Below are 113,803 nucleotides of genomic sequence, written 5' to 3' on the forward strand. Positions count from 1 at the left end.
AACGCGGGCGCACTGGCCGTCGCCGTGTGGCTGCTCGACAAGATCACCCTGACCGGCGACAGCACCACCAAGAAGGTCTGGACGCTGATCCTGGTCGCCCTGGTCTTCGGCCTGGTGAACTTCCTGGTCAAGCCGATCGTGAAGATCCTGACCTTCCCGCTGTTCATCCTCACGCTCGGCCTGATCACCCTGGTGGTCAACGCGCTGATGCTGCTGCTCACGTCGTGGGTGTGCGACAAGCTCGACCTGAGTTTCCACGTGGAGGGGTTCTGGACGGCCGTCCTCGGCGGTCTGATCATCTCGATCGTGTCCTGGGCCCTGAACATGATCCTTCCCGACTCGGACTGAGCACCCGATGACCTACCGCGTCTGCTTCGTCTGCACCGGCAACATCTGCCGTTCCCCGATGGCCGAATCCGTCTTCCGGGCCCGCATAGCCGAAGCAGGGATCGACGACCGTGTCGAGGTCGACAGCGCCGGCACCGGCGGCTGGCACGAGGGTGACGGCGCCGACCCGCGCACCGTCCGCGTCCTCCAGGAGCACGGCTACGACGGCGACCACACCGCGCGCCAGTTCCAGGCGTCCTGGTTCGCCCGCCTCGATCTCGTGATCGCCCTCGACTCCGGCCACCTCAAGTCCTTGCGCCGCCTCGCCCCCACCGAGCGGGACGCACGCAAGGTGCACCTGCTGCGCTCCTATGACCCCGATGCCGCCGACGATCTCGACGTACCGGATCCGTACTACGGCGGCCTGGACGGCTTCGAGGAGTGTCTTGAGATGGTGGAGGCGGCGAGCGAGGGCCTGCTCACCTCGGTGCGCGACGAAGTGGAGGGAACGACGGCATGAGCGATTCCGACTCCGAGTCCCGTCTCGGCTCCCTGACGGGTGAGGGCACGCGCGCGGTGCGCGCGGGACTGCCCGAGCCGGTCAAGAACGAACCGACCCTGCCCGGGCCGGTATTCGCCGCACACTTCCATCTGCCCGGCGAGGTCAGCGGACCGTACGCCTACGGCCGTGACGAGAACCCGACCTGGTCCCATCTGGAGCGCGCCATCGGCGAGCTGGAGGCGCCCGGTGAGGACGTCGAAACGCTGGTGTTCGCCTCCGGCGTGGCGGCCATAGCGGCGGTGCTCTTCTCGCAGCTGCGCGCCGGGGACGCGGTCGTGCTGCCGTCCGACGGCTACCAGGTACTGCCCCTGGTCCGCGCCCAGCTGGAGGAGTACGGCATCGAGGTGCGCACCGCGCCGACCGCCGGCGACGCCCAGCTCGACGTCCTGGACGGAGCGAAGCTGCTGCTGATCGAGTCGCCGTGCAACCCCGGGCTCGACGTGTGCGACATCCGACGGCTTGCCGAGGCGGCACACGCGCGTGGCGCCCTCGTCGCCGTCGACAACACCCTCGCCACCCCGCTCGGCCAGCGGCCGCTGGCGCTGGGCGCCGACTTCTCCGTGGCCAGCGGCACCAAGCAGCTCACCGGGCACGGGGACGTCCTGCTGGGGTACGTCGCCGGTCGGGACACGGCGGCCATGGCCGCCGTACGCCGCTGGCGCAAGATCATCGGTGCGATCTCCGGGCCCATGGAGGCCTGGCTGGCCCATCGCTCCCTGGCCACCCTCCAGTTGCGGGTGGACCGGCAGAACTCCACCGCCCTGGTGCTCGCGGAGGCGCTCCGCGACCGGCCGGAGGTGACCAGGCTGCGCTACCCGGGGCTGCCCGAGGACCCCGCGCACAAGATCGCCTCGCAGCAGATGCGGCGCTACGGCTCGGTGATCTCCTTCACGCTGCCCACGCGCGCGCGTGCCGAGCGTTTTCTGGAGGCCCTGCGGCTGGTCGACGATGCGACGAGTTTCGGCGGGGTGCGCTCCACGGCCGAGCGGCGGCGGCGCTGGGGCGGGGACGACGTACCGGAGGGTTTCATTCGGCTGTCGGTCGGGGCCGAGGATCCCGAAGATCTGGTGGCCGATGTGCTCCGCGCGCTCGATGAGTCGGATCGGTGACCGGATTACGGACGCCCTCGCCGACCCGACTACGCATAACGGACGGTCCGAGCCTCCCCCCTCGTGGCTCGGACCGTCCCGGTTCTCGCGCGCCAAGAACCGCGCGACCAAGGCTAGTTGACTCTGCGTCAGTGTCCAATCACTGTAGGGGCAGAGACCTATCGACTTATTTATAGTTGTGGACTTGCCCCGAGAACCGGCCCGGGGCGGGGCGAAGGGGAGGGTGAGCGATGGACCTGGCCTTGCTGCGGACCTTCGTGACCGTGCACCGGGCCGGCTCCTTCACCCGCGCCGCCGCCCTGCTCGGACTCTCGCAGCCGGCCGTGACCTCCCAGATCCGCACTCTGGAAAGACAGCTGGGCCGTCCGCTCTTCCTGCGACAGGCCCGTGGGGTGACCCCGACGACCATCGGCGACGAACTCGCCCACAAGGCAGCCCCACACCTCGACGCCCTCGTGGAGATAGCGGAACGCGGTCTCGACGACGACTCCTCGATACGTACCCTCCATCTCGCCGGGCCGCCCGAGTTCACCGCCGAGCGCGCCCTGCCCGCCCTCTCCGAGCTCGCCGGCGACGACGGCCAGGGCTTCGCGCTGCGCGCCTCGTTCGGCACCGCCGAGGAGACCCTGGACGGGCTGTCCGCCGGACATCACGACCTGGCCATCAGTACGGTCCGGCCGCGTGGCGCCCTGCTCACCGCCACCGCCCTCTGCGACGAGGAGCATGTACTGGTCGCCGCTCCCCGCTGGGCCGAGGAGATCGGCACCGGGACGGTACGGGACAAGGGCGCGCCCGTCCTGGAGAACCTGCCCGTCGTCGAGGTCCACGAGTCGCTGCCCTTCGTCTCGCGCTACTGGGGTTCCGTCTTCGACGCCCGCCCCGCCGCCTCCGGCACGGTTGTCGTGCCCGATCTGCGTGCCGTCCTCGCCTGCGCGGTCGCGGGCGCCGGCCTCGCCGTGCTGCCCCGCTATCTGTGCACGGCCGCGCTGGACCGGGGTGAGGTCATGGCGCTGCACGAGCCCGCCGTACCCCCTCTGCGGACCTACTTCCTGGTGGTGCGGACCGGCACGCTCGCCATGCCGCATGTGGCGCGGGCACACGAGTGGCTCCATCACGCGGCTGTGGACTGGGGCTGAGCGCGTCAGGGGGTGACGCGATGCGGCCGTACGGTGGCGCTTCGCGATGTTTCACGTGGAACCAGCTGGGCCACATTTCTCCCATGACCGTCCGACCCGTGGTCAAGCGCACCGCACGCGCCGTTCTCCTGGACGGCGACGACCTGATTCTGATCAAGCGCACCAAGCCAGGTGTCGATCCCTACTGGGTCACCCCCGGTGGCGGGGTCGAACCGGAGGACACGACTGTCGTCGACGCCCTGCACCGCGAGGTACACGAGGAACTCGGCGCCAAGATCACCGACGTGGTGCCCTGCTTCGTGGACACCGTGGAGCACATCGGTGACAGCGGCAGCACCACCGGTGTGAAGGTGCAGCACTTCTTCGTCTGCCGGCTGGAGTCCATGGACCCGGCCCTGCGGCACGGCCCCGAAGTCGAGGAGCCCGCCGGCGAGTACGAGATCGTGCGCGTCCCCTTCACCCGCGTGGGAATCGCCTCCGTGCACCTCGTACCGCTCTCCCTGCGGCACTACCTGGACGGCAACATCGAGGGCGTACGGGCCATGCATGCCCCCGACCTCGGCTGAGGGATCAGTCGCCGACGACGACCAGTTCCTCGACCGAGTCATGCCGTATGCGGTGCGCCGGGATGCCGACGTCGCGCAGGGCGTGCACGCCGTTGCGGATCATGCCGGGCGGGCCCGAGAGATAGCCGTCGTACCCGGCCCACGGGCCGTAGGCGCGAATGGCGTCGGGGAGCTGGAGATGCGCCTGCTGGTCCACGACCGCGCGGACCGAGAGCCAGGGATGGCTCTGCTCGAGCCGGAGCAGGGTGTCGATGTCGTACAGGTCGTGGTCGGTGCGGGCGCCGTAGAACACCTCGACCGGGCGGCGTGCGCCGCGTTCGGCGATGTCCTCGACCAGCGCCTTGATGGGGGCTATGCCGGTGCCGCCGCCCAGGCAGAGCAGTCCGTTGTCCTTCGTATGGTCGACGGTCATCGAGCCGACGGGCGGGCCGAGGCGGATGACGTCACCGGGGCGGGCGCGGTGCACCAGCGCGTTGGAGACCCAGCCCGCCGGAACTGCCTTCACATGGAACGTCAGCAGCCCGTCCGAGCGGGGCGCCGAGGCGAAGGAGTAGTGCCGCCAGACCCGCGGCCACCAGGGTGTCTCCATACTCGTGTACTGCCCCGCGAGGAAGGGGTACGGCTGGTCCGGGCGGACCGTGAGCACCGCGATGTCCGCGGTCCTGAGGTCGTGTGCGACGACCTGCGCATGCCACCAGGGCGGTGCCCGTAGTTCGTCCGCCGACGCCGCGTCGATCATCACCTGGGACATCGTCGTGTACGCCCGCACCCAGGCCGCCTCCGTCTCCGGATCCCAGATGGCCGAGGCGTACTTGCTCAACGCGCCGATGAGGCACTCGCCGACCGCCGGGTAATGCTCCGCGCGGGTGCCGTACTTGCGGTGGCCGCGGCCCAGATTCTGGAGGTACTCGACCAGGACGGGCGTGTTGTCGATGTGCTCGGCCGCGGTGAGCAGTGCCTTCAGCAGCCGGTCCCGCTGGGTGTCCATGGCGGCCGGGAACAGCGGACGCAGTTCGGGATGGCGCACGAAGAGCAGTGCGTAGAAGTACGAGGTGACCTTGTCGGCTATGGGACCGACCTCGGCCATGGTGCCGCGGATGCGGATCGCGTCCGGGGAGGCGTCCGGACCCGGCTGTGCGCTGCGCTGCGGCGGGACGTGCTGTTGGAGCGAGGGGGGCACTGGCTGTCCGGCCGCAGGGGCGAACGGGCCGGGGGCCGCGTGCTGTCCGGACGGCGGGGCCTGGGCGGGGCTCTGGAGGCGGCCCTGCTCCTCTGTCGGCCGTATTCGCTCCCGAGCCTCTCCTGACGCGGGGCGGTGGCCCTGGGGTGCCTCCTGCTGCCCACCCGGCGCCACGACCGGATGCTCGGCGGCGGGCTCGACCGGAGTGTTGCTGGGGGACGTGAACCAGCTGCTTCCGCCGGCCCCGTCGTTGCCCGCCGACGTGGTGGTCGGAGCATCCATGGTGTGCCTCGCCTCGAACATCTTTCGGTCGGTCTGCGCACTTCACTCGGAAGGTGCTTGTATTCCCCCGTTGACGGCTAGCTCTCCCCGGCCAGGCCCGTGGCCGACATGGCCACATTGAACCCGTGCTTCCTTCGCGTACGGACAAGTAAGGCGAAAGTGTGACATGGGCCGCAGTCACTCGCGCCGGAGCGTCTCATCCGGGACGTGAACCGGAGTCGACCCTACCGGCCGTCGCTCCGCACACAAGTCCCCCCTGTCTCCCCCACCAATCCGACAAGGGGCGAACCATAAGGTCCTTCAACTACCTGGCGCCGCGCGTCAATTCATAGACATCCCATAGATCACGACCCGTGTAGGAGTACGTCGCGAGACCGGCGAGATGTCCGTCCGCATTGACCGCCACGGATACCGGAACCACGGCGAACAATTCCCTGTCCGACATGGAATCGCCGTACGCGACACAGTCCGCCCGACCGACCCCGAACTGCTCGCACAGGCGGTCCGCGATGGTCACCTTGGCCGCAGGATCAAGGACGCCTGCCGGGTCCACCGGCTCGACGAACGGCACCGCGGGGAAAAGCGATCCGAAGGCCGCATGGGCTCCCCAGTCCAATAGGCGCTCCACGAAGAACGAGGGAGAGAGCGAGACCACCGCGCAATAGTCACCCGCTTCCCTGATCTCGCCCCAGACGTCTCGGATACGGGCCAGCCAAGGCGCTCCGTCGAATGCCGCGGTCACCTGCGCATCGGTCAACTCGGCCCAGAGGGAGTACACCCGAGCCGCATACTCCGGCGGGGTTATCCGCCCTGCCGAAATCGCCCGATCAAGATCCACCGTCTCGGCTTCCAGGCCGAGTTGCCGGGAGATCTCGACGGGGGCGGAGGTGCCGTGCAGCAATGTGCCGTCGAGATCGAAGAGATGAAGTCTCGCCATGTGTCCCCAGGCTAGTGGGAAGGGTTCACCACTCCTCAGGGGAGGTCTCGGGCAGCGACTGGACGGCGATGTTTCACGTGAAACGTCCCCTGTCTGTCCGGGGGCTGTGCTCAGGGCTGCGGCATGGCCAAAAGCGCGTGCGTCTACCTGGAAACAGGTAGACGCCACTGGTGCCGGTCGGACAGCCTGACCTGCGTGCCCACTCCTTCCGTCGCCGCTCTGCCCATTCGCCGACTGACGCCACGCGATCTCACCGCCTGCGCCGACTTGTCCGAGGATCGGGGGTGGCCGCGCGAGGAACACAAGTGGCGCCTGCTCCTCACGGCCGGGAAGGGGTACGGGATCGACGACCCCGGCGGAGGGCTGGTCGCCGCCTGTGTCATCACGGAGTACGGCCCGGGCGAACGCCCGGATCTCGTCGCGATCGGCATGGTCCTGGTTGCCGAACGGCATGCCCGTCAGGGCGTCGGGCGCCGGCTGATGCGTCACATCGTCTCGGCGATGGGGGCGACTCCGCTGACTCTGTACGCGACGCCGTACGGCCGTCCGCTCTACGAGCAGCTGGGGTTCAAGACCACGGGACGCTCGGAGATGCTGAAGGGGCCCTTCGCCCCGGGCGGGCCCGAGCCCCGGGTGGCGACACGGGCTGCCGCGGCCGAGGACCTCGGCTCCATCCTGCGGCTGGACGAGGAGGTGTTCGGTACCGACCGCACACCTCTCATCGCCCGTCTGCCCGCGTTCTCGGACCAGCTGCGTGTGGCCGTGGACGGTGACCGGATCGTCGGCTATGCGGCCGCCTGGCCGAACATGGACACCCAGGTCGTCGGACCGCTGATCGCCCGGGACACGGAGACCGCGAAGTCCCTCATCGCCTCACTCGCCGACCGCACCGACCGCCCGCTCCGCACCGACATCGACATCCGGCACGAGGAGCTGCTGGCATGGGTGAAGGAACGTGGGCTGACCTCCGTCGCCATGAACTCCGTGATGACCTACGGCATCACGGAGTTGCCAGGAGACTGGACGCGGCGATTCGCACCGCTGACGGTGGCCGCGGGCTGAGGATTTCCCGGTACGGCGAACGCCGGCCCCCTGGGAGGGCCGGCGTTCCGCGCTGATCGGGGTGCGGTCGGACGAGTACCTGCACGGCGGACGTGGCCAAGTCATGGTCCTGGTCGGGGGTACCACCGCCGACGGCCTCGGCACTCGTCTTCATACGCTCCTGCAATAATTGCAGACGCTGACTATATGCAACCAATGGATATTGCGGACCTGCTCTATCCTGGTTTCAGCTGCTCCGGGACGGAGGAACACGCCAATGACAGCGACGGACCCCGCGCTCACCGCCCTTGCCCAGGGCTGGTGCGCTCTCTCCCTGCTCCACGGGAGGATCGAGGCGCATATCGAGCGCGCCCTACAGGGGAAGCACGACCTGAGCGTGCGCGAATACTCTCTGCTGGACGTCCTCAGCCGCCAGCACGACGGCGAGGGGGGACATCTGCAGATGAAGCAGGTCGCCGACGCGGTCGTCCTCAGCCAGAGCGCCACCACGCGGCTGGTGACGCGCCTCGAAGACCGGGGCCTCCTGGAGCGCTACCTCTGCCCGACCGACCGGCGCGGCATCTACACGAACGTCACCGAGGCGGGGCTGCGGCTGCTCGAAGAGGCTCGTCCCACCAATGACACCGCACTGCGCGAGGCCCTCGACGAGGCGGCCAAGAGCCCCGAGCTGGCTCCCCTGGTACGGGTCGTGGAATCGCTGAACGTGCCCGCATAGGCTGCGGACATGGGAGATCTAGACATACGTGCCGCGGTCGCCGACGACATCCCGGCCATCGTCGGCATGCTCGCCGACGACCCGCTGGGTGCCCGGCGGGAATCACCGGACGACCTGGCACCCTATCTGAGCGCCCTGGAGCGGCTCAGCGCCGACCCCAACCAGCAGCTGGTCGTCGCCGTACGTGAGGGCCGTGTCGTCGGCACGCTCCAGCTCACGATCATTCCCGGGCTGTCGAGGCGCGGCGCAACCCGGTCGATCATCGAGGCCGTACGCATCCACGCCGACGAGCGCGGCGGCGGGCTGGGCACCCGCTTCATCGAGTGGGCGATCGAGGAATCCCGCCGTCAGGGCTGCCAGTTGGTGCAGCTGACCTCGGACGCGTCACGCACCGATGCCCACCGCTTCTACGAGCGGCTCGGTTTCACCGCCTCACACGTCGGTTTCAAGCTTGAGATCTGACCGCCAGGCACCGACGGCATGCACTCAGGGGGTGGTGTTTCACGTGAAACACCACCCCCGGCTCGTCTAACCGATCCCCCGCCACCCCTCGGGGTCCACTCCACCAGGGACAGAAGCGGTCTCCTCGTACGGCTGACGCGTGAACACGAACGAACCGAGGTCCAGGTGGCTCACGGTGCCGTCCGGCCGCCGTACGGGCCGTAGAAGCTCTCCGGCGTAGTAGCTCTCAAGGCCGGTCCAGGTGCCGTCACCGTTGGCCCGGAAACGCGCACGGCGGCCGGCGCCCGACAACGGTCCCAGCGAGACCAGCCCATCGGCCGTCACCCGCAGCGCGAAGGCGTGCGTACCCCAGTACCACTGGCCCGCCAATTCCAGAACAGACGGCTCGACTTGGGCCAGGGGCCGCCATGGCTCGGGGATGCGCGGTTCGGCCTCCGCGACGATACGGACGAGATCGGCGCCGACGGCGGACAGCAGCGGGCCTGAGGTGCAGTTCGCGAGCACCACGGCCGCCACGTCGTCGTCCACGCTGATGGTGAGGTTGGCGAGAAAGCCGGGCAGCGAGCCGGAGTGCCCGATCAGCAGCCGACCGTTGCGACGCTGGACCTGGAGACCGAGGCCGTAGGTGGCTCCGTCCAGCACATCGGCGGGCTCGGCGGGAGCCGCCGGGATGCGCATCTCCCGTACGGACTCCGCGCTCAGGACCCGGTCGTCGCCGGCCGCCAGGAACACGGCGAAGCGGGCCAGGTCGTCGGTGGTCGACCAGAGCTGTCCTGCCGGTGCCATCCGGCCGAGGTCCTCCAGTGGCTCCGGGAGCATCGCGTCGGCCCAGGGATGTACCGCCCAGCCGCCCGCGTGCGGTGCCCGTGGCTGGGCGCTCGTGCGGTCGAGGTGCAGCGGTTCGAGCACCTCCCGCCGGAGCACCTCTTCCCAGGGAGCACCGCGGAGCTCCTCGACCAGCGCGCCGAGCAGGGTGTAGCCGGGGTTGGAGTAGTGGTACCGGCGGCCGACGGGGTGCAGGAGGGGCTGCTCACCGAGGACATCACTGAGCTCCGGCCGCAGCGAACCCGGGGTCCGCTCCCACCAGGGTGCGGGCGATTCCGCCGCCAACCCCCCTGTGTGCGCGAGGAGTTCGGCGATCGCCGCCTCTCCCGCGCCGGTGCCCGGCAGATGCTTCTCCAGTGGATCGCCGAGATCGAGGAGCCCTTCGTCCCGCAGCCGGAGCACCAGAACGGCCGTGAACGTCTTGGTGATCGATCCGATCCGGTACTGCACGTTCTCGTCCGGTCCATGGCCGTCCACCGAGGTCCGCGCCCCGTGCCAGACGGCCCGCCCGCCCCGCACCACCGTCGCCACCAGTGACGGCACCCTTCCTTCGGCCTGGGCGACGGCGATCCGATGCAGCAGCGCCCGCCGGGTGGCGGGGAGCAGCTCTTCCTGAAATGTCGTCATGCACCCAGTCCACCCGGTGGGCGGAGCTGCGTCGAGTTCATTTCGGTGGTGCGGATCAGGTCTGTGCCATGTCCACGAAACGGGAGTAGTGACCCTGGAAGGCCACGGTGATCGTCGCGGTCGGGCCGTTTCGGTGCTTGCCGACGATGATGTCCGCCTCGCCCGCCCGCGGTGACTCCTTCTCGTAGGCGTCCTCGCGGTGGAGCAGGATGACCATGTCGGCATCCTGCTCGATGGAGCCGGACTCACGCAGGTCGGACACCATCGGCTTCTTGTCTGTGCGCTGCTCGGGACCACGGTTGAGCTGTGAGAGCGCGATCACCGGGACCTCCAGCTCCTTGGCGAGCAGCTTGAGGTTTCGGGACATGTCCGAGACCTCCTGCTGACGGCTCTCGGAACGCTTGGACCCGGACTGCATCAGCTGCAGATAGTCGATGATCACGAGCTTGATGTCGTTGCGCTGCTTGAGCCGGCGGCATTTGGCGCGGATCTCCATCATCGACAGGTTCGGGGAGTCGTCGATGTAGAGCGGTGCGGCCGAGACGTCCGGCATCCGGCGGGCGAGCCGGGTCCAGTCGTCGTCGGTCATCGTGCCGGAGCGCATGTGGTGCAGGGCGACCCTGGCCTCGGCGGACAGCAGACGCATCGCGATCTCGTTGCGGCCCATTTCGAGGGAGAAGATGACGCTGGGCAGGTTGTTCTTGATCGACGCGGCCCGGGCGAAGTCCAGCGCCAGAGTGGACTTACCCATGGCGGGACGCGCGGCGATGACGATCATCTGGCCCGGGTGGAGGCCGTTGGTCAGCGAGTCCAGGTCCGTGAAGCCGGTGGGCACGCCGGTCATCTCGCCGGTACGGGAGCCGATCGCCTCGATCTCGTCGAGGGCGCCCTCCATGATGTCGCCGAGCGGCAGATAGTCCTCGCTGGTCCGCTGCTCGGTGACCGCGTAGATCTCCGCCTGGGCGCTGTTGACGATCTCGTCGATGTCGCCGTCGGCCGCGTATCCCATCTGCGTGATGCGTGTCCCGGCCTCGACAAGACGGCGCAGCACGGCCCGCTCGTGGACGATCTCCGCGTAGTACTCGGCGTTCGCCGCCGTCGGCACCGTCTGGACGAGGGTGTGCAGATAGGAGGCCCCGCCGACCTTGTTGATCTCACCGCGTTTGGTGAGCTCGGCGGCGATAGTGATGGGGTCGGCCGGCTCGCCCTTCGCATAGATGTCGAGGATCGCCTGGTAGATCGTCTCGTGCGCCGGCTTGTAGAAGTCGTGGCCCTTGAGGATCTCCACGACGTCGGCGATGGCGTCCTTGGACAGCAGCATGCCGCCGAGCACGGACTGTTCGGCGTCCAGGTCCTGCGGGGGGACTCGCTCGAAGGTGGAACCTCCGCCGTCCCAGTCGCCGCTGTCCCGGCCCCGGTCGTGCCGGTCGTCCCGCCCTCGGCCACCCTCACCGCGTCCACGGGAGGCGGGCAGACGATCACTGGGACCGGCCTCGGCCCACGGATCGTCCAAGGGCTCGGAAATACTCACCGAGCCACCTCCTCCCGTCCGCCCGGCGGACCTCGCCGTGGCCTCATTTCTACGGCACGGCACTGACAAACCAAGGCGCCCCATTCCGGTTCTGGACGCGTCGGTTTTGCGAGGTTTCCGAGGCCATAAGGAGGAGCGGGCGCCGCACCACGGTAGGCCCGCGGGCACCGTCAGCCAATCTGGTTATCCACAGGCCATGTGGACGACGGCCCGTATGCTGTGGAGAACCTCCCAAAACCTGTGCACGACGCGGTGGACAGCCCTGTGAACAAGCCCTCGATCTCGCGCCGCAACAAGCCCTGACCTGCACCTTTCCCATCCACCGGCTGTGCAGAAGAAAAACTTTCCCAGTCGGATCAAGATCGCTTCGAACGACGCGCGACAGCGCGGACCGCACAAGCCTCAGTAAGGGTCAGTTCTCAATTGCATCTCTTACCTGTGGACGATTAGATTAGCGCCCATGTCACAGGCTCCCGCGATCCCCGAAGCCACCCGACGACGGCACGACCGAGAGATCGTCGCACTGGCCGTCCCGGCCTTCGGCGCACTCGTCGCCGAGCCGCTTTTCGTCATGGCCGATAGCGCGATCGTCGGCCATCTCGGCACCGCACAGCTCGCCGGTCTCGGCATCGCCTCGGCGCTCCTCACCACCGCCGTGAGCGTCTTCGTCTTTCTCGCCTACGCCACCACGGCGGCGGTCGCCCGCCGGGTCGGCGCCGGCGATCTCCAGGCGGCCATCCGCCAGGGCATGGACGGCATCTGGCTGGCGCTGCTGCTCGGTGCCGGCGTCATCGCCGTCGTCCTGCCCCTGGCACCCGGCATCGTGGACGTCTTCGGGGCTTCGGCCACCGCGGCACCCTACGCGACGACCTACCTCAGGGTCTCCGCACTGGGGATCCCGGCCATGCTGGTGGTGCTCGCCGCCACCGGAGTCCTGCGTGGCCTCCAGGACACCCGGACCCCGCTGTACGTCGCTGTCGCGGGCTTCGTCGCCAACGCCGGACTGAACGCCGGGCTCGTCTACGGCGCCGGGCTGGGCATCGCCGGCTCCGCCTGGGGCACCGTCATCGCCCAGTGCGGGATGGCAGCCGTCTACCTGACCGTCGTCGTACGGGGAGCCCGCAGGCACGGGGCGTCCCTTCGCCCCGACGTCGCCGGGATTCGCGCTTCGGCACAGGCCGGCGTGCCTCTCCTCGTCCGAACGCTCTCGCTCAGGGCCGTCCTCATGATCGCCACAGCTGTCGCGGCCCGGCTGGGCGACGCCGATATCGCGGCGCACCAGATCGTGTTGTCCCTGTGGAGCCTGCTGGCCTTCGCCCTGGACGCGATAGCGATCGCCGGGCAGGCCATCATCGGCCGCTATCTCGGTGCCGGCGACACTGCCGGCGCCCGTGAGGCCTGTCGGCGCATGGTCCAGTGGGGCATCGCCACCGGGGTCGTTCTGGGACTGCTTGTGGTGGCTGCCCGACCGCTCTTCCTCCCGCTGTTCACCAGCGATCCGACCGTGAAGGACACCGCGCTGCCCGCGCTGCTCATCGTGGCGCTCTCCCAGCCGATCTCCGGCATGGTCTTCGTCCTCGACGGCGTTCTGATGGGTGCGGGAGACGGGGTCTACCTCGCCAGAGCCATGGTCGTGACCCTCGCCGTCTTCACACCGGTGGCGCTCCTGGTCCCCGCCTTCGGCGGCGGGCTCACGGCGCTCTGGGGAGCCATGACCCTAATGATGGCCACGCGGATGCTGACCCTCTGGCTGCGGACACGCTCGGGCCGCTGGATCGTGACCGGTGCAACGCGCTGACGGCTGACCGGCACGGGCCATCGACTGTTTCACGTGAAACGTGAAACACCGCGAGCCACCACGTTTCACGTGAAACACCCGCCGCCCGACCCCATCGTCGGCAAACCAAAGGGGCCGCACCCTCATGGGTACGGCCCCTTTCAGCTACTGCTCAAACCGAGCGCAGTCGTCAGGCCGCGACGACCTCGATGTTGACCTTGGCGGCAACCTCGGGGTGCAGACGCACGAACGTCTCGTGGGCGCCCAGCGTCTTGATCGGCGCACCCAGCTCGATACGGCGCTTGTCGACCTCGGGGCCACCGGAAGCCTTGATCGCCGAGGCGACGTCGGCCGGGGTGACGGAACCGAAAAGACGACCGGCGTCGCCGGAGCGGACGGCCAGACGGACCTTGACACCCTCGAGCTGGGCCTTCACGGAGTTGGCCTGCTCAATGGTCTGGATCTCGTGGATCTTGCGAGCACGACGGATCTGCTCGACGTCCTTCTCGCCACCCTTGGTCCAGCGGATAGCGAACTTCCGCGGGATCAGGTAGTTGCGAGCGTAGCCGTCCTTGACGTCGACGACGTCGCCGGCGGCACCGAGGCCAGAGACCTCGTGGGTGAGGATGATCTTCATGTGTCGGTCACCCTTCCCTTATCGCGCGGTGGACGTGTAGGGCAGCAGCGCCATCTCACGGCTGTTCTTGACGGCCGTGGCGACGTCACGCTGGTGCTGCGTGCAGTTGCCGGTCACGCGGCGGGCACGGATCTTGCCGCGGTCGGAAATGAACTTCCGCAGCATGTTCGTGTCCTTGTAGTCCACGTACTGGACCTTGTCCTTGCAGAACGCGCAGACCTTCTTCTTAGGCTTGCGCACAGGCGGCTTCGCCATGGTGTTTCTCCTGTGTGATCAAGAAGTGGGGATGCGAGCCCGTTGTCCCTAGAAGGGGGGCTCGTCCGAGTAGCCGCCGCCACTGCCGCCGCTGCTGCCGGAGCCGCCGCCCCAACCGCCGCCGCCCTGGTTGCCGCCACCGGCGGGAGTGCCGGAGGCCCAGGGGTCGTCGTTGGGAGCGCCGCCCTGCTGGCCGCCGCCGGAGCCGCCGCCCCAGCTGCCGCCACCCTGGCCGCCACCGCCGCTGAACCCACCCTGGCCACCGCGGCCGCCACCACCGGCGGTCTTGGTGACCTTGGCCGTGGCGTTCCGCAGGCTGGCGCCGACTTCCTCGACGTCCAGCTCGTAGACCGTGCGCTTGACACCCTCACGGTCCTCGTAGGACCGCTGCTTCAGCCGGCCCTGCACGATTACGCGCATGCCTCGCTGGAGCGACTCGGCGACGTTCTCCGCCGCCTGACGCCAGACCGAGCAGGTCAGAAAGAGGCTTTCGCCGTCCTTCCACTCGTTCGTCTGGCGGTCGAAGGTGCGGGGAGTGGACGCGACGCGGAACTTCGCGACCGCCGCACCGGACGGGGTGAAGCGCAGCTCGGGGTCGTCGACAAGATTGCCGACGACCGTGATGACGGTCTCGCCTGCCATGGGGGAACCTCTCGGCGGGTTTGCTGCTGGCTGCTTGCTGCTACTCGAAACCCGAGATCAGCTGAGCTGGGAGCTCAGTGGGTCTCGGGACGGAGGACCTTGGTCCGGAGGACCGACTCGTTCAGGTTCATCTGGCGGTCGAGCTCCTTCACGACCGCAGGCTCGGCCTGCAGGTCGATGACCGAGTAGATGCCCTCGGGCTTCTTCTTGATCTCGTACGAGAGACGACGACGGCCCCAGGTGTCGACCTTCTCCACCTTGCCGTTGCCCTCACGGACGACGGAGAGGAAGTTCTCGATCAGGGGGGCGACAGCGCGCTCCTCCAGATCGGGGTCGAGGATGACCATCACCTCGTAGTGACGCATGTGGAACCCACCTCCTTTGGACTCAGCGGCCACGGTCGTTCCGTGGCAGGAGGGTTGTGATGCGTGCGCAACGGTATCGGCCGCCACTGACATGCGGGGGGCTTCCCTCGGGATCCCCGGCCGCGGGCCTGGGCAGACACCGGTGCAGACGGTACAGACTACCCGCACACCTGCTTCCGGTTGAAATCCGGCCGCCGGGACCCTCAATCTGTACACATCGGGTGTGTACGGCGCTACGATGCGCCGCCTTCCGCAGGAGGTGCCCTATGGCACAGGCATTGCGACCCAACACCGCCGGATCCCTCTTCGCCACCGACGGCAAGACCCATCCGCTCCAGGACTCGCTGATGGCAGTGACACTGGCGCTCGGGCTGATCGCCTTCATCACGTCGTTCTTCCACAGCCTGCACCTGCTCAGCTCGTGGACCGGTCTGATCGGCATCTTCACCGGCCTGTTCGGGCAGTGGGTCTCGATCACCACGCGCGAGCGCTTCGGTCTGATCCTGGGTCTCGGTGCCGCGGGCATCGGCTTCTTCATCGGCATGGCGCACGGCGGCCTGTTCGGGTAGGCCTCCGGCCCCTTGCGCACCACCTCCTACGCCCCGCCGCACCGGCGCCGGGGCGTAGGAGGTGTACGCCCAGTCGGGCCGCGGGCGAGGCGCAGTAGGCTTCGGCGCGAGAGCCGGAGCCCCTGTACCCATGGGGACACACCAGCCCGAGGAGCGCCCCGACATGAGCCTGACCCTGCGGACCATCAGCCGCGAACAGCATCTGGCATACATCCAGAGCCTGCCGGCTGCCAGCCACATGCAGGTCCCGGCCTGGGCTGATGTCAAGGCTGAGTGGCGTTCGGAGAACCTCGGATGGTTCGACGACCGCACCGGCGAGATGGTCGGCGCGGGTCTGGTGCTGTACCGCCAGCTGCCCAAGATCAAGCGCTACCTGGCGTACCTCCCCGAGGGCCCGGTCATCAACTGGTTCGCGCCGAATCTCGACGAGTGGATCCAGCCGATGCTGGCCCACCTCAAGCAGCAGGGCGCGTTCTCCGTGAAGATGGGCCCGCCGGTGATCATCCGGCGCTGGGAGGCCAACTCCATCAAGGCCGGCATCCAGAACCCGGACGTGAAGCGGCTGCGCGACATCGAGGCGGACTTCATCGAGCCGCGCGCCTTCGAGGTGGCGGACAAGCTGCGCCGGATGGGCTGGCAGCAGGGCGAGGACGGCGGCGCCGGCTTCGGTGACGTGCAGCCGCGCTACGTCTACCAGGTGCCGCTGGCGAACCGTTCGCTGGAAGAGGTCCACAAGAACTTCAACCAGCTGTGGCGGCGCAACATCAAGAAGGCTGAGAAGGCCGGCGTCGAGGTCGTTCAGGGCGGCTACCAGGACCTGCCCGAGTGGCAGCGGCTGTACGAGATCACGGCCGTGCGCGACCACTTCCGGCCGCGCCCGCTGTCGTACTTCGAGCGCATGTGGACGGCGCTCAACACCGAGGACCCCAACCGGATGCGGCTGTACTTCGCCCGGCACAACGGGGTGAACCTGTCCGCGGCGACCATGCTGATCGTCGGCGGGCACGTCTGGTACTCCTACGGGGCCTCCGACAACATCGGCCGCGAGGTGCGTCCGTCGAACGCCATGCAGTGGCGGATGCTGCGTGACGCCTACGCGCTCGGCGCCACCGTCTACGACCTGCGCGGCATCTCGGACTCGCTGGACGAGACGGATCACCTCTTCGGCCTCATCCAGTTCAAGGTGGGCACCGGCGGCCAGGCCGCCGAGTACCTCGGCGAGTGGGACTTCCCGCTGAACAAGCTGCTCCACAAGGCTCTCGACATCTACATGTCGCGCCGCTGACGTCACGCTCCGTGCTTCTATAGCCCTGACACACCCCAGCCATCCAGAAAGGTCCCAGGTCCGGCCATGGCGCTCACGCTCTACGTCGACACCGCGCGCTGGCGGGCGCACCACAAGCACGTGCAGGAGCAGTTCCCGGGCCTCGTCCCGGTCTGCAAGGGCAACGGCTACGGCTTCGGGCACGAACGCCTGGCGGAGGAGGCCACACGTCTGGGCTCGGACATCCTCGCTGTCGGTACGACGTATGAAGCCGCGCGCATCAAGGACTGGTTCGGCGGCGATCTGCTGGTGCTGACGCCGTACCGGCGCGGCGAGGAGCCGGTGCCGCTGCCCGACCGGGTCATCCGCTCGGTGTCGTCGATCGACGGCGTGTACGGCCTGGTGGGCGCGCGCGTGGTCATCGAGGTGATGTCCACCATGAAGCGGCACGGCATCAGCGAGCAGGACCTGCCGCAGCTGCACTCCGCCATAGAGAACGTCCGCCTGGAGGGCTTCGCCATCCATCTGCCGCTGGACCGTACCGACGGCTCGGACGCCGTCGAGGAGGTCATCGGCTGGATGGACCGGCTGCGCGCGGCCCGGCTGCCGCTGCACACGATGTTCGTCAGCCATCTCAAGGCCGACGAACTCGCCCGGCTGCAGCAGCAGTTCCCGCAGACCCGGTTCCGGGCCCGGATCGGCACCCGGCTGTGGCTGGGGGACCACGACGCCACCGAGTACCGCGGGGCGGTCCTGGACGTGACCCGGGTCGCCAAGGGCGACCGGTTCGGCTACCGGCAGCAGAAGGCGGCCTCGGACGGCTATCTGGTGGTCGTGGCGGGCGGTACGTCGCACGGGGTGGGCCTGGAGGCCCCGAAGGCCCTGCACGGCGTCATGCCGCGCGCCAAGGGCGTCGCACGGGCCGGCCTGGCCACGGTGAACCGGAACCTTTCGCCGTTCGTCTGGGGCGGCAAGCAGCGCTGGTTCGCGGAGCCGCCGCACATGCAGGTGTCGATCCTGTTCGTGCCGACCGACGCCCCGGAGCCGCAGGTGGGCGAGGAGCTGGTGGCCCATCTGCGGCACACCACCACCCAGTTCGACCGCATCGTGGATCGCTGACGGGTTCTCAGAACGCAGGAAGGGCCGTACACGGAGTTCCGTGTACGGCCCTTTCCTTCGGTCCGGGATGTCCGCCCAGCCTGCGCTGTTCGCTCAGAGCGAACTGTCCTCGGAGGCTCGGCTGCCCCACTCCACCTGCGGCCCCTCGTACTGGGCGGCATGACGCGGGGGACGGGCGGCCGCACCGAGCACGAAGAAGTCCTCCGCGCCGTCCAGCACACCGCCCGAGGGGTCGTCGTCACCGGAGCGGCGCACCACGTCCCGCTCGGGCATGAGGATGTCGCGAACGACCATCGCGCAGAGGTAGAGCGTGCCGAGCAGGTGCACGGCGATGGCCCAGTGGTAGCCGTGGGTCGGCAGGCCCTTGTGGGCGTCACCGCTGGTCGTGTACGCGAGGTACATCCAGATCCCCAGGAAGTACGCCACCTCGCACGCCTGCCAGATCAGGAAGTCCCGCCACTTGGGCCGGGCCAGCACGGCCAGCGGCACCAGCCAGAGGACGTACTGCGGGGAGTAGACCTTGTTGGTGAGGATGAAGGCCGCCACCACCAGGAAGGCCAGCTGGGCGAAGCGCGGCCGGCGCGGGGCGGTGAGGGCCAGGGCGGCGATGCCCAGGAAGCAGAGCACCACCAGGGCCATCGCCGCGTTGTTCACGAAGCCGGTGCTGGGCGGGGTGGTGGTGTTCTGCGCCCAGATCAGCCAGAAGGAGCCGAAATCGACGCCCCGTTCCTGGCTGAATGTGTAGAACTTCGACCAGCCGTCGAAGGCGAAGATCATCACCGGCAGGTTCACGACGAGCCAGGCGACGACGGCACCGCCCGCCGCGACGAAGAACTCCCTCCATTTGCCCGCCCGCCAGCACAGCAGGAACAGCGGCCCCAGCAGGAACACGGGATACAGCTTGGCGGCCGTAGCAAGCCCCAGGAGGACACCGAAGGCGAGCGGACGACTCCGGGACCACATCAGCATCGCCGCGGCCGTCAGAGCGACCGCCAGGAGGTCCCAGTTGATGGTGGCGGTCAGCGCGAAGGCGGGCGCCAGGGCGACCAGCAGGCCGTCCCAGGGGCGCCGGCGGTGCGTACGGACCACGCACACCACGATGACGGCGGCGCAGATCATTAGCATTCCGGCGTTGACGAACCAGTACACCTGCTCCTGGAGCTGGATGCTGCCGCTGCCCGGCGTGAGCCATGCGGCCACCTCCATGAACACACCGGTCAGCACCGGGTATTCGAGGTAGTCCATGTCACCGGGGAGCTTGTCGAAGTACGGCACCAGACCGTCGGCGAAGCCTCGCCCCTGGTAGAGATGCGGAATGTCCGAGTAGCAGGCGTGGGTGTACTGGGAACTCGCGCCGAAGAACCAGCCGCCGTCATAGCACGGCACCTTCTGGATCAGGCCCAGGGCGAACATGCCGATCGCCACGAGGACCACGACCCGCAGCGGCGTCCACCAGGACGTTCCGAGCAGCGCACGCCGCCCGATAGGGCCACCGATCAGCTCACTACCGGCTGCGGCGACCGGGTCTTCCCTGGTCGGTCGCACCGGCTCCGGCTCGCGCACGCCCGCGGGCGTCGTCTCTGCACTGGGCATGGGGCCCATCCTGCCGTACCTCCCTAGGAATACGCCGAGGGCCGCCGCACCTCGCCTGGTGCGGCGGCCCATGTTTCACGTGAAACTGACTTCGACGGGCGAAATGGTCACCAGCCGGTCAGACCGCGCGGCTAGCCGGTTGATCCACCGAAGAGGTTTCCGCCGCCGTTGGCATTGCCTCTGGTGTCTCCTTCGCCGGTCGTCTCCGTAGCCGTCGGCGAGGACGTCGTGCCTCCCGTGCTGCCCGTGTCGGTACCGCCGTCGCTGGAGCAGTTCCAGGTGAACTGGCAGGTCTCGGTGGCCGTGGGCGACGGCGAGGTGGCCGTCTCGCTCGGGGTGATGCTGGGCGTGACGCTCGGCGTCTCGCTCGGGGTGATGACGGGCGTCGGAGTCGGGGAAGGAGCCCCCGCCTCGTCGGCGATCTCACCGATCTTGGTGGCCTTCGGGAAGCCCAGGTCGTTCTTGCCCTTCAGGGCGGACATCATGTACTCGGTCCACACCGAGGTCGGGATGTCACCACCGTGGATGGACTCCACGCCGGCGGTGCCGTTCATGGAGAGCAGCTCGGCGTCCTTCGGGTTCTCACGGAACATCGCCACCGAGGTCGACAGCTGCTGGGTGTAGCCGACGAACCAGGCCGACTTGTTGCTGTCGGTGGTACCGGTCTTGCCCGCCGCCGTACGGCCCAGGGCCTTGGCGTTCTTACCCGTACCGTTCTGGATCACGTTCTCCAGGGTGTCCGTGACGTTGTTCGCTACGTCCTCGGGCATCGCCGGGGTCACCTTGGGCTTGGAGAAGCCGCCCAGCGGCTGGCCGTCCTGCTTGACAGCGGTCACCGAGTAGGGGTCCGTGTGCTCGCCGGAAGCCGCGAAGGTCGCGTAGGCGTCGGCCATGCGGATCGCGCTGGGGGTGGACGTACCGATGGCGAACGACGGGTTGAGGTCCTGCGACATGCTGTCGGGCAGGATCCCGGACGCCTGGGCCACGTCCCGCACCTTCGTCATACCGACGTCCACGCCGAGCTGCACGAACGGCGTGTTGATCGACTGCTCCATCGCCTTGCGCAGACTGATGTAGCCCCAGGGGTATTCGCTCTCGTTCCTCTGCCGGAAGATCGAGTTGTCCTTGTTCAGGAAGTACGAGCCGTCCGGTTTCCGCACCTTGAGGTTGTCGTCGCCGTTGTACTTGCTCAGCGGCGAGACCCCGTCGGGAGAGGTCTTGTACGAGCCGTACTGCATGGCCGCGGCCAGGACGAACGGCTTCCACGTCGAACCGACGGGGACACCCGAGGTGTCGGCGTTGTTGGTGAAGTGGTTGTTCTCGTAGCCGGCGCCACCGTACAGGGCGACGATCGCGCCGTCCTTGGGCACCACCGACGCCGCACCGAACTGGACGTACTTGTCCTTCTCCCGGTTCTTCGGATCCAGACGCTCCTTCTGGACCTTCTGCACGGCCGCGGTCAGCGCGTTGACCTTGTCCTTCTGGAAGGTCGTGTAGATCTGGAAGCCGCCCTGGTCGAACCGCGCCTCGGTGATGTTGGAGTGCGCGAGGACGTACTTCTTGGCCGTGTCGGCGAGGTAGCTGATCTGGCCGGTCATCCCCTTGGTCGCCTTGCGGCCCTGGGGCAGCGGGTACTTCTTGATCGCCTGCTGGTACTGAGCATCGGTGAGGTGCTGGTCCTTGTGCATCTCCTCGAGGATCCAGGCCCAGCGGTCATGCGAACGCTTGTAGTTGGCGTCCCTGCTGGCCGCGGGATCGATGTCCGGGTTGCCCGCGGGGTCGTAGTACGTCGCACCCTTGAGGAGGGCCGCCAGGACCGCGCACTGGCTCGGGGTGAGGTCCTTCGCGTCCACGCCGTAGTAGGTCTGGGCGGCGGCCTGGATGCCGTACGCCCCACGGCCGAAGTACGAGGTGTTCAGGTAGCCCTGGAGGATCTCCGGCTTGGTGAACTTGGTGCCCACCTTGACGGAGATGAACATCTCCTTGAACTTGCGTGTGAGGGTCTGGTCCTGGCTGAGGTAGGTGTTCTTGACGAACTGCTGGGTGATCGTCGAACCACCCTGCGTCTCACCGCCCTGGGCCATGTTGACGAGAGCACGGGCGATGCCCTTGAAGTCGACGCCCGGGTCCGTGTAGAAGCTCTTGTTCTCCGCCGAGATCACCGAGTACTGCATCGCCTCGGGAATCTGGGCGATGCCGACGTTCTGCCGGTTGACGCCGGTGCCCGTGGCGACCATCTGCTTGCCGTCGGCCCAGTAATAGACGTTGTTCTGGGACTTGGCCGCGGTGTTCTCGTCCGGGACGCCCACCATGGCGTATCCGACGCCGACCAGCGCCACCAGGCTGCCGAAGAAGGTGATGCAGAGCCCGGAGACGAGCTTCCAGGAGGGCACCCAGCGGCGCCAGCCGAACCTGTTCGCCCTGGGGTAGTCGATGATGCGCTTCTTGCCGGGCGCCGTGGCCGCCCGGCCTCTGCCACGCCCGGGCCCGGCAGGGCCACCCGGACCGCGGCTCGCGTTGTCGGCCGCTCTGCGGCGGTTTCCCGTGTTTCTCTGCGCTGCCCGGCGTGCCTCGGCACGGCTTCCGTACGGACGCTCTTCGCCTTCCGAGCTCTGAGAGTCCGACCCATAGGAAGGGGACCCATAGGAGTCGGAAGGAGACCCGGTGGCGCCTCGCGGTGCCGCACGGCGGCCGGAGGACGGGCCGGACTGGCCGCGTCGGGCCGCGGCACGTCCGCCTCCCTGCGGCTGCGGCGGTTTGCGACGGTGCTCGCTCATCGAACGATTACTCCTCGGGCAGGCGCACCCGTGCGCGCCTGGAAACGGCGGCTGGTTTCCGGTCCCCCCGAAGTACGGATGTGGTCGGTCCTGCATTCACCCGTACTGCACCGAGGACAGGGACGCCCCCCAGTCGTCACTTGGTTCCCGGTGGTGTCCATGCCGCACAGACTACGCACCACCAAAACCCGCCGAGCCCCGAAGTTCACCCCAAATCAGGCAAGTTGCCTCCTACGAATCGGTGATGTGATCCCGTTCACCGTCGCTCCTCTTGTCGCACCGGGATCGCCGATCTATCGTCGGGATGTATCGAGCCGATACATCAGAGCGGCATAAGCGCGTCAGAGACGAGAGGAGGCGACCATGAGCCGACGGTCCGGCATCCTTGAGTTCGCCGTACTCGGCCTGCTCCGCGAGTCCCCGATGCACGGCTATGAGCTGCGGAAACGGCTCAACACCTCACTGGGCGTCTTCCGGGCGTTCAGCTACGGGACGCTCTATCCCTGCCTCAAGACGCTGGTCGCCAACGGCTGGTTGATCGAGGAACCGGGGAACACCAGCGAGGACGCCCTCGCCGCGCCGCTCTCCGGCCGCCGCGCCAAGATCGTCTACCGGTTGACGGCCGAAGGTAAGGAGCACTTCGAGGAGCTCCTCTCCCAGACCGGCCCCGACGCGTACGAGGACGAGCACTTCGCTGCGCGGTTCGCCTTCTTCGGGCAGACCTCGCGCGATGTGCGGATGCGTGTACTGGAGGGCCGTCGCAGCCGGCTGGAGGAGCGCCTGGAGAAGATGCGCGCCTCGCTGGCACGCACCCGGGAGCGCCTCGACGACTACACGCTTGAGCTCCAGCGCCACGGGATGGAGTCCGTGGAGCGCGAAGTGCGCTGGCTGAACGAGCTCATCGAGAGCGAGCGGGCCGGGCGGGACATGAAGAGTCCCGCTGCCGGAGGGTCCGCTCAGCAGAACACCACCAATGGAGCGCCGGGCAACCTGCCCCGGTCCGGGGAGACCCGGCCGGATTTGCCCGACGACACCACCACGTGAGACCCGGTCAGGGCCTCACTCGTACACACAGGGAGCAACCGGAATGGGTTCGGTTCGCGTAGCCATCGTCGGCGTGGGCAACTGTGCCGCGTCGCTGGTCCAGGGAGTCGAGTACTACAAGGACGCCGATCCGGCGTCCAAGGTCCCCGGCCTGATGCATGTCCAGTTCGGCGACTACCACGTCAAGGACGTCGAGTTCGTCGCCGCGTTCGACGTGGACGCCAAGAAGGTCGGTCTCGACCTGTCGGACGCCATCGGCGCATCCGAGAACAACACCATCAAGATCTGTGACGTGCCGAACACCGGCGTGACCGTCCAGCGCGGCCACACCCTCGACGGCCTCGGCAAGTACTACCGCCAGACGATCGAGGAGTCCGAGGCCGAGCCGGTCGACGTCGTCCAGATCCTCAAGGACAAGCAGGTCGACGTCCTCGTCTGCTACCTGCCCGTCGGCTCCGAGGACGCGGCGAAGTTCTACGCCCAGTGCGCCATCGACGCCAAGGTCGCCTTCGTCAACGCCCTCCCGGTCTTCATCGCCGGCACCAAGGAGTGGGCGGACAAGTTCACCGAGGCCGGCGTCCCGATCGTCGGTGACGACATCAAGTCGCAGGTCGGCGCCACCATCACGCACCGCGTCATGGCGAAGCTGTTCGAGGACCGGGGCGTCGTCCTGGAGCGCACGATGCAGCTGAACGTCGGCGGCAACATGGACTTCAAGAACATGCTCGAGCGTGAGCGCCTTGAGTCCAAGAAGATCTCCAAGACGCAGGCCGTCACCTCCCAGATCCCCGACCGGGACCTCGGCGAGAAGAACGTCCACATCGGCCCGTCCGACTACGTGCAGTGGCTGGACGACCGCAAGTGGGCCTACGTCCGCCTGGAAGGCCGTGCCTTCGGTGACGTCCCGCTGAACCTGGAGTACAAGCTCGAGGTCTGGGACTCCCCGAACTCCGCGGGTGTCATCATCGACGCCCTGCGTGCCGCGAAGATCGCCAAGGACCGCGGTATCGGCGGCCCGATCCTCTCCGCGTCGAGCTACTTCATGAAGTCCCCGCCGGTCCAGTACTTCGACGACGAGGCCCGCGAGAACGTGGAGAAGTTCATCCGCGGCGACGTCGAGCGGTAACTCGGCACCACGCCGAACGCCGACGTCCGTCGCTCGCAAAAAACGCTCCTGCCAGGGCTGTGAGAGTCCCCGGGTCCCCCGACCCGGGGACTCTCCCCGTGTGTGAGGCTGTGCCCCATGCCCGTCGTCCGCGACCTGCGTGTCCTGCTGCGCCTGCGGGACTTCCGCCGCCTGCTCACCGTCCGTCTGCTCTCCCAGGGCGCCGACGGCGTCTACCAGGTCGCGCTCGCCGCCTACGTCGTCTTCTCCCCGGAGAAGCAGACCTCACCGGGCGCGATCGCCTCGGCCATGGCGGTCCTGCTCCTCCCGTACTCCCTCGTGGGCCCCTTCGCCGGCGTCCTGCTGGACCGCTGGCGCCGCCGCCAGGTCTTCCTCTACGGCAATCTGCTGCGTGCGCTGTTGGCCGCGGTCACCGCCGTTCTGATGGCCGGCCATGTCCCCGACTGGCTCTTCTACGTCTCCGCCCTGTGCGTCACGGCCGTCAACCGCTTCGTCCTTTCGGGGCTGTCCGCCGCCCTCCCACGCGTGGTCGACCCCGAGCGCCTGGTGCTGGCCAACTCCCTGTCCCCGACCGCGGGAACCCTCGCCGCGACCGCCGGCGGCGGGCTCGCCTTCGCCGTCCGGCTACTGGCCTCCGACTCCGATGCCGCGGTCGTGCTGCTGGGCGCGGCGTTGTACCTGTCCGCAGCCCTCACCGCGCTGACCATGGCCCCCGGCCTCCTCGGCCCCGACCGGCATCCGGCACAGCCGAGCCTGGGAACGGCTGTGATCACCACCGCACGCGACCTCCTGGAAGCGATACGGCACCTGGCCGCACCCAGGCGCCGCGAGGCGGTCTGGGCGCTGCTCTCCATGACGGTGATGCGCTTCTGCTACGGCGCCCTGCTCGTCCTGGTGCTGATGCTGTGCCGCTACGCCCTCTCCTCCGACCCGGACGACGGGCTCGGGCTGCTGGGGCTGGCGTTGGGGATCTCCGGCGCGGGCTTCTTCGCGGCGGCCGTGGTGACACCGTGGGCCGCGGGGCGGCTCGGCCCCGGGCGGTGGATCGTCGTATGCGCCGCGTCCGCCGCCGTACTGGAGCCCGCTCTGGGCCTTCCGTTCACGACAGTCCCCATGCTCGTCGCCGCCTTCGTCCTGGGACTGATCACCCAGGGCGCGAAGATCGCCACCGACACCATCGTCCAGTCGTCCGTCGACGACGGCTTCCGCGGGCGGATCTTCTCCGTGTACGACGTGCTCTTCAACGTCGCCTTCGTGGGGGCGGCCGGCGTCGCGGCCCTGATGCTCCCACCGGACGGCCGCTCCGCGACCCTCGTCATCACCGTCGCCTTCATCTACGCGGCGGTCGCAGCGGCCATGGCCCGCTTTGAACGCCGCTGAGGGCCACAGCTGAGGGCCACGGTGGAGAGGAGCAGCGGAGAGGAGTGATGTTTCACGTGAAACATCACCCCTCGTTGCGTTCCGGCCGGGTCGTGTTTCACGTGAAACATGACCGCGTTCCACACGCTCAGTCTTGCTCGGCCCACCACTTTCTGAGTGCGTCCACCGCGGCGTCGTGCTCCATCGGCCCGTCCTCCAGCCGGAGCTCCAACATGTGCTTGTAAGCCTTGCCGACCTCCGGGCCGGGCCGGATCCCGAGGATCTCCATGATCTGGTTGCCGTCGAGGTCCGGGCGGATGGCATCCAGATCCTCCTGCTTCTGAAGCTCGGCGATGCGCGCCTCCAGGCCGTCGTAAGCACGGGAGAGCGCCACTGCCTTCCGCTTGTTGCGGGTGGTGCAATCGGACCGGGTCAGCTTGTGGAGACGGTCGAGCAGGGGGCCCGCGTCACGGACATAGCGACGCACCGCCGAATCCGTCCACTCCCCGGCGCCGTAGCCATGGAAGCGGAGGTGGAGTTCGACCAGACGTGAGACGTCCTTCACCAGTTCGTTGGAGTACTTCAGGGCCGTCATGCGTTTCTTGGTCATCTTCGCGCCGACCACCTCGTGGTGGTGGAACGAGACACGGCCGTCCGTCTCGAAACGGCGGGTGCGCGGCTTGCCGATGTCGTGCAGCAGCGCGGCAAGGCGGAGGGTGAGGTCGGGGCCGTTCTCCTCCAGCGCCACTGCCTGCTCCAGGACGATCAGCGAGTGGTCGTAGACGTCCTTGTGGCGGTGGTGCTCGTCGCTCTCCAGGCGCAGGGCGGGCAGCTCGGGAAGAACATGGTCGGCGAGACCGGTGTCGACGAGCAGCGTCAGTCCCTTGCGGGGCTGGGAGGAGAGGATCAGCTTGTTCAGCTCGTCCCGGACCCGCTCGGCCGAGACGATCTCCAGGCGTCCGGCCATGTCCTTCATCGCCGCGACGACCTCGGGGGCCACCTCGAAGTCGAGCTGGGCCGCGAAACGGGCGGCGCGCATCATCCGCAGCGGGTCGTCCGAGAAGGATTCCTCGGGTGTCCCCGGGGTGCGCAGGACACGGGCCGCCAGGTCGTCCAGCCCTCCGTGCGGGTCAATGAAGTCCTTCTCCGGTAGCGCCACCGCCATGGCGTTGACCGTGAAGTCCCGGCGGACGAGGTCCTCCTCGATGGAGTCGCCGTACGACACCTCAGGCTTGCGCGAGGTGCGGTCGTACGCCTCGGACCGGTAGGTCGTGACCTCGATCTGGTAGCCGTCCTTCTGCGCCCCGACGGTGCCGAAAGCGATACCGACCTCCCAGAGGGCGTCCGCCCAGGGCCGGACGATCTTCAGTACGTCCTCGGGGCGGGCGTCGGTGGTGAAGTCCAGGTCGTTGCCGAGCCGGCCCAGCAACGCGTCCCGGACCGAGCCGCCGACCAGGGCAAGCGAGAACCCGGCCTCCTGGAATCGGCGGGCGAGGTCGTCGGCGACGGGCGCCACCCGCAGCAGTTCGCTCACCGCGCGCTGCTGCGCCTGGCTCAGGGCGGAGGAGGGAGTGTCTTCATTGGCGTTCGGCACAACAGAACAGGGTACGTGCCCCGAGCGGCTCGAAGCGCCTCCATATTCCGGCAGCGCCCCACACAAAGCCTCCATAAAAGGGGAGTGGGACAGCTCACTCCATACCCGCACAAGAGCAGCGCTCGCCGCTTACATGAGTCTCCCGACGATACTGGATATAGGGGACGGGCCGATCTCCTCCCCCGATCTTGTGGAGCAGACCGCGGCACTTCCGCTCAGCGCGCCTCGTTACCATGCGTGGACGCACATTCCGACGACCACTGACGACGACGAGGGACGGACGAGCGCGTGGCCGAGGCGGCAGACATCCAGGGGACGCCCTCACCTGCCCGTCGCTGGCTGCGGCGCACCGGGGCACTGCTCGCGGGTGCGCCCCTGCTGGCCGCACTGGTGCAGCTGCCCGCCGCGGTTCCGGCGCAGGCGGCCGGCTCGGACACGGTGTCCGTCGCCCTGGACTCGCTCAGCCCCAGCGCCCCCACCGACGGGGACACGCTGACGGTCTCCGGCACGGTGACCAACAACGGCAAGCAGGCCGTCACGGACGCCCATGTGGACCTGCGTGTGGGTTCCCAGCTCAGCACGCGCTCTGCGATCGACTCCGCCGCCCGACACCCCGACGACCTCAATTCGAGCCTCGGCACCGCGGTCGGCGGCAAGTACACCGAGGACTTCGACTCGCTCTCCCCGGGGGTCGCCGAGCACTTCAGCATCTCCGTGCCGGTCGACAAGCTCGACCTCGGGCAGGACGGCGTGTACCCGTTCGGCGTCTCGCTGTCCGGCCAGACGTCCGCGCAGCCGTGGGAGCAGGTGCTCGGCATCCAGCGGACGTTCCTGCCGTGGCAGTCATCCGAGGCCGACACAAAGACCAGGACGACGTATCTGTGGCCGCTGATCTCCACGGTCCATGTGACGGCGAAGACGGGCGCGGGTGAACTGCAGACGCCGGTCTTCCTCGACGACGACCTCGCCAAGGAGATCTCACCCGGCGGCCGGCTGGCGCAGATGCTGGCACTCGGCAAGAACCTGGACGTCACCTGGGTGATCGACCCGGACCTGCTGGCCTCCGTGGACGCGATGACCCGCAGCTACCGGGTCCAGGGCGCCGGCGACAGCACCACGGCCGGCACCCATCAGGCGGTGGCCAAGCAGTTCCTGTCCGATCTGCAGGACGCGGTGGCGGACAAGGAAGTCGTGGCCCTTCCCTTCGCCGACCCGGACCTGGCCTCCCTCGCCCACAACGGCACCAGCGTGACCGGCTCGCTGAGCCACCTCAAGGACGCCACCGACGTCGCCGCCACCACGGTGGAGACCGTGCTCCATGTCACACCGAGCACCGACTTCGCATGGCCCGTGAACGGTGCCGTCGACCCGTCGATCATCAAGGTCGCCACCTCGGCGGGCGCCGACAAGGTGATCGCCCGCAGCGACAGCCTCCAGGAGACCGGCGGGCTGCCCTACACGCCCTCGGCGGCACGTCCGATCGGTGGCGGCACGACGGCGGTGGTCGCGGACGCGCGACTGTCCACGGCGTTCCAGGGCGATCTGACGAAGGCGGACTCGGCCACCCTCGCGGTGCAGCGGTTCCTGGCCCAGAGCCTGGCGCTGAACACCCAGACCGACAAAGAGCGCAGCATCGTCGTCGCCCCGCAGCGGATGCCGTCGGCGAGCCAGGTCCAGGCGATGGCGACGGCGATCACCGTGTTGCAGAACGGCAACTGGTCGCAGTTCCAGGACCTCGCGGCGGCGGCCAAGGCCAAGCCCGACCCCGGCGCGACCACGAAGATCCCCTCGTCGTCCGCCTACCCCTCCGCGCTGCGCAAGCAGGAGCTGCCCCGGACGGCCTTCGAGCAGATCGCCCGCACCGAGGACAAGCTCGACAACTTCCAGGTGATCCTCAGCAACCAGTCCCGGGTGGTGACCCCCTTCGGGCGGGCCATAAACCGTGAGATGTCCACGTCCTGGCGAGGCCGCGGCAGCGAGGCGGACAGCTTCCGCACGGGCGTGGAGTCCTGGCTCGACAGCCTCATCGGCCAGGTCAAGCTGATCGACAAGTCCGAGACCAAGCTCTCCGGCCGAAGCGCCACCATCCCGGTGACCGTCCAGAACAACCTGGTCCAGGGCGTCGACCACCTCGTCCTGCGGCTCACCTCGACCATGCCGACCCGACTGGAGATCGGCGGCAAGGCCTACTACGAGCAGCCGGTCGAGGTCTCCGGCGGCCACACCCAGTCCGTGAAGTTCTCCACGTCGGCCAACGCCAACGGCCGGGTGGAGGTCATCGCCCAGCTCTACACCGAGGACGGCCAGGAGTACGGCGCCCCGGTCCGGTTCGACGTGAAGGTCACCGAGGTCACGCCCACCGTGATGCTGGTCATCGGCGGCGGTGTGCTGCTGCTGGTGCTCGCCGGGTTCCGGATGTACACCCAGCGCAAGCGGGCGGCGGCCCGCCGTGCCGAGGAGGGCGACGGTCCCGACGAGACGGGCGAGGACACCCCGGAGACTCCGCAGACTCCGGAGGCCCCGGAAGCCCTGGAGACCGAGGGCCCCGAAGAGACCGGCCGAGCGGGGAACTCTCATGCTCGTGAGGATCGTCTCCAGGAAGAGTCCGGGGCCCGCTCCGGGGCAGACGACCCGGAGCAGCCGAGTGACCCGACACCGGACACCGCAGCGGAAAGCGCCGACCCGTCCGGGACGGGTGAGAGAGTGGACCGTTGAGCGATGTCGTGGCCGGTGTGGCCCGGGACGATGAGGTGGGGTAACCATGAACGCGCCGTACGACGGTGAACGCGGCCAGGGCGCGGCCGGTTCGGGCTACCCCGAGCCGCCGCCGGAGGCCGGCCAGGTCCCGCCGCAGCACGCGGCTGACATGTACCTCCAGGACGCCTACGACCAGGACCCCTACCGGGCGCAGGACCTCTCCGCCCAGGACCCGGTAGCCGAGGCGCTCTACGACCGCGCCGCGCACCCCCCGCCGCCCCCGGGCATGTACCCGCAGCAGCCGCTGTACGGCCAGCCCGCGCAGTCGCCGTACGCCCCTGACCCGCATGTGTGGGCCCAGACCCCGCCGCCGGAGCCGGAGGGCCCGAACCAGTACCTGCCGTACGGCGACAACCCGCGCACGACCCAGTTCGTGGGCGTGGACGATCTGGTCACGCACTCCGGTGAGGAGCGCCACGAACCGGACGCCTTCGCGCACCTCTTCCGGGACCAGCAGCAGGGCGGCGGCAACCCGCAGACGGACCCCCGGTCCGTACCGGGCCCCGCTGGCCAGTACCCGCCGCCATCGGGCCAGTACCCGTCGCCGCCACAGGTCCCCGCCGCCCAGAACCAGTACGCCACCCCCCGGTTCCCGCAGGCACCATCCCCCGGGGCCCCCGCCGCCGAGCCGGTACCCGCCGCTCCGACGGCCTCCGCAGCGCCCTCGGCCCCTGCGGCCACGAAGGGCGGGCGTGCCTCCGGGCTGCTGAAGTCCAGTGCCGTGATGGCGGCGGGCACGATGGTCTCCCGCCTCACGGGTTTCGTCCGCTCCGCGCTGATCGTCTCCGCCCTGGGCGTGGGTCTGCTCGGTGACACGTTCCAGGTCGCCTACCAGCTGCCAACGATGATCTACATCCTGACCGTCGGCGGCGGCCTCAACTCCGTCTTCGTGCCGCAGCTGGTGCGGGCCATGAAGGAGGACGAGGACGGCGGCGAGGCGTTCGCCAACCGTCTGCTGACCCTCGTGATGGTGGCGCTGGGCCTGCTCACCGCGGCCACGATCGCGGCCGCGCCCTTCCTGATCCGCCTGCTGTCCGACTCGGTCGCCAGCGACCCGGCGGCCAACGACGTCGCCATCACCTTCGTCCGCTACTTCCTACCCTCGATCTTCTTCATGGGCATCCACGTGGTGATGGGTCAGGTCCTCAACGCGCGGGGCAAGTTCGGCGCGATGATGTGGACCCCGGTCCTCAACAACATCGTCATCATCGTCACCCTCGGCCTGTTCATCTGGGTGTACGGCACCGCCGCGCACTCCGGCATGAAGGTCACCACCATCCCGCCGGAGGGCCAGCGGCTGCTCGGCCTCGGCGTGCTGCTCGGCCTCGTGGTCCAGGCCCTGGCGATGATCCCCTACCTGCGCGAGACCGGCTTCCGGATGCGGCTGCGCTTCGACTGGAGGGGACACGGACTCGGCAAGGCCGCCACCCTCGCCAAGTGGACCGTGCTGTTCGTCCTCGCCAACCAGGCGGGCGCGCTCGTCGTCTCCCAGCTGTCGACCTCGGCCGGCAAGAAGTCCCCGGTCGACGGCACCGGATTCGCCGCCTACGCCAACGCCCAGCTGATCTGGGGCCTGCCGCAGGCCATCATCACGGTCTCCCTGATGGCGGCCCTGCTGCCACGGATCTCCCGCTCGGCCGCCGAGGACGACACGGGCGCGGTACGCGACGACATCTCCCAGGGCCTGCGGACGACCGCCGTCGCGATCGTGCCCATCGCCTTCGGTTTCGTGGCACTGGGCATCCCGATGTGCACCCTGATCTTCGGTTCCTCGGGCACCAGCGAGGCCACCAACATGGGGTTCATGCTGATGGCCTTCGGCCTCGGTCTGATCCCCTACTCGGTGCAGTACGTCGTCCTGCGCGCGTTCTACGCCTACGAGGACACCCGCACCCCCTTCTACAACACGGTCATCGTCGCCGTGGTCAACGCGGGCGCCTCGGTCGCCTGTTACGCCCTGCTCCCGGCCCGCTGGGCGGTGGCCGGCATGGCCGCCTCCTACGGCCTCGCCTACGCGATCGGCGTGGGTGTCGCCTGGAAGCGGCTGCGCAAGCGGCTCGGCGGCGACCTGGACGGCTCCCAGGTCACCCGCACCTACGCGCGGCTCTGTATCGCCTCCGTACCGGCCGCTCTGCTCAGCGGTGCGGCCTGCTACGGCATCGGCCACACTCTGGGGCAGGGCGTGATCGGTTCCTTCGCCGCGCTGATGGCCGGCGGAGCGGTACTGCTGGGCGTCTTCTATGTCGCCGCGCGCCGCATGCGGATCGAGGAGCTCAACTCCCTCGTGGGTATGGTGCGCGGGCGTCTGGGTCGCTGAGGTAGGGGTACGCGCACAACCATCGTCCGTCGCCGTGTGTCGTGCATAGCGGCAGACTGTGGGCACAATTGGTTTCGGCGTTGGACAGCGTGCAACGGATGGGGAGGCAGGAACGACGGTGGCGGAACGGAGCACGGCTGCCGTCGACGTGGCAGACAACAGCGGTGACAAGCCGCTGACCGCCAAGGCGGAGCAGTCCACGGCCGACGGGGTGGCCCAGAACCCGGAGCGGGACACGGACAGCGAAGAGGCACAGGGGAGCGGCACGGCTGCGAGCCCAGGGAAGAAGGCTTTGCCTCCCGAACTGCACAGCGGTCACAAGCTGGCCAGACGCTACCGTCTTGAGGAGTGCGTCACCCGTCTGGACGGATTCAGCAGTTGGCGTGCGGTCGATGAGAAACTGCGGCGTGCCGTCGGCGTGCACATCCTGCCGGCCGACCATGCGCGCACCCGCGCCGTGCTGGCTGCCGCCCGCTCTGCCGCGCTGCTCGGGGATCCCCGGTTCGTACAGGTCCTGGACGCGGTCGAGGAGAACGACCTCGTGTACGTGGTGCACGAGTGGCTGCCCGACGCCACCGAGCTGACCGCGTTGCTCGCGGCCGGCCCGCTGGAGCCGCACGACGCCTACCAGATGGTCAGTCAGATCGCGTCCGCGATGGCGGCCGCGCACCGCGAGGGGCTGGCTCATCTCCGGCTCAACCCCAACGCCGTGCTGCGCGCCTCCACCGGTCAGTGGCGTATCCGCGGCCTCGCGGTGAACGCGGCACTGCGCGGCATCAGTTCCGACACCCCACAGCGCACCGACACCGAGGCGATCGGCGCCCTGCTGTATGCGGCGCTCACCCAGCGCTGGCCGTACCAGAGCGATGCCTACGGACTGCCGGGGCTGCCCAAGGACGTCGGCCTGATCGCACCCGACCAGGTGCGTGCCGGTGTCCACCGCGGCCTGTCGGAGCTCGCCATGCGGGCCCTGATCAACGACGGAGCCACCGCCTCCCGCCACGAGTCCGCGTGCACCACGCCGGAGGAGCTCGTGAAGGCGATCGGCGAGATGCCCCGCATCCGCCCGCCGGAGCCGTCGTTCACGGCACCGCCCGAGTACCAGCGCACCACGTACCAGCAGGGCACCTACGGCCGCCCCACGCCTCCCGGCATGACGCAGCCCGTCCAGACCCCGCCGCCCCCGCTCCAGAGCCGTACCGGCAAGGCCCTCAAGTGGGCGGTCTCCGCCCTGCTGATCGCCGCGCTGGGACTGGGCAGCTGGCAACTCGCGGACGCCCTGATGGACCAGGGCGACAAGTCCGGGGACACCAACAACACCCAGCCGTCGGGCGACGGAGACAAGAAGCCGCCGACGACGGTCAGCGAGCCGATCGCCATCAGCGGGGCCCGTGACTTCGATCCGTTCGGCGACGGGTCCGAGAAGCCGTCCGACATAAGCAAGGTCTACGACAAGAGCCTCTCGACCTACTGGCAGACCGACTACTACAAGGGCGCCACCTTCGGAAACCTGAAGCCGGGCCTCGGCGTCATCCTCGATCTCGGCAAGATCCAGCAGATCGGGAAGGTGACCGTTACCTTCATGGGAGACACGTCCGTCGAGTTGCGCGCCGCATCCAGCGCCGCCGGCACCGAGCCGACGTCCTTCGACGCATACACGAAGGTCGCCGCCGGCTCGGGTACGAGCGTGACCCTGAAGCCGAACGAGTCCCTCAAGTCCCGCTACCTGCTGGTCTGGCTGACCAAGCTGCCACTGACGGACGAAGGCACGTACCGCGGACGGGTGGCAGACATCAAGGTGACCAGCTGATCGCAGGGCGGAGGGGGCAGATGGCGGAGGGCGCCGGATACGACGGAGTGAGCGATCAGGACCTGCTCGCCCGCCATGTGGAAGGTGACCCCGACGCCTTCGGTGAGATCGTGCGGCGGCACCGGGACCGGCTCTGGGCGGTCGCGCTGCGGACCCTGGGGGACCGCGAGGAGGCCGCTGACGCCGTCCAGGACGCCCTGGTGTCCGCCTACCGGGCCGCCCACACCTTCCGGGGCCACTCGGCCGTCACGACCTGGCTGCACCGGATCACGGTGAACGCCTGCCTCGACCGGGCCCGCAAGGCGGCCTCCCGGAAGACCGCCCCCGTCGACGACACCGAGCGGCTGGAGCAGTTGCTGGAGCCGCATGAATCGGCCTCGGCTCCGGCCGAGCGCAACGATCTGCACCGCCAGCTCCTCGAAGCCCTCGGCACGCTGCCGCACGATCAGCGCGCCGCCCTCGTCCTGGTCGACATGCAGGGCTATCCGGTCGCGGAGGCGGCCCGGATCCTCGACGTGCCCACGGGGACGGTCAAGAGCCGCTGTGCCCGCGGCAGAGCCAGACTCCTGCCGCTGCTCACCCATCTACGGCCGGAAAACACCGGCGACGAGAACGCGCCGGGCCCGGCGCGGAACCGGGCGGAGGGGACATCCGTCCCACCGGCAGCGAGGCCTCAGGACGGGGGCTCACAGAAGACCGGGCCGAGTGATTCAGCCGCAGTGAAGGGCGGAGGTGGGCGAGCGTGACTTCCACGACAGACACGACCGGGCACCCGGACGTCGCGGAGATCTCCGACCTCACCGAAGGCCTGCTCCCGGATGCCCGGACCGCGGAGGTACGACAGCACCTGGACGAGTGCGAGCTCTGTGCCGATGTCCACGCTTCACTGAAGGAGATCCAGGGCCTGCTGGGCGCACTGCCGGAGCCGTCACCCATGCCTGCTGACGTCGCGGGCCGGATCGACGCCGCCCTCGCCGCTGAGGCACTGCTGAACGCCACGGCACTCGAGACGCATGTTTCACGTGAAACATCGACCCTCGCATCGCCCCCAGTGGACCGTCCCGCCGGACGATCGAGCGCTGCCACCGGTCCCGGCCGCAAGGACCGCGGACAGGACCGCGGACAAGCGCACGGAAAGGGACGCGTCCGGCGCCGTCGGACCGTCGTTCTCGGAGCTGTCCTCACCGCGGCCGTCCTGGGCGCCGGTTCGTTCTTCCTCCAGTCGCTCGGCGGCGATGGGCCGACGACCGCGCAGGGCAAGCCGACGAACTCAGCCGAGGCCTTCTCCAAGGGCACCCTCCCGACAGAGGTGGAGAACCTCCTCGGCACGAAGACGAGCCCGCGCGGTTCCAATAAGCCGGACCTGGGAATCCAGGGCCAATCCACTTCGCCCGGTTCCACGAACTCGCCCTACACCACCCGGATCCAGCCCTCAGCGCCGGTGCCGCCGTGCGTCCGCCAGGGCATCAGTCAGAACGACGACGTCCTTGGTGCGAAGAAGGGGGCGTACGAGGGCAAGGATGCATTCCTCGTCGTCCTCCCCGATGCCTCCGACAGCACCCGGGTGACCGTCTTCATCGTCGACGCCACGTGTGAGAGCCGGTCGTCGGCCTCCCCTGGCGAGGTTCTGCTGACGGAGTCCCTGCCACGCCCCTGAGCGGCTCTGGAGTGCCCTCGGAGCGATCCTCCGCAGCAGAGGACGCATCGTCCGCCCTGGCGTGGAAATCCGTACGGTGTGGGATGCCCGTGTGCCCGGACACACCGGGAATGCGCGCCCCGTAGGATCCGTTGGGTGGGGTGAGAGCTTCTGACAAGAACTCCCACCGGTCGAATTGACGTAGACCAGAGACGAGGAATCAAGCCGTGAGCGACGTCCGAAACGTGATCATCATCGGCTCCGGGCCCGCCGGCTACACGGCGGCGCTCTACACCGCGCGCGCGTCGCTGAAGCCCCTCGTGTTCGAGGGCGCCGTCACCGCGGGCGGTGCGCTGATGAACACCACCGAGGTGGAGAACTTCCCGGGCTTTCGCGACGGCATCATGGGTCCCGACCTCATGGACAACATGCGCGCCCAGGCCGAGCGCTTCGGTGCCGAGCTGATTCCGGACGATGTCGTCTCCGTCGACCTGACCGGTGAGATCAAGACCGTCACCGACACCGCCGGCACGGTCCACCAGGCGAAGGCCGTCATCGTCACCACCGGCTCCCAGCACCGCAAGCTGGGTCTGCCGAACGAGGACGCCCTTTCCGGCCGTGGTGTCTCCTGGTGCGCCACCTGTGACGGGTTCTTCTTCAAGGAGCAGGACATCGCCGTGATCGGCGGCGGTGACACCGCGATGGAGGAGGCGACCTTCCTCTCCCGGTTCGCCAAGTCCGTGACGATCGTCCACCGCCGGGACACCCTGCGCGCCTCCAAGGCGATGCAGGAGCGTGCCTTCGCCGACCCGAAGATCAAGTTCGCCTGGGACAGCGAGATCGCCGAGGTCCAGGGCGAGCAGAAGCTGGCCGGTCTGAAGCTGCGCAACGTCAAGACCGGTGAGCTCTCGGACCTGCCGGTGACGGGCCTGTTCATCGCGATCGGCCATGACCCGCGCACCGAGCTCTTCAAGGGCCAGCTGGACCTGGACGAGGAGGGCTACCTGAAGGTCGCCTCGCCCTCGACGCACACCAACCTGACGGGTGTGTTCGCCGCCGGTGACGTGGTGGACCACACCTACCGCCAGGCGATCACCGCGGCCGGTACCGGCTGCTCCGCTGCTCTCGACGCCGAGCGTTTCCTCGCCGCCCTCGCGGACGAGGAGAAGGCAGAGCCCGAGAAGACCACCGTCTGATCATCCCCCTTCCGCCTCACCGCACGAACGAGTAAAGGAGCCCGCCGTGGCCGGCACCCTCAAGCATGTGACCGACGCCGACTTCGAGGAGGTCGTCCTCAAGAGCGACAAGCCCGTCCTGGTGGACTTCTGGGCCGAGTGGTGCGGCCCGTGCCGCCAGATCGCCCCGTCTCTTGAGGCCATCGCCGCCGAGCACGGCGAGAAGATCGAAATCGTCAAGCTGAACATCGACGAGAACCCGACGACGGCCGCCAAGTACGGCGTCATGTCGATCCCCACCCTGAACGTGTACCAGGGCGGCGAGGTCGCCAAGACGATCGTCGGTGCCAAGCCGAAGGCTGCACTCCTGCGCGACCTCGACGACTACATCGCCGAGTGACGTTTCACGTGAAACACGAATGGGCCAACCCCTCGGGGGTTGGCCCATTCGCTTTGAGGACTCGCTTCGATCACCTGCGGGGCGCTCCTAGAGCGGCCGCAGCACTGGTTCCTTCTGTACGGCCCCCAGAAGCCGGTCGAGTGCCAGCTCCACGTCTTCCTTCCAGGAGAGCGTCGTCCGCAGCTCCAGCCGCATCCGTGGATGCACGGGGTGCTGCCGGACCGTCTTGAAGCCCACGGCCAGCAGATGGTCGGCGGGCAGCAGACAGGCCGGCTCCTGGTAGCGGGCGTCGCCGAACGCCTCGATCGCTTTGAAGCCCCGGCGCAGCAGATCCTTGGCGACCGTCTGGACCATCACGCGGCCGAGTCCCTGTCCCTGATAGCCGGGCATGATGTACCCGGTGATGAGCTGGACGGCGTCCGGTGAGACCGGGCTGGTGGGAAATGCCGTGGAGCGCGGGACGTAGGCAGGCGGAGCGTAGAGCACAAAGCCCACCGGTACGTCATCGACATACACCACCCGGCCGCACGATCCCCAGTCGAGCAGCACGGCGGAGATCCAGGCCTCCTTCTCAACCGCGGGTGTGCCCGCCCTTACCGCTGCTTCGCCGCTGACGGGGTCCAGTTCCCAGAAGACACACGAGCGACAGCGCTGGGGAAGGTCCTGAAGGTTGTCCAGCGTGAGCGGTACGAGCCGACGCCCCATGAAGGCTGTTCCTCGCTTCCTTCGCCCGCAGCGTCGCGAGCGGCTGTCAGAGCGCTGCGTTCCCTGAGCAGACTGCCGACGAATCCGACGGTCGCGCCCAGTCCCAGGCCCGCGCTCACCAGTCCGGTGCGGCTCATCGATCGCATGGCTCCCGCCTCCCATTCAGAGGTGCTGCCAGCTGTCAGGTGGATCCGCCGTACCCGAACGCATCGTATCCACACAGCGATTCCATCGATAGCGCCTGAAAGCAAAGAGCGGATCGTGTTCCGGTACACACCAGAACACGATCCGCTCTCGGAGCGACAGGACGCCGACGGGGCGGGAAACACCCGGTCACTGGCGAGAGACACCCGCCACGGCCCCGGGCAGACCGCCCGCGCGCGGTCAGTCCTCGGACTCCTCAGGACCCGCGGAGTCGCCGTCGTGGATCCCCTGGTGCAGGACCGGGCCCTCGCCCGGTGCGAGCGAGCCGAGGATCCGCTCAAGGTCTTCCATCGAAGCGAACTCGACGGTGATCTTGCCCTTCTTCTGGCCCAGGTCCACCTTCACCCGCGTCTCGAAACGGTCCGAGAGCCGGGTAGCGAGGTCGGTCAGCGCCGGGGAGACCCGGGCGCCCGCACGCGGCCCCTTGGCACGGGCCGGCGTCTGCGGCCGCGAGCCCATGAGGGTCACGATCTCCTCGACAGCCCGCACCGACAGCCCCTCGGCCACGATCCGGTGGGCCAGCCGGTCCTGCTCCTCCGAGTCATCGACGGAGAGCAGCGCCCGGGCGTGCCCCGCCGACAGGACTCCGGCGGCGACCCGGCGCTGGACGGCCGGAGAGAGCTTCAGCAGTCGCAGTGTGTTGGAGACCTGGGGACGGGACCGCCCGATGCGGTCCGCCAGTTGGTCGTGCGTGCAGTTGAAGTCCTTCAGCAGCTGGTCGTAGGCGGCGGCCTCTTCCAGCGGGTTCAGCTGGGCGCGGTGGAGGTTCTCCAGCAGCGCGTCCAGGAGGAGCTTCTCGTCGTCCGTCGCCCGGACGATCGCCGGGATCGCCTCCAGGCCGGCCTCACGGCAGGCCCGCCAGCGCCGCTCGCCCATGATGAGCTCATAGCGCGAGGGACCCAGCTGGCGTACGACGACCGGCTGGAGGAGGCCCACCTCCTGGATGGAGGTGACCAGCTCCTGCAGTGCGTCCTCGTCGAAGACCTCACGCGGCTGGCGCGGGTTCGGCGAGATGTCGTCGAGGGGGATCTCCGCGAAGTGAGCGCCCACCGGGGAAGGGGGCGCTTCCGGAGCCACACCGAAGACCGAGGGCTCCTCGGTTTCATGTGAAACAGCCGGCAGCGTCGTCACCTTGGCGGCGGCGACCCCACGGTCGGCCATCAGCACCGGGACCACAGCGGGGGACGAAGATCCCGTACCACCCACCGATGTCTGGGCCGGGGTCTTCTCTGTCGGGGCAGCCGGGATCAGCGCACCGAGACCACGCCCCAGCCCCCTCCGTCGCTCGCTCACTGGATCCCCTCCACCATGCTCGGATTGCTCTGTGCGCCAATGTGGGCCTGCGTCGGGTCATAGCTGACGCCGAGGCCCTTGAGCGCGATTTCTCGGGCCGCCTCAAGATAGGAGAGGGCACCACTCGATCCAGGATCGTAGGTCAGTACCGTCTGCCCATAGCTCGGCGCCTCGGAGATGCGGACCGAGCGGGGAATGCTCGTCCGCAACACCTCGTCACCGAAGTGACTGCGCACCTCGTCCGCGACCTGGGAAGCAAGACGCGTCCGGCCGTCGTACATGGTGAGCAGGATGGTCGACACATGCAGTGTGGGGTTGAGGTGCCCCCGCACCAGGTCGACATTGCGCAGCAGCTGGCCGAGGCCCTCCAGAGCGTAGTACTCGCACTGGATCGGGATGAGCACCTCGGCGCCCGCGACCAGCGCATTGACCGTCAACAGGCCGAGCGAGGGCGGGCAGTCGATGAGGATGTAGTCCAGCGGCTGTTCATACGCCTGGATCGCCCGCTGAAGTCGGCTCTCCCGTGCCACCAGGGACACCAGCTCGATCTCCGCACCGGCGAGATCGATCGTGGCGGGGGCGCAGAAGAGGCCTTCGACGTCCACCACCGGCTGGACGACCTCGGCCAGCGGCTTGCTCTCGACCAACACGTCGTAGATGGACGGAACCTCGGCGTGATGATCGATCCCCAGCGCAGTGGAGGCATTGCCCTGTGGGTCGAGATCGATCACCAGGACGCGGGCTCCGTGGAGTGCCAGCGATGCGGCAAGGTTGACGGTCGTCGTCGTCTTGCCCACACCGCCCTTCTGGTTGGCGACCACCATGACTCGGGTCTGCTCCGGACGTGGCAGGCCTTCGCCGGCACGGCCCAGAGCCTCCACCGCAAGTTGGGCAGCACGACCGATGGGAGTGTCGTCCATAGGAGGCGGTGTTTCACGTGAAACATCCGCCCCCATCGACTCGGTACGGGGACCGGGGACCGGATCGGTCATCGGTCCCGCGATGTTGGCGTCGGACCGCAAGGATTCACTCTCCTCGACTTCAGGCTCGCAATGAACAGAGCCTCCCATGCCTTCGGGGTCGTGAACCAGTGAGGCCTGTTCTTCTGTGGAGAAATCCACCTCTGTGGACAACTCCCTGCCCCGCAGGAGGGACGGAGTGTCACCAGAGGACCCTTCTCTGAGGGAACCGAGGGGTTTTCGGTCGCGCGGTTCGGCCGCAGCGCGGCCCCGGCCGATGATGCCGTGCAACAGTGAGCGACGTTTCACGTGAAACACGATGCACAGCGAGCAGTACCGAAAAGCCGCGACACTCCGTCATGCGTAGGTTTGGCAGCTTGTGTGGAGTACGTCTGGTCGTCAGGACGGATCAGCGGCGCCTACGCGTCCGGCCCGTACGAGCCGCCTTCGCCCGCTTCGCCGCGAAGCGCACACCCCCCGGGCTCTCCCCGACCTCCACCCGTACGACGGTGGACGGCGGATCCACCACGCCCTCACCCACGTGGAGGATGGACGTGGACACCGCGCCGAGCTTGGTGAGGGCGGTGGCCGCAGCCTTCAGCTCTTCCTCCGCCGTGTCCCCCTTCAGGGCGAGCATCTCGCCGTAGGGGCGCAGCAGCGGGATGCCCCAGGTGGCCAGCCGGTCCAGCGGGGCCACGGCGCGCGCCGTCACCACATGCACCGGAGGCAGCTTGCCCATGACCTCCTCGGCGCGACCACGCACGACGGTCACATGGTCCAGGCCCAGCAGCTCGACGACCTCGGTCAGGAAGTTGGTGCGCCGCAGCAGCGGCTCCAGCAGCGTGATGTTGAGGTCTTCCCTGACCAGCGCCAGCGGAATGCCCGGCAGGCCGGCACCGGAGCCGACATCGCACACCGTCACCCCTTCGGGGACGGCCTCGGAGAGCACCGCGCAGTTCAGCAGGTGCCGCTCCCACAGGCGAGGTACCTCCCGTGGGCCGATCAGACCACGCTGCACGCCTGCCTCGGCGAGCAGCTCCGCATAGCGGACCGCATCGGCGTAGCGCTCGCCGAACACTTCCCGCGCCTGCTCAGGCGCCGGGGGGAGCTCCGCAGCCTCCGTCACGGGGACCGTCCTTCCGTACAGCGCCGGCGCTGTACGCACCGGCCACCAGAACTACCAGGCTGACAAAGTTCGGCCCCGCCTGCTCAACAGACGGGGCCGGTGAAACGGGGAGGCCGATCAGGCGGGCAGCACGACGACGAACCGCTGCGGCTCCTCGCCCTCCGACTCGCTGCGCAGTCCGGCGGACTTGACCGCGTCGTGCACGACCTTGCGCTCGAACGGGCTCATCGGCTTGAGCTTCACGGGCTCGCCGGTGCTCTTCACCTCGGCCGCGGCCTTGGCACCCAGCTCGGAGAGTTCGGCGCGCTTCTTGGCGCGGTAGCCCCCGATGTCGAGCATCAGCCGGCTGCGGTCACCGGTCTCCCGGTGCACGGCCAGGCGGGTCAGCTCCTGGAGCGCCTCCAGCACCTCGCCGTCACGGCCGACCAGCTTCTGCAGGTCGCGGCCGCCCGCGTCGCTGATGATCGACACGGAGGCGCGGTCGGCCTCGACATCCATGTCGATGTCGCCGTCGAGGTCGGCGATGTCGAGCAGACCCTCGAGGTAGTCCGCCGCGATCTCGCCCTCCTGCTCCAGGCGGGTCAGGGTGTCTGCACCCTCGGCAGCGGAGGTGGTGCCTTCCGTCACGGGATGGGCTCCTTCTTACTTCTTGGACGGGGACTTGGGGCGCTGCGGACCGCCCTTGCGCTGACCGGACTGGGCCCTGCTGCGGCCGTTGGAACCGCCCTTGGGGGGCTGCTGCTGGCCGGCAGGCTTGGCGTCCTGCGGCTCGTCGGACTTCTCCAGCGAGGTCGTGGGCTCGGCGGAGTCCTCCTTCTCGGCGGCAGCCGCCTGCTCACCGGCCGCCTTCGCGGTGCCGGACTGACGCTGGGACTTGGTCTGGCGCTTGGGCTGCTGGCGCTTGGCCGCAGCGGTGGTCGCGACGCCGTCCTCGGTCACCGCGGTGGCCTGAGCCTCGCCCTTCACCACGGCGCCGTCGGCCTGGGCCACGAGGCCCGCCTTGGTCAGCGCGTTGATGAACTTGCGCTCGAACTCGTTGCGGTCCCGGCCCTTGGCGACGATCGCCTTGATGATGGTGCGCTCGCTGCGCTTACGGGCCTTGCCGTGGTGCGTGACGTGCTTGGTCAGACGCTCCAGGTAAGCGGCCTGGGCCTTGGAACCCGGGGTCGGGTTGTTGCGGATGACGTACATCTGCTGGCCCATGGTCCACACGTTGGTGGTCAGCCAGTAGACGAGGACACCGACCGGGAAGTTGATGCCGAAGACGGCGAACATGACCGGGAAGACATACATCAGCATCTTCTGCTGCTGCATGAACGGCGTCTTCACGGTGGTGTCGACGTTCTTCGTCATCAGCTGACGCTGCGTGTAGAACTGCGACGCCGACATCAGGACGATCATGATCGCGGTGACGACCCGGACATCGGTCAGGGAGGCGCCGAGCGCCTCCACCTTCGACGACCCGTCCGTGAACTTCGCGGCGAGCGGAGCACCGAAGATGTGCGCCTTACGAGCGCTGGCGAGCAGCGAGTCGTTGATGACGCCGATCGTCGAGCCCGTCGCGATGCCGTTGAGCACGTGGTACAGGGCGAAGAAGAACGGCGACTGCGCGAGGATGGGAAGGCACGAGGAGAGCGGGTTGGTACCCGACTCCTTGTACAGCTTCATCATCTCTTCGGACTGACGCTGCTTGTCGTTCTTGTAGCGCTCCTGGATCTTCTTCATCTCGGGCTGCAGCGTCTGCATGGCCCGGGTCGCCTTGATCTGCTTCACGAAGAGCGGGATCAGGCAGATGCGGATCAGGATCACCAGAGACACGATGGACAAGCCCCAGGCCCACCCTGTGTCGGGACCGAAGATCTTCCCGTACACCGAGTGGAACTGGACGATGACCCATGAAACGGGTGTCGTGATGAAGCTGAAGAGGCTGGCAATCGTGTCCACTAATCATGCTCCTTGGGCATGGGACGAAGTCTCTGCGGCCGGGCTCGAAGGAAGCTCGGGAGCAAGCTTCTCCTCGGTGGCCGGTTCGGCGGCGGAGGGCCCGCCCTTGCGTGCACGCCAGGCGTCACGCAGCATTTCGTGCCACCGCGGTCGCTTACGCGGAGGAACATGATCCACACCGCCGAGCGACCACGGATTGCACCGCAGGATGCGCCAGGCAGTGAGTGCCGTCCCCTTGATCGCACCGTGCCGGTCAATAGCTGCGTAGCCGTAGTGGGAGCACGACGGGTAGTACTTGCACACCGGCCCCAGCAACGGACTGATCGTCCACTGGTACAGCTTGATCAGAGCCAGCAGCGGGTACTTCATCGCGCGCCCCCTCCCAGTAGCCGCTCGATGGCGGCGTCCAGGTCTCGGGCCAGCTGTTCATGGTCGGCGTCGCCTGCTCCGGGCAGCGCTCGTACGACTACCAGGCTACCGGGGGGGAACAGGACGACTCGGTCACGCATCAGGTGACGCAGTCTGCGCTTGACTTTGTTGCGCACGACCGCGCCACCCACTGCTTTGCTCACGACGAAACCCGCACGCGTCGAGGGAGCGCTCTCCCCAGGCGCGTGCGGGTCCGTGGCACCGCTACGAAGGTGGACGACGAGGGACGGGCGGCCGGCCCGGCGACCTCGTCGTACCGCGGTCGCGAAGTCCTCGCGCCGCCTCAGCCGATGCTCGGTAGGCAGCACGACGTCATGACCTGATCAGAATCAGGCGGACAGGCTGGCGCGACCCTTGCTGCGGCGGTTCGCCAGAATCGCGCGGCCGGCACGGGTACGCATCCGCAGGCGGAAGCCGTGGGTCTTGGCGCGACGACGGTTGTTCGGCTGGAAGGTGCGCTTGCTCACTCGGGGGCTCCAGAAATCAAATCGGTGTGGCGGGTGCCGTCCTGGCTGTCACCGTGCGCCCACGAGTAGCTCGCATCACGCCCGAGTGCACCGCTTCCCGATCACCTTCAGCGATCTGTGCCCATCGGAGGCAGGCGGCAGCAGCCATCGACAACTCGACCTGGTTACGGTACGCGGGGCTACGCCATTCGGTCAAACCAGCAGTGACGGAGAGACACTATCCACAGGCTGGGGACAACAACTTGAACCGCACCCGCCACGCTGACTACCGTGGCGGAACTCCGATTCGTTCCTTTATCCCCGCCCGACCCGATATTCATCCCAACCCGTCCTCGAACCACACGTTCGTGGGACCTGTGAGAGAGCGTGCCCTGTGGCTGACGTACCTGCCGATCTTGCCGCAGTGTGGCCACGAGTACTGGAGCAGCTTCTCGGTGAGGGCCGCGGTCAGGGTGTGGAGGGCAAGGACGAACACTGGATCCGGCGCTGCCAGCCGCTCGCCCTGGTCGCGGACACCGCGCTGCTCGCGGTACCGAACGAATTCGCGAAGAACGTGCTGGAGGGCCGTCTCGCGCCCATCGTCAGCGAGACGCTGAGCCGCGAGTGCGGGCGCCCGATCCGGATCGCGATCACCGTGGACGAGTCCGCGGGCGAACCCCCGACCCCGCCGGCACCCCCCGAGCAGCCACAGCGCTACGAAGAGCCCGAGCTCCCCTCGCCGCAGTACGACGGCGGCGGATACGGCCGGCATCGCGCCGACCACCCGCCCGAGCAGGGCGGCCGCGACCAGCTGCCGCCCCCGCGCGCCGATCAGCTTCCCACCGCCCGGCCGGCCTACCCCTCCGAGTACCAGCGCCCCGAACCCGGCGCCTGGCCCCGCCCGGGGCAGGACGAATACAGCTGGCAGCAGCCCCGCCTCGGCTTCCCCGAACGCGACCCCTACGCCTCACCGTCGCAGGACACCTACCGCTCGGACGGCTACGGCGACTCCTACTCCCAGGAGTACCGGCCCCAGCAGCCCATGGACCGGCCGCCGTACGAGCAGCAGCGCCCGGAGTACGAACCGCAGCGCCCCGACTACGACCGTCCCGAATACGCACGGTCCGACTACGACCGTGGCGACTACGACCAGCGGGACACCGGCCGCCGCGACCGGTCCGAACCCCCGGGCGGACCGGGCCAGGGCCGCCGGGGCGGTCCGGGACGCCCGGACCTACCGGCCGTCACCGGCGCACCCGGACCGCTGGGCGCCAAGCCCGCACCGGCGTCGGGCCCCGGCGAACCGACCGCCCGCCTCAACCCCAAGTACCTCTTCGACACCTTCGTCATCGGCGCGTCCAACCGCTTCGCGCACGCGGCCGCGGTCGCCGTCGCCGAGGCGCCCGCGAAGGCCTACAACCCCCTCTTCATCTACGGGGAGTCGGGGCTCGGCAAGACGCACCTGCTGCATGCGATCGGGCACTACGCACGGAGCCTCTACCCGGGCACCCGGGTGCGCTACGTGAGCTCGGAGGAGTTCACCAACGAGTTCATCAACTCGATCCGCGACGGCAAGGGCGACAGCTTCCGCAAGCGCTACCGCGAGATGGACATCCTGCTCGTCGACGACATCCAGTTCCTCGCGGACAAGGAGTCGACGCAGGAGGAGTTCTTCCACACCTTCAACACGCTCCACAACGCGAACAAGCAGATCGTGCTCTCCAGCGACCGGCCGCCCAAGCAGCTGGTCACCCTTGAGGACCGGCTGCGGAACCGTTTCGAGTGGGGTCTGATCACCGACGTCCAGCCGCCGGAACTGGAGACGCGCATCGCGATCCTCCGCAAGAAGGCGGTACAGGAACAGCTCAACGCGCCGCCGGAGGTACTGGAGTTCATCGCCTCCCGCATCTCGCGCAACATCCGAGAGCTGGAGGGCGCGCTGATCCGCGTGACGGCGTTCGCGTCGCTCAACCGGCAGCCGGTCGATCTGGGCCTGACCGAGATCGTCCTGAAGGACCTGATCCCCGGGGGCCAGGACTCCACGCCCGAGATCAGCGCGACGGCGATCATGGCGGCGACCGCCGACTACTTCGGCCTCACGGTCGACGACCTCTGCGGCAGCTCACGCGGCCGGCAGCTGGTCACCGCGCGGCAGATCGCCATGTACCTGTGCCGGGAGCTCACGGACCTGTCCCTGCCCAAGATCGGGGCGCAGTTCGGCAACCGGGACCACACGACCGTGATGCACGCCGACCGGAAGATCCGGGCGTTGATGGCGGAACGGCGGTCCATCTACAACCAGGTGACGGAGCTGACCAACCGCATCAAGAACGGCTAGTTCCACGGCCTTCAGGGCGCCCTCGGGAGAGATCCCGGGGGCGCCTTGTCGCGTCCTGGGGTGGTTCGGGTTGCGTCCTGGGGTGGTTCGGCAAGAGGTCGTCGCGGGTCCGTCCGTGGTTGCTCGCGCAGTTTCCCGGGCCCCTGACGGGGCGCGTCCACCGAGCGGCGCCGCGAAGACGCGCCCCCTGCTGTTCGATTACCGGCCCGGGTTACGGGCGTCCTCCACAGATTTGCCGACTTTCTTGCGTCCACACCCTGGGGACTGCGAAGTTGTCCCGAACGTCGTCCACAGGCCAGCGAGTGAAAAAGCATCGGGCCAGCTCAAGGGGCTGTGGAATCGTGGACGACGGATCTCCACAGCCTGTGGACGAGGAAAGCATCCACAGCCTGTGCATGAAGTTGTCCACCGGTACCTCACAGGCTGAGGGGTGGTTGTCCCCAGCGATCCCCAGCTTCTCCACACGGCTGTCCACTGTTCGGCAACGTGACGCGCCTGCTCACCGTGTCGAGTGAAAGGCGTCACACGAAGCTGCCGGGTTGGCCTGTGGGAAAGGTGAGTAAAGCTGGGGACGGCGCTGGGGAGAAGTCGCCTCAGGCTGTGCACGGTGTGTGCAGAACTTTCTGTTCTCCACAGAGACACCTGGTTGTCCACCGGCTTAACCCACAGGGGCAGTGGACAAAATCTGGCCTCTGAGCTGGGAAAACGGGGTTATCCACGGTATCCACAGCCCCTACTACTACTCCCAACTAGAGAGAGCTGGGAATCCGTTTCGAAGAGGGCCCTGTGCACAACTCGCTCTTCGGCCTCTGACCGCGCCTCGTCACGACTTGACCTCGACGGGCACCAGCTGTCAGTGCGGTGCGTCAGACTGGTCCCCGGTGTTCTTCCCCTCCCCGGGGCTCACGACACCGAGTCAGACGACGAAGACGCAGCAGGGCGAGAAGCCCCGGCAACAGCAGGAGGCGGGCTTACGGTGAAGATCCGGGTGGAACGCGACGTACTCGCGGAGGCAGTGGCCTGGGCGGCACGCAGCCTCCCGGCCCGTCCGCCGGCGCCGGTCCTCGCGGGCCTGCTGCTGAAGGCCGAGGACGGCCAGCTGAGCCTGTCCAGCTTCGACTACGAGGTCTCCGCGCGGGTCAGCGTCGAGACCGAGGTCGAGGAGGACGGCACGGTCCTGGTCTCGGGCCGGCTGCTCGCCGACATCTGCCGTGCCCTGCCCAACCGGCCGGTGGAGATTTCCACAGACGGTGTACGGGCCACGGTGGTCTGTGGATCGTCCCGGTTCACGCTGCACACCCTGCCGGTGGAGGAGTACCCCTCGCTGCCGCAGATGCCGAACGCGACGGGCACCGTCCCCGGCGAGGTCTTCGCCTCCGCCGTCTCCCAGGTGGCCATCGCGGCCGGGCGTGACGACACGCTGCCGGTGCTGACCGGTGTGCGGATCGAGATCGAGGGCGACACGGTCACCCTGGCCTCCACCGACCGCTACCGCTTCGCGGTCCGTGAGTTCCTGTGGAAGCCGGAGAACCCCGAGGCGTCCGCGGTGGCCCTGGTGCCCGCCAAGACGCTCCTGGACACCGCCAAGGCCCTCACGAGCGGCGACAGCGTGATCCTGGCGCTGTCCGGCTCGGGCGCCGGCGAGGGACTCATCGGTTTCGAGGGCGCCGGCCGACGCACCACCACGCGGCTGCTCGAAGGCGACCTGCCGAAGTACCGCTCGCTGTTCCCGACCGAGTTCAACTCCGTGGCCGTGATCGAGACCGCCCCCTTCGTGGAGGCCGTCAAGCGTGTCGCCCTGGTGGCCGAGCGGAACACCCCGGTGCGGCTCAGCTTCGAGCAGGGCGTGCTGATCCTGGAGGCCGGTTCCAGCGACGACGCACAGGCTGTGGAAAGGGTGGACGCGCAGCTGGAGGGCGACGACGTCTCGATCGCCTTCAACCCGACCTTCCTGCTGGACGGTCTGAGCGCGATCGACTCGCCGGTGGCCCAGCTGTCGTTCACGACGTCCACGAAGCCGGCGCTGCTGAGCGGGAAGCCGGCGCTCGACGCGGAGGCGGACGAGGCGTACAAGTACCTGATCATGCCGGTGCGGCTGAGCGGCTGACGTTGTCCACAGCTGTGCACAGTGCCGCCGCCTTCCTGTGGGTGGCCGGCGCTGTGCTCGGGTGGGTTTCCCCAGGTGAGCGGCTGAGCCCACAACTGTGCACAAAGGGTGGCGATTAGGCTCGGGCGCGGCACGAAAGTGCCTCTCCTGCCACACCGCAACCTAAGGAACCAACTGATGGAGCTCGGTCTCGTCGGCCTCGGCAAGATGGGCGGCAACATGCGCGAGCGGATCCGCCGCGCGGGCCACACCGTCGTCGGATACGACCGCAACCCGGACCTCGCCGACGTCCACACCCTGGAAGAGCTTGTGGGCAAGCTCAGCGGGCCCCGTGTGGTGTGGGTGATGGTCCCGGCCGGGGCGCCGACCCAGTCCACGATCGACGAGCTGGCCGACCTGCTTGAGCCCGGTGACGTGGTCGTCGACGGTGGCAACTCCCGCTGGACGGACGACGAGAGGCACGCCGAGGAGCTGGCCGCCAAGGGCATCGGCTTCGTCGACTGCGGGGTCTCCGGCGGTGTCTGGGGCCTGGAGAACGGCTACGCGCTGATGTACGGCGGCGACGCCGAGCACGTCGAGAAGGTGCGGCCGGTCTTCGAGGCGCTCAAGCCCGAGGGCGACTTCGGTGCGGTGCACGCCGGCCGGGTCGGCGCGGGTCACTTCGCGAAGATGGTCCACAACGGCATCGAGTACGCGATGATGCAGGCCTACGCTGAGGGCTGGGAGCTCCTGGAGAAGGTCGAATCCGTCACGGATGTGCGCGAGGTCTTCCGCTCCTGGCAGGAGGGCACGGTCATCCGTTCCTGGCTGCTCGACCTCGCGGTGAACGCCCTCGACGGGGACGAGCACCTGGACCAGCTGAAGGGTTATGCACAGGACTCCGGCGAGGGCCGGTGGACGGTGGAGGCCGCGATAGACAACGCGGTGCCGCTGCCCGCGATCACCGCCTCGCTGTTCGCGCGGTTCGCCTCGCGGCAGGAGGACTCGCCGCAGATGAAGATGATCGCCGCGCTGCGCAACCAGTTCGGCGGCCACGCCGTAGAGGCGAAGTAGAGACGAAGTACCAGGTCACGGGGAGGTCGGCGAAACACCTATGCACGTCACGCATCTGTCGCTGGCCGACTTCCGTTCCTATGCCCGGGTCGAGGTCCCGCTCGACCCGGGCGTCACCGCCTTCGTGGGCCCCAACGGCCAGGGCAAGACCAACCTCGTCGAGGCCGTCGGCTATCTCGCCACCCTCGGCAGCCATCGGGTCGCCTCGGACGCTCCCCTGGTCCGGATGGGCGCCGAGCGGGCGGTCATCCGGGCGCAGGTCCGGCAGGGCGACCGGCAGCAGCTGGTCGAGCTGGAGCTCAACCCGGGCCGGGCCAACCGTGCCCGGATCAACAGGTCCTCGCAGGTCAGGCCGCGGGATGTGCTGGGGATCGTACGGACGGTGCTGTTCGCGCCGGAGGATCTCGCGCTGGTGAAGGGTGACCCGGGTGAGCGGCGGCGCTTCCTGGACGAGTTGATCACGGCGCGGTCGCCGCGGATGGCCGGTGTGCGGTCCGACTACGAGCGTGTCCTCAAGCAGCGGAACACGCTGTTGAAGAGCGCGGCCCTGGCCCGGCGGCACGGTGGCCGTTCCATGGATCTGTCCACGCTGGACGTGTGGGACCAGCACCTCGCGCGGGCCGGTGCCGAGCTGCTCGCCCAGCGGCTCGACCTGATCGCCGCGCTCCAGCCGCTCGCCGACAAGGCGTATGAGCAGCTGGCGCCGGGTGGTGGACCGGTCGCGCTGGAGTACAGGCCGTCGGCGCCCGGTGAGGCGCACACCCGTGAGGATCTGTACGCCCAGGTGATGGCGGCGCTGGCGGACGCCCGCAAGCAGGAGATCGAGCGGGGTGTCACGCTGGTCGGTCCGCACCGCGACGACCTGGTCCTCAAACTGGGGCAGCTGCCGGCCAAGGGCTATGCCTCGCACGGTGAGTCCTGGTCGTACGCGCTGGCGCTGCGCCTGGCGTCGTACGACCTGCTGCGTGCCGAGGGCAATGAGCCGGTGCTGGTGCTCGACGACGTGTTCGCCGAGCTGGACGCGCGGCGCCGGGAGCGGCTGGCGGAGCTGGTCGCGCCCGGGGAGCAGGTGCTGGTCACCGCTGCTGTGGACGACGATGTGCCGCATCTCCTGACGGGTGTGCGGTACGCGGTGGCGGACGGGGTGGTGGAGCGCGCATGAGCGCCGACGGATCCGCTCCGAAGAATCCGAAGAAGGAGCCTTCCGGTGTCGACCTGGCGCGTGTGGCGCTCAGGGCGGCGAAGGAGGCGGCACGCGCGCGTGGTGACGCGGCGCAGCAGCGGAAGCAGGCGCGGCGCGGTGGTCTGCGTTCCGGCGCGCGCGCCGACGGCCGCGATCCCATGGCGCTGGGTTCGGCGATCAACCGGTTGATCACCGAGCGCGGCTGGGAGACGCCGGCCGCGGTGGGTGGGGTGATGGGCCGCTGGCCGCAGATCGTGGGCGAGGATCTCGCCAAGCACTGTGTGCCGCAGCGGTACGACGAGGACGAGCGGGTGCTGGTCGTCCAGTGCGATTCCACGGCCTGGGCGACCCAGCTGCGCCATCTCTCTCCCGCGCTGGTCGCACGCCTGAACGAGGACCTGGGGCACGGCACCGTACGGATGATCAAGGTGCTCAATCCCGGCGGTCCGCCCCGGCGCTACGGCCCGCTGCGCGCCCCCGGGAGCACCGGTCCCGGCGATACCTACGGGTGACTTGCGTCACGTCATCAGCCGAGTGTGGAGCCTTCGTGCGGCCGCCTCGGCTGATCGTCGTACAACCGCACGCGGTTGCGAATCGCGACCTGACCCCGGAGTAGCCAAGGGTTGACAGCCGGAAGCGCTGAGTGCCTCTGTGAGCCTCTTGGAGCCCCCATCCGCATATCGGGAGTCGGCAGAGGCGGGTTCAGGGCGGCACATGCGGACTCAGGTACCGGCAACCCCCCATCACTGTCGGCGCTACCGGTAGACTGGGAGGCAATCCCGCCCCGAACGTGGGGACCGTCCGGGAAAAGCTGAGCAACGCTGATCAAGGCTTACCAACGCAACACGCCGCAGCCGCTCCGGCAACCCGCCGACGAGCCCGGCTCGTGCTGTGCCAGAAAGGGCGCTTCGTGGCCGATTCCGGCAACCCCAACGAGAACATCCCGTCCACCGACGCCGGCGCGAACGGTGAGGTCACCGCCTCCTATGACGCCAGTGCCATCACCGTGCTCGAAGGGCTGGACGCGGTCCGCAAGCGACCCGGTATGTACATCGGCTCCACCGGTGAACGCGGTCTCCACCACCTCGTGTACGAGGTGGTGGACAACTCCGTCGACGAGGCTCTGGCGGGCCATGCGGACACCATCGACGTGACGATCCTGGCCGACGGCGGCGTGCGTGTCGTCGACAACGGCCGCGGCATCCCCGTCGGCATCGTGGCGTCCGAGGGCAAGCCGGCCGTCGAGGTCGTGCTGACCGTGCTGCACGCGGGCGGCAAGTTCGGCGGTGGCGGTTACGCCGTCTCCGGCGGTCTGCACGGTGTGGGTGTCTCCGTCGTGAACGCCCTGTCGTCCAAGGTGTCGGTCGAGATCAGGACCGACGGTCACCGCTGGACGCAGGACTACAAGCTGGGCGTCCCGACGGCTCCGCTGGCGCAGCACGAGGAGACGGGCGAGACCGGCACCTCGGTCACGTTCTGGGCGGACCCGGACATCTTCGAGACCACCGAGTACTCCTTCGAGACGCTTTCGCGGCGCTTCCAGGAGATGGCCTTCCTCAACAAGGGCCTGACGATCCGGCTCACCGACGAGCGCGAGTCGGCGAAGGCCGTCGCCGGCGCCGACGAGGCGGGCGCGGACGAGAAGGCCGAGGACAAGACCGTCACGTACCACTACGAGGGCGGCATCGTCGACTTCGTGAAGTACCTCAACTCCCGCAAGGGCGACGTGGTGCACCCGACGGTGATCGACCTGGAGGCCGAGGACAAGGACAAGAGCCTGTCCCTCGAGGTCGCCATGCAGTGGAACAGCGGCTACAGCGAGGGTGTGTACTCGTTCGCCAACATCATCCACACGCATGAGGGCGGCACCCACGAGGAGGGCTTCCGTGCGGCGCTTACCTCGCTGATCAACAAGTACGCGCGCGACAAGAAGCTGCTGCGTGAGAAGGACGACAACCTCACCGGTGACGACATCCGCGAGGGTCTGACCGCGATCATCTCGGTCAAGCTGAGCGAGCCGCAGTTCGAGGGGCAGACGAAGACCAAGCTGGGCAACACGGAGGCCAAGACCTTCGTGCAGAAGGCGGTCTACGAGCACCTGAACGACTGGCTGGACCGCAACCCGGTCGAGGCGGCGGACATCATCCGCAAGGGCATCCAGGCGGCCACCGCGCGCGTGGCGGCCCGCAAGGCCCGGGATCTCACCAGGCGCAAGGGCCTCCTGGAGAGCGCGTCGCTGCCGGGCAAGCTCTCCGACTGCCAGTCGAACGACCCCACCAAGTGCGAGATCTTCATCGTCGAGGGTGATTCCGCCGGCGGTTCGGCCAAGTCCGGCCGCAACCCGCAGTACCAGGCGATCCTCCCGATCCGGGGCAAGATCCTCAACGTCGAGAAGGCGCGGATCGACAAGATCCTGCAGAACCAGGAGATCCAGGCGCTGATCTCCGCGTTCGGCACGGGTGTGCACGAGGACTTCGACATCTCGAAGCTCCGCTATCACAAGATCATTCTGATGGCGGACGCCGACGTCGACGGCCAGCACATCTCCACCCTGCTGCTGACCTTCCTGTTCCGCTTCATGCGGCCGCTGGTCGAGGCCGGGCACGTGTACCTCTCCCGCCCGCCGCTCTACAAGATCAAGTGGGGTCGGGACGACTCCGAGTACGCGTACTCGGACCGTGAGCGCGACGCGCTCATCGAGATGGGGCGGCAGCGCGGCAAGCGCGTCCGCGAGGACTCGATCCAGCGCTTCAAGGGTCTCGGAGAGATGAACGCCGAGGAGCTGCGCATCACCACGATGGACCAGGAGCACCGGGTCCTCGGCCAGGTCACCCTCGACGACGCCGCCCAGGCCGACGACCTGTTCTCGGTCCTGATGGGCGAGGACGTCGAGGCCCGCCGCGCGTTCATCCAGCGCAACGCCAAGGACGTCCGCTTCCTCGACATCTGAGTCGGTCTCAGCTGACCGCACCAGGAAGGATCTTCACCGGCCATGACCGACGAGAACACTCCCGTCACCCCTGAAGAGGGCGGCGAGGTCGCGATGCGTGTCGAGCCCGTCGGGCTCGAGACGGAGATGCAGCGCTCGTACCTGGACTACGCGATGTCCGTCATCGTGTCCCGTGCGCTGCCCGACGTCCGCGACGGCCTCAAGCCCGTGCACCGCCGCGTCCTGTACGCGATGTACGACGGCGGCTACCGCCCCGAGCGCGGCTTCTACAAGTGCGCCCGTGTCGTCGGCGACGTCATGGGCAACTACCACCCGCACGGCGACTCCTCGATCTACGACGCCCTGGTGCGCCTCGCCCAGCCGTGGTCGATGCGGATGCCGCTGGTGGACTCCAACGGCAACTTCGGCTCCCCGGGCAACGACCCGGCGGCCGCCATGCGGTACACCGAGTGCAAGCTGGCGCCGCTGTCGATGGAGATGGTCCGTGACATCGACGAGGAGACCGTCGACTTCACGGACAACTACGACGGCCGCTCCCAGGAGCCGACCGTCCTGCCGGCCCGCTTCCCGAACCTGCTGATCAACGGCTCCGCCGGGATCGCGGTCGGCATGGCGACCAACATCCCGCCGCACAACCTGCGCGAGGTCGCGGCCGGTGCCCAGTGGTACCTGGAGAACCCGGAGGCCTCGCACGAGGAGCTCCTGGACGCGCTGATCGAGCGGATCAAGGGCCCCGACTTCCCGACCGGCGCGCTGGTCGTCGGCCGCAAGGGCATCGAGGAGGCGTACCGCACGGGTCGCGGCTCGATCACGATGCGCGCGGTCGTCGAGGTGGAGGAGATCCAGAACCGCCAGTGCCTGGTGGTCACGGAGCTGCCGTACCAGACCAACCCCGACAACCTCGCGCAGAAGATCGCCGACCTGGTGAAGGACGGCAAGGTCGGCGGTATCGCCGACGTCCGCGACGAGACCTCCTCGCGCACCGGCCAGCGGCTGGTCATCGTGCTGAAGCGGGACGCGGTCGCCAAGGTCGTCCTGAACAACCTGTACAAGCACACCGACCTTCAGTCGAACTTCGGCGCCAACATGCTGGCGCTGGTCGACGGTGTGCCGCGCACGCTCTCCCTGGACGCGTTCATCCGGCACTGGGTGACGCACCAGATCGAGGTCATCGTCCGCCGTACGCGCTTCCGGCTGCGCAAGGCCGAGGAGCGGGCGCACATCCTGCGCGGTCTGCTGAAGGCGCTGGACGCGATCGACGAGGTCATCGCGCTGATCCGGGCCAGCGACACGGTCGAGATCGCGCGTACGGGCCTGATGGGGCTCCTGGAGATCGACGAGATCCAGGCCAACGCCATCCTGGAGATGCAGCTGCGCCGGCTGGCCGCCCTGGAGCGCCAGAAGATCATCCAGGAGCACGACGAGCTCCAGGCGAAGATCACCGAGTACAACGCGATCCTGGCCTCGCCGGAGCGCCAGCGCGGCATCGTCAGCGCCGAGCTCGCGGCGATCGTCGAGAAGTTCGGCGACGACCGCAAGACCATGCTGGTCCCCTACGACGGTGACATGTCCATCGAGGACCTGATCGCCGAGGAGGACATCGTCGTCACGGTCTCGCGCGGCGGGTACGTCAAGCGGACCAAGACCGTCGACTACCGGGCGCAGAAGCGCGGCGGCAAGGGCGTGCGCGGTACGAAGCTGAAGGAAGACGACATCGTCGACCACTTCTTCGTCTCGACCACGCACCACTGGCTGCTGTTCTTCACCAACAAGGGCCGGGTGTACCGGGCCAAGGCGTACGAGCTGCCGGACGCCGGACGTGACGCGCGTGGTCAGCACGTGGCGAACCTGCTGGCCTTCCAGCCGGACGAGGCGATCGCCGAGATCCTCGCCATCCGCGACTACGACGCGGCGCCCTACCTGGTGCTCGCCACCAAGGCCGGTCTGGTCAAGAAGACGCCTCTGAAGGATTACGATTCGCCCCGTTCCGGCGGTGTCATCGCGATCAACCTGCGGGAGCGCGAGGACGGTTCCGACGACGAACTGATCGGAGCCGAACTGGTCTCGGCGGACGACGATCTGCTTCTGATCAGCAAGAAGGCACAGTCGATCAGGTTCACCGCCTCCGACGACACTCTGCGCCCCATGGGCCGTGCCACCTCGGGTGTCAAGGGCATGAGTTTCCGCGAGAGCGATGAACTTCTGTCGATGAATGTTGTTCGACCCGGTACGTTCGTGTTCACTGCCACCGACGGGGGGTACGCGAAGCGGACCCGTGTCGACGAGTACCGCGTCCAGGGGCGCGGCGGCCTCGGCATCAAGGCCGCCAAGATCGTGGAGGACCGCGGTTCGCTCGTCGGCGCGTTGGTCGTCGAGGAGAACGACGAGATCCTCGCCATCTCCCTGTCCGGCGGTGTGATTCGTACGCGAGTCAGCGGGGTCAGGGAGACGGGCCGTGACACCATGGGCGTCCAACTGATCAACCTGGGCAAGCGCGATGCCGTGGTCGGCATCGCACGTAACGCCGAGGCCGGCAGCGAGGCGGAGGAAGTCGACGGTGAGGACACCGTGGACGAGACCGCCGAGATCGCCGAGGGTGTCGAGACCAGCGGTACGGACGAGGGTGAGGCGCCCTCGGCCGAGTAGCACGAGGAGAGAGTCATCGTGAGCGGAGCCACGGGCGCCGGATCGGCCGGTACCTCCACGGGTACGGACGCGGACGGCGGCGGCCGTGGCTCCGCCGCGTCCGGCGGGGCCGCCGGGGGCGGTGCGCAGCCGATGGACACGCACACCACGCAGCTGAAGGCGGTCAAGGCGTCCGCGCCGGATGAGCAGGGAACCCAGGGGGGAACCGTGACCGACACCCGAGGCCAGGCCGCGGCGGGCGCTCAGCCGGCGTCCGCGCAGCAGCCGAACGCCTCCCCGCTGCCCGGGGAACGGCACTCGGAGCAGCCCGCCGGGCCCTACCACCCGCCGCAGGCCTACCCGGCGACGCAGACCCCGCAGGCCCCCGCGGGGACGCCTGCGGGGGCGGTACGACGGCCGCGCACCGGCGCCGGGGCACGCACCGCGCCACGCACCCGCAAGGCCCGGCTGCGGGTCGCCAAGGCCGATCCGTGGTCGGTGATGAAGGTCAGCTTCCTGCTCTCCATCGCGCTGGGGATCTGCTCGATCGTGGCGTCGGCGGTGCTGTGGATGGTCCTGGACGCGATGGGCGTGTTCTCGACGGTCGGCGGCACGATCTCGGAGGCCACGGGCTCGAACGAGTCGAACGGCTTCGACCTCCAGTCGTTCCTGTCCCTCCCGCACGTCCTGATGTTCACGGCGATCATCGCGGTCATCGACGTCGTCCTCGCGACGGCGCTGGCGACCCTCGGCGCGTTCATCTACAACCTGTCCGCCGGCTTCGTCGGCGGCATCGAGCTGACCTTGGCCGAGGACGAGTAACCGGAGTTCAAACCTCTGCTGACGATCCCCCGACAACCGATTTTGGGACTGCCCCGGTCGTGCGCTAATCTTCAGGAGTCAGCGTGCGGGACACACACCGCAGAGCGCGGCGGGGCTATAGCTCAGTTGGTTAGAGCGCATCCCTGATAAGGATGAGGCCACAGGTTCAAATCCTGTTAGCCCCACCAGCGAAAAGACCCCCGGATCATCGGTCCGGGGGTCTTTTGACACCATCGGTTGACACCAACAGCGGCGATCAGCCGATGAGCGGATCTTCCAGCAGCTCCGCGAGCATCCCGACGGCCTCCCGCTCACTGTCGCCGACCACGTGCGTGTAGACGTCCATGGTCATGCTGATCTGGCTGTGCCGGAGGATCGCCTGAGCGACCTTGGGGTGCACCTTCAGGAACGCGAGCAGCGTCCCGCAGGTGTGCCGAGCGAGCCGGACCGTGATGCGACGGACGCCGGCGCGCTTCACGAGCCGCCCGAAGGTCCGCGAGAAGCCCACCGGATCGAGCATGCCGCCATGCTCGGACGAGAAGATCAGGTCTTGATCCGGCTCCTGAGCCCAGTGCTCACCGGCGATCTTCCGTTCCAGCTCTTGCAGCTCTCGCCGCTCTTCCAGGGCGCGGGCGCAGAACTCCGGCATGGGGAGCACCGCCTGTGACGACTCGGTCTTGAGATCCTTGAGGACCAGACCGACGCCCTTCTCACGCTGCACCTGCTTGACCGGCGTGAACTGCCGCCCCTCGAAATCGACGTCCCGCCACCGCAGACCCAGCACCTCACTACGGCGGAGACCGAGCACCAGGACGAGCACACAGGCCGCGTAGAGGCGGTGCGCACGAGCCGCACGGAGGAACGTGACCGCCTCACGGGCGTTCCACGCCGTGCCCTTGTCCTTGCTGACCTTGGGCATGTCAACCAGGAGAGCGACGTTGCGCGTCAGCAGCTCTTCGCGGATGGCCCGGTTGAGGGCGTTCCGGAGCACACGGAGCACCTCGAACCGCGTGGGCGCCGGCACCTTGTCGCGCTTCAACGTGGCCATGAAGGCGCGGACCTGGGCAGGAGTCAGCTTGACCAGCGACTTCTTACCGAGGTGCGGCATCAGGTACAGCCGGACCTTGGACTCGTACTTGACGTACGTGTTGTGCTCGGAGTCCGGCTCAACGATGTGCTCCAGCCAGTAGGCCAGCCACTCCCCGAGCGACCAGGAACGGGAAGGCACCGGGACGCCGTTGCGCTCTTGGTCTTGGAGCTTGCCGAGCTTCTCGTTGGCTTCGTCCCACGTGGTGCCGTACACGGTCTTGCGGACCCGGTTGCCGTCCGTGTCGGTGACGTACGCGCGGCCCATGTACCGGCCGTCCGCCCGCTTTGAGATCGTGCCGCCGCCGTTGGGGCGCCTCTTGGCCATCAGACGCCCCTCTCAATCTGCCCGCGGATGAAGTCCCCGACCGAGTCAGCCGGGATGCGACGGCAGCCGTCGACTTTGATCGAGACCAGGCGGTGAGTACGGATCAGGTCGTAGACCTTGGTCCGGCCGACCTTGAGACTCGCCATGACCTCGGGCACGGTCAGCAACTCGGGGGCAGCGGTGGTCACGCGGCGACTCCTTCCAGGTCGAACAGGGCGGGTAGTTCCTCGCGGGCGCTCTCGCGGTTGAGCTGGATCTCCCGGCGGAAGTTCGCGGCAAGCCAGGATTCGCCGGGGGTGTGGCCGTGGCCGGCGTAGGTCCAGTGGGCGAGGGTGAGCGTGGTTGCCTCCGTGTCGTCGGGGTCGGGCAGGCCGAGGGCTTGGCGTTGCTGGGCGGCGCGGTAGTCGGCGCGGGTCTGGCGGAGGGCGCCGAGGGTGGTGGAGTAGCGGCGGGACTTGGTCGAGAAGTGGCCCCGGAAGCCGAGCATGTGAGCCCAGTCGCGGAGCTTGCGGTCCGGGTAGAGGGCGTGCAGGTCGAGGCATGCGGCGATGAGCCGGGCGGGGTGGTCGGGTACGTCGAGCAGGACCAGAGCCTCTTTGTTGCCGATGCGGCGGTCGACGGTGCCGGTGGTCTCGGCGGCTTTGGTGGCGTACTTGGCGACGTAGGAGGCGACGGCCTGTTCGGTGATCTCCTCGCCGTGGCCGAAGGCGCCGATCGGCTGTACGTCGAGCTGAGTGCCCCAGCGCAGCAGGCGGGCGGGCTGGTCTCCCGCGGGCGGTACGTCGACAGCGACGCGGGCGGCGGCCGCGCGGATCGCGTCGGTGAGGACGTCGAAGGTGGCCCAGGCCGGCGGCGGGCTGTCGGGTCCGTCCGGTCCGTCGAAGCGGATCACGGCGTGGAAGTGGACGGCACCGCGTTTCTGGTATTCGGCGACCTTGCCGAAGGCGACGCGGGACTGAGCGTGCGCTTCCTTCTGCGTGAGCCCGACGCGGCGGGCGATCTCGCGGCGCAGGTAGATCGTGAAGTACCGCCACAGCTCGGAGGCGTGGTTGTTCCACAGCACGGCGCCCGCGTAGTCGTACGTCTCGGGGGCGAGCGGGGTGCCGAGTTCGGGCGCGTCCTCACCGTGGCGGATGCCGCAGCGGCAGGGCCGGTTGCCAGGCCGGTTGTGGACCGGACCGAACGAGGGCGCGGTAAGCGTGGTGAAGACGCGGGGGTGGTCGCGGATGGTCTCAGGGGTGCCCTTGGCGGGGTCGCCGACGAGCCCGGCGCGGATCAGGTGGTAGGTGTCTCCGGCGTAGGTCCAGGCGCAGGACGGGCAGCGCGAGGCACGGCGGTTGCCGCACGCGATCCGCAGCCGGCCGCCGGGTTCCGTGTCGGTCGAGTAGGAGTGCAGCACGTAGCCCGTGGCCGCGTCGCGGGTGACGGTGGAGCCTTCCAGGTGGATCGGGTCGGAACAACCGCCGGTACGGCGGATCTGGTCCTGGATGCGGTCGAAGCCGGCGGACCCGGCCAGCCTCAGCACGTCGGTGAGGGTGGCCGGGTCCAGGCCCGCCAGGGTGGCGGTGTCGGTCACGCAGCCACCTCCAGAGAGGCCGGGACCATGGGACGCAGCACGGCGGCGGCCAACGGTGCCGGTACTGCATTGCCGATCTGCTCGAACCGCTTCGTACGGGAGCCGGCCCACGGGTAGTCGCTGGGGAAGCCCTGGAGAACGGCGGCTTCCTCGACGGCCAGGCGGCGAATAGGCGTGCCGTCCGGGTCGATCCACGAGACGTCGTTGAGTGCCTTGGCGAACAGCAGCGTGGGCGCCGGCTGGTCGAGGCGGCGGCGGGTGGCGGCCGGTCGGTTGCCGACCTTCAGCAGCCAGGACCGGGCACGGCCGGTGATGGCCCAGGACGGGCCGGTGGTCGGGAAGCGGCTACCGCCGGTGGTGTGGTTCCCACGGGTGTGTACGACGGCGGGCGGGCAGCCCAGGACGTCGCCCATGGTCCGCCAGGGCGGCAGGCCGGTGCCGAAGAGGTCGTCGGGGGTGCCGCCGTCGGCGTGGGTGGGGTCCGGGGGCAGGGCCGGGCGGGTGCGGGAGGCGATCAGGAAGGCGCGGCGGCGGGTCTGGGCGAGGCCGAAGTCCGCAGCGTTGAGGACGCCGGTCCACGTCGAGTAGCCGGCGGCGGCCAAGAGGTGGGCGGTGTGCTCGAACAACGGCAGCACCGCAGGGACTTCCTCCAGCGCCACCCACTGGGGATGCGGGTCCAGGGCGTAACGCAGAGGTTCGACCACTAGCAGGGAGCGCATGTCGGCGCAAGCGGCCCGCAGGGTCTCGCGGGGGTCCCTCCCGCGGGCGAGGTCGTCCAACGCCTGATGGCACAGGGGCAGGTCGTCGTTCCCGGCGCGTAGACCGGCCGCGCTGAACGTCTGGCAGGGCGGGGAGCCGATCAGCCCGGACACCTTCCCGCGGAGCGGCTTGGTGGGGTAGGCGGCGACGTCGGCGCGGATCGTGGCGTGCCCGGCAGCCGCACGGGTCGCGCAGACCACGGGGTCGATCTCGATACCGACTTCCCGCACGCCCAGGGCGCTCAAGCCCTGGGACCAGCCGCCAGGACCGGCGAAGAGGTCGAGGACGGTCACGGCGTTCACCGGCCCTTCCGGTGGGCGGGGCCGTGGTTGGCGGTGTAGCCGTCGACCAGTGCCTTGACCTGGGTGTCGCCCTTGGCGGTGGCGCGGGCGCCGCAGTGGCAGACCGCCGACGCGGTGGCGGGCTCGGATGGGGAAGGCTTGCTGACGTGCAGGCCGGGGCGGTCCGGGGTCGGGGTGAGGTCAGCCACGGCCGGTCACCTCCGGCATATCGGCGGTCATGGCGTCCAGGGCGCCGGCGGCTTCGATCGCGGCGGCGGCGAGGTTGCGCAGGGCCTCGGAGGTGCCGGGGGCGGCGAGAAGCGCGATCTCGACGCTGTCGCCGCCGATGCGGAGGCTGACGAAGGGGTAGGCGCGGTCCGCGAACGGCGTGACGCGGAAACGGGTGTCCGGCTCGATGTGGGCCGAGACGGTGACGTTCTCCATGGCCGTCACCTCCCGGTCCGGGCGAGCGCCGGAGCGGGGGCGGTCGTGCCGGTGCCGTGGCAGACCGGGCAGTCGACGGTGAGGGTGGTGCGGGTGCCGTCCGGGTTGCGGGTGCCGGTGGTGATGGCGACGACGGGGAAGCCGTCGCAGTCGCGGCAGGGGCGCGGGTTCGGGGTGTTCCGGGGCATGATGGGACTTCCCTTTCGGGTCCGTTGGATCAGGAATGGGTGCAGGCGCCCGGAGCGGCGGAAGTTTGGCGACCGAGGCCGCTCCGGGGGCCGTTCAGCGCTGGTTGTTGAGGTCCTTCAGCAGCGACTTGAGGACGACCGCCACCACGGCCACCGAGACGGCGGTGATGGCGACGGCGAGGAGCATGGAGACCAGGACCGCGCCGACGACCAGGACCACGGCACCGCCGCCTGCCGCGAGGGCGAGCGTGGAGCCGGGGGTGAGCTGGATGGTCGGCTTGGCCGGGGCCGGAGCCACATGCGCGACCGGAGCCGGAGCGGCCGGGGCGACGGGCGCCTGAACGGTGATCTGGGGCGCGGTGGCCGGCGGAGCGGTGTCCGGGGTCGGGTACTTCGGGGTGAACATCAGCGGTTATCCCTTCGGGATCAGGTGCACTTGTGGGTGCGGGCTGCGAGTTCGGCGGCGGACCGGTCGAAGTGCTCGGCCGAAAAACCGCACTTGGGCGCGGTGCACACGGCGGTGTGTTTGATCTGGCCACGGCCGTTGTTGAACGTGCCGACCAGGACGAGCCCGATACGGATCACGTCGTAGAAGCGGTTCGGGCGCACGGTGGAAGCTCCTTGTCTGTCAGGCGAGTTGGGCGACGATGGCGCCGGCGAGGTCTTCCGGGACGCCGAGGCGGGCGCGCAGGGTGGCCGCGTCGATCTCGGCTCCGGTGCGGGCGCGGTGTTCGGTGGCGACCTTGCGGGCGTGGTCGATCAGGGCCGGGGGCACGGTCACCGATGCCTTGGGCAGCGCCGGGACGGGCTCCGGCTCGGAGATCTCGGCAGCGGGCTCGGGTGTCTGGGGGCGGTCGACTTCGACCACTGCACGCGGCTTCGACACCGGCTCGGGGGCCGACGCGGGCGCCGGGTCCGGGTCGGGAGTGGGGGCGGCGTGCTGGTGGGCGAGCAGGGTGCCGCCGAGGAAGGCCAGGGCCGGCCAGCCCGCGACGCCGAGGCGGAGCAGGGCGGGTGGGTGTTCCATGTCGAGGAAGCCGGCCGTGGCGATGTTGGCGCCGAGCGAGGCGACCAGGGCGACCAGGAACCAGCACCAGGCCAGCCGTGACCGGTGGGCCCGCAGCCGGCGCCACGCGGCGACCAGCAGCAGGTCGACGCTGATCGGGTAGGCCCAGGCTTTCCATCCGGTCTGGCCGGCGGCTTGGGCAAGGTCGTGCAGGTGGGCGAAGGACAGCGCACCCGCGATCACAGCCTGAACGAGTACCGCGTCCGGACGGATCGAGCGCTTCATGTCTTCACCTCCTTCAGGGCGTTGGTACAGGTCAGGTGGACTATTCGGGGGCTTCGCCGGAGCCGAGGCAGTTCAGGCAGAACCCCGTCTGCTGGCCGACCGTGCGGTGCTTGCGGCCGACCTGGACCGTGCGGGAGACCTCGCCCGTGCCCTTGCAGACCAAGCACTCGGCGGGCTTCGGCTCCGGGGTCTTCTTCCTGGCCATGAGCGATCTCCTTTCGGTTTCGGGCATGGAGCGGGTAGGGACCTGGCGCGAAGCGGTCGCGCCGACCGGAGTGCAAGTGGGGGATTACTCGGTGACCGGCTCCGGGATCACCAGCGCGGGAGCCTTGACCGGCTCGCTGCGGACCACGGGCCGGAACGGGTCCAGGAACGGCAGGTCCGGGGTCAGGTCCGCGAAGTCGCGGCAAACGGCAGCCGCTTCGTCGGGTGTGATCTCGGGGGTACGGATGCGGGACCAGCCACCGGAGGTGTCGCCGGCCACCGCGACGCCGGGACGGTCCGCACGGATCCCGGTCACCGCCGTCACCGCGTCCGGGGCGATGTCCCCCAGACCCATCTCAGCGGTCTGCTTGTCGTTGACCCGGTGCACCACTCGGCCGGTGAGCTGGGCGCGCAGGGCGGTCGCGCCCCTGCCGAGGTCGGAGCCGAAGCGCTGCCCGCAGACCTCCAGGAAGATACCGACAGCACGGGCCATCTGGCCCAGCCGCACCAGTTGCATGACGGTGTGGTCGCGGGCCGCCTCTTCCTTCTTCGAGGTCACCAGGAACAGCTCTGCGATCTCGTCTATGAGGACGACCAGCGGCACCGGGCGGATGTCCTCCGGGAGCTTCCACAACTCCGAGGCCCTGTGGACGGCGAGCAGGTCGAAGCGCTCTTCCATCTCACGCACGAGCGCATCGATCAGGAGGCCGGCGGACTGCGGATCCGTCGCCAGCGCCGACAGGCGCGGGGCGAAGTGGGACTGTTCCACACCGCGCTTGCAGTCGATCCCGACAAGCCCGACCGGCAGTCGAGCCAGCCCCGTCACCAGGTTGCGCTGATACATGGACTTGCCCGACAGGGTGGCGCCCAGGGTCAGCGCCATGGGGACCTTGCGGTAGTCCCGCACGTACACCGAGCCGTCTTCCCGCAGTGCGACCGGGACGACCAGGTCACGGGGCTTGGCGGTACGAGGCATGCGGACCCGGTTGAGGACGTCGTAGCCGGTCATCCGCAGTTCCACAAAGCCGGGCTTGGTCTCGGACACGGTCACCGACCGCACCCCGAAGGCGTGCCGAAGCCGCTCCGAGGACGCGGCGATGTCCGCCGGTTCCAGACCGGCCGGGAGTCGCAGGGTCACCCGAAGTCCGGTCGAGGTGCCCCGCACCCGGCGGACCTTCGGCGGGACCGGCCGCACCTCGGCGTGAGCGATGTTGCGGGTCATGAAGGCCCGCAGGCGGGACGGCTGTACCGTCAGCCCGCAGACTTCCATGGTCGAGTGGTACGTCCAGGTGAAGCGGCCCCAGGTGACCGGCAGGCCGACCAGCGACCAGTACACGCGCGGGGCGCGGACCTTCGCGTAGCCGATCCCGCCGGCACCGGCAGCGACGGTGCCCAGTTCCAGCCAGGGCGTGACGTCGGTCATGGTCAGGCCCCCAGCGGGGTGACCGCGACCGCGCGGAACGAGATTCCGTGGCGCTTCTCGCCGTTGAACGTGTTCTCCCAGTCGCGGGCCTTGAGGCCGGTCACGGCGACCATGGTGCCCGGCGCGAGTCCCTCCGGGAGCCCGGTCTCCGGGACGGTGACCTGGTAGAGGTTGCCCTCTCCCTCGTCCGAGACCAGCAGGCCCACGGTGGACATGCCCACGTTGGGGTTGTCCCGGTCCACGGCCCGCTCACCGGTCCGCTTGTTGACCATCTTCGGTTCCGGGGCAGTCGCCACGAACACCACAGCGGTCGAAAGGTCGACCTTGAAAGACGGCATGAGCACATCCCTCGTTTCGGGAGATCGCCCGGTGCGACCTCTCTAGACATCTCCATTGGAGCGCAACCTGTATAGAGACGTCAAGGGAATCTGTATAGAGATGTTGGGCGGACGCGATTCGGGCTACACGCATGAGGTGCGCCTGGAGCCGCACGGGTGCGAGGGTAGATGCATGCCCTAGGCTGTCTAGAGAAGAGAGGAGGGCTTCCGAATGGCCACCACCGACGACGACCGTCGGCCGAAGTACCAGCGGATCGCAGACTCCCTGCGCGAGGCGATCCAGTCGGGCGAATACGGTCCCGGTGATCGGCTTCCGGGAGAGAATGAGCTGATGGCCGCGCATGGCGTGGCTCGCATGACGGCACGTCAGGCGTTGGGCGTGCTCAAGGACGAAGGTGTTGCCGAGGCCCGCAAGGGCGCCGGCGTTTTCGTCCGGTCCTTCCGACCGCTGCGGCGCCGAGGTATCCAGCGGCTTTCCGAGGAGCAGTGGGGCAGCGGTCGATCCATCTGGGCGGCCGACACGGAGAACCGCACGCTCGAAGTGGACCAGGTGGCAGTGTCGGAGGAAGCCGCCCCGGAGAACATCGGGCGTGTGCTTGACCTTGCCGATGCGGAGACGGTGTGCGTCCGCCGGCGGCGGTACGTCCTGGATGGGAAACCCGTACTGCTGGCGACCAGTTACCTCCCCACATCAGTGGTGGGAGGCTCCGCCATCACACACGCGGATCCGGGGGCAGGTGGGATTTACGCCCGACTAGCCGAACTCGGCTACAAGCCGGTGCACTTCCGCGAAGAGATCCGCTCGCGCATGCCCTCGAAGGATGAGGCGTCGCAGTTGGGCATCTCCTCCGGTACACCCGTCATCCTGATCTGCCGGACCGCATTCGCGGACGAAGGGCGCCCGGTCGAGATCAACGAGATGACCTTGGACGCGGCCTCTTACATCCTGGAGTACGACTTCGACGCGTAGGCCGACGCGGATCTTGTTACAGGTTTCTCTACCTCATCAAGCCGGCTGCGCTCCGCTCCGCCGGGCGCGCTCCCGGCTCCGCCGCGGGCGCCGCTCCTGCCTTCGGCCCGCTCCGCCCGCGCTGCGCCGACGCGCGCCCACGAGGCTAGCCGGGGCATGAGTCGATCACCGTAGAGAAGCGGCCACGGTCAGAACAGCCTCCGGCGGGGGCGCTCAGGCTCCGAGATGGCGGGGGGGCGCCGTTCGCGAGTGCCGGCGGACAGTGGCGTGCGCGGGGTGCTCCCATCCCGCCTGCCATCGACCCAGGCAGAGCCGAGCAGACGCGGCCCATGGCGTCCAGGTCGTTCGTACAGTGGCGCGCTCCACCTGGACGCCATGAACCACGCCCGCTCCACGGTGTGTGGGCCGACGGCAGACGGGATGGGAGCTGGGGAGAGTGGTGGATTGAGGTAGTTGGTTGTGAGGACCGGCCACCGGCCGTCACCGCATCAATCCGGCCAACGTTGGCGTTAGTACGGCAGAGATCTTCCGCGAGTTTGGGTGAGCCAGAGCGAGTTTCGCCGAGGGAGCCCGAGTCTGAGGCCAAGCGCCTCGTTGCCGAATATGGCGGCTCTCAACGGGGCTAGATAGGGGCTGGAGAGACTCGCTGCTACGGTCTCTCGCGAGCTCAACTAGCACGCGGCGTCAAGTGTCAAGCGGCTCAGGGAAGTTGCTTGGAGGTGCCTGCTAGAGTTAGCCAACTGCACACCGAAGACCCGTCCGGCGTCTGTCTTCCACCACGTCCGCCGACGGGTCAAACGATGTATGGACGGAGTCAACTTGTCAGACGAAGCCCAACAAAATCTCACCGTATCTACAGAAGCATTGTCCAGCAATGCTTCTAGGAGGAGACGCTACAGGAGTTATGTCGGCCGACACAACTACGAGGAGTGGCGGACGCCGAGCAGTGTAGCGACATTGATCACTGCCGTGGCCGCCCTGGTGACCGCCTGCACCCCTCTGCTCATTCGGCTCCTCTGACGTGCTGCTCGCCTGTCCACAGCGGGACTTGGGCGCTGTTGTCAAGGGTTAGTGTTTCGGCTGACACCAGTGACTGACACCAACAGACACGAACAGCAGCGGCCGGCGCCGAACCGCATCGGACGATGGGTCTAGTTGCTAGGGCGGTTGATCGATGTCGACGGACCCCTGTGATCGACCTGATAAGGATGAGGCCACAGGTTCAAATCCTGTTAGCCCCACCAGCACGAAGGCCCCCGGTCCGGATGGATCGGGGGTCTTTGGCGTTGGTGGGTGTCGGTGGCCGGGGTGTTTCGCGTCCGGCTCCGGGTATGAAAGGCCCGGTCGCTGGCGACGGGGGATGCACCAGCGACCGGGTTACGGTCAGCCTAACAAGGTGGCCTGTGCGACGGGAGTCAACTTCTCGGCCGTCGTGAGCAGTTGTGATCGGGATCACTCAAAGGCTGTCATGCGGAGAGCCGGTTCAGTCGCCGCAGGGCGGGTCGTAGGCGAGGCGGGGGAGGTACTCCTGCCACTTCGCCTCGGTCAGGACGTTCCGGGTGACCGAGCAGATACGACTGACCGCCTGGTCGACGTCCAGGCTCCACAGCCGGACCGTGCCGGCGCCGCTGGAGACGCCCAGCATGTTGTTCTTCGGGCTGAAGGACAGGAAGTTGCCCGTCTTGGCGTTGGGGCTCATGGACTGGCCGATGGGGTGGGCGGAGGACGGGGACGAGACGTTCCAGAGGCGGACCGTGTTGTCGTTGCCGCCGCTGGCCAGGGTCCTGCCGTTCCGGCTGAAGGTCAGGGACACCACCGCCTCGGTGTGGCCGGTGAGGGCCGAGCCCAGCCGGGTGGCACGGGCCGGCTCCGAGACGTTCCAGAGGCGGACCGTGTCGTCGTCGCTGCCACTGGCCAGGGTCGCCCCGTCAGGGCTGTAGGCGAGGGTGTTGATGGGCCCCAGATGGCCCTCGAGAGGGCCGCCCAGGGCCTTGGCACGGGCCCGGTCCGAGACGTCCCAGAGCCGGACCGTGCCGTCCGCGCTGCCGCTCGCCAGGGTCCTGCCGTCAGGGCTGAAGACCAGCGCGTTGACGTAGCCGGTGTGGCCCTTGAGGGGCTCGCCGAGCCGTTTGGGGTGGGCCGGGTCCGTGATGTCCAGGAGCTGGACCGTGCGGTCGTCGTAGTCGGCGGCCACGGTGCGCCCGTCCGGGCTCAGCGCCAGTGCCTCGGCGCCCGCGTACCGGGTGTTCAGCCGGACGGGCGCACCGTACTGACTGGGGTGCGCGGGGTCGGAGACGTTCCACAGCTGCACCCAGTTGACGTCGTTCTCGCCGGTCATGATGACGAGGGTGCGGCCGTCGCGGGTGAACACCATCGAGCGCAGGTCCCGCCACCCGGTCCGGAACGGCTCGCCGAGCGCCGTCGGCCGGGCCGGATCCGTGATGTTCCACAGCCGCATCCGGCTGTCGCCGCCCCCGGTGGCCAGAACACGGCCGTCCGGGCTGAACGCCCCCGCCTCGCCGATCATGTCCGCCCCCGGGATCGACCACAGCCGTACCTTGCCGTCGCCGCTGCCGGTGGCGAGGGTGTGGCCGTCGGGGCTCCAGCCGACGGCGTACATCTCCCCGCTGCTGCCGGCGAGCGGCTCGCCCACCTGGGAGGGAAAGGCCGGGTTGCCGACGTTCCACACACTGGCCGTGGAGTCCGCGCTGCCCGCGGCGAGCATCGAGCCGTCGGGGCTGAAGGCCACCGACCAGACGGGCCCGGTGTGCCCGGTGAGCGGTCCGCCCAGGGCCTTGGCATGCGCCCGGTCGGTGACGTCCCACAGTCGTACGGTGTCGTCCTTGCTGCCGCTCGCGAGGGTATGGCCGTCCGGGCTGAAGGCCACGGAGTGCACGGTCCCGGTGTGCCCGGTCAGCGGCGCCCCGACACGCTCGGGGCGCCGGGGGTCGGAGACGTCGTACAGGAGGATCGAGTTGTCGTCGCTGCCGGCCGCGAGCGTGCGGCCGTCGGGGCTGAAGGCGAGGGAGCGGACGGCTTCGGTGTGACCGGTCAGCGCGCCGATCGAGGTGGGGTGGCGCGGGTTGTGCACGTCCCACAGGCGGACGGTGTGGTCCTCGTCGGCGGTGGCCAGGGTACGGCCGTCGGGGCTGAAGGCGACCAGGTAGATCGTGCCGTCGTGACCGCTCAGCGGGGTGCCCAGGGACGCCGGGTGGATCGGGTCGGACACGTTCCACAGGCGTACGGTGCCGTCGTCGCCGGCGCTGGCGAGGGTCCTGCCGTCCGGGCTGAAGACCGCGCTGGAGACCCAGCTCGTGTGGCCGAGCAACGGCTTGCCGAGGGCCTTGGGGCGGGTCGGGTCGCTCACGTCCCACAGGCGGACCGTGCGGTCGTAGGCGGCGGTGGCCAGTGTCTCGCCGTCGGGGCTGAAGGTGGTGAGGTAGACGGCGCCGGTGTGGCCGAGCAGCGGGGTGGCCAGCGGCGCGTTGACGATCGATATCAGACGGTTGTTGGCGCCTTCGTCGTCCGGACGCAGACCGTGTGCGACCAGGTCCAGCTGGGCGGAGAGCGCCGGGTCCGAGTACTGGAACCGGTCCGCCTCCGCGATCACCTGCTCGAACATCGCGTCGTCCCGCTGCTGCCGGGCGATCACGGCGGCGCCGGCGGCCAGCACCGCCAGCACGACCAGCGCCGACACGGCGATCCTGCTGATCCACACCGTGCGTCGGCGCAGTCGTACCGAAGCCGCCAGGAACTGCACCCCACTGCGGGTCAGGAAGGTGTCACCGGCCGACTTCGCCCAGGTGTGGGCCTGCTCCAGCCGTGAACCCCGGTACAGCAGTGCGGAGTCGTGGCCGGACTCGTCCCAGGACCGGCCGTCCTCCTCCAGACGCTGGCGCAGCAGATTGCCGTTGCGATCCTCGTCGAGCCACTCGCGCAACCGGGGCCAGGCGTGCAGCAGCGCCTCGTGAGTGATCTCCACGGTGTCCGCGTCGAGGGTCACAAGGCGGGCCCGGACCAGCGCTTCGAGCGACTCCTCCGTCTTGATCGGGTCGGTGGACTCCGCGGCCAGCTGGCGCCGGGTGGCACGCCTGCGGGTCGCCTGGGTGTCCTCGCCGAGGCGGACCAGGCGGAGCAGCAGCAGCCGGGCGGCGGTGCGGGCGGCCGGGTCCAGCCCGGACCAGGCACGCTCGGCGGTCGCGGCGACAGCGCCCTGGATACCGCCGGCCGCCCGGTAGCCGGCCAGCGTCAGGCGGCCCCCCTTGCGACGCTGCCAGGTGGCGAGCAGAGCGTGCGAGAGCAGCGGGAGGACGCCGGCGTCATGGGCGCCTCGCGGGCCGTCGGCGCTCACCTCGCGGACGATCAGCTCGGCGAGGCCGGGCTCCAGTTCCAGGCCCACCGCCTTGGCAGGGGCGGTCACGGCGTCGCGCAGCTCGGCGGTGGTCAGCGTGCCGAGCACCATGTGCCGGTGCTGGAGCGCGTCGGCCAGCTCGGGATAGCCGAGGCACTGCTCGTAGAAGTCGGCCCGGATGCCGAGGACGACCAGGGCAGGGGCTGGTTCGCCGGGGGCGGCGGAGGTGCTGGCCGTGTGCAGCAGCTGGACGAAGGTCCGCCGGTCCGCCTCGTCGGCGCACAGGGTGAAGGTCTCCTCGAACTGGTCCACGATCACCACAGGACGTGCCTTAGCGGGTCCCGAAGGCCATGTTTCACGTGAAACATCCTGGGCCTCGCGCTCGGCCCAGGCAGTGACCGCTTCCCGCACGCCCTCCGGATCGTCCAGGTCCGCCAGATCGGCCAGTTCCGGTATGCGGCGGGTCAGTTCCTTGACGGGGTCCGCTCCCGGGACGAGCTGGAGGACCTCGTGCGGGCGGTCCTCCTCGTCGGCCAGGGCGCCGTTCTGCAGGGCGGTGACCAGGCCGGCGTTCAGCAGCGAGGACTTACCCGCACCCGAGGCGCCGACCAGCATGACCAGACCGCCGCCCGCCTTCGCCGACCGGAGCTGGGCGACCAGGGCGTCGGTGCTGCGTTCCCGGCCGAAGAACCAGCGCGCGTCCTCACGGCGGTAGGAGGCCAGGCCCCGGTACGGGCAGACGCTGTCGACCGGCGGTGGCGCTTCCGTCTCCTCCGCCGACTCCGGCACGGGCAGCTCGCCGACCGGATCGGCCACGGCCCGCTCCCACAGCTTCTGCCACTGGGCCAGGTCGTACAACCCGGAGGAGACCGGCACCGGCTGGGAGCGCCGGGCCTGCGGGATGAGGACCTGGAGTACGGCGGAGAGAGCGGCGAACTGCGCGGGCACGTTCTTCGCCCGCCGCCAGTCGCTGATCCGCTGGGCGGAGACCCGCACGGGCCGGCCCCGCTCGTCGACGCGATGCAGTCGGCCGACCGCCTCGGCGACGCGTTTGAGCGGAGGATTGCCGGCCTCCTTGTACAGCAACGCGAGACGTTCCGCGAAGGCTGTGCGTGCCCCTGCGTCGGGACCCAAGGCTCTCCACCCCTTACTTCCCCCGCTGCTGGACATCCGGACCGGAAAACTCACTTTATATGGCTGACCTGCGGCGAAGCCCTGGACCGGACGTCATGGCCTCCTCAGATGTGCACCTCGACTGGCAGGATTTCGACGCAGTAAGGCGGTGGTCGGGCGTCGCCCGGCAGGCCCACCAGCTCAGCGTCCGCAGAGACAGTGCACGGCACCGCATGTTCTCGGTCAGGTTCCACCGGCGGTTACCCGCCGGAGTGGCGCGACGACAGCAGCTGCTCTCTCCGACTGGGCGGGCCCTACGGGGCCTGAGGTCACCCGCGCCGTTCGGCACCGGTCCCCACGTGGGGAGGGACCGGAGCCGAACGGCACGGGGGCACCGTGCAGCGTGGGGCGCCGCGGCATCCGGCGTGATGCGCTTGCGCGCCCTGAGCGCCGTGTCGTCGTGCGCCGCTGTGCCTCTGCGTGAGGTACCCGCACTCCTTCAGCGCCGTATCCAGCCCGCCGTACGCGCCGCCTCGACCGCCTGTTCCTCCGCGTCGTCGGCCGCCGTGTTCAGCGCCGTGTCCTGGCCCGCCGCGGTACCGCCTGCCGCCACCGCGGCCGCCCTGGACGCGGTGAGGGCGGCTCTCAGGGCCGCGGCCGCCTCGGGGCGGTCGTCCAGGGACCCGGCTACCTGTGCGGCCAGCGCGGCGGTGGCGGCGGCGTTGCGGGCGCAGCGGGCGTCCGCCGCCGGGTCGGCTGCGGTGTCCGCGAGGGCGGTGAGGGACTGGGCCGACAGCCGGAGCGCGTTCGCGGCCCGGCCGACCGGGCTCGTCGGCACGGCCTGGGCCGCGTCGGGGTCGACCCCCGCGTGGTGGCAGACGGCCAGTGCACGCGCGTAGGCGCGGTGCGCACGCGCGGAGTGCAGCGTTCTGAGCGACTCCGCCGAGTGACCAGTCATCTTCGCCTCCTTGCTGCTGCCGGGCGCGGGCAGGGCAGGGTGCCATGCCGGGCGTGAAGAGGCCATAGGCGTGCGACGCGCTTCGCTGGGAGGGCCGTGTGTGCCGTCGGGTCGGTTGCGGCTTCGTTGTGGCTGGTCGCGCAGTTCCTCCCCCAGCCTTCGGCCGGGGGTACCCCCAGCGCCCCTTTGGGGCGCTTGGGAGTCGTCCTTTCTTGTGCCTCTAGGGGGTGAACAGGCCCAGTGCCGAGTCCAGGGACCAGGTCTGCCAGCACATCGCGAAGAGGCCGGCCGCGGAGATCAGGGCCATCATCAGGTTCTGCCCCTGCTCCGCCCAGTCGTGGATCATGAGGGTCAGGTAGATCAGGTTGAGCAGGAACCCGGCCACCAGGGCGATCGGTGTGAGGAAGCCGAAGGTCAGGCCGAGGCCGAGGGCCAGCTCCGCGTACGCCACCACGTAGGCCATCAGCCGGGGACGTGGCGCGACGACGACGTCGAAGCCCCGCCGGACCACCGGCCAGCGGTGCTTCTCCGCGACACCGGCCGCCCAGCCGATGCCCCCGCCGCCGAACCACTGCTTCTTGTCCTTGTGCCGCCAGCTCTCCAGCCACCACAGACCGAGCCCGATGCGGAGCACCGCGAACCACTCGGCACCGCTCAGCAAGGCTGATCGCATCCCGCACCCTCCCCGGATCCGTCCACTCATCTGACGATCCGTCAGTTCAGCGGAATGCGGCGCGGGTCGCAAGAGGTCCGGCGGCTCTTGCTGGCACCGGCTCCTGGGCCTAGCCTGAAAGCCGAACCGAAATCTGATGGACCGTCAGTTAATCGGGCATCCAAGCAGGCAGCAGGGGGTAGGCATGGCAGAGAACGCGACCGGCACCCAGGATCTGCCCAGGGTCGTCAGCGTGGACGACCACGTGATCGAGCCCGCGCACCTCTTCGAGAGGTGGCTGCCGGGCAAGTACCGCGACAAGGGCCCCAAGCCCTTCACGGCCGGCATCGGCGAACTCGCCTACGTCGGCGGCAAGTACCGCTTCACCACCGACCCCGAGGGCCAGATCACCGACTGGTGGGAGTACGAGGGCCTGCTCTTCCCGTACAAGCGGATCATCGCGGCCGTCGGCTTCTCCCGGGACGAGATGACGCTCGACGGCATCACCCGGGAGCAGATGCGGCGCGGCTGCTGGGACCCCAAGGCCCGCCTGGACGACATGGACATGAACCATGTGGAGGCCTCCCTCTGCTTTCCCACCTTTCCCCGCTTCTGCGGACAGACCTTCGCCGAGGCCGAGGACAAGGAGGTCGCCCTGGCCTGTGTCCGCGCCTACAACGACTGGATGGTCGAGGAGTGGTGCGGCGACAGCGGCGGCCGGCTGATCCCGCTGTGCCTGATCCCGCTGTGGGACATCGACCTGGCCGTCGCCGAGATCCGGCGCAACGCCGAGCGGGGCGTCCGGGCGGTCACCTTCAGCGAGATCCCCACCTATCTGGGCCTGCCGTCCATCCACTCCGGCTACTGGGACCCGTTCTTCGCGGTCTGCGAGGAGACCGGGACGGTCGTCAACATGCACATCGGCAGCAGCTCGCAGATGCCCGCCGCCTCCCCCGACGCCCCGCCCGCCGTGCAGGCCTCGCTCAGCTTCAACAACGCCATGGCCTCGATGATGGACTTCCTCTTCTCCGGGGTCCTGGTGCGGTTCCCCCGGCTCAAACTGGCGTACAGCGAAGGTCAGATGGGCTGGATCCCGTACGCCCTGGAGCGCGCCGACGACGTCTGGGAGGAGCACCGTGCCTGGGGCGGGGTCAAGGACCTGGTCCCGGAGCCCCCGTCGACGTACTACTACCGGCAGATCTTCTGCTGCTTCTTCCGTGACCGGCACGGCATCGAGGCGATCGAGAGGGTCGGCGTGGACAACGCGACCTTCGAGACGGACTACCCGCACGTCGACTCGACCTGGCCGGAGACCAAGCGGGTCGCCCAGGAACACGTGGGCGGGCTGGCGCCGGAGGTCGCCTACAAGCTGCTGCGCGGGAACGCGATCCGGATGCTGGAGCTGCCCTTCACGTAACCCGGTTCGGCGGGGCGTCCGGTGGGCAGGGGACTTCCCATGAAGGTCTCCGTCGACGCCGATGTCTGTTATGGGTCGGGTGAGTGTGCCTTCCGGGCACCCGCCGTGTTCGGCTTCGAGGACGGGTACGGTTTCGTCCTGCCCGGACGGGAGGAGTCCGGGGACGACGAACTGATCCGGGACATCGCCGAACGCTGCCCGTCCCAGGCGGTCCGGATCGACGGCAAAAGGGTCACTGACTAGCGGATGAGCACCACTGGCACGGAACGCACCGGACACACCGGACTCACGGGGCGCACCGGACTCACCGAACTTCTGGCCACCCTCGGCCGCGGCTACGTCCGGGACTTCCCGGGTCCCTGGGGCAAGACCCTCGCCGCCCGCGCGCTCAACCCCTACCTGCGCGACCACCCGCGCCGACGGGTCGTCGAGACGCGGTCCGGCGCCCGGTTCGCGGTCGACACCCAGGACCTCATCCAGCGCTACCTCTACCTCTTCGGGGTGTGGGAACCGCACATGACCCGCTGGCTGCGCGGCCGGCTGGCGCCGGGGGACTGCTTCGTCGACGTCGGCGCCAACATCGGCGTCTTCAGCGTCCTCGCCTCCCAGCTGGTCGGGGACCAGGGCCGGGTCGTGGCCGTCGAGGCCTCCCCCGTCTTCCACCGCCGCCTCGAACAGCAGGGCGCGCTCAACGGCTGCCGGAACATCCGGGCGGTCAACGCCGCCGTCTCCGACGCCCACCGCACCCTGACCTTCGTGCTCGCCAGCTCCCGCAACATGGGCGCCAACAGCATCGTCCCGTGGGACGGTCCGGCCGAGTCGAGCTTCGACATCGAGGCCGTGCCGCTGCCCGAACTGCTGCGGCCGGAGGAGATCGAGACCGCGCGGGTCATCAAGATCGACGTGGAGGGCGCCGAGGGCGCGGTGGTGCGCGGGCTCGCCCCGCTGCTGGAGAAACTGCGCCCGGACGCCGAGATCACCGTCGAGGTCACCCCCGACCGCATGGCCCAGCTCGGCGACTCGGCGGACGACCTGCTGCGCACCATGACCGACGCCGGTTACCACGTCTACCGCCTCGCCAACAGCTACGCGGCCGACAGCTACCCCCGGGCGCTGTACGGCGAGCCGGTGGCCCCGGTCCGCTGGCACGGACCGGTGACCGAGGAGAGCGACCTGGTGTTCTCACGGGCCGACGCGGCGACGCTCCAGCCGGCCGGCGGCCGGTAGCGCGCGCCTGTCAGCCGGGGGCCGGACGCGTGTGGCCCAGTCGGCCCAAGCGCTCCGCTGGAAATGCCGCGATGTGCCGTCGGTCGACTGCGGCGCCGTCGCGGCTGGTCGCGCAGTTCCTACCCCCAGCGCCCCTGCAGGGCGTCGCCGGACCCGTTTGGCCGACCTAGTCGGCCGTCGTCGTCTGGTACTGCCAGCCGAACTCCGCCAGCGCCCTTGCCCGGGCCGCCACGACCGTCATCCGGGCCTCCCGTTCGGCCGGGTCGGTGTGGGCGGGCCGGCCGGTGACCTGGCCCTCCCACTTGCGGTAGAGCAGCCCGGCCTCCGCCGTGAACCAGCCCCGGCTCACCGCGTTCAGCGCGAGCAGCAGTCCGGTGTCCTCGGAGGCCGGCAGCGCCATCCAGCCGCCCAGGGCGAGCAGCAGCTCACGGCGGACGAAGAGGCTCGCCGGGTGGACCTGGGCGAGGAAGCCGTTCGCCGTCCAGAAGTCGAGCACGGCTCCGCGCTCGATCGGCCCCTCCTCCGGGTCACCGGGGAAACCGGCCGTACCACCGTCGGGCAGCAGGTCGAGGACGCGGGAGGTGGCCCAGCCGATCTCCGGGTGGGCCTCCAGTACAGCCAGATCGCGGGCCAGCGCGCCCGGCGTGAGCTGGTCGTCGGCGTCGAGGATCTTGACGTACGACCCCTCGGCCCGCGCCAGCGCGATGGTGCGGGCGACCCCGGGACCGCCGGTGCGGCCCTGCCGGAACGACACCCGGGCGTCGTCGGGGACGTACCGGCGGACCTCGTCGCCGTAGCCGTCCTCCTGGACCAGCCACTGCCACTCCCAGCCGTCAGGCAGCCGCTGCGCGCACAGCGACTCGTACGCCTCCGGCAGGAAACGGGCCGACGGCGCGTGGACCGCGGTGACGACGGTGACGACGGCGGCGCACCGGCTCACGCGGCGCTCACCACCTTTCCAGGTGCGTGGCGAAGAGCAGTTCCGTGCGGTCGCCCGGAAGCGTGACGAATGAGATGTCCACGATGCGGCCGTGGATGTCGTACGACGTCTTGCGCAGCAGGATCACCGAGGTGCCGGCCGGCAGGTCCAGCTCCCGGGCCTCCTCGGGCGTCGGCGGCCGGGCGGTGAAGCGTTCCTCGACGCGGGCGACCTCGATGCCGACGGTGTGCAGCTGGTTCTGGGTGCCGCCCGGCCAGGGCTCCCTGGTCTCGTCCAGGAGCGCCGGGTTCGCCGCGATCATGTCCCGGACGAGATACGAGCTCACCAGGCTGAAGGGGGCCGTCTCGGCCGAGTACCGGGTCCGGTAGGTGCGTTCCAGGAGCACGGTGCCCTCCGGTACCCCGAACGCGTCGGCGAGGTCGCTGGGCGCGATCAGCTCGCGGTACCGGGCGAAGAAGACCAGGTCGTCGAGGACCAGCCCGGTCTCGTGCTCGGTCGCGCCCGTCGCGGCCCGGGTGGCCTCCGGCAGCCTGGCGCGGTCCTTCTCCCACTGGTGCCGGGTGTTGTCACGGATCGCGCGGGTGCGGGGCCGGCGCACGAAGGTGCCGCTGCCGTGCCGCTTGTCGATCAGGCCCTCCGCGCTCAGCAGCCGCAGCGCGTTCTGGATGGTGGGCACGCTCCGGCCGTGGTGCCGGGCCAGCTCCGCCTCGGAAGGCAGCCGCGTACCGGGCTTGAGCTCGCCGTTCCTGATGGAGCGGCGGAGGTCGTCGGCGATCTCCTCGTACGCCTTGGGCACGGCTTCAGCCTACGTCTCCTCAAGAGGAGTTGAAGAGTCGAGTGCCCCGCCGACGAGGCCTCATCGACGAGGCCTCATCGATGAGGCCTCATCGACGAGACGCCACCGACGAGCCCGGACATGCGAAGACCCGCGGCCGGTTCCCGGTCGCGGGTCTTTTCGCAGTAGGCGCTGGTACGTACGCAAGTCGCCCTTGCGCCGTTGCGTCTGAGCCGTCTGGGGTGGGTCAGCAGTCGAGGGGCGCCGCGGGGGGTTCGGCCGGGTTCTCCTCCGACTCGGTCGTGTCCAGGGGCCGCTGGCGGCAGCCGGGGGTCTTGCCGTGGGCCTCGGCCCGGATGCGCTGCTTCATCGTGGGGGGCAGTGACCTGGCCTGGGACCAGAGCCAGTGGGTCTGTGCCGGGATCATCACCCGGCCGGCCGGGCTGTGGTCGTCGCCGCTGTTGCTGTTGCGGGGGGTCTCGGTCTGCGGTACCGCGGTGGCGGTGGCGGCGGAGACGAGTCCGAGCGCCGTGCACAGCGCGAGGAAGGCGGTGACGAAGGCGGTCCACAACTTCATGACCTTGGCGTTCCGGGCCATGGCCCCTCACTTTCGGGTTGGGCGATTTGCGTACTTTCCTCATGATGTGTATGGGGATCGCGAAGTGGGGGACGTCGACCTGTGGCGCGGCGATGTTCCGATGAACACCACCCGGACGGACGCGTGAACTCCGAAAAATCAGAAGAAAGGCACCTGAAGGGGGCGAGATGCAGCAAAGTGACCGTCCGTGGAGGTGTGATCACCCTCCGATCGGAACGGCCCGGCCTTCCGCAACTCCTTGTGCAACACCGTGTGGTGGGCCGGAGTTGGGGCCGGATGCCAGGTCACCGATCGGTATCGGTCGGTGTGTATAGTCGGGCGCCAGAGGTCCCCTACGTCAAGGAAGAGACGAGGTCGCGCGGTGAAGAAGCTTCTCCTGGTCGCACTGGCCGCCATCGGCGGGCTCCTCGTGTACCGCCAGATCCAGGCGGATCGCGCCGAGCAGGATCTGTGGACGGAGGCGACTGACTCCGTGCCCACGGGTTCGTGAGTACCGACAACGAACGACACTGAGACCCCGACCGCCTCGCGGTCGGGGTTTTGCGTTGTCAGGGGGCCCGGGGGTGCGAGAAGGGGTGTTTCGGACGGTCGTACAAATCGCCGGGTGGCGCGGGGGCGTGCGCGGCAGTATGGGGCCGGTCCGGGACTTCGACGGCTGACGAGCGACGGCTGGGGGGCGCGCGTGATACGGCGTTGGCGTACGGCGGCGGAACGGCGGGGCATCGGCAGGACGGCCGCCCTCGCCCTGACAGCACTGCTGACGGCACTGCTGCCCGCCGCTCCGGTTGCGGCGGACGGCGGCAGCGGCTATGCCTTCGCCCCGGGCGCCCGGACGATCACCGGAGCGACGGGCACCGCGGCCGCCGTACCGCTGGAGCCCGGCACGGCCTACCGCAGCACCCTGCCGGAGAAGGGCCGGCTGTACTTCCGCCTCGAACTCGCCGCCGACAGCACGGCCTACGTCCCCGTCACCGCCGTCCCGCCCGCCGCCGCCACCGTCTCCGCGAGCGACGGCATCGGAGTCTCGATCGAGGACGCCAACGGTGTCTCCTGCGGCTACGACGGCGCCCGCTTCGGCGCCGGACTGAGCCCCCGGCCGGTCACGGCGCTGGGGCGGCGCGACGCGGGCAAGGCGCTGTGCCAGGACGCGGGCACCTACTACGTCGTCGTCGAGCGGCTCGCGTCCGGCTCGGCGACCACGTCCCCGGGCAGCTGGGACCTGGAGATCGCCCCCGTCACCGAACCGGGCCTGGCCGGGGCCGGTGCCACCACCGCCCCCGAGACCTGGAACTCCGCGTCCCCCGAGCCGCTCACCGGCGACCCCGAGCGCCGCACCGCGGGCGCCGGCTTCACCACGGCCCGCACCCTCGACACGGGCGTCTGGCAGACCGGCATCACCCCGGGCCAGACCCTCTACTACGCGGTCCCGGTCGACTGGGGACAGCAGCTGCACGCCACCGTCGACCTGGGCAGCACCAGCGCCGACACCCACGGCTACGTCACCGCCGCGCTCAACCTCTCCCTCTACAGCCCCGTCCGCGGCTACGTCGAGGACATCTCCCTCGGCTACGACGGCACCCAGAAGTCGTCCTCCCTCGACCCCCTGCCACCCGTGGCGTACGCCAACCGGTACGCCGTCTCCGGCGAGGAGAACTCCGTCCGCTTCGCCGGCGCCTACTACCTCGTCGTCCACCTCACGGGGCAGACCGCGGACACGTTCGGGAAGGGTCCGTACGACGTGACACTCCGGGTCCGCGTCGACGGCACCCCGAACTCCGGTCCCCACTACGCCGGTTCGCCCGTCCCGAAGGACGTCTTCGACCTGCCGTCGGACCAGGGCGGCGGCCTGGTCGCCGCGGCCGGCGACGACGACACGGCGATGCGGGTGCTCGCGGCCGGCGGGATCGGCACGGGTACGGCTCTGCTCATCGTCCTGGGCGTGTGGACGCTGACCGCCCGTCGCGCTCAGATCCGGGTCAACGCCCAGAAACCCACGGCGTAGCAGGCCAGCGCCAGCAGCAGGATGGGCACGGCGGCCTTCGCGGGCGGCCCGGGCCGAGGCACCCGCCGCCGACGCCGGCCGTGAGTACGCACGGACGGGGGCGAAGCCTGCGGCGCGGGCCGCGGATCGCGGGCGGTGTAGGTGGCCGTGGTGGTGGTGTCGGCATGCGGCTGTGCCGGGGGGAGGGGTTGTGCGGGGGGCCAGGGGGTGTGGGGCCCCGGGAGTTGTGCCTGCGGTTGTGGCTGTTGGTGGGCGTACGGCGGTGTCAGCTGCGGCGGCTCCGCGTGCGGGGTGGGGGCTACCGGCGTCTGGGGCGGCGGGAGCCGGAAGCTGCCGGTTTCGGACATGCCGGCCGGAGTCGAGGGCGAGCCGGTGGGTCCAGTGGAGGTGACCGGGGGAGCGTCCGCGTGACCTGCCTGGACTCCGGCCGCCGAGCCGGGGTCCGGGCAGGTCACGGCACCGAAGGCGGCCTCCGGCGCCGTACCGAAAGCGGCCTCCGGCGCCGTACCGAAACCGGCGTCCGGCACCGTACCGAAAGCGGCCTCCGGTGCCACGCCGGATGTGGCGTCCGATGCTGTACCGGGGGTGGTCTCCCGCGCCGTGCCGTAACCCGTCGGGGCGGCTGTCTCGGAAACCGGTCCGTTTCCCGTCGCCGTGCCTGATTCCGGACCGGTCCCTGTCCCCGCGGCCGTACCCAGGGCTGCCGCCGCGCTCCCGGCCGTACCCGGGGCAGCCCCCGAACCCGCGGCCGCCTCCGTCGTGCCCCCGGTGGCCCTCGATCCCGTCCCGGTAGCCCCCGTTGTCCCGGTCGCGCCCCTCGCCGTGTCGATCCCCGATGCCACTCGCAGCGGGCCCTCGGGTCCGAACCCCGAGGGCAGAGGCCCCAGTTGGTCGAAGATCTCGATCAACTCGTCGTCGATGCCCGGCTCCGGGAGGAGTTCCCTGGCCTGGGCGAGGGCCTTGCGGGCGCCCGTGGCCGTGCGGAAGCGGGACTGAGGGTTGGGCTGGAGAAGGGTGGCGACGACCTGCCAGAGGGGATCGGGGATGCCCTTGGGGGCACCCGGGGTGCCGTGTTCGGCGAAGTGCTGGACGAGCGCCTTGGCGTCGGGCTTGGCGCCTTCCAGGAGGAACAGGGCGACCAGGCCGACGGCGAACAGGTCGGCCGTGAAGTCGGGCTCGGAGCCCAGGAGTTGCTCGGGGGCGATGTAACCCGGCGTGCCGACCACGAGGTTGGTCTCGGTCAGCCGGGCCTCGCCGAACCGCATGGCGATGCCGAAGTCGGAGAGACGCAGGCGCGGGCGGGCGGTTCCGCTGGCCTCCAGCAGGATGTTCGCGGGCTTGATGTCCCGGTGGACCACGCCCTCGGCGTGCACCGCGGCGAGGCCGGAGAGCAGCTGGTCGAGGAGCGTGCAGACGAAAGCGGGGGGCAGGGGACCGTAGTCCCCCACGAGGTGGACCAGCGAGCCGCCGGCGACCAGGTCCATCGTGAACAGGACCTTGTCGTCGTCGGCGGCCCAGCTGGCCGGAGCCAGGACGTGGGGATGGTCGATGCGCAGCGCCTGCTCCCGCACGAAGCGCAGCAGCGCGTGTGCGTCGCTCTGCTGGAGCACCTTGGCGGCCACATAGCGCTTGCGCCGGTGGTCCCAGGCACGCCAGACGGCGCCCACGCCGCCATGACCGATCGGGTCGGCCAGTTCGTACCGGCCTGCGAAGACCTCACCCATGACTGCCCGTAGCCCTCCCCCTCTAGTCCCCCCTGCCACACCCCCCTTGCTTCCCCCGGATGAGCGATACGACCCCTCTCACGCGACCCCCTCGGCCAGGGCCGGGCCCCGCCCGGTTCACCGGACCCCCTCCGGTGTACCGGGCCGTGGCTCAGCTCTGGTGCGACTGGTAGTGCGTGACCGCGTCCGAGGTGCGGCCGGCGCCGTAGACCCGGAGGAACTCCGCCAGCTCCGGATGGGTCGGAGCCAGCGTGTCCGCCGCGTCGATGATGTCACCGGCGGCGGCCACCGAACGCAGCAGCGACTGGATCTCGCGGACCACCCGCTTGACCGTGGGGGCTCCCGAACCGCTCGTCGTCTGCGTGGTGTTGCTGAGCACCGAGCCCCCCTGGGACTTCTTGATCTCGTCCATCCGCTCGGTTGCCTCGGCCGCGCTCACGCTGCCGTCCGCGACCTGCGCCGCCAGGTCCTGGAGCAGCTGTACCCGCTGGACCACGGCCGGGTTGCCGATCTTCGCCCGCTGTCCGCTCATCAGCTGCGACAGCATGGGTGCGGACAGCCCGAGGACCGCCGCGAGACGTGCCTGGTTGAGCCCCAGGTCGTCGATGAGCTTACGGAAGAGCGCCCCCAACGGCTCTCCGTACCAGTTCCGCTGCAGCTCCCGCGCTCTGGCGGTGGCTTCCTGCTGTGCGGCGTCCATTGCGTCTCCCCATCGCTTCCCCAAAAAATCCACGGTTCGCTACAGCGAACCTCGTCGAGCATCTTACGGAGCGTGGTCATCCGGGGGGACCCCCAATCTTTTTGTGAGGTACGGGGGGTGAACCGGTAGTCTGGTCCCCGGCACCGACCAGCGGACCTTCCGCTCGGCCGGCCGCTTCCCGTACGGGGCCTTAGCTCAGTTGGTAGAGCGCCGTCTTTGCATGGCGGATGTCAGGGGTTCGACTCCCCTAGGCTCCACAGCATCAGACCCCTCTGAACTGCGAAAACGCAGTCGGAGGGGTCTTTTTTCCCGGTTTTCCGGCCCGGACGAAGTTCCGCGCGCACCATACGTGCCGGGGCGGCTACGTCACGTGAGCGGCCGCGCCCCTGCGCCCCCGCTGTGCATCCCGGTCGCGCGCCGGAGGCCGGGGTCTGCTTCCGGTTTCCCGCGTGAGCGGCGGAACTCGGTATCCCCTGGCTCGTCACCTGTCGGTGTGCGGGGATACCGCGGGCAGTTCGACGGTGATGCGCATCCCGCCGCCGGCGCGTGGGGTGAGGGTGAGCTTCCCGTCGTGTGCCTGGGTGATGGTCCTGACGATGGCCAGGCCGAGGCCGACGCCTGCGTGGTCGGTGCGTACGCGTTCGGTGCCGCGCTGGAACGGCTCGGTAAGCGTCGAGGCCAGCTGGGGGGTGATGCTTCGGCCGGTGTTTTCGACGGTGAGCACCACGGTCCTGGGACGGACGCCGGTATTGACCCACACGGTGCCCTGCGCGGGCAGGTTGTGGACGATCGCGTTGTGCACGAGGTTCGTGGTCAGCTGGAGCAGCAGCGCCGGCGATCCGATCGTGGGGGTGATCTCGCCGGAGGTCTCGATGGTGACGCCGTTCTTCTCCGCGAGGGAGAGGAGCGTTTCGGTGGCCTCTTCCGCCATGAGGGACAGATCGACGCGTTCTCGGGTGAAGGACCGTTGGCCGGCGCGGCTGAGCAGGAGCAGTGCCTCGGTAAGGTCGATCGCTCTGGTGTTGACGGTGTGCAGGCGGTCGATGATTTCGCCGGTGGCGTGGTTCGGACCGGTGCGGGCGACGTCGAGAAGTGTCTTCGAGATCGCCAGCGGGGTGCGCAGTTCGTGAGAGGCGTTGGCTGCGAATCTCTGCTGTTCGCCGATGTGTGCTTCGAGCCGCGCGAGCATCGTGTCGAAGGCGTCGGCGAGTTCACGGAACTCGTCCTTGCGGCCCGGCAGCCGGATCCGGTGGGAAAGTGATCCGTCCGTGGCCAGACGGGTGGCGTCCGTGATGCGGGTCAGGGGCGCGAGCATCCGGCCGGCGAGGATCCAGCCTCCCACGAGGCCGAACACCAGCAGGAACGTCAGTACGGCGATGGCCGTCGGGGCGAAGGTGCGCACGACGGCCAAGCGGTAGTCGGGCTCGAAGATGAGCCCCGGGTGGGGCACACGGTTCAGGAACACCCACACCGCCGCAAGCAGCAGGGCGCCGGCCACCATGACGAACCCGGCGTAGCTGAGGGTGAGTTTGAGGCGAGCGCTCGGACCAGGGGCTCTATCCACGGTCTCCCCCCTCGTGCCCGGCCTCCGGCTGGGTGTCGATGCGGTAGCCGACGCCTGGCACGGTGGCGATGACCCAGGGTTCGCCAAGACGCTTGCGGAGCGCCGAGACGGTGATGCGCACGGCGTTGGTGAACGGGTCGGCGGTCTCGTCCCACGCGCGTTCCAGTAGCTCTTCGGCACTGACGACACCGCCTTCGGCGGCGACGAGGACTTCGAGGACCGCGAACTGCTTCCTGGTCAACGCCACGTAGCGGCCGTCCCGGTAGACCTCTCTGCGGAACGGGTCAAGGCGCAGACCCGCGATGTCCCGTACGGGAGGCCGGTGGTGGGCACGCCTGCGGTCAAGTGCCCTGAGCCTGAGCGCGAGTTCCTGGAGTTCGAACGGTTTCGTGAGGTAGTCATCCGCACCGAGTTCGAAACCGGAGGCCTTGTCGTCGATACGGTCGGCCGCGGTGAGCATGAGGATCGGCATGCCGCTGCCGGAGGCGACGATGCGTGTGGCGATCTCGTCGCCGGACGGTCCGGGGATGTCGCGGTCGAGGACGGCGATGTCGTAGCTGTTGATGCCCAGCAGTTCCAGAGCGGTGTCGCCGTCACCCGCGATGTCCGCCGCGATCGCTTCCAGGCGCAGGCCGTCGCGGATGGCTTCTGCCAGAAGGGGCTCGTCCTCGACGATCAGCACACGCATGTCATCGATGCTAAGAGTCGGTACATATCGTCCGCGTATCGAAAACCGCATACGTGCCGGCAACACCGCACTGCCTTGACTGGCGGCACCACGTCAGGAACGGCCGGCTCTCGCCGGAGCGATCGAGGACAGACGATGACGCAGATTGACCGCGCGGACACGGCGGACACGGCGGACCCGGCAGGCATGGCGGAGAACGGTCAGGACGGCGCCGGGACCTGGCGCACACGCATCCACCGGGCGATCCGCAGCGGCACCCGGCCCGGGCCCTGGCAGCGTGGCCCGGTGCTCGCGGCGCTGGCGCTGCTCCTCGGCCTGCTCATGCTGCTGCACGCCGAGATCCCGAACCGGATCGGACACCTCGGCAGCCTGGTCGAGACCCTCCTGCCATGGTTCGGCCTGTTCATACCGGTGCTCCTGGCCGGGGCCCTGTGGCGCCGATCCGCCGCCGCGGCGGTCGCGCTGCTGCTGCCGGTCACGGTCTGGCTGAACCTCTTCGGCGGGCTGCTCGGCGACAAGTCCCACCCGGGCAGCGATCTCGTCGTGGTCAGCCACAACGTTGACGCCGGCAACCCCGACCCGGCCGGCACCGCCCGCGACCTGGCCGCCTCCGGCGCGGACGTGCTGGCCCTGGAGGAGCTGACCGAGCAGGCCACGGGTACGTACGAGAAGGGGCTGGCGAAGGCGTACCCGAACCACACGGTGCAGGGCACGGTCGGGCTGTGGAGCAGGCTGCCGCTGTCGGACACCCGGCCGGTCGACGTCAAGATGGACGCGGGGCCGCTGGCGGACACCAAGCCGGCCGACGTCAAGATGGGCTACAACCGAGGCCTGCGGACCACGGTGGCCACGGACCACGGGCCGCTGGCGGTGTATGTGGTCCACCTGGGGTCCGTACGGGTGGTTCCCCGGGCAGGCTTTTCGACCGCCCAGCGGGACGCCGGCGCGCAGGCCCTCGCCACGGCCGTCGCCGCCGACCGGAACCAGCGGCTGGTCCTGCTCGGCGACCTGAACGGCACGCTGGACGACCGCGCGTTCGCCGGCCTCACCGAGCAGCTGCACTCCGCCCAGGACACGGCCGGCGCCGGCTTCGGCTTCAGCTGGCCGGCGAAGTTCCCGGTGGCGCGGATCGACCAGATCCTCGTCCGCGGCGTACAGCCGCGAAGTTCCTGGGTACTGCCGGCCACCGGCAGCGACCACCTGCCGGTGGCGGCCGGAATCACCTGGTGAACACGCGGCCCCACACAAACCCCCTCCGACCTGCATACACGCGGATCAGAGGGGGTTCTTGTTTCACGTGAAACGCTGGGCTCAACGCTTCTAGTCGTCGCGGGACTCCTGCTCCTCCGCCTCCTTGGCCTGGACCTCGGGATGCAGCGGAGAACTGCCGTCCACCGAGCCGAGACGGCCCGAATCCGGAACCTCCGTGGCAGCGGGAGGCTCGACCAGCCAGTCCGGGTTGGCCTGCTTGTCCCACCACTTCCACGCGGCAAAGGCGGCACCCGCCAGCACACCGAACACGGCGAACGCCTTGAACGCACGGCCGTACGCAGAGCGCCGCTCATTCCTGCGCGCCAGCTTCTCGATCTCCTCGGCCGAGACATTGCCACGCAGCGCCGCCAACGCGGCGGCACCCCGCGCCGAGGCCTCATCACGGACCGGCCCGGCCGCCGCCACGGCCTGCTCGATCCTGGGACGCGAATAGTCGGCGGCCTGCCGGGCCGCCTTACGGGTCAGATCGGCGGCGTCGTGCGCAGCCTGGTCCACCATCGGCGGCACATACGTCCGCGCCTGCTCCAGACGCGGCACGAGACGGGCGTCGTACTGGACGCGGGCCTGCTCAGCGGCCTGCGACACCACGGGCGCGAGCCGTACGCGTGCCTCCTGCGCGTAGTACGCGGCACGCTCCTTGGCCGTGTCGGCGTAGGGCGCCACCACTTCCGCTGCGTGCCGCACGCTGTCCTTCGCCGAGCTGGTCGCGGCGCGCACGCTCTCTTTGCGGGTCACGGGTTTCCTCCTCCTCGGTGGCGTACGGTATTTCGACTATCCACCCTTTTAGGGATCATGCCTGTCCTCGGGCCGAGCGGCGCGCGAGGACGGGCATACGGGTGCAACCAGAACTAAGAGGGGCTTGTCGACGACAATGCCACGGATCGGCGCCCAGCGCTCCGCCTCGGCGGGTATCTGGGGACTCCGCCGGGTTTCCGCAAGCGATTCGTGAGGATCCGCGCCAGGAGACCGCAGGCGGGCCACCAGGCCGCCGTACCGTGCGAGGATCGTGGCGGGCAAACCGAGCACCCGGTTACACCCGAGCACACGAGAACACAACGGAAGGCGGACCGTGGCCGAGCAGCTCTACGCCACCCTGAAGACCAGCCTCGGCGACATCGAGGTCCGGCTCTTCCCGAACCACGCTCCGAAGACCGTCAAGAACTTCGTCGAACTGGCGCAGGGCGAGCGTGAGTGGACCCACCCGGCCACCGGCACGGTCTCCACCGACCCGCTCTACGACGGCACGGCCTTCCACCGGGTGCTCAGCGGCTTCATGATCCAGGGCGGCGACCCGCTCGGCACCGGCATCGGCGGCCCCGGCTACAAGTTCGAGGACGAGTTCCACCCCGACCTCCGCTTCGACCGCCCCTACCTGCTGGCCATGGCCAACGCCGGCCCCCGCACCAACGGCTCCCAGTTCTTCATCACGGTCAACCCCGCGCCCCACCTCAACCGCAAGCACACCATCTTCGGCGAGGTCGTCGACGCGGACAGCCAGAAGATCGTGGACAAGATCGCCTCCGTGACCGTCAGCGGACCGAACAAGCGCCCCGAGAACGACGTCGTCATCGAAACGATCGTCGTCGAAAAGCGCGAGAGCTGATCCGACAGAGGGAAACGTCCAGAAGGAAACGCCCCGAGGGAAGCGCCCAAAAGGAAGCACCCGAAGGGAACCAAACGCCCCGCTCGTCCGTAAGGATGGGCGGGGCAGAGTATTGCCCACGACGAACGAGGGGACCCCATGGAGGACCAGGCGGCAGGCAGCGCCCAGGACGCTCACAGCCTGCCCATGTGCTACCGGCACCCGGACCGGGAGACGGGCGTGCGCTGCACCCGCTGCGAACGCCCCATCTGCCCCGAGTGCATGGTCAGCGCCTCCGTGGGATTCCAGTGCCCCGAGTGCGTACGCGGCACCACCGCCGGCCAGAGCGGCCCGCCCCCGGCCGACACCCGCCCACGCACCATCGCCGGCGGCACCGTCACCGCCGACCCACGGCTGCTCACCAAGATCCTGATCGGCGTCAACATCGCCGTCTTCCTGGTCCAGCTCTCCGTCGGAGACAGCTTCACCAACCGCTTCGACCTGATCGGCCAGGCCTGGTTCCCCCAGTACGGCGACATCGAAGGCGTCGCACAGGGCCAGTACTACCGGCTGCTGACCGCGATGTTCCTGCACGACAGCTCGAACCCCATGCACATCGCGTTCAACATGCTCAGCCTGTGGTGGATCGGCGGCCCCCTGGAGACCGCCCTCGGGCGCGCCCGGTACATCACGCTCTACGTCGTCTCCGGCCTGGCCGGCAGCGCCTTCACCTATCTGCTGGCCGCCCAGAACCAGCCCTCGCTCGGTGCCTCCGGCGCGATCTTCGGCCTCTTCGGCGCGACCGCGGTGCTCATCCGCCGGCTCAACTACGACATGCGGCCGATCATCGCCCTGCTGGTGATCAACCTCATCTTCACCTTCAGCGGCGGAATCGCCTGGCAGGCCCATATCGGCGGCCTGATCGCCGGTGTCGTCACCGGATACGCGATGGTGCACGCCCCGCGCGAGCGGCGGAACCTCATCCAGTACGGCACCTGCGCGCTGGTCCTGGTGGTGGCGATCGTCCTGACGGTCGTCAGGACCGCCCAGCTCACCTGACCGGACTCGCCCCGCACCCGGTTCGCCGGTTCACGGCGGCTCGCCGCACCGATACCGAACCGTTGTCCACAGTCGGTGGCGGATCTTGTGCATAGAGTTCTCGCACAACTGCGCCCCCTGCCACTCACCTGTGTTTGCACAGGTCAGGCAGGGGGCGAACAGTCTTGCGGCGGGCGTTGTGGTAGTCGTACCGGCGTCAACGCCCGATGGGTTATCCACAGATCGTCGTCTTTTCCCCAGGAGGGTGTGGACAGCGGATCGGGCCTGTGGATAACTCAGCGAACAACCCTGGGCAGAGCTACTTCCACTGCGTGGAGACGCCGAAGCCGGCCGCGATGAAGCCGAAGCCCACGACGATGTTCCAGTTGTCGAGGCTGTCGATGGGCAGCGAACCGTCGGTCACATAGAAGACGACGATCCAGGCCAGTCCGATGAGGAACATGGCCAGCATGACCGGTGCGACCCAGCCGCGACTGTTCAGTTTGAGGGTGGTCGCCTGCTTCGCCGGGGGCGGCGTGTAGTCGGCCTTCTTGCGGATACGTGACTTCGGCACGAGGGTCTCTCCTGTCGATGCGCTGCGTGGCCGCGCAGGTAACTGGGTCGGGCTCGGAGCAGCGTACAAGGGGACAGTAAGGGCGCACTGACCGCTCCCCCGGGCGTCCGTTAGCGTAGTGCTTCCGCGGCGCCTAAGGAGATAAGGGTACGTTGAGCAATTCTGCCGACTCCAACGCGACCGGATCAACGGGTGCGGACCCGGTCCGCAAGGGTGGTTTCCGGCCGGTGCGGATTCTCACCGTCGCTGTCTTCGCCCTGGCCGGTCTTCTCTTCTTCACCAGCTTCAACACGGCCAAGGGCACCGACATCCGCTCGGACGACAATCTGCTGAAGCTGTCCGACCTGATCCAGGAGCGCAGCCGCAAGAACAAGGAGCTGGACGAGTCCAACGCGGGCTCGCGCGACCAGAACGAGAAGCTGGCCGAGCGCGACGACGGCTCCAGCAAGGCCGACGACGACGAGCTCTCCGGGCTGGAGAAGGCCGCGGGGACCCAGAAGCTCACCGGCGACGCGATCACCGTCACGTTGAACGACGCCCCGCCGAACGCCACGGCCAAGCTTCCCGGCTACCCCGAGCCGCAGCCCGACTACCTGGTCATCCACCAGCAGGATCTGCAGGCCGTGGTGAACGCGTTGTGGCAGGGCGGCGCCCAGGGCATCAAGGTCATGGACCAGCGGCTGATCTCCACCAGTGCCGTGCGCTGTGTCGGCAACACCCTGATCCTCCAGGGCCGGGTGTACTCGCCGCCGTACAAGATCCAGGCGGTGGGGGATCCGGCGAAGATGCAGCAGGCGCTGGCGGACTCCGAGGCGATCCAGAACTACATGGTGTACGTCAACGTGTACGGCCTCGGCTGGAAAGTCACCGAGGACGGGGCGGTGACTCTGCCGGGCTACTCGGGCACAGTGGATCTGCACTACGCGAAGCCTGTGGGGTAAGCAGCCCGTCGTCTTCTGGAGCCGCCGGTGCGCGTGATCGTCAGGACCGTCAGCGAGCTCTGCATCACCATCGGTGCGCTCATAGTCCTCTTCGTCGTGTATGTGCTGTTCTGGACCGGTGTGAAGGCCGACAGCGTGATGCATGACCAGGTCGACCAGTTACAGCGGCAGTGGTCGGACAGTGCCACGGTGCACCCCACTGCCAAGGCGTCCGCCGCTCCTGCCGAGCCGGCCGCGTATCACTACGGCAGGCCTTTCGCGATCATGTACATCCCTCGGTTCGGTTTCACGTGGAACAAGCCGGTCCTGGAGGGCACCGGCACCGATGTGCTGAAGAAGGGCCTCGCCCACTACGCCCGTACCGCCCGGCTGGGCCAGGAGGGCAACTTCGCGGTCGCCGGCCATCGGCGCACGTACGGAGATCCGTTCCTGGAGTTCCCGAAGCTGCGCAGGGGCGATGCGATCGTGCTGACGGACGGTACGACCTGGTTCACGTATCGGATCGACAAAGGCCCTTACAAAACAGTTCCGACGGACGTTGAAGTGATCGACCCTGTGCCACGTAAGTCGGGGTATACGCGTCCAGGCCGCTATCTCACGCTGACCACGTGCGATCCGGAATGGGGGCACAGCCATCGGCTGATCGTCTGGGCGCATCTGGACTCCACACAGCCTGTGGAGGCAGGCAAACCCAAGGCGCTGCGCCGTTAGTCTGGTGCAGTACGGCGGGATTCTGGTGCCGTGGTGGAACGGAAGGGACGGCATGTACGGCTGGATCTGGCGGCATCTGCCGGGCAACGTGTGGGTGAGGGCGTTGATCACACTCGTGCTGGTCCTGGCCGTGGTCTATGTCCTCTTCCAGTACGTCTTCCCCTGGGCCGAACCGCTGCTGCCCTTCAACGATGTGACGGTGGACAACCAGTGAGCGCGCGGATTCTCGTCGTCGACAACTACGACAGCTTCGTCTTCAACCTGGTCCAGTACCTGTACCAGCTGGGCGCCGAGTGTGAGGTGCTGCGCAACGACGAGGTGTCGACGGCGCACGCCCAGGACGGCTTCGACGGTGTTCTGCTGTCGCCCGGGCCCGGTACGCCGGAGGAGGCGGGCGTGTGTGTGGAGATGGTCCGCCACTGCGCCTCGACCGGGGTGCCCGTCTTCGGGGTCTGCCTCGGCATGCAGTCGATGCAGGTGGCGTACGGCGGCGTGGTGGACCGGGCGCCGGAGCTGCTGCACGGCAAGACGTCGTTGGTCGAGCACGAGGGCGAGGGGGTCTTCGCCGGGCTGCCGACGCCGTTCACCGCGACCCGCTATCACTCGCTCGCCGCCGAGCCGGCCACCGTGCCGGCGGAGCTGGAGGTCACGGCCCGCACCCACGACGGGATCATCATGGGCCTCAGGCACCGTGAACTCCCGGTCGAGGGTGTGCAGTTCCATCCCGAGTCGGTGCTGACCGAGCACGGGCACCGGATGCTGGCCAACTGGCTGGTGGTGTGCGGTGACCAGGGGGCCGTGGCGAGGTCGGCGGGGCTCGCCCCGGTGGTGGGCAGGGCCTCGGCGTGACCGCGCTGCGCCCCGAGCGCGAGACCGATACCTCGTACGGGGGTCAGTCGTACGGGGGATCAAGTGCGCTCGGGGAGACGGCGTATCTCCTGCCGGCCGACGAGGAGACCGTGGCGCTGCGGATCCCCGATCCGCCGCCTATATCGGCTTCTGCGGGCACGGCAGCCTCTCCTGCCCCTGGACTCCCAGGGGGTGGCCGGGCGGCCCGCAGAAAGGCAGCCAAGCGGCGCGGTGGCCGTCATGGCGGCGGGCCGGAGGCGGCGCCGTCGGAGAACCGTCCGTCGGGACGGCCGCTCTCCCGGGTCGAGGCCCGTCGGCAGGAGCGGTTGCGCAAGCCGAGTCCCGCCGTCATGGCGAGCCGGGCGATAGGCGAGGTGTTCATCACCACCGGTGTGCTGATGCTGCTGTTCGTCACCTACCAGTTGTGGTGGACGAACGTCCGCGCCCATGCCCAGGCGGGCAAGGAGGCGAGCAGCCTCCAGCAGGACTGGGCGAGCGGCAAGCGGGCTCCGGGTGTCTTCGAGCCGGGTCAGGGTTTCGCCATCCTGCACATCCCCAAGCTGGATGTGGAGGCGCCGATCGCCGAGGGTGTCAGCAACAAGAAGGTTCTCGACAAGGGCATGGTCGGCCACTACGGCGAGGGTGTGCTCAAGACCGCGATGCCGCAGGACAAGACCGGCAACTTCGGCCTCGCGGCGCACCGCAACACGCACGGTGAGCCGTTCCGGTACATCAACAGGCTGGTGGCCGGTGACTCGGTCGTCGTCGAGACACAGGACGAGTACTTCGTGTACAAGGTGACGTCGATGCTGCCGGTGACGTCGCCGAGCAACGTGAGTGTGCTGGATGCGATTCCGAAGGGTTCGGGTTTCACCAAGGCGGGCCGGTACATCACCCTGACCACCTGCACACCGGAGTTCACCAGCAAGTACCGGTTGATCGTGTGGGGCAAGATGGTCGAGGAACGCCCGCGCAGCAAGGGCAAGCCAGACGCGCTCGTCGAGTAAGGGCAGAGGCAGAGGAACAGTGGCAGCGACGGCCGACGACACCGAAGAGCAGACCGATGCGCCGGACGGGGCGCCCGCGCCGGGCCGTCGGCCGATCGGCCCGATCGCGATGGCGGTCAGTGTCTTCGGCGAACTCCTCATCACGGCGGGCCTGGTGCTGGGCCTGTTCGTCGTCTACTCGCTGTGGTGGACGAACGTCGTCGCGGACCGCAGGGCGGACCGGGAGGGCGACAAGGTCCGTGACACCTGGGCCCACCAGGACACCGGTCCGGGTGCGCTGAACACGAAGAACGGCATCGGGTTCCTGCATGTGCCGTCGATGAAGAACGGCGAGGTGCTGGTCGAGAAGGGCACGTCGACGGACGTCCTGAACGACGGGGTGGCCGGCTACTACACCGACCCGGCCAAGGCCACGCTCCCCACCACCGGCAAGACCGGCAACTTCACCCTCGCCGCCCACCGGGACGGTCACGGCGCGAAGTTCCACAACATCGACAAGATCAGGGTCGGCGACCCGATCGTCTTCGAGACGCGGGACAAGTGGTACGTCTACAAGGCGTACTCGATCCTCTCCGAGACCTCGAAGTACAACGTCAAGGTCCTCTCCCAGGTCCCCAAGGAGTCCGGCAAGACCGAGCCGGGCCACTACATCACCCTGACGACCTGCACCCCGGTGTACACGAGCCGCTACCGGTACGTGGTGTGGGGCGAGTTGGTGCGGGTGGAGAAGGTCGACAGCGAGCGGACACCACCGAAGGAACTGCGCTGACTGGGCTCCTTTGCGGGAGCTCAGTCGCCTAGCATGGCGAAGGCCCGAAGCCGCAACCAACACTTGCGACTTCGGGCCTCGGTATGTCCCGTCCCGGTTACTCCAGAGCCCTGAGCGGTTCCCCGGCACTCCAGTCCTCCAGCGCCCCACGGTGTACGGCGGTGATCCCGGCTTCGGCGGCGATGTTCAGCGCCTCCGGAGTGAAGGGGCACGTTGCCACGTAGAGCGCAACGTCCGCGCTGTACAGGACCTTCGCGGACCCGATGAACTTCTGGACGTCGGGACTGGTGATGTTGAGGTAGGGCGCGAACCTCTTGCACTGGACGACGAGGCGTCGCCCGTCGGCCGTGAGTCCGATGATGTCGACACCCCGGTCGCCATGACCGCCCTGTACGACGACGTTGGTGCAACCGTCGCGGATCAGCAGTTTGGTGATGTGCCGCTCGAACGTCCGGCCGTTCATGGCGTCCATGGCGGCCATCACGCCGACGGCGGGGCGGTCGTCCCGGATCCCTTCGAGCCGCTTCAGCCGGGCATGGTGCTGGTGGAGCCGCCGCTCGATGCGCTGGACTCCGGTGCGCAGGGCGATCAGCTCCAGGTGGTGCTCGCCCGATGTCTCGATCAGGGCGTTGAACATGGGGACGACGGTCTTGCCGAGGATGTGGGCGATGCGCTGGTCGATGCGGTCGTCGAGGGCCTGGTGGTCGGTCGGGACCGGGTTTTCCACAGGCTGTGTCCGGGCCAGGTACTCCATGTCGAGGAGGTACACACGCACCTGACGTGCGACTTCGCTGTCACGGAGGAGCATGGCGACATTGAGGACGGCTCGGCGGGACCAGAGTGCCAGGTTGGAGCGGGGCTGTGGGCCGTTATAGGAACTCAAGTTGAGTTTCTTAAACTCGCGTAGTTCGGGGCCGCGGAGCACGCGTAGCCCGTTGGACTCAAGCTCCTGCCGATGACGGCTGAGCAGGTTGTTGATCACGGTTTCGGCGACTTCGAAGTACACCGCCACCATCGCCGTAGTCACATGCATCCCGTCCGGCAGTAGCGACAGAGCCTTCACTTTGTCGAGGACGTCGGTGCGCTCCAGCACGCTGTCGCGCAGGCTCTTCGATTCCAGCAGTGCTGATTCGTTGATCACGGTTCTGCCCTTCTGTCGAGTTCAGGGCAGAGCACGCGCACCCCACCCCATCCGATCAACGAGTTCGGATGAGGGAAGGCACGAGCGAGGAGAGAACTCATGTGCGGCGACGGTGGGCAAGGAAGAGCCCCGGCGTCCTTCCGGGAGGAGGCGCCGGGGCTCTGTTGAACGGGGAGCGGGGGTCAGCCGCTGGTACCGCCGAAGAAGTTGGTACCGCCGTTGTTGTTCCCGCCGTTGTTGCCGACGCTCACCGTGGTGAGGGTGATCGTTGTGCTGCCGGGGTCGTCGACGCCGGTGTTGGCCTGCGGGTCCTGGTTGGTGACAAGGGCGTTGTCGCTGGAGTCGCCGTTGAACTGGATGTTGGTGAAGCCGGCCGCCTGCAGGGTCTGCTTGGCCTGCTTCACGGTCTGGCCGAGCACGCTCGGTACGGCCGTCTGCTGCTTGGCCTTGCCGATCTGGATGTTCACCGCGGAGTTCCTCTTGAGCTGCGTACCGGCCACCGGGTCGGTCGAGACGACCTTGCCGACCAGGTTGGCGTCGTCGGTGTCCACCTCGGTGCAGTTGCCGACCAGGTTGTTGGCCGTCATCTGTGCCTTGGCCTCGTCGCAGGACTGTTGGCTGACGTCGGGGACGGTCGACTTCTCCTCGGCCTTGGCGACCGTGAGGGTGATCGTGGTGCCCTTCTCCCGCTCCGAGTCGCCCGGGGGGTCCTGGCCGATGACGACGCCCGCGGTCTGCTCGGAGACCTGGGTCTTCTTCTCGACCTTGAAGCCCTTGGCGGTGAGCTGTTCCTCCGCCTTGTCGAAGGTCAGACCCTGGACATCGGGCACCGCGATCTTCGGCGAACCCGTCGACACCACCAGCGAGATCGTGTCGCCCTTGTTGACGTCCGCGTTGGCCGCCGGATCCTGGGAGCAGACGCTGCCCTTGGGCGCGTTGTCGCAGGCCTTCTTGGTCGGTGTCCCCAGCTTCAGGCCCGAATTCGTGGCCATCTTCTGCGCGTCCGCGTAGGTCTGGCCGACGAAGTTCGGGGCGGCGAAGGGTTTGTCCGCGCCGTTGCCGCTGACCACCCATTTCCCGATCAGGATGGAGCCGACCAGCACCAGGATGCCGGCGACCACGAGCAGGATCGTGGAGGTGTTGCTCTTCTTCTGCTGGCGGCGGCGGTCCGGGCGTTCGTCGTAGCCGTAGCCGCCGTCGTCCGGGTTCATCGGCGGGAGCATGGTGGTCGCGCCGGCGTCGGAGCGCAGCGCGGTGGTCGCCTGGTCGTCCGGGTAGCCGTAGCCCACCGAGCCCATCGCCGCGGTGGCGGCGACCGGCTGGCCGTCGAGGCACGCCTCGATGTCGGCGCGCATCTCGTCGGCCGACTGGTAGCGGTAGTTCGGGTCCTTGACCAGGGCCTTCAGGACGATGGCGTCCATCTCGGGCGTGATCTCGGGGTCGAACACCGACGGGGGCTGCGGTTCCTCGCGGACGTGCTGGTAGGCGACGGCCACCGGGCTGTCGCCGACGAACGGGGGTCGTACCGTCAGCAGCTCGTAGAGCAGGCAGCCCGTCGAGTAGAGGTCCGAGCGGGCGTCGACCTGCTCGCCCTTCGCCTGCTCGGGGGAGAGGTACTGGGCGGTGCCGATCACGGCCGCCGTCTGGGTCATGGTCATGCCGGAGTCGCCCATGGCGCGGGCGATGCCGAAGTCCATGACCTTGACCTGGCCGTTGCGCGTGAGCATGACGTTCGCCGGCTTGATGTCACGGTGGACGATGCCGCTGCGGTGCGCGTACTCCAGGCCCTGGAGGATGCCGATGGTCATTTCCATCGCGCGCTCGGGCAGCAGCTTGCGGCCGGAGTGCAGCAGCTCACGGAGCGTCGAACCGTCTACGTACTCCATGACGATGTACGGGATCGAGACCCCGTCGATGTAGTCCTCGCCCGTGTCGTAGACCGCGACGATCGCGGGATGGTTGAGCGAGGCGGCCGACTGGGCCTCCCGGCGGAACCGGGCCTGGAAAGACGGGTCGCGCGCGAGGTCCGCTCGCAGCGTCTTCACCGCCACCGTGCGGCCGAGCCGGGTGTCATGCGCGAGGTAGACCTCCGCCATGCCACCACGGCCGAGCACGTGGCCCAGTTCGTACCGGCCGCCTAGGCGACGCGGCTCTTCCATAGTTCCCTACCAGCCCTCTCCGTCGGTCCCGACCGGCACGGGTGTGCGGTCGGAGGCTGCCGTCCGGGCCTACCGTACCCGGCTGTGTTTGTGTGACCTGGCCAAGCCCGTAACCCGATACAGGACCGGTATCGCAACGTGCGTCGATGTGAAGGAGACGTGAGCGGTGTCACGTCCCGCTGCGCCGGAGCGCCGCGGCGGGCGGGGTCACTTCTTGGAGTTGATGACCGCCTCCATCACGCTCTTCGCGATCGGGGCCGCGAGGCCGCCGCCGGAGATGTCGTCACGGTTGGCCTGGTCGTCCTCGATCACCACGGCGACGGCGACGGGCTTGCTGCCGTCGGGGAGCTTGGCGTACGAGATGAACCAGGCGTAGGGGTTCTCGCTGTTCTCCACACCGTGCTGGGCGGTACCGGTCTTGCCGCCGACGGTGACGCCGTTGATCTTGGCGTTCGTACCGGTGCCCTCCTTGACGACCGTCTCCATCATCGACTGGAGGATCTGGGCGTTCTCGGAGGACAGCGGCTGGCTCATCTCCTCGGGGTCGGTCTGGGAGATGGTGTCGACGCCCGACGTCTGCAGCTTGTCGATCATGTACGGCTTCATCAGCTTGCCGTCGTTGGCGACCGCGGAGGCGACCATGGCCATCTGCAGCGGGGTCGCGGCGGTGTTGAACTGGCCGATCGAGGACAGCGCGGTCTGCGACTGGTTCATGTTGTCGGAGAAGACCGAGGCGCTGGAGCGGACCGGGGTGAACTGTTCGGCGTCGAAGCCGAACTTCTTGGCCTCGGCGAGCATCTTGTCGTTGCCGAGGTCGGCGCCGATCTTGCCGAAGACGGTGTTGCAGGACACCCGCAGGGCGACGCGCATGGTCGCGTTCTTGCAGGGGATGTTGCCCTCGTTCTTCAGCTCGGTGGTGGTGCCCGGCATGACGTACGGCAGCGGGGACTTGGTGGCTTCGTCGGCTGAGGTGTACAGCCCGTTCTGGAGCGCGGCCGCGGCGGTGACCACCTTGAAGGTGGAGCCCGGCGGGTAGGTCTCGCGCAGCGCCCGGTTCAGCATCGGGTCGTTGGGGTTGTACTTCTTCTGCAGCTTCTTCCAGGCCTCGGCGTCGGTGTCCGAGGTGCCGGCGAAGGCCGAGGGGTCGTACGACGGGTAGGAGGCGAGGGCCAGGATCTTGCCCGTGGAGGGGTCGAGGGCGACGACCGCGCCCTTGCCGCCCTGCTTCTTCAGCCCGTTGTAGGCGGCGTTCTGGGCGGCCGCGTTGAGGGTGGTGACGACGTTGCCGCCCTGCTTCTGCTTGCCCGTGATCATGTCGAGGGTGTTGCGGAAGAAGAGCCGGTCGTCGTTGCCGGTGAGGATGCCGTCCTCGAGGGACTCCAGCTGGTTGGCGCCGAAGGCCTGGGAGGCGTAGCCGGTGACCGGGGCCCACATGGGGCCGTTCTTGTAGGTGCGCTTGTACTTCAGGTCGTTCAGGCCCGAGGAGCTGGACGCGGTGGAGCCGGTGATCGGGTTGCCGTCGACGATGATGTCGCCGCGCGCGGTGGAGTAGCGGGCGATGGTGACCCGGCGGTTGGCGGTGTCCTCGCGCAGGGTGTCGGCCTTGACGTACTGGAGCCAGTTGTCGCGCAGCAGCAGGGTGAGGACGAGGAGGCCGCAGAAGATCGCGATCCGGCGCAGGGGCTTGTTCATGAGGGGCGGACCACCTGGGTCATCTCGGCGTCGGGGTTGGCGGCAGGGGCGGGGGCCGGGCGCCGGGCGGTGTCGCTGATGCGGATCAGGATGCCGATCAGGGCCCAGTTGGCGATCACGGAGGAGCCGCCGTACGCGAGGAACGGCATGGTCATACCGGTCAGCGGGATGAGGCCCATGACACCGCCGGAGACGACGAACACCTGGAGGGCGAAGGCGCCGGAGAGGCCGATGGCGAGCAGCTTGCCGAACGGGTCGCGGGCGGCGAGGGCGGTGCGTACGCCGCGTTCCACGATCAGGCCGTAGATGAGCAGGAGCGCCATGATGCCGGCCAGGCCCAGTTCCTCGCCGAAGGTGGCGAGGATGAAGTCGGAGTTGGCGGCGAACCGGATGAGTTCGGAGTGGCCCTGGCCGAGGCCGGTGCCGAGGGTGCCGCCGGAGCCGAACGCCCACAGGGCCTGCATCGCCTGCTCGGAGTGGCCGGCGACGCCCTGACGGCTGAGGGTGTACTCCTTCATCGGGTCGAGCCAGGCCTGGACGCGCTGCTGGACGTGCGGTTCGAAGCTGGCCACGCCGACCGCGCCGGCGCCCGACATCAGCAGACCGAAGACGATCCAGCTGGTCCGCTCGGTGGCGACGTACAGCATGATGACGAACATTCCGAAGAACAGCAGCGAGGTGCCGAGGTCGGTCTCGAAGACCAGGATCAGGATCGAGATGAACCAGACGACCAGGATCGGGCCGAGGTCGCGGCCGCGTGGCAGGTACAGGCCCATGATGCGGCGGCTGGCGAGGGCGAGCGCGTCGCGCTTGACCATCAGGTAGCCGGCGAAGAACACCGCGAGGACGATCTTGGCGAACTCGCCGGGCTGAATGGAGAAGCCGGCGACGGAGATCCAGATCTTGGCGCCGTAGATGTTCTGGCCGAGGCCCGGTACCAGCGGCAGCAGCAGCAGGAAGAGCGCGCCGACCATGGAGATGTAGGTGTAGCGCTGCAGCGCGCGGTGATCCTTGAGGAAGATCAGCACGACGATGAACAGTGCGATGCCCATCGCGGTGTACAGCAGCTGGCGCGGTGCCGCGGTGCCCGCCTGCTTGATCGACTGGAGCAGCTTGGACTGGTCGAGCCGCCAGATGACGACGAGTCCGAGCCCGTTCAGCAGGGTGGCCAGCGGCAGCAGCAGCGGGTCCGCGTAGGGGGCGAACCTGCGTACGGCGAGGTGGGCGACGCCGGCCAGGAGGCCGAGGCCCAGGCCGTAGCTCAGCAGTCCCGCGGGGACCTTGTCGTTGATGGCCAGGCCCGCGTTGGCGTAGGCGAACACCGGGATGAGGACGGCGAACACCAGGAGCGCGAGCTCGGTGTTGCGTCGGCTCGGTGTGCCGATGGAGCCGATCGTGGACGTGTGGTTCGTCGACGTGTTGGTAGTACTGCTCATCGTGTGACGGGGCCTCTCACGGCTTGCCTATTGCTTACCGCACAGCGAGACGACCTTCTGCTCATCCTCCGAGAGGGTGGGGCCGGGGCTGGGGGTCGCTGAGGGGGACGGGGACGATGACGCCGAGGGGGACGCCGAGTTCGTAGGGCTTGGCGAGGCCTTGGACGTGAGAGAGGTCTTGGTGGTTCCCGTGGTGCCTCCGGCCTCGCCCTGGCCGGTCCTGGAGTTGGTCTTGGACTCGGACGCGGTGCGTTCCGACTCCTTCTTGCAGGCGGAGGCCTGCACGGCCAGCTCCTGGACCTTCGACTGGGCGTCCGTGAGACCGCCCTCGGCGATGGTGGCCTTGACCTGCTTCTGCTGGTAGGGCGGCAGGTACTTGAGTTCGATCTCGGGGTGGTCCTTCTCCACCTTCGAGAGCGACACCCAGGCCAGGTCCTGGCTGATGCCCTGGTACAGCGCGACGTGGGTGCCGTTGGCGCCGACGTAGTACTGGGTCTGCGTCCAGCGGTAGCCGCCGTACAGGCCCCCGCCGATCACGGCGAGGGCGAGGATGCCGTAGAAGGATCTCTTCAGCCACCTGCGGCCCTTGCGGGGCTTGACGAAGTCGTCGTCGGTGTAGTCGCCGAAGCTGCCGGCCGGGACGTATCCGGTGGTGTCGCCGGAGCCGGGCGGGCCGAACTCGCCGCCCCCGCCCTGGCCGGGCACCTGGCGGCCGAGGTTCGCGGCACGGCCGGCCGGGGTCTGCATGAAGCCGTTGTCGTGCAGGTGGTGCTGGTTCTCGGCGACGGCGCCGACCACGACCGGGGTGTCGGAGAGCTGCCCGGCGAGGGTGTCTCCGGTGTCCAGGTCGAGGACGTCGGCGATGATGACCGTGATGTTGTCGGGGCCGCCGCCGCGCAGTGCGAGCTGGATCAGCTCCTGCACGGTCTCCTGGGGCCCCTGGTAGCTGGCGAGGGTCTCTTCCAGGGTCTGGTGGGAGACGACCCCGGAGAGCCCGTCGGAGCAGATGAGGTAACGGTCGCCCGCGCGTACCTCGCGGATGGACAGGTCGGGCTCGACGTGGTCGCCGCTGCCCAGCGCGCGCATCAGCAGCGAGCGCTGCGGGTGGGTGGTGGCCTCTTCCTCGGTGATCCGGCCCTCGTCGACGAGCCGCTGCACCCAGGTGTGGTCCTGGGTGATCTGGGTGAGCAGGCCGTCCCGCAGCAGATACGCGCGGGAGTCGCCGACGTGTACCAGGCCGAGCCGCTGGCCGGTCCACAGCAGGGCGGTGAGGGTGGTCCCCATGCCCTCCAGCTGCGGGTCCTCCTCGACCATGGCGCGCAGCTGGTCGTTGGCGCGCTGCACGGCGTGCCCGAGGGAGGTGAGGATGTCGGAGCCGGGCACGTCGTCGTCGAGCGTGACCAGGGTGGAGATCACCTCGGAGGAGGCGACCTCACCGGCGGCCTGGCCGCCCATGCCGTCGGCGATGGCGAGCAGGCGGGGACCGGCGTAACCGGAGTCCTCGTTGCCCTCGCGGATCATGCCTTTGTGCGATCCGGCGGCGAAGCGCAGTGACAGACTCATGCGCACCTCGCCTGTCGGCTCCGGGTACATCCGCACGGTGCCCACCCTCCGGTCGGGAGCGCGCGACGGACCGGCGTCAGGTCCGCCGCTGCGTGCTCGCTCCGCTCGCGCCTATCCATGATGTAGCACTACTTCCGCAGCTCGATGACGGTTTTGCCGATGCGGATCGGCGCGCCCAGCGGGATCGGTGTGGGAGTCGTCAGGCGGGACCGGTCCAGGTACGTGCCGTTCGTGGACCCGAGGTCCTCGACGATCCACTGGCCGTCGCGGTCCGGGTAGATCCTGGCATGGCGGCTGGAGGCGTAGTCGTCGTCCAGCACGATCGTGGAATCGTGGGCGCGGCCCAGGGTGATGGTCTGTCCCTGGAGCGCGACCGTCGTACCCGTGAGCGTGCCCTCGGAGACGACGAGTTTGCTGGGGGCGTTGCGCCGTCGGCCGCCGCCTGCGGCCGGCTGCTGGCCGCGCTGCTGCGGTGGCGCGGCCTGCTGCCGGGCGGCGGGCTGCTGCCGGCGTCCTTCTTCCCTACGCGATCCGCGCTGGGTGACGCGCGTACCGAACAGGTCGCTGCGGATGACCTGCACGGCCACGATCACGAACAGCCACAGTACGGCCAGGAAACCCAGCCGCATGACCGTGAGGGTCAGCTCTGACATTGCCCCCGCTTCACCCTTCGGCTTGCCGGTAAATGATGGTGGTGCTGCCCACGACGATCCGCGAGCCGTCGCGGAGCGTAGCGCGGGTGGTGTGCTGCCCGTCCACCACGATGCCGTTGGTGGACCCGAGATCCTGGATCGTCGAGGGCGTTCCGGTCCGGATCTCGCAGTGCCGGCGGGAGACGCCGGGGTCGTCGATCCGCACGTCGGCCTCGGTGCTGCGGCCCAGCACGAGCGTCGCGCGGGAGATCTGATGGCGGGCGCCGTTGATCTCGATCCAGTAGCGGGTACGGGAGCCGGGCGCCGAGGCGCCGACCGGCCCGGAGGGCCCTGCGGGCCGCTGGACGGCGGGCTGGGCCGGCTGCGGGTAGCCGTAGCCGCCGGGGCGCTGCGGGGCGGCGGGGGGCGGTGCGCTCGGCATGGGCGGGGCCGCGGCGGACTGCGGGTAGCCGTAGCCGCCCGGTCGCTGCGGGGCGCCGCCGGCCGCGGGCGTGCGCTCCGGGGCGGCCTGCTGGTTGCTGGAGGAGGCGAGGGTGCGGCTGCGCACCCGGTACAGGCCGGTGTCCAGGTCCTCGGCCTTCTCCAGGTTGACCTTGATCGGCCCCATGAAGGTGTAGCGCTGCTGCTTGGCGTAGTCGCGGACCATCCCGGCGAGCTCGTCGCCGAGCTGCCCGGAGTAGGGGCTGAGCCGCTCGAAGTCGGGAGCGCTCAGCTCGACGATGAAGTCATTGGGTACGACGGTCCGGTCGCGGTTCCAGATGGTCGCGTTGTTGTCGCACTCGCGCTGCAGCGCACCGGCGATCTCCACGGGCTGGACCTCGGACTTGAACACCTTCGCGAAGGTGCCGTTGACCAGACCTTCGAGACGCTGCTCGAACTTCTTCAGGACTCCCACAGGGCACCTCCTCTGTCGCGTTGCCCGTACGGCTTGCCTTACCGCTACTACTCACTGATCGTATCTACGCGCCCGGCAATCAGCCGGTTCCCCCAGCGGCCCCCCTTCGAACTCCTCGGCACGCTTCTTCCTGTCAAGGATCGGCGCTTCTTCTGCCAAGGATCGTAGAGGTGGCCCACGACCAGTGTCCCGCACCTGACTGTGCACCTGATCCGTCTCCTGGACAGATGGCGTGGACCGGTACGAGGTTGATACGTGAATGCCGACTGCTCGGTACGTGCGCGTCAGGTGAGCGCTGCCCGGAGACAAGGGATGTGAACCCACCCCCTCCCACGTGCTAGTGTTCTGCGTGTCGGAAGGCGCCGGGCCGAAGGAAACAGAGGCCGGGACCGGAGGACACACCCAATGCGCGGGTGGCGGAATAGGCAGACGCGCTGGATTCAGGTTCCAGTGCCCGCAAGGGCGTGGGGGTTCAACTCCCCCCTCGCGCACAGAGGCAAAGGGCCCATCGTGATCACGATGGGCCCTTTTGCTGTGCCGTTGTGGTTCACGGGGTGGGTGGGTGGTCGGTGTGATTTTCCTGTCGGTGTGAGGTGTCTCTCACCGGGCGGACGGGTGCGGTCTTCGGGTGGCCGCGGCGGCCGGTGCGGTCGCGGCCAGGACCGCGAGGGCCGCGCACACGGCGGTGGTGGCGGCCAGCGCCGGCCAGGGGAGGACGAGGGTGGCCGGGGCGTGCAGGACGTGCAGGGCCGCCCCGACGGCCGCCAGGTTCAGGGCCGTGACCAGCAGGCCCAGCAGGGCGCCGACCGCGACCACCGTCAGCGCCTCGGCGCCGACCAGTCGCAGCACCTGCCGGCGGGTGGCGCCGGCCAGCCGTAGCGTGGCCAGTTCGCGGATCCGGTCGGAGGTGGCCATCACCATGGTGTTGACCAGGGAGATCCCGGTGTAGAGAAGCGCGATGCCGAGGACCAGGAGGAAGCCGAGGCGGGTGGTGCGGTCGGTCCGCGGGTAGGTCGCCGCGATCCACTGGTCCGCGGTGCGGACCCGGCCGTCGTCCGCCCGGACCGCCCGGCGCAGGCCGGCTGCCACCGCGGCCGCGTCCGCGCCGTCCGTCAGGGCCACGTCGACCCGGTCGACGGCCGCGCCGGCGGCGTTGGCCGGGGTGACGTACACGCCGTTGTCGCCGGTGCCCCTGGTCATCACGGCGGCGATGCGCAGGGTCTTCCGGGTGCCGTCGCCCAGCCACACCCGCACCCGCTGCCCGACGGTGTGCCGCTCCCACTCCTCGTTGACGATGATCGAGCCGTCGTCCAGGCCGGTGGTCCGGCCGGCGGCGGGCGGGAGGCGGGCGGTGGCGGCCAGGGCGGCGGGATCGGCGGCCCTGGCCTCGGACCTGACCAGCGCGACCCCGTCCTCCAGGACGTACACAGCGCTCGCCGAGGTCATGGACACCTCGGTGCCGGGCACCGCGCGCAGTGCCCTGAGCGTCGCGCCGTCGAACCCGCCCGCCGAGGGCGTGACGACGAAGGCCGCGGTGGTCCGGGCGCGGGTCTCGGCGGCCTTGGCCGCGTCGAGCGTGGCGGTGGCGCCGAGCAGCGAGCCCGCGAGGGCGACCGTCACCAGCACGGGCGCCGCGACGGAGGCCGTACGGCGCACGGCGGCGGCCGCGTTCTCGCGCACCAGCAGGCCGGCGGCGCCCGGGAGCCGCGCCGGGACCCAGGTGAGCAGCCGGGTCAGCGGGCGGACCAGGACGGGTGCCAGCAGGGCGACCGCCGTGATCAGCAGCATCGGACGGCTCACATAGCTCTTGCGGTGCAGCAGACCGCCCGGGTCGCCGAGGAACGGGAGCACCGCCGCGGCCAGCAACAGGGCCCCGCCGCACAGCCAACGCCCCCAGGTCATCGGCCTGTTGTCCACGGCCGCCGCGCGCAGCGCCTCCGCCGGCCCGGTCCGGCCCGCCCGCCAGGACGCGGCGACCACTCCGCAGAGCGCGACCAGCACTCCGGTGGAGAAGGCCGCGCAGTACGGCCAGACGGCCTCCCCCGTCGCGAACCAGTCCGGGGCGAGTCCGCCGTCGACCGTCCAGCGGACGAGGCGGGGTGCGCCGTACCGGCCGAGCACACAGCCCGCCGCCGAGGCGACCACGCCGACCAGCAGGGCCTCCGCGGCCACCGTCCGGCGCAGCTGCCCGGGCGTCGCCCCGGCGGCGCGCAGCAGACCGAACTCGCGGCGGCGCTGGGCGACCGCGAAGGCGAACGTCGACGCCACCACGAACACCGACACGAAGGCGGTGACCCCGCCGGCCGTGCCGAACAGGGCGTTCAGCGCGGTCAGCGCCTCCCGGTCACGGTCGGGATCCGGGTCGGCGTAGCGGCGGTCGGCGCCTGTGAGGACCTGGACGCCCGTGATGTCTTTCACCGCGTTCCGTACAGCCGTGACGTCGGCGTCTGTGGCCAACTGCACACTGCGGGGCTGGAGTTGCGCGGCCCGGGCGTCGGTGTAGAAGACGGCGTGCTCGAAGCCGCGGTCGGCGACCGTGCCGACGACCCGGACGCTGCCGCGCTGCGTGCGCAGGCTCTGGCCGGGCTTCGCCCAGGTACCGCTGACCACCACCTCGTCGGCGGCGCGAGGGGCACGCCCCGAGGCGATCTCGTACGGCGCGAACGCGGCGACCGACCAGGGGTGGCCGACCAGATCGCCGGGCCCGCCCCGCGCCCGTACGGCGAAGGAGCGGTCCGGGGTGACCCGGCCGAGCCTCGCCAACCCGGCGACGGCGGCGGGGGGTACGGCACGCGGCTCGGCCAGCTTCCGGGTGCGGTCGCCGATCGGGGTGGGCACGCGCAGGGTGTCGGCGCCTTTGACGACGACCGGGGCGGCGGCGAACCGCTCCGGGGCGCGGGTCGGCGCGTCCAGCGAGGCGGCGAGGGCGAGGCCCATCACGGTGAGCAGCCCGACGCCGAGCGCGAGGGCGACGAACCCGCCGACGAAGGTGACCCAGCGGGCGCGCAGGGTGCGCAGGGCGACACTCAGCACGGGAGGGCCTCCGGCTGGGAGGCGGGGCGGGGGCCGGAGCCGGTCGGAGGTCCGGTCGCGGGTGCGGGTGCGGGTGCGGGTTGGGTGTCGGTCGGGGGTTGGGTGCGGGGTGCGGGTTGGGTGTCGGGCCTGGGGAGTGTCTCCAGCTGGGTCATCCGTGCCGCGATGGCTTCGGCGCTCGCGCTCGTCAGTTCGCCGTTGACCCGGCCGTCGACCAGGAAGACCACGCGGTCGGCGTAGGAGGCGGCGACGGGGTCGTGGGTGACCATGACGGTCGTCTGGCCCCGGTCGTCGACCATGGCCCGCAGCAGCGTCAGCACCTCCCGTCCGGTCCGTGAGTCCAGGGCGCCGGTCGGCTCGTCGCCGAACAGGACCTCGGGGCCGGTGACCAGGGCACGGGCCAGCGCCACCCGCTGCTGCTGGCCGCCGGACAGCTCGGCCGGCCGGTGCCGGGCGCGTTCGCCGAGACCGACCTGCCGGAGCACCTCGCGGAGCCGGGACCTCGGCACCCGCCGGCCGGCCAGCCGCAGCGGCAGCGCCACGTTCTGCTCGGCGGTCAGCGAGGGCAGCAGATTGAACGACTGGAACACGAACCCGACCCGCTCCCGGCGCAGCAGGGTCAGCTTCGTCTCGCTCAGCCCGGTCAGTTCGGTCCCGGCCAGCAGGACCGACCCGGAGGTGGGCCGGTCCAGGCCCGCCGCGCACTGCAACAGCGTCGACTTGCCGGAGCCGGACGGGCCCATGACGGCGGTGAAGGTGCCTTTCGGGAAGCCCAGGGAGATCTGGTCGAGCGCGGTGACGGCGCGGTCGCCGGAGCCGTAACGCCTGCTGACGGAGCGCAAGATGATCGCGTCGCCGGTGTCGCCCGTGTTGTCGGTGCCGCCCGTGTTACCGGTGATGCTGGTGTCGCTGGTCATGGGTCCCCACTGCTCCAAGGGTCGTCTGGTGGTGGCCGGGTGGTGGGTCCACGAAACCGTTCGGGGGCGGGTCGGCGCAGTGCGGCGGGACGGAGATCCTGGGTAGGGCCAGGCATACCTCCACCTCGGTGGCTGGACGGATGGCCGGGGCCGCGGCCCGCCGCCTACGGTGACCGGCATGCAGCCCCCTCACCGCAGCGTCTGGCAGGCCATGACCGGGCCCGGCTTCCTGGTCTCCGGCTGGCCCTGGCGTGCCGCCGGTTACCTGCTGACCGGTGCGGTCACCGGTGCCGTACTCCTCGTGGGACTGGTCACCGCGGTCGCGGCCGGCGTCGCGCTCGCCGTCGTACTCGTAGGGCTGCCACTGCTGCTCCTCACGGCGCTCGCGGGCCTTCCGGTGGCCCGGCTCGAACGGCACCGGCTGCGGCTGGTCGACCGGCATCCGGCGTACGACCCGCATGTACGGCCTTCCGCGACCGGCCTGCGGGCCTGGCTGACCACCCGGCTGCGCGAGCGGGCGACCTGGCGCGAGCTCGGCCACGCGCTGCTGTTCGCGGGCCTGTTGTGGCCCCTGGACGCGCTCGCCGTGACCCTCGGCCTGCTCTGCCCGCTGTCGCTGGTCGCCGCCCCGCTGCTGCTGGCCGCGGCCGGCGAAGGGCGCGGTACGAAGGTGCTGAAGGCGTGGACGGTCAGCACCTGGCCGGCCGCCTTCGGGGTGGCGGTGCTGGGGTTGTCGCTGCTGGCTCTGGGCGGCTATGCGCTGGGCGTCACGGCCGGCGCCCGGGCCGAGCTGACCCGGCTGCTGATCGCGCCGCGCGAGGCGGAGCTGGGGTCGCGGATGGTCGAACTGGCGCGGTCCCGCGCGCGGTTGGTGGACGCCTTCGAGGCGGAGCGACGGCGTATCGAGCGCGACCTGCACGACGGCGCCCAGCAACGCCTGGTCGCCCTGTCCATGACCCTCGGCCTGGCCCTCCTGGACGCCCCGCCGGGCCCGTTCGCCGAGCAGCTCGCCAAGGCCCAGCGGGAGGCGGGCGAGGCGCTCGCCGAACTGCGGGAGATCGTCCACGGCATCCATCCCCAGGTGCTCGCCGACCACGGCCTGGCGGCGGCGGTGGCCGACGCGGCCGACCGTACGGCCGTTCCCGTGGACGTCGACTTCCTGCTGTCCGTGCGGCTGCCGCAACCGGTGGAGGCTGCCGCGTACTTCGTGGTGCGCGAGGCGCTCGCCAACGTCGACCGGCACAGTGGCGCGGGCCGCGCCGGGGTGCACGGCGGGCACCGGGACGGGCGGCTGTTCCTGGAGGTGCGCGACGACGGCCGGGGCGGCGCGGACGCGTCGGCGGGCAGCGGGCTCACCGGACTCGCGGACCGGGTGTCGGTGCTGGATGGCACACTCTCCGTGTCCAGTCCGCCGGGCGGACCGACCCTGCTGCGTGTGGAGTTGCCGTGCGAACCGACCGACCGCTGCGGGTAGTCCTGGCCGAGGATAGCGTGCTGCTGCGGGAGGGGATCGTCGGGCTGCTGAGCCGCTGCGGACACGAGGTGGTCGCGGCCGTGGGGGACGCGGAGGCGCTGGTCGCGGCGGTGGCGGAGCATGCGCCGGACGTCGTCGTGACGGACGTACGGATGCCGCCGGGCTTCCAGGACGAGGGCCTGCACGCGGCGGTGCGACTGCGTGCCGCCCGGCCGACGCTGCCGATCCTGGTGCTCAGTCAGTACGTGCAGCGCAGCTACGCGGCCGACCTTCTCGACTCCGGTGACGGGACGGGCGTCGGCTATCTGCTCAAGGACCGGGTGGGGCAGGTGGCGGACTTCGTCGAGGCGTTGTGCGCGGTGGCCGACGGGGGGACGGTCGTCGATCCCGAGGTGGTACGGCAACTGCTGCGCCGGCGCCGGGATCCGCTGGAGCGGCTGTCCCCGCGCGAGCGGGAGGTGCTGGCGCTGGTCGCGGAGGGGAAGTCGAACGGCGCGATCGCCCGGGAGCTGGTGGTCTCGGAGGCGGCGGTGGGCAAGCACATCGGCGGGATCCTGACGAAGCTGGACCTGCCGCCGGCGGAGGAGACACATCGGCGGGTACTGGCGGTGCTGGCTTTCTTGCGGGCTTGAGGGGGAGGGCCTCGGGGGTGTGCGGGGCTGTATTCGATCCCCTCGGAGTTATCCACAGGGTCTGACACGGTTCTGGCCCCCACCTGTACCGTTTCCACGAGTTGATGTTCGTGCGGGTGCGTGTGCGGAGTACGGGGGAGGCGGTCGACGTGACCGGAGTGGAAGACCTGACGGCAGCCGGGGCGCGCAAGTTGCCCTCGCCGAAGGGCTTTGCGCAGTGGCCCGTGGAGGGCTCGCCCAAGGAGGAGGGCAGGGCGCTGCGTTCGGCCGTGCCGCGCCGCAGCCATGACGCCCTGGACCTGGACGGCTCCCGGCCGGACGCGGTGAGCGCGGTCGAGGAGTCCAACCGCGACCGTATCCCGGAGCTGATCCCGATAAGGGTCGGCAGGATGGCGGCGAGCCCGTTCGCGTTCCTGCGCGGCTCGGCCGGCCTGATGGCGCACGACCTGGCCCGGACCCCGATGACCAGGATCGCCACCCAGATCTGCGGCGACGCCCACGCGGCCAACTTCGGCCTGTACGGCGACCCGCGCGGCGACCTCGTCATCGATCTGAACGACTTCGACGAGACGGTGCTCGGCCCCTGGGAGTGGGACCTCAAGCGCCTCGCCGCCTCCCTGGTGCTGGCCGGCCGGGAGGCGGGCGCCGACGAGGACATGTGCCGCAAGGCGGCGGGTGACGCGGCCGGCGCCTACCGCCGCACCATGCGCCTGCTGGCGAAGCTCCCGGTGCTGGACGCGTGGAACGCCATCGCGGACGAGGAGCTGGTCTCCCACTCCGACGCCCACGACATGCTCGGCACCCTGCGCAGGGTCTCGGAGAAGGCCCGCGCCAACACCAGCGGCCGGTTCGCGGCCCGGTCCACGGAGCCCACCGAGAACGGCGGGCGCCGCTTCGTCGACGCCGTGCCGGTGCTGCGCCGGGTCGCGGACGAGGAGGCGGAAACGGTCGTGGCGGCCCTGGAGCACTACGTCACCACGCTCTCCGAGGACCGCCACCCGCTGCTCTCCCGGCACGCCCCGCACGACGTCGCCTTCCGGATAGTCGGCACCGGCAGCGTCGGCACCCGGTCGTATGTCGTGCTGTTCCTGGACCATCGCGGCGAGCCGCTGATACTCCAGGTCAAGGAGGCCCGCCCGTCCGCGCTCGTCCCGCACCTGGCGACGGCCGGCTTCGAGGCGCCCGCCGTCGACCACGAGGGGCGCCGGGTGGTCCTCGGGCAGAAGCGGATGCAGGTGGTCAGCGACATCCTGCTCGGCTGGACCACGGTCGCGGGCCGCCCCTTCCAGGTCCGCCAGTTCCGCAACCGCAAGGGCAGCGTCGACCCGGCCGCCCTGTCGCCCGACCAGATCGACGACTACGGCCGGATGACCGGCGCCCTGCTGGCCCGCGCCCACACCCACAGCGCCGACCCGCGCCTGATCGCCGGCTACTGCGGTAAGAACGAGGAGCTGGACGAGGCGATCGCCGCGTTCGCGGTGACCTACGCCGACCGCACGGAGGCGGACCACGAGGAACTGGTGACCGCGGTCCGGACGGGCCGGATCGCGGCGGAACTCGGGGTGTGACCGCCGGTGACAGGCCCTGAGGTGCAGAGGTGAAGTACGTCGTCATCGAGGACGGCGAGAGCGAGGGTCCGGTCTTCGGCGACGGCGAGAACGCTGGGCCGGTGTTCGTCGATGACGGCAGCGGTGGGCCGGTATCCGTCGTCGATGACGGCGGCGCTGGGCCGGTGTTCGTCGACGGCGAGGGCATGGGGCCGGTCCGCATCGACCCCGGTCCCTGTCTGGCGCGGCTCCCGGAGTTCGCCGGTGAGCTGCCGCCCGGCGCCCGCGCCTTCGCCACCGACCCGGACCACTACGACTTCGGCGGCCACCGCTGTGTGAAGGACCTGCACCCGCTGGAGATGCGGCGCACGGCCCCCGACGACATCGAGATCCGCTTCCGGCACAGCTGCTTCAAGCACGACGAGGACCTGGTCGTCCGCTGCTCAGGGGTCTCCCGCTTCCAGACGGACGTCCTGGGCGCCTGCGACCTGACCTCGCTCGGCGAGGTGATCCCCGACGAGATCCTCCCGTACCCGGACGGCTGCACCCACGAGCTGGCCTGCCGCCCCGGAACCCTCGTCGTGGCCTGCAGAGATCTGGTCGCCGAGTGGGTGGCGGCCACCCACGGGGACGACAGGCCCTAGTCTGGTCGGGTGACGACCCCGGAAGCTGAGCAGTCTGAGGCACCGCGGCCCGAGGAACGCCTGGAACAGGCCGTGCGGGCCGCCGAGCAGGCGTTGATCGAGTTCGAGATCGCGGTCGAGACCTTCCGTGTCGAGGTCGAGAACTTCTCGCGGCTGCACGAGCAGAAGCTGGGCCCTCTGTATCTCCGCCTCGAAGAGCTGGACGCGCGGCTCGCCGAGGCCAAGGCCGCCCGCACCGGCGACCCCGAGGACATCCGCGCCGCCGAGGAGGCCCGGGCCCGGGTCCTGCCCATCCCCGGCGTCGAGGAACTGCTGCACGGCTGGATGGACGGCCACGGCCTGTTCCCGGAGGCCGCCGCGATGCTCACCGAGCAGGAGGTACGGCCCCCGCAGCGGGTGCGGCCCAGCGAGGAGGCCCGCCGGCTCTACCGCGAGCTGGCCCGCAAGGCCCATCCCGACCTGGTGCAGGAGGCGGCCGAGCAGGAGCGGCGCGAGGAGTTCCTCAGCCGGGTCAACGCGGCCTACGCCCGCGGCGACGAGGCCCTGCTGCGGGAGCTGGCCGAGGAGTGGGCGGCCGGCCCGGTCCCGCCCGAGCGCAGGCCGAGCCGTGCCGAGGAGCTGTACGCCCGCCTCGAATGGCTGGCCGAGCGCAAGGAACTGCTCACCCTGGTCGCCAGGGAACTGGAGGACGGCCCCATCGCCGGCCTGCTCCGGCTGGCCCCCGACGACCCGGACAGCCTCCTCGACGAGATCGCCGAGAAGCTCTACAAGGACGTGGCCGAGCGGGAGACGGAGCTGGCCGCGCTGCTCGCCCAGGAGTAGCGGTCGGGTAGCGTCGGAGCCATGAACTTCGCAGCGCGTGTGCCCACGGTGGAGGTCGCGGACCTCAAGGACGGCGACTTCCTGCTGGACGTCCGCGAGGACGACGAGTGGCAGGCGGGCCACGCCGCGGGCGCCCTGCACATCCCGATCAGCGAGTTCGTGGCCCGCTACGGCGAGTTCACCGAGGCCGCTCCCCAGGATGGCCGCGTCCACGTCATCTGCCGCTCCGGCGGCCGCTCGGCCCAGGTCACGATGTACCTGGGCCAGCAGGGCATCGACGCGGTGAACGTGGACGGCGGCATGCAGGTGTGGCAGGCGGCAGGACGAGAGGTAGTGACGGACACGGGCGAACCGGGTTTCGTCATCTGAGGGTGACTCGATGGCGCCCCGCACCGGGGCGCCGCGTAAGGGGCGCGGGGCTGTATCGACATGCGGCTCCGCCGCGTGGGCGCGGCCGGCCCCCACCGCCCCGCGGTTCCCCTCCGGCCGGGCGCCCCCTGATTTCGCATCCTCTACCCCAGTGGATGCGCGGCCAGCAAATCCCCCAGCGCCTCCTCATAGGCCCCGGCGGACCCGAGCGCCAGCTCGAGCTGCTTCGCCCAGGCGTGGTACCGGTGCAGCACGTACTCCGTGTCGGCCCCGAACCCCCCGTGCAGATGCTGCGCGGTCTGCACCACCCGCCGCACCCCCTCCGCCGCCCAGATCTTCGCCACCGCCACATCCCCGGCCGCCGGCAGCGCCCCGGCCGCCCCGGAAGCGATCCGCCACGCCGCCTGCCACAGCGTCGCCTCCATGGCCCGCAGGTCGATGTACCGGTCGGCGGCCTGCACGGCGACCGCCTGGAACGTGGCGACGGGATGCCCGAACTGCTCCCGCTTCCCCGCGTACTCGCTGGTCATCCGCAGCACCCGCTCACCCACCCCGAGCGCCAGCGCACACGTCCCGGTCGCCAGCAGCTCCCGCAGCCACTCCCAGGCCCCCGCCGCGGTCACCACATCCCGCCCCGCGACCCGCGCCGACTCCAGCCGCAGCTCACCGAGCCGTTCCCCGCTGGTCGACACCTGTTCGGCGGGCGTGACCCCGTCACCCGACGGCGCCACCAGCGCCAGCACGCTCCGGTCGCCGTCGGTATGC

The 113,803-nt window shown here is 69.3% G+C and carries 106 protein-coding genes and 3 tRNA genes (2 of these 109 cut by a window edge); 54 read left to right on the top strand and 55 right to left on the bottom strand.

The genetic code is table 11. The annotated features are described in order from the left end of the window. The 5 genes from ACGFZQ_RS30810 to ACGFZQ_RS30830 form a co-directional block, all read left to right on the top strand. On the top strand, positions 1-348 hold the 3' portion of the coding sequence (locus tag ACGFZQ_RS30810) for a phage holin family protein (RefSeq protein ID WP_351695791.1). 30 nt of this gene lie to the left of the window's left edge; only the last 348 of its 378 coding nucleotides appear in the window; the start codon falls outside the window, past its left edge; it ends in the stop codon at positions 346-348. A gap of 7 nt (positions 349-355) precedes the next feature. Beyond that, a complete protein-coding gene (locus ACGFZQ_RS30815; RefSeq protein WP_393843069.1) occupies positions 356-847 on the top strand; it encodes a low molecular weight protein-tyrosine-phosphatase in 492 nt (163 codons plus the stop codon). Beyond that, complete coding sequence (locus ACGFZQ_RS30820; RefSeq protein ID WP_393843070.1) at positions 844-1,998, top strand: cystathionine gamma-lyase; 1,155 nt, start codon at positions 844-846, stop codon at positions 1,996-1,998. Before ACGFZQ_RS30815 ends, ACGFZQ_RS30820 begins: the two co-directional genes overlap by 4 nt. 230 nt (positions 1,999-2,228) lie before the next feature. Continuing rightward, positions 2,229-3,134: a LysR family transcriptional regulator gene (locus tag ACGFZQ_RS30825; RefSeq protein WP_393843071.1), complete on the top strand. Its 906-nt coding sequence runs from the start codon at positions 2,229-2,231 to the stop codon at positions 3,132-3,134. Positions 3,135-3,217: 83 nt separating this feature from the next. Beyond that, positions 3,218-3,700 carry an NUDIX hydrolase gene (locus tag ACGFZQ_RS30830; protein WP_351695799.1) on the top strand — a complete coding sequence of 161 codons (483 nt, stop codon included), beginning with the start codon at positions 3,218-3,220 and terminating at the stop codon, positions 3,698-3,700. Positions 3,701-3,704: 4 nt separating this feature from the next. Here ACGFZQ_RS30830 and ACGFZQ_RS30835 read toward each other — a convergent pair whose 3' ends face one another. Together ACGFZQ_RS30835 and ACGFZQ_RS30840 are read right to left on the bottom strand one after the other, a co-directional pair. Further along, entirely contained in the window at positions 3,705-5,183 is a 1,479-nt protein-coding gene (locus ACGFZQ_RS30835) for a globin domain-containing protein (protein WP_393843072.1), read from the bottom strand. A gap of 283 nt (positions 5,184-5,466) precedes the next feature. Then, a complete protein-coding gene (locus ACGFZQ_RS30840; protein WP_393843073.1) occupies positions 5,467-6,099 on the bottom strand; it encodes an HAD family hydrolase in 633 nt (210 codons plus the stop codon). Between the two features lie 195 nt (positions 6,100-6,294). Here ACGFZQ_RS30840 and ACGFZQ_RS30845 point away from each other — a divergent pair, with 195 nt between their 5' ends. The 3 genes from ACGFZQ_RS30845 (at position 6,295) to ACGFZQ_RS30855 (ending at position 8,338) form a co-directional block, all read left to right on the top strand. Then, positions 6,295-7,161: a GNAT family N-acetyltransferase gene (locus ACGFZQ_RS30845; protein ID WP_393843074.1), complete on the top strand. Its 867-nt coding sequence runs from the start codon at positions 6,295-6,297 to the stop codon at positions 7,159-7,161. 256 nt (positions 7,162-7,417) lie between these two features. Beyond that, positions 7,418-7,876, top strand: coding sequence for a MarR family winged helix-turn-helix transcriptional regulator (locus ACGFZQ_RS30850; RefSeq protein WP_382529033.1), 459 nt, complete (start codon positions 7,418-7,420; stop codon positions 7,874-7,876). 9 nt (positions 7,877-7,885) lie between these two features. After that, positions 7,886-8,338 (top strand): GNAT family N-acetyltransferase, encoded by a 453-nt coding sequence (locus ACGFZQ_RS30855; RefSeq protein WP_351748172.1) that lies wholly within the window; start codon positions 7,886-7,888, stop codon positions 8,336-8,338. 66 nt (positions 8,339-8,404) lie between these two features. Here ACGFZQ_RS30855 and ACGFZQ_RS30860 read toward each other — a convergent pair whose 3' ends face one another. Next, the gene (locus tag ACGFZQ_RS30860; protein ID WP_393843075.1) at positions 8,405-9,790 is read right to left on the bottom strand and encodes a serine hydrolase domain-containing protein; all 1,386 of its coding nucleotides are present in this window, start codon (positions 9,788-9,790) and stop codon (positions 8,405-8,407) included. Between the two features lie 55 nt (positions 9,791-9,845). Continuing rightward, positions 9,846-11,321 carry a replicative DNA helicase gene (gene dnaB, locus ACGFZQ_RS30865; protein WP_351748175.1) on the bottom strand — a complete coding sequence of 492 codons (1,476 nt, stop codon included), beginning with the start codon at positions 11,319-11,321 and terminating at the stop codon, positions 9,846-9,848. 460 nt (positions 11,322-11,781) lie between these two features. Between dnaB and ACGFZQ_RS30870 the strand changes: the two genes are divergently transcribed. Continuing rightward, a complete protein-coding gene (locus tag ACGFZQ_RS30870) occupies positions 11,782-13,119 on the top strand; it encodes an MATE family efflux transporter (RefSeq protein ID WP_393843076.1) in 1,338 nt (445 codons plus the stop codon). A gap of 169 nt (positions 13,120-13,288) precedes the next feature. Here ACGFZQ_RS30870 and rplI read toward each other — a convergent pair whose 3' ends face one another. From rplI to rpsF, 4 genes are all read right to left on the bottom strand, one after another. Next, positions 13,289-13,735, bottom strand: a complete 447-nt coding sequence (gene rplI / locus ACGFZQ_RS30875; protein ID WP_351695817.1) for a 50S ribosomal protein L9 — start codon at positions 13,733-13,735, stop codon at positions 13,289-13,291. 18 nt (positions 13,736-13,753) lie between these two features. Then, positions 13,754-13,990 (bottom strand): 30S ribosomal protein S18, encoded by a 237-nt coding sequence (rpsR, locus tag ACGFZQ_RS30880; protein WP_006381652.1) that lies wholly within the window; start codon positions 13,988-13,990, stop codon positions 13,754-13,756. Positions 13,991-14,038: 48 nt separating this feature from the next. Next, positions 14,039-14,632: a single-stranded DNA-binding protein gene (locus ACGFZQ_RS30885; protein ID WP_393843077.1), complete on the bottom strand. Its 594-nt coding sequence runs from the start codon at positions 14,630-14,632 to the stop codon at positions 14,039-14,041. A 74-nt stretch (positions 14,633-14,706) separates the two neighbouring features. Continuing rightward, positions 14,707-14,997: a 30S ribosomal protein S6 gene (gene rpsF, locus ACGFZQ_RS30890; protein ID WP_005482942.1), complete on the bottom strand. Its 291-nt coding sequence runs from the start codon at positions 14,995-14,997 to the stop codon at positions 14,707-14,709. A 266-nt stretch (positions 14,998-15,263) separates the two neighbouring features. Between rpsF and ACGFZQ_RS30895 the strand changes: the two genes are divergently transcribed. The 3 genes from ACGFZQ_RS30895 to ACGFZQ_RS30905 all read left to right on the top strand — a co-directional run bounded on the left by ACGFZQ_RS30895 (position 15,264) and on the right by ACGFZQ_RS30905 (position 17,949). Next, positions 15,264-15,566 carry a hypothetical protein gene (locus ACGFZQ_RS30895; protein ID WP_351748180.1) on the top strand — a complete coding sequence of 101 codons (303 nt, stop codon included), beginning with the start codon at positions 15,264-15,266 and terminating at the stop codon, positions 15,564-15,566. Positions 15,567-15,729: 163 nt separating this feature from the next. Then, complete coding sequence (femX, locus tag ACGFZQ_RS30900) at positions 15,730-16,851, top strand: peptidoglycan bridge formation glycyltransferase FemX (RefSeq protein WP_351748229.1); 1,122 nt, start codon at positions 15,730-15,732, stop codon at positions 16,849-16,851. A 66-nt stretch (positions 16,852-16,917) separates the two neighbouring features. Next, entirely contained in the window at positions 16,918-17,949 is a 1,032-nt protein-coding gene (locus ACGFZQ_RS30905; protein ID WP_351748182.1) for an alanine racemase, read from the top strand. 93 nt (positions 17,950-18,042) lie between these two features. Here the strand turns inward: ACGFZQ_RS30905 and ACGFZQ_RS30910 are convergent, their stop codons facing one another. Beyond that, positions 18,043-19,542, bottom strand: a complete 1,500-nt coding sequence (locus ACGFZQ_RS30910; RefSeq protein ID WP_393843078.1) for a glycosyltransferase family 87 protein — start codon at positions 19,540-19,542, stop codon at positions 18,043-18,045. 131 nt (positions 19,543-19,673) lie between these two features. Then, positions 19,674-21,935: a transglycosylase domain-containing protein gene (locus ACGFZQ_RS30915; protein ID WP_393843079.1), complete on the bottom strand. Its 2,262-nt coding sequence runs from the start codon at positions 21,933-21,935 to the stop codon at positions 19,674-19,676. 747 nt (positions 21,936-22,682) lie between these two features. On the opposite strand from ACGFZQ_RS30915, the gene ACGFZQ_RS30920 reads away from it, so the two are divergent. The 3 genes from ACGFZQ_RS30920 (at position 22,683) to ACGFZQ_RS30930 (ending at position 25,869) form a co-directional block, all read left to right on the top strand. Continuing rightward, positions 22,683-23,363 (top strand): helix-turn-helix transcriptional regulator, encoded by a 681-nt coding sequence (locus ACGFZQ_RS30920; protein WP_393843080.1) that lies wholly within the window; start codon positions 22,683-22,685, stop codon positions 23,361-23,363. A 43-nt stretch (positions 23,364-23,406) separates the two neighbouring features. Next, positions 23,407-24,489 carry an inositol-3-phosphate synthase gene (locus tag ACGFZQ_RS30925; RefSeq protein WP_351748188.1) on the top strand — a complete coding sequence of 361 codons (1,083 nt, stop codon included), beginning with the start codon at positions 23,407-23,409 and terminating at the stop codon, positions 24,487-24,489. 117 nt (positions 24,490-24,606) lie between these two features. Next, on the top strand, positions 24,607-25,869 hold the full coding sequence (locus ACGFZQ_RS30930; protein ID WP_393843081.1) for an MFS transporter: 1,263 nt from the start codon (positions 24,607-24,609) through the stop codon (positions 25,867-25,869). Between the two features lie 127 nt (positions 25,870-25,996). On the opposite strand, the gene ACGFZQ_RS30935 is transcribed toward ACGFZQ_RS30930, so the two are convergent. After that, a complete protein-coding gene (locus ACGFZQ_RS30935) occupies positions 25,997-27,442 on the bottom strand; it encodes a CCA tRNA nucleotidyltransferase (protein WP_393843082.1) in 1,446 nt (481 codons plus the stop codon). 288 nt (positions 27,443-27,730) lie between these two features. On the opposite strand from ACGFZQ_RS30935, the gene ACGFZQ_RS30940 reads away from it, so the two are divergent. From ACGFZQ_RS30940 to trxA, 7 genes are all read left to right on the top strand, one after another. Continuing rightward, entirely contained in the window at positions 27,731-30,157 is a 2,427-nt protein-coding gene (locus ACGFZQ_RS30940; RefSeq protein ID WP_393843083.1) for a DUF6049 family protein, read from the top strand. Positions 30,158-30,203: 46 nt separating this feature from the next. Next, a complete protein-coding gene (murJ, locus tag ACGFZQ_RS30945) occupies positions 30,204-32,516 on the top strand; it encodes a murein biosynthesis integral membrane protein MurJ (protein WP_393843084.1) in 2,313 nt (770 codons plus the stop codon). A gap of 118 nt (positions 32,517-32,634) precedes the next feature. Beyond that, a complete protein-coding gene (locus ACGFZQ_RS30950) occupies positions 32,635-34,326 on the top strand; it encodes a protein kinase family protein (RefSeq protein ID WP_393843085.1) in 1,692 nt (563 codons plus the stop codon). A gap of 20 nt (positions 34,327-34,346) precedes the next feature. Then, entirely contained in the window at positions 34,347-35,072 is a 726-nt protein-coding gene (gene sigM / locus ACGFZQ_RS30955; protein ID WP_393843086.1) for an RNA polymerase sigma factor SigM, read from the top strand. Continuing rightward, positions 35,069-35,983 (top strand): anti-sigma factor family protein, encoded by a 915-nt coding sequence (locus tag ACGFZQ_RS30960; RefSeq protein WP_393843087.1) that lies wholly within the window; start codon positions 35,069-35,071, stop codon positions 35,981-35,983. The genes sigM and ACGFZQ_RS30960 overlap by 4 nt, the downstream gene beginning before the upstream one ends. Before the next feature lie 206 nt (positions 35,984-36,189). Beyond that, positions 36,190-37,158 carry a thioredoxin-disulfide reductase gene (trxB, locus tag ACGFZQ_RS30965; protein ID WP_351748200.1) on the top strand — a complete coding sequence of 323 codons (969 nt, stop codon included), beginning with the start codon at positions 36,190-36,192 and terminating at the stop codon, positions 37,156-37,158. Between the two features lie 46 nt (positions 37,159-37,204). After that, positions 37,205-37,537, top strand: coding sequence for a thioredoxin (gene trxA / locus ACGFZQ_RS30970; RefSeq protein ID WP_351695853.1), 333 nt, complete (start codon positions 37,205-37,207; stop codon positions 37,535-37,537). 87 nt (positions 37,538-37,624) lie between these two features. Here the strand turns inward: trxA and ACGFZQ_RS30975 are convergent, their stop codons facing one another. The 9 genes from ACGFZQ_RS30975 to rpmH all read right to left on the bottom strand — a co-directional run bounded on the left by ACGFZQ_RS30975 (position 37,625) and on the right by rpmH (position 44,664). After that, positions 37,625-38,242 carry a GNAT family N-acetyltransferase gene (locus tag ACGFZQ_RS30975; protein ID WP_393843088.1) on the bottom strand — a complete coding sequence of 206 codons (618 nt, stop codon included), beginning with the start codon at positions 38,240-38,242 and terminating at the stop codon, positions 37,625-37,627. A 384-nt stretch (positions 38,243-38,626) separates the two neighbouring features. Further along, entirely contained in the window at positions 38,627-39,739 is a 1,113-nt protein-coding gene (locus ACGFZQ_RS30980; protein WP_393843089.1) for a ParB/RepB/Spo0J family partition protein, read from the bottom strand. Continuing rightward, the gene (locus ACGFZQ_RS30985) at positions 39,736-40,809 is read right to left on the bottom strand and encodes a ParA family protein (RefSeq protein WP_351696270.1); all 1,074 of its coding nucleotides are present in this window, start codon (positions 40,807-40,809) and stop codon (positions 39,736-39,738) included. Before ACGFZQ_RS30985 ends, ACGFZQ_RS30980 begins: the two co-directional genes overlap by 4 nt. A gap of 298 nt (positions 40,810-41,107) precedes the next feature. Beyond that, entirely contained in the window at positions 41,108-41,824 is a 717-nt protein-coding gene (gene rsmG / locus ACGFZQ_RS30990) for a 16S rRNA (guanine(527)-N(7))-methyltransferase RsmG (RefSeq protein ID WP_351748208.1), read from the bottom strand. Positions 41,825-41,941: 117 nt separating this feature from the next. Beyond that, the gene (locus ACGFZQ_RS30995) at positions 41,942-42,451 is read right to left on the bottom strand and encodes a R3H domain-containing nucleic acid-binding protein (RefSeq protein WP_351748209.1); all 510 of its coding nucleotides are present in this window, start codon (positions 42,449-42,451) and stop codon (positions 41,942-41,944) included. Between the two features lie 15 nt (positions 42,452-42,466). Continuing rightward, positions 42,467-43,768, bottom strand: a complete 1,302-nt coding sequence (yidC, locus tag ACGFZQ_RS31000; protein WP_351748210.1) for a membrane protein insertase YidC — start codon at positions 43,766-43,768, stop codon at positions 42,467-42,469. A gap of 3 nt (positions 43,769-43,771) precedes the next feature. Next, positions 43,772-44,137: a membrane protein insertion efficiency factor YidD gene (gene yidD / locus ACGFZQ_RS31005; RefSeq protein ID WP_393843090.1), complete on the bottom strand. Its 366-nt coding sequence runs from the start codon at positions 44,135-44,137 to the stop codon at positions 43,772-43,774. Then, on the bottom strand, positions 44,134-44,505 hold the full coding sequence (gene rnpA, locus ACGFZQ_RS31010; protein ID WP_351748212.1) for a ribonuclease P protein component: 372 nt from the start codon (positions 44,503-44,505) through the stop codon (positions 44,134-44,136). Before rnpA ends, yidD begins: the two co-directional genes overlap by 4 nt. A 21-nt stretch (positions 44,506-44,526) precedes the next feature. Further along, positions 44,527-44,664, bottom strand: a complete 138-nt coding sequence (gene rpmH / locus ACGFZQ_RS31015) for a 50S ribosomal protein L34 (protein ID WP_005482975.1) — start codon at positions 44,662-44,664, stop codon at positions 44,527-44,529. Between the two features lie 373 nt (positions 44,665-45,037). Here rpmH and dnaA point away from each other — a divergent pair, with 373 nt between their 5' ends. The 9 genes from dnaA to ACGFZQ_RS31060 all read left to right on the top strand — a co-directional run bounded on the left by dnaA (position 45,038) and on the right by ACGFZQ_RS31060 (position 57,909). After that, positions 45,038-46,981: a chromosomal replication initiator protein DnaA gene (dnaA, locus tag ACGFZQ_RS31020; RefSeq protein WP_393843091.1), complete on the top strand. Its 1,944-nt coding sequence runs from the start codon at positions 45,038-45,040 to the stop codon at positions 46,979-46,981. A 976-nt stretch (positions 46,982-47,957) separates the two neighbouring features. After that, positions 47,958-49,088, top strand: a complete 1,131-nt coding sequence (gene dnaN, locus ACGFZQ_RS31025) for a DNA polymerase III subunit beta (protein WP_393843092.1) — start codon at positions 47,958-47,960, stop codon at positions 49,086-49,088. Between the two features lie 177 nt (positions 49,089-49,265). Further along, on the top strand, positions 49,266-50,141 hold the full coding sequence (gene gnd / locus ACGFZQ_RS31030; RefSeq protein WP_393843093.1) for a phosphogluconate dehydrogenase (NAD(+)-dependent, decarboxylating): 876 nt from the start codon (positions 49,266-49,268) through the stop codon (positions 50,139-50,141). Between the two features lie 40 nt (positions 50,142-50,181). Continuing rightward, positions 50,182-51,303 (top strand): DNA replication/repair protein RecF, encoded by a 1,122-nt coding sequence (gene recF, locus ACGFZQ_RS31035; RefSeq protein ID WP_351748217.1) that lies wholly within the window; start codon positions 50,182-50,184, stop codon positions 51,301-51,303. Beyond that, on the top strand, positions 51,300-51,836 hold the full coding sequence (locus ACGFZQ_RS31040) for a DUF721 domain-containing protein (RefSeq protein WP_393843094.1): 537 nt from the start codon (positions 51,300-51,302) through the stop codon (positions 51,834-51,836). Before recF ends, ACGFZQ_RS31040 begins: the two co-directional genes overlap by 4 nt. A gap of 374 nt (positions 51,837-52,210) precedes the next feature. Further along, positions 52,211-54,274, top strand: a complete 2,064-nt coding sequence (gene gyrB / locus ACGFZQ_RS31045) for a DNA topoisomerase (ATP-hydrolyzing) subunit B (protein ID WP_393843095.1) — start codon at positions 52,211-52,213, stop codon at positions 54,272-54,274. Positions 54,275-54,316: 42 nt separating this feature from the next. Next, complete coding sequence (gene gyrA, locus ACGFZQ_RS31050) at positions 54,317-56,920, top strand: DNA gyrase subunit A (protein ID WP_393843096.1); 2,604 nt, start codon at positions 54,317-54,319, stop codon at positions 56,918-56,920. Positions 56,921-56,938: 18 nt separating this feature from the next. Then, on the top strand, positions 56,939-57,721 hold the full coding sequence (locus ACGFZQ_RS31055; RefSeq protein WP_351748224.1) for a DUF3566 domain-containing protein: 783 nt from the start codon (positions 56,939-56,941) through the stop codon (positions 57,719-57,721). Positions 57,722-57,832: 111 nt separating this feature from the next. Continuing rightward, positions 57,833-57,909: transfer RNA gene (locus ACGFZQ_RS31060), tRNA-Ile, on the top strand. A 68-nt stretch (positions 57,910-57,977) separates the two neighbouring features. Here ACGFZQ_RS31060 and ACGFZQ_RS31065 read toward each other — a convergent pair. The 13 genes from ACGFZQ_RS31065 to ACGFZQ_RS31125 form a co-directional block, all read right to left on the bottom strand. Then, positions 57,978-59,135 carry a tyrosine-type recombinase/integrase gene (locus tag ACGFZQ_RS31065; RefSeq protein WP_393843097.1) on the bottom strand — a complete coding sequence of 386 codons (1,158 nt, stop codon included), beginning with the start codon at positions 59,133-59,135 and terminating at the stop codon, positions 57,978-57,980. After that, positions 59,135-59,323 carry a helix-turn-helix domain-containing protein gene (locus ACGFZQ_RS31070; protein WP_385315931.1) on the bottom strand — a complete coding sequence of 63 codons (189 nt, stop codon included), beginning with the start codon at positions 59,321-59,323 and terminating at the stop codon, positions 59,135-59,137. The genes ACGFZQ_RS31065 and ACGFZQ_RS31070 overlap by 1 nt, the downstream gene beginning before the upstream one ends. Beyond that, on the bottom strand, positions 59,320-60,711 hold the full coding sequence (gene repSA, locus ACGFZQ_RS31075; RefSeq protein WP_393843098.1) for a replication initiator protein RepSA: 1,392 nt from the start codon (positions 60,709-60,711) through the stop codon (positions 59,320-59,322). Before repSA ends, ACGFZQ_RS31070 begins: the two co-directional genes overlap by 4 nt. Then, the gene (locus tag ACGFZQ_RS31080; RefSeq protein WP_393843099.1) at positions 60,708-61,772 is read right to left on the bottom strand and encodes a DNA cytosine methyltransferase; all 1,065 of its coding nucleotides are present in this window, start codon (positions 61,770-61,772) and stop codon (positions 60,708-60,710) included. The genes repSA and ACGFZQ_RS31080 overlap by 4 nt, the downstream gene beginning before the upstream one ends. Next, positions 61,769-61,960 (bottom strand): hypothetical protein, encoded by a 192-nt coding sequence (locus tag ACGFZQ_RS31085; protein ID WP_393843100.1) that lies wholly within the window; start codon positions 61,958-61,960, stop codon positions 61,769-61,771. Before ACGFZQ_RS31085 ends, ACGFZQ_RS31080 begins: the two co-directional genes overlap by 4 nt. After that, entirely contained in the window at positions 61,953-62,195 is a 243-nt protein-coding gene (locus tag ACGFZQ_RS31090; RefSeq protein ID WP_393843101.1) for a hypothetical protein, read from the bottom strand. The genes ACGFZQ_RS31085 and ACGFZQ_RS31090 overlap by 8 nt, the downstream gene beginning before the upstream one ends. A 5-nt stretch (positions 62,196-62,200) precedes the next feature. Continuing rightward, positions 62,201-62,383: a hypothetical protein gene (locus ACGFZQ_RS31095; RefSeq protein ID WP_393843102.1), complete on the bottom strand. Its 183-nt coding sequence runs from the start codon at positions 62,381-62,383 to the stop codon at positions 62,201-62,203. 94 nt (positions 62,384-62,477) lie between these two features. Continuing rightward, the gene (locus ACGFZQ_RS31100; RefSeq protein ID WP_393843103.1) at positions 62,478-62,789 is read right to left on the bottom strand and encodes a SpdD protein; all 312 of its coding nucleotides are present in this window, start codon (positions 62,787-62,789) and stop codon (positions 62,478-62,480) included. 20 nt (positions 62,790-62,809) lie between these two features. Then, positions 62,810-62,992, bottom strand: coding sequence for a mobile element transfer protein (locus ACGFZQ_RS31105; RefSeq protein WP_393843104.1), 183 nt, complete (start codon positions 62,990-62,992; stop codon positions 62,810-62,812). A 19-nt stretch (positions 62,993-63,011) separates the two neighbouring features. After that, entirely contained in the window at positions 63,012-63,674 is a 663-nt protein-coding gene (locus ACGFZQ_RS31110; protein ID WP_393843105.1) for a DUF2637 domain-containing protein, read from the bottom strand. Positions 63,675-63,714: 40 nt separating this feature from the next. Beyond that, entirely contained in the window at positions 63,715-63,879 is a 165-nt protein-coding gene (locus ACGFZQ_RS31115) for a hypothetical protein (RefSeq protein WP_393843106.1), read from the bottom strand. A gap of 84 nt (positions 63,880-63,963) precedes the next feature. After that, a complete protein-coding gene (locus ACGFZQ_RS31120) occupies positions 63,964-65,301 on the bottom strand; it encodes an FtsK/SpoIIIE domain-containing protein (RefSeq protein ID WP_393843107.1) in 1,338 nt (445 codons plus the stop codon). A gap of 2 nt (positions 65,302-65,303) precedes the next feature. Continuing rightward, a complete protein-coding gene (locus tag ACGFZQ_RS31125) occupies positions 65,304-65,639 on the bottom strand; it encodes a hypothetical protein (protein WP_362559180.1) in 336 nt (111 codons plus the stop codon). A gap of 211 nt (positions 65,640-65,850) precedes the next feature. Here ACGFZQ_RS31125 and ACGFZQ_RS31130 point away from each other — a divergent pair, with 211 nt between their 5' ends. Next, positions 65,851-66,609: a GntR family transcriptional regulator gene (locus tag ACGFZQ_RS31130; protein WP_393843108.1), complete on the top strand. Its 759-nt coding sequence runs from the start codon at positions 65,851-65,853 to the stop codon at positions 66,607-66,609. Between the two features lie 1,483 nt (positions 66,610-68,092). Here the strand turns inward: ACGFZQ_RS31130 and ACGFZQ_RS31135 are convergent. The 3 genes from ACGFZQ_RS31135 to ACGFZQ_RS31145 form a co-directional block, all read right to left on the bottom strand. After that, positions 68,093-72,130, bottom strand: a complete 4,038-nt coding sequence (locus ACGFZQ_RS31135) for an AAA family ATPase (protein ID WP_393843258.1) — start codon at positions 72,128-72,130, stop codon at positions 68,093-68,095. 442 nt (positions 72,131-72,572) lie between these two features. After that, on the bottom strand, positions 72,573-73,031 hold the full coding sequence (locus ACGFZQ_RS31140; RefSeq protein ID WP_393843109.1) for a hypothetical protein: 459 nt from the start codon (positions 73,029-73,031) through the stop codon (positions 72,573-72,575). Positions 73,032-73,251: 220 nt separating this feature from the next. Beyond that, on the bottom strand, positions 73,252-73,704 hold the full coding sequence (locus tag ACGFZQ_RS31145) for a DoxX family protein (protein WP_351738014.1): 453 nt from the start codon (positions 73,702-73,704) through the stop codon (positions 73,252-73,254). A gap of 184 nt (positions 73,705-73,888) precedes the next feature. Between ACGFZQ_RS31145 and ACGFZQ_RS31150 the strand changes: the two genes are divergently transcribed. Genes ACGFZQ_RS31150 through ACGFZQ_RS31160 form a run of 3 tightly spaced genes read left to right on the top strand, consistent with a single transcriptional unit; the run spans position 73,889 to position 76,327 of the window. Next, positions 73,889-75,100: an amidohydrolase family protein gene (locus tag ACGFZQ_RS31150; RefSeq protein WP_393843110.1), complete on the top strand. Its 1,212-nt coding sequence runs from the start codon at positions 73,889-73,891 to the stop codon at positions 75,098-75,100. Between the two features lie 39 nt (positions 75,101-75,139). After that, positions 75,140-75,343, top strand: coding sequence for a ferredoxin (locus ACGFZQ_RS31155; protein ID WP_393843111.1), 204 nt, complete (start codon positions 75,140-75,142; stop codon positions 75,341-75,343). Positions 75,344-75,346: 3 nt separating this feature from the next. Next, the gene (locus ACGFZQ_RS31160; RefSeq protein WP_393843112.1) at positions 75,347-76,327 is read left to right on the top strand and encodes an FkbM family methyltransferase; all 981 of its coding nucleotides are present in this window, start codon (positions 75,347-75,349) and stop codon (positions 76,325-76,327) included. A 166-nt stretch (positions 76,328-76,493) separates the two neighbouring features. Here ACGFZQ_RS31160 and ACGFZQ_RS31165 read toward each other — a convergent pair whose 3' ends face one another. The 3 genes from ACGFZQ_RS31165 to ACGFZQ_RS31175 form a co-directional block, all read right to left on the bottom strand. Then, positions 76,494-77,267 carry a glycosyltransferase family 2 protein gene (locus tag ACGFZQ_RS31165; RefSeq protein WP_393843113.1) on the bottom strand — a complete coding sequence of 258 codons (774 nt, stop codon included), beginning with the start codon at positions 77,265-77,267 and terminating at the stop codon, positions 76,494-76,496. A gap of 7 nt (positions 77,268-77,274) precedes the next feature. Continuing rightward, positions 77,275-78,063, bottom strand: a complete 789-nt coding sequence (locus ACGFZQ_RS31170; protein WP_393843114.1) for a GntR family transcriptional regulator — start codon at positions 78,061-78,063, stop codon at positions 77,275-77,277. A gap of 226 nt (positions 78,064-78,289) precedes the next feature. After that, on the bottom strand, positions 78,290-78,640 hold the full coding sequence (locus ACGFZQ_RS31175) for a DUF6344 domain-containing protein (protein WP_351738031.1): 351 nt from the start codon (positions 78,638-78,640) through the stop codon (positions 78,290-78,292). A 361-nt stretch (positions 78,641-79,001) separates the two neighbouring features. On the opposite strand from ACGFZQ_RS31175, the gene ACGFZQ_RS31180 reads away from it, so the two are divergent. Both ACGFZQ_RS31180 and ACGFZQ_RS31185 read left to right on the top strand, forming a co-directional pair. After that, positions 79,002-79,130, top strand: coding sequence for a DLW-39 family protein (locus ACGFZQ_RS31180; RefSeq protein ID WP_003999697.1), 129 nt, complete (start codon positions 79,002-79,004; stop codon positions 79,128-79,130). 192 nt (positions 79,131-79,322) lie between these two features. After that, positions 79,323-80,642: a hypothetical protein gene (locus ACGFZQ_RS31185; protein WP_393843115.1), complete on the top strand. Its 1,320-nt coding sequence runs from the start codon at positions 79,323-79,325 to the stop codon at positions 80,640-80,642. On the opposite strand, the gene ACGFZQ_RS31190 is transcribed toward ACGFZQ_RS31185, so the two are convergent. Together ACGFZQ_RS31190 and ACGFZQ_RS31195 are read right to left on the bottom strand one after the other, a co-directional pair. After that, positions 80,606-82,366, bottom strand: a complete 1,761-nt coding sequence (locus ACGFZQ_RS31190) for a protein kinase (protein WP_393843116.1) — start codon at positions 82,364-82,366, stop codon at positions 80,606-80,608. The two genes, ACGFZQ_RS31185 and ACGFZQ_RS31190, sit on opposite strands and share 37 nt — an antisense overlap. Before the next feature lie 151 nt (positions 82,367-82,517). Next, the gene (locus ACGFZQ_RS31195; RefSeq protein ID WP_046727633.1) at positions 82,518-83,066 is read right to left on the bottom strand and encodes a transcriptional regulator; all 549 of its coding nucleotides are present in this window, start codon (positions 83,064-83,066) and stop codon (positions 82,518-82,520) included. Between the two features lie 184 nt (positions 83,067-83,250). Between ACGFZQ_RS31195 and ACGFZQ_RS31200 the strand changes: the two genes are divergently transcribed. Beyond that, positions 83,251-83,323, top strand: a tRNA-Ala gene (locus ACGFZQ_RS31200). A 224-nt stretch (positions 83,324-83,547) separates the two neighbouring features. Here the strand turns inward: ACGFZQ_RS31200 and ACGFZQ_RS31205 are convergent. Continuing rightward, positions 83,548-84,630, bottom strand: a complete 1,083-nt coding sequence (locus ACGFZQ_RS31205; protein WP_393843117.1) for a sensor histidine kinase — start codon at positions 84,628-84,630, stop codon at positions 83,548-83,550. After that, entirely contained in the window at positions 84,623-85,318 is a 696-nt protein-coding gene (locus ACGFZQ_RS31210) for a response regulator transcription factor (RefSeq protein ID WP_393843118.1), read from the bottom strand. Before ACGFZQ_RS31210 ends, ACGFZQ_RS31205 begins: the two co-directional genes overlap by 8 nt. A 186-nt stretch (positions 85,319-85,504) precedes the next feature. Here ACGFZQ_RS31210 and ACGFZQ_RS31215 point away from each other — a divergent pair, with 186 nt between their 5' ends. Continuing rightward, on the top strand, positions 85,505-86,548 hold the full coding sequence (locus ACGFZQ_RS31215) for an endonuclease/exonuclease/phosphatase family protein (protein WP_393843259.1): 1,044 nt from the start codon (positions 85,505-85,507) through the stop codon (positions 86,546-86,548). A 90-nt stretch (positions 86,549-86,638) separates the two neighbouring features. Here ACGFZQ_RS31215 and ACGFZQ_RS31220 read toward each other — a convergent pair whose 3' ends face one another. Next, positions 86,639-87,325 (bottom strand): DUF5324 family protein, encoded by a 687-nt coding sequence (locus ACGFZQ_RS31220; RefSeq protein ID WP_351738049.1) that lies wholly within the window; start codon positions 87,323-87,325, stop codon positions 86,639-86,641. Positions 87,326-87,659: 334 nt separating this feature from the next. Here ACGFZQ_RS31220 and ACGFZQ_RS31225 point away from each other — a divergent pair, with 334 nt between their 5' ends. Together ACGFZQ_RS31225 and ACGFZQ_RS31230 are read left to right on the top strand one after the other, a co-directional pair. Next, entirely contained in the window at positions 87,660-88,193 is a 534-nt protein-coding gene (locus ACGFZQ_RS31225; RefSeq protein ID WP_393843119.1) for a peptidylprolyl isomerase, read from the top strand. Positions 88,194-88,331: 138 nt separating this feature from the next. Continuing rightward, the gene (locus tag ACGFZQ_RS31230) at positions 88,332-89,231 is read left to right on the top strand and encodes a rhomboid family intramembrane serine protease (protein ID WP_351738054.1); all 900 of its coding nucleotides are present in this window, start codon (positions 88,332-88,334) and stop codon (positions 89,229-89,231) included. A gap of 298 nt (positions 89,232-89,529) precedes the next feature. On the opposite strand, the gene crgA is transcribed toward ACGFZQ_RS31230, so the two are convergent. Then, entirely contained in the window at positions 89,530-89,784 is a 255-nt protein-coding gene (gene crgA, locus ACGFZQ_RS31235) for a cell division protein CrgA (RefSeq protein WP_351695929.1), read from the bottom strand. Between the two features lie 152 nt (positions 89,785-89,936). On the opposite strand from crgA, the gene ACGFZQ_RS31240 reads away from it, so the two are divergent. Genes ACGFZQ_RS31240 through ACGFZQ_RS31265 form a run of 6 tightly spaced genes read left to right on the top strand, consistent with a single transcriptional unit; the run spans position 89,937 to position 94,061 of the window. Further along, a complete protein-coding gene (locus ACGFZQ_RS31240; RefSeq protein WP_351738056.1) occupies positions 89,937-90,725 on the top strand; it encodes a DUF881 domain-containing protein in 789 nt (262 codons plus the stop codon). 27 nt (positions 90,726-90,752) lie between these two features. Next, positions 90,753-91,436, top strand: coding sequence for a class E sortase (locus ACGFZQ_RS31245; RefSeq protein WP_393843120.1), 684 nt, complete (start codon positions 90,753-90,755; stop codon positions 91,434-91,436). 52 nt (positions 91,437-91,488) lie between these two features. Further along, positions 91,489-91,650, top strand: a complete 162-nt coding sequence (locus ACGFZQ_RS31250; protein WP_351738061.1) for a hypothetical protein — start codon at positions 91,489-91,491, stop codon at positions 91,648-91,650. Continuing rightward, positions 91,647-92,285, top strand: a complete 639-nt coding sequence (locus ACGFZQ_RS31255) for an aminodeoxychorismate/anthranilate synthase component II (protein ID WP_351738064.1) — start codon at positions 91,647-91,649, stop codon at positions 92,283-92,285. The genes ACGFZQ_RS31250 and ACGFZQ_RS31255 overlap by 4 nt, the downstream gene beginning before the upstream one ends. Beyond that, positions 92,282-93,292 carry a class E sortase gene (locus ACGFZQ_RS31260; RefSeq protein ID WP_393843121.1) on the top strand — a complete coding sequence of 337 codons (1,011 nt, stop codon included), beginning with the start codon at positions 92,282-92,284 and terminating at the stop codon, positions 93,290-93,292. Before ACGFZQ_RS31255 ends, ACGFZQ_RS31260 begins: the two co-directional genes overlap by 4 nt. A gap of 19 nt (positions 93,293-93,311) precedes the next feature. Further along, positions 93,312-94,061, top strand: a complete 750-nt coding sequence (locus ACGFZQ_RS31265; RefSeq protein WP_393843122.1) for a class E sortase — start codon at positions 93,312-93,314, stop codon at positions 94,059-94,061. Positions 94,062-94,158: 97 nt separating this feature from the next. On the opposite strand, the gene ACGFZQ_RS31270 is transcribed toward ACGFZQ_RS31265, so the two are convergent. The 7 genes from ACGFZQ_RS31270 to ACGFZQ_RS31300 form a co-directional block, all read right to left on the bottom strand. Beyond that, on the bottom strand, positions 94,159-95,202 hold the full coding sequence (locus tag ACGFZQ_RS31270; RefSeq protein ID WP_393843123.1) for a restriction endonuclease: 1,044 nt from the start codon (positions 95,200-95,202) through the stop codon (positions 94,159-94,161). Positions 95,203-95,384: 182 nt separating this feature from the next. Continuing rightward, positions 95,385-97,361: a Stk1 family PASTA domain-containing Ser/Thr kinase gene (gene pknB / locus ACGFZQ_RS31275; RefSeq protein WP_393843124.1), complete on the bottom strand. Its 1,977-nt coding sequence runs from the start codon at positions 97,359-97,361 to the stop codon at positions 95,385-95,387. 207 nt (positions 97,362-97,568) lie between these two features. Continuing rightward, complete coding sequence (locus tag ACGFZQ_RS31280; protein ID WP_393843125.1) at positions 97,569-99,053, bottom strand: peptidoglycan D,D-transpeptidase FtsI family protein; 1,485 nt, start codon at positions 99,051-99,053, stop codon at positions 97,569-97,571. Continuing rightward, a complete protein-coding gene (locus tag ACGFZQ_RS31285; protein ID WP_351738081.1) occupies positions 99,050-100,489 on the bottom strand; it encodes an FtsW/RodA/SpoVE family cell cycle protein in 1,440 nt (479 codons plus the stop codon). Before ACGFZQ_RS31285 ends, ACGFZQ_RS31280 begins: the two co-directional genes overlap by 4 nt. Positions 100,490-100,516: 27 nt before the next feature. Then, positions 100,517-102,082: a Stp1/IreP family PP2C-type Ser/Thr phosphatase gene (locus ACGFZQ_RS31290; RefSeq protein ID WP_382529504.1), complete on the bottom strand. Its 1,566-nt coding sequence runs from the start codon at positions 102,080-102,082 to the stop codon at positions 100,517-100,519. Positions 102,083-102,180: 98 nt separating this feature from the next. Beyond that, entirely contained in the window at positions 102,181-102,705 is a 525-nt protein-coding gene (locus tag ACGFZQ_RS31295) for an FHA domain-containing protein (RefSeq protein ID WP_351738084.1), read from the bottom strand. A 10-nt stretch (positions 102,706-102,715) separates the two neighbouring features. Next, positions 102,716-103,600, bottom strand: coding sequence for an FhaA domain-containing protein (locus tag ACGFZQ_RS31300; RefSeq protein ID WP_393843126.1), 885 nt, complete (start codon positions 103,598-103,600; stop codon positions 102,716-102,718). A 407-nt stretch (positions 103,601-104,007) separates the two neighbouring features. Here ACGFZQ_RS31300 and ACGFZQ_RS31305 point away from each other — a divergent pair. After that, a tRNA-Leu gene (locus tag ACGFZQ_RS31305) sits at positions 104,008-104,091 on the top strand. 109 nt (positions 104,092-104,200) lie between these two features. Here ACGFZQ_RS31305 and ACGFZQ_RS31310 read toward each other — a convergent pair. Further along, complete coding sequence (locus tag ACGFZQ_RS31310; RefSeq protein WP_393843127.1) at positions 104,201-106,633, bottom strand: ABC transporter permease; 2,433 nt, start codon at positions 106,631-106,633, stop codon at positions 104,201-104,203. Beyond that, complete coding sequence (locus ACGFZQ_RS31315) at positions 106,627-107,550, bottom strand: ABC transporter ATP-binding protein (protein ID WP_393843128.1); 924 nt, start codon at positions 107,548-107,550, stop codon at positions 106,627-106,629. The genes ACGFZQ_RS31310 and ACGFZQ_RS31315 overlap by 7 nt, the downstream gene beginning before the upstream one ends. Positions 107,551-107,761: 211 nt before the next feature. Here ACGFZQ_RS31315 and ACGFZQ_RS31320 point away from each other — a divergent pair, with 211 nt between their 5' ends. The 6 genes from ACGFZQ_RS31320 (at position 107,762) to ACGFZQ_RS31345 (ending at position 113,038) form a co-directional block, all read left to right on the top strand. Beyond that, positions 107,762-109,024 (top strand): sensor histidine kinase, encoded by a 1,263-nt coding sequence (locus tag ACGFZQ_RS31320; RefSeq protein WP_393843260.1) that lies wholly within the window; start codon positions 107,762-107,764, stop codon positions 109,022-109,024. Beyond that, positions 108,997-109,656: a response regulator transcription factor gene (locus tag ACGFZQ_RS31325; protein ID WP_351738094.1), complete on the top strand. Its 660-nt coding sequence runs from the start codon at positions 108,997-108,999 to the stop codon at positions 109,654-109,656. Before ACGFZQ_RS31320 ends, ACGFZQ_RS31325 begins: the two co-directional genes overlap by 28 nt. Before the next feature lie 104 nt (positions 109,657-109,760). Beyond that, complete coding sequence (locus tag ACGFZQ_RS31330; protein ID WP_393843129.1) at positions 109,761-111,224, top strand: DUF2252 domain-containing protein; 1,464 nt, start codon at positions 109,761-109,763, stop codon at positions 111,222-111,224. A 29-nt stretch (positions 111,225-111,253) separates the two neighbouring features. Continuing rightward, positions 111,254-111,847, top strand: coding sequence for a hypothetical protein (locus ACGFZQ_RS31335; protein WP_393843130.1), 594 nt, complete (start codon positions 111,254-111,256; stop codon positions 111,845-111,847). Between the two features lie 9 nt (positions 111,848-111,856). Continuing rightward, entirely contained in the window at positions 111,857-112,669 is an 813-nt protein-coding gene (locus tag ACGFZQ_RS31340) for a hypothetical protein (protein ID WP_393843131.1), read from the top strand. A 39-nt stretch (positions 112,670-112,708) separates the two neighbouring features. Further along, a complete protein-coding gene (locus ACGFZQ_RS31345; protein ID WP_351738617.1) occupies positions 112,709-113,038 on the top strand; it encodes a rhodanese-like domain-containing protein in 330 nt (109 codons plus the stop codon). Between the two features lie 143 nt (positions 113,039-113,181). On the opposite strand, the gene ACGFZQ_RS31350 is transcribed toward ACGFZQ_RS31345, so the two are convergent. Further along, positions 113,182-113,803: the 3' portion of an acyl-CoA dehydrogenase family protein gene (locus ACGFZQ_RS31350; RefSeq protein WP_393843132.1), read on the bottom strand. 512 nt of this gene lie beyond the right edge of the window; the window shows 622 of its 1,134 coding nt (coding positions 513-1,134); the start codon falls outside the window, past its right edge — the gene reads right to left on this strand; the stop codon is at positions 113,182-113,184.

This window comes from Streptomyces sp. NPDC048254 (genome assembly GCF_043201895.1).
Classification (GTDB): domain Bacteria; phylum Actinomycetota; class Actinomycetes; order Streptomycetales; family Streptomycetaceae; genus Streptomyces.

Excerpts from the sequence above, each read along its gene's own strand:
- murJ (WP_393843084.1), top strand. The coding sequence starts at position 30,204 with ATGAACGCGCCGTACGACGGTGAACGCGGCCAGGGCGCGGCCGGTTCG.
- ACGFZQ_RS30930 (WP_393843081.1), top strand. The coding sequence starts at position 24,607 with ATGCCCGTCGTCCGCGACCTGCGTGTCCTGCTGCGCCTGCGGGACTTC.
- ACGFZQ_RS30870 (WP_393843076.1), top strand. The coding sequence starts at position 11,782 with ATGTCACAGGCTCCCGCGATCCCCGAAGCCACCCGACGACGGCACGAC.
- pknB (WP_393843124.1), bottom strand. The coding sequence starts at position 97,361 with ATGGAAGAGCCGCGTCGCCTAGGCGGCCGGTACGAACTGGGCCACGTG.
- ACGFZQ_RS30825 (WP_393843071.1), top strand. The coding sequence starts at position 2,229 with ATGGACCTGGCCTTGCTGCGGACCTTCGTGACCGTGCACCGGGCCGGC.
- ACGFZQ_RS31120 (WP_393843107.1), bottom strand. The coding sequence starts at position 65,301 with ATGACCGACGTCACGCCCTGGCTGGAACTGGGCACCGTCGCTGCCGGT.
- sigM (WP_393843086.1), top strand. The coding sequence starts at position 34,347 with ATGGCGGAGGGCGCCGGATACGACGGAGTGAGCGATCAGGACCTGCTC.
- ACGFZQ_RS30840 (WP_393843073.1), bottom strand. The coding sequence starts at position 6,099 with ATGGCGAGACTTCATCTCTTCGATCTCGACGGCACATTGCTGCACGGC.
- ACGFZQ_RS30850 (WP_382529033.1), top strand. The coding sequence starts at position 7,418 with ATGACAGCGACGGACCCCGCGCTCACCGCCCTTGCCCAGGGCTGGTGC.
- ACGFZQ_RS31285 (WP_351738081.1), bottom strand. The coding sequence starts at position 100,489 with ATGAGCAGTACTACCAACACGTCGACGAACCACACGTCCACGATCGGC.
- ACGFZQ_RS31280 (WP_393843125.1), bottom strand. The coding sequence starts at position 99,053 with ATGAACAAGCCCCTGCGCCGGATCGCGATCTTCTGCGGCCTCCTCGTC.
- ACGFZQ_RS31290 (WP_382529504.1), bottom strand. The coding sequence starts at position 102,082 with ATGTACCCGGAGCCGACAGGCGAGGTGCGCATGAGTCTGTCACTGCGC.
- ACGFZQ_RS31145 (WP_351738014.1), bottom strand. The coding sequence starts at position 73,704 with ATGCGATCAGCCTTGCTGAGCGGTGCCGAGTGGTTCGCGGTGCTCCGC.
- ACGFZQ_RS31160 (WP_393843112.1), top strand. The coding sequence starts at position 75,347 with ATGAGCACCACTGGCACGGAACGCACCGGACACACCGGACTCACGGGG.
- ACGFZQ_RS30920 (WP_393843080.1), top strand. The coding sequence starts at position 22,683 with ATGAGCCGACGGTCCGGCATCCTTGAGTTCGCCGTACTCGGCCTGCTC.
- rplI (WP_351695817.1), bottom strand. The coding sequence starts at position 13,735 with ATGAAGATCATCCTCACCCACGAGGTCTCTGGCCTCGGTGCCGCCGGC.
- ACGFZQ_RS30820 (WP_393843070.1), top strand. The coding sequence starts at position 844 with ATGAGCGATTCCGACTCCGAGTCCCGTCTCGGCTCCCTGACGGGTGAG.
- ACGFZQ_RS31125 (WP_362559180.1), bottom strand. The coding sequence starts at position 65,639 with ATGCCGTCTTTCAAGGTCGACCTTTCGACCGCTGTGGTGTTCGTGGCG.
- ACGFZQ_RS31190 (WP_393843116.1), bottom strand. The coding sequence starts at position 82,366 with ATGGGTGAGGTCTTCGCAGGCCGGTACGAACTGGCCGACCCGATCGGT.
- ACGFZQ_RS30925 (WP_351748188.1), top strand. The coding sequence starts at position 23,407 with ATGGGTTCGGTTCGCGTAGCCATCGTCGGCGTGGGCAACTGTGCCGCG.
- ACGFZQ_RS30895 (WP_351748180.1), top strand. The coding sequence starts at position 15,264 with ATGGCACAGGCATTGCGACCCAACACCGCCGGATCCCTCTTCGCCACC.
- ACGFZQ_RS31330 (WP_393843129.1), top strand. The coding sequence starts at position 109,761 with ATGTTCGTGCGGGTGCGTGTGCGGAGTACGGGGGAGGCGGTCGACGTG.
- ACGFZQ_RS31155 (WP_393843111.1), top strand. The coding sequence starts at position 75,140 with ATGAAGGTCTCCGTCGACGCCGATGTCTGTTATGGGTCGGGTGAGTGT.
- recF (WP_351748217.1), top strand. The coding sequence starts at position 50,182 with ATGCACGTCACGCATCTGTCGCTGGCCGACTTCCGTTCCTATGCCCGG.
- ACGFZQ_RS30855 (WP_351748172.1), top strand. The coding sequence starts at position 7,886 with ATGGGAGATCTAGACATACGTGCCGCGGTCGCCGACGACATCCCGGCC.
- rpsF (WP_005482942.1), bottom strand. The coding sequence starts at position 14,997 with ATGCGTCACTACGAGGTGATGGTCATCCTCGACCCCGATCTGGAGGAG.
- ACGFZQ_RS30860 (WP_393843075.1), bottom strand. The coding sequence starts at position 9,790 with ATGACGACATTTCAGGAAGAGCTGCTCCCCGCCACCCGGCGGGCGCTG.
- ACGFZQ_RS31100 (WP_393843103.1), bottom strand. The coding sequence starts at position 62,789 with ATGTTCACCCCGAAGTACCCGACCCCGGACACCGCTCCGCCGGCCACC.
- ACGFZQ_RS31135 (WP_393843258.1), bottom strand. The coding sequence starts at position 72,130 with ATGTCCAGCAGCGGGGGAAGTAAGGGGTGGAGAGCCTTGGGTCCCGAC.
- ACGFZQ_RS31130 (WP_393843108.1), top strand. The coding sequence starts at position 65,851 with ATGGCCACCACCGACGACGACCGTCGGCCGAAGTACCAGCGGATCGCA.
- ACGFZQ_RS31320 (WP_393843260.1), top strand. The coding sequence starts at position 107,762 with ATGACCGGGCCCGGCTTCCTGGTCTCCGGCTGGCCCTGGCGTGCCGCC.
- ACGFZQ_RS30910 (WP_393843078.1), bottom strand. The coding sequence starts at position 19,542 with ATGCCCAGTGCAGAGACGACGCCCGCGGGCGTGCGCGAGCCGGAGCCG.
- ACGFZQ_RS31230 (WP_351738054.1), top strand. The coding sequence starts at position 88,332 with ATGGAGGACCAGGCGGCAGGCAGCGCCCAGGACGCTCACAGCCTGCCC.
- ACGFZQ_RS30815 (WP_393843069.1), top strand. The coding sequence starts at position 356 with ATGACCTACCGCGTCTGCTTCGTCTGCACCGGCAACATCTGCCGTTCC.
- rpsR (WP_006381652.1), bottom strand. The coding sequence starts at position 13,990 with ATGGCGAAGCCGCCTGTGCGCAAGCCTAAGAAGAAGGTCTGCGCGTTC.
- ACGFZQ_RS31175 (WP_351738031.1), bottom strand. The coding sequence starts at position 78,640 with ATGGCCCGGAACGCCAAGGTCATGAAGTTGTGGACCGCCTTCGTCACC.
- gyrA (WP_393843096.1), top strand. The coding sequence starts at position 54,317 with ATGACCGACGAGAACACTCCCGTCACCCCTGAAGAGGGCGGCGAGGTC.
- ACGFZQ_RS30975 (WP_393843088.1), bottom strand. The coding sequence starts at position 38,242 with ATGGGGCGTCGGCTCGTACCGCTCACGCTGGACAACCTTCAGGACCTT.
- ACGFZQ_RS31210 (WP_393843118.1), bottom strand. The coding sequence starts at position 85,318 with ATGCGTGTGCTGATCGTCGAGGACGAGCCCCTTCTGGCAGAAGCCATC.
- ACGFZQ_RS31090 (WP_393843101.1), bottom strand. The coding sequence starts at position 62,195 with ATGGAGAACGTCACCGTCTCGGCCCACATCGAGCCGGACACCCGTTTC.
- ACGFZQ_RS30835 (WP_393843072.1), bottom strand. The coding sequence starts at position 5,183 with ATGTTCGAGGCGAGGCACACCATGGATGCTCCGACCACCACGTCGGCG.
- yidD (WP_393843090.1), bottom strand. The coding sequence starts at position 44,137 with ATGAAGTACCCGCTGCTGGCTCTGATCAAGCTGTACCAGTGGACGATC.
- ACGFZQ_RS31195 (WP_046727633.1), bottom strand. The coding sequence starts at position 83,066 with ATGGACGCCGCACAGCAGGAAGCCACCGCCAGAGCGCGGGAGCTGCAG.
- ACGFZQ_RS30830 (WP_351695799.1), top strand. The coding sequence starts at position 3,218 with ATGACCGTCCGACCCGTGGTCAAGCGCACCGCACGCGCCGTTCTCCTG.
- ACGFZQ_RS31095 (WP_393843102.1), bottom strand. The coding sequence starts at position 62,383 with ATGCCCCGGAACACCCCGAACCCGCGCCCCTGCCGCGACTGCGACGGC.
- ACGFZQ_RS30905 (WP_351748182.1), top strand. The coding sequence starts at position 16,918 with ATGGCGCTCACGCTCTACGTCGACACCGCGCGCTGGCGGGCGCACCAC.
- ACGFZQ_RS31115 (WP_393843106.1), bottom strand. The coding sequence starts at position 63,879 with ATGGCCAGGAAGAAGACCCCGGAGCCGAAGCCCGCCGAGTGCTTGGTC.
- ACGFZQ_RS31295 (WP_351738084.1), bottom strand. The coding sequence starts at position 102,705 with ATGTCAGAGCTGACCCTCACGGTCATGCGGCTGGGTTTCCTGGCCGTA.
- ACGFZQ_RS31140 (WP_393843109.1), bottom strand. The coding sequence starts at position 73,031 with ATGACTGGTCACTCGGCGGAGTCGCTCAGAACGCTGCACTCCGCGCGT.
- ACGFZQ_RS30985 (WP_351696270.1), bottom strand. The coding sequence starts at position 40,809 with ATGGGAGGCTCTGTTCATTGCGAGCCTGAAGTCGAGGAGAGTGAATCC.
- ACGFZQ_RS31110 (WP_393843105.1), bottom strand. The coding sequence starts at position 63,674 with ATGAAGCGCTCGATCCGTCCGGACGCGGTACTCGTTCAGGCTGTGATC.
- gnd (WP_393843093.1), top strand. The coding sequence starts at position 49,266 with ATGGAGCTCGGTCTCGTCGGCCTCGGCAAGATGGGCGGCAACATGCGC.
- ACGFZQ_RS31040 (WP_393843094.1), top strand. The coding sequence starts at position 51,300 with ATGAGCGCCGACGGATCCGCTCCGAAGAATCCGAAGAAGGAGCCTTCC.
- ACGFZQ_RS31065 (WP_393843097.1), bottom strand. The coding sequence starts at position 59,135 with ATGGCCAAGAGGCGCCCCAACGGCGGCGGCACGATCTCAAAGCGGGCG.
- ACGFZQ_RS31315 (WP_393843128.1), bottom strand. The coding sequence starts at position 107,550 with ATGACCAGCGACACCAGCATCACCGGTAACACGGGCGGCACCGACAAC.
- femX (WP_351748229.1), top strand. The coding sequence starts at position 15,730 with ATGAGCCTGACCCTGCGGACCATCAGCCGCGAACAGCATCTGGCATAC.
- ACGFZQ_RS30885 (WP_393843077.1), bottom strand. The coding sequence starts at position 14,632 with ATGGCAGGCGAGACCGTCATCACGGTCGTCGGCAATCTTGTCGACGAC.
- ACGFZQ_RS31150 (WP_393843110.1), top strand. The coding sequence starts at position 73,889 with ATGGCAGAGAACGCGACCGGCACCCAGGATCTGCCCAGGGTCGTCAGC.
- ACGFZQ_RS31250 (WP_351738061.1), top strand. The coding sequence starts at position 91,489 with ATGTACGGCTGGATCTGGCGGCATCTGCCGGGCAACGTGTGGGTGAGG.
- ACGFZQ_RS31215 (WP_393843259.1), top strand. The coding sequence starts at position 85,505 with ATGGCGGAGAACGGTCAGGACGGCGCCGGGACCTGGCGCACACGCATC.